This is a genomic window from Burkholderia sp. USMB20, assembly GCF_000949135.2.
GTDB lineage: Bacteria > Pseudomonadota > Gammaproteobacteria > Burkholderiales > Burkholderiaceae > Burkholderia.
Genome location: NZ_JTAN02000021.1, coordinates 114,189 through 229,531, shown reverse-complemented (window position 1 = coordinate 229,531; position 115,343 = coordinate 114,189). Strand labels below are relative to the sequence as shown.

99 protein-coding genes (1 of these 99 only partly in view) are annotated in these 115,343 nt (G+C 67.0%); 56 read left to right on the top strand and 43 right to left on the bottom strand.

Annotation, left to right across the window (positions count from 1 at the left end):
- Nucleotides 1-172: 172 nt before the first annotated feature.
- Nucleotides 173-1,372 carry a GNAT family N-acetyltransferase gene (locus PL79_RS31370; protein ID WP_044843315.1) on the top strand — a complete coding sequence of 400 codons (1,200 nt, stop codon included), beginning with the start codon at nucleotides 173-175 and terminating at the stop codon, nucleotides 1,370-1,372.
- Nucleotides 1,373-1,393: 21 nt separating this feature from the next.
- Here PL79_RS31370 and PL79_RS31365 read toward each other — a convergent pair whose 3' ends face one another.
- Nucleotides 1,394-1,876 carry a DUF3331 domain-containing protein gene (locus tag PL79_RS31365; protein WP_044843314.1) on the bottom strand — a complete coding sequence of 161 codons (483 nt, stop codon included), beginning with the start codon at nucleotides 1,874-1,876 and terminating at the stop codon, nucleotides 1,394-1,396.
- A gap of 202 nt (nucleotides 1,877-2,078) precedes the next feature.
- Here PL79_RS31365 and PL79_RS36295 point away from each other — a divergent pair, with 202 nt between their 5' ends.
- The 4 genes from PL79_RS36295 to PL79_RS31350 all read left to right on the top strand — a co-directional run bounded on the left by PL79_RS36295 (nucleotide 2,079) and on the right by PL79_RS31350 (nucleotide 5,340).
- The gene (locus PL79_RS36295; protein ID WP_193759897.1) at nucleotides 2,079-2,414 is read left to right on the top strand and encodes a hypothetical protein; all 336 of its coding nucleotides are present in this window, start codon (nucleotides 2,079-2,081) and stop codon (nucleotides 2,412-2,414) included.
- 29 nt (nucleotides 2,415-2,443) lie between these two features.
- The gene (locus PL79_RS31360) at nucleotides 2,444-3,508 is read left to right on the top strand and encodes a 2,3-butanediol dehydrogenase (RefSeq protein WP_044843313.1); all 1,065 of its coding nucleotides are present in this window, start codon (nucleotides 2,444-2,446) and stop codon (nucleotides 3,506-3,508) included.
- A gap of 214 nt (nucleotides 3,509-3,722) precedes the next feature.
- Entirely contained in the window at nucleotides 3,723-4,379 is a 657-nt protein-coding gene (locus tag PL79_RS31355) for a VC0807 family protein (RefSeq protein ID WP_044843312.1), read from the top strand.
- A 94-nt stretch (nucleotides 4,380-4,473) separates the two neighbouring features.
- Nucleotides 4,474-5,340, top strand: a complete 867-nt coding sequence (locus PL79_RS31350) for a CPBP family intramembrane glutamic endopeptidase (protein ID WP_044843311.1) — start codon at nucleotides 4,474-4,476, stop codon at nucleotides 5,338-5,340.
- A gap of 46 nt (nucleotides 5,341-5,386) precedes the next feature.
- On the opposite strand, the gene PL79_RS31345 is transcribed toward PL79_RS31350, so the two are convergent.
- The 5 genes from PL79_RS31345 to PL79_RS31325 form a co-directional block, all read right to left on the bottom strand.
- A complete protein-coding gene (locus PL79_RS31345; protein WP_044843310.1) occupies nucleotides 5,387-6,367 on the bottom strand; it encodes an aldo/keto reductase in 981 nt (326 codons plus the stop codon).
- A gap of 322 nt (nucleotides 6,368-6,689) precedes the next feature.
- The gene (locus tag PL79_RS31340; protein ID WP_044843309.1) at nucleotides 6,690-7,364 is read right to left on the bottom strand and encodes a MarC family protein; all 675 of its coding nucleotides are present in this window, start codon (nucleotides 7,362-7,364) and stop codon (nucleotides 6,690-6,692) included.
- Nucleotides 7,365-7,484: 120 nt separating this feature from the next.
- Nucleotides 7,485-8,285 carry an enoyl-CoA hydratase-related protein gene (locus tag PL79_RS31335; protein WP_044843308.1) on the bottom strand — a complete coding sequence of 267 codons (801 nt, stop codon included), beginning with the start codon at nucleotides 8,283-8,285 and terminating at the stop codon, nucleotides 7,485-7,487.
- 39 nt (nucleotides 8,286-8,324) lie between these two features.
- Nucleotides 8,325-9,647, bottom strand: coding sequence for a phenylacetate--CoA ligase PaaK (paaK, locus tag PL79_RS31330; RefSeq protein ID WP_044843307.1), 1,323 nt, complete (start codon nucleotides 9,645-9,647; stop codon nucleotides 8,325-8,327).
- Between the two features lie 59 nt (nucleotides 9,648-9,706).
- On the bottom strand, nucleotides 9,707-11,260 hold the full coding sequence (locus PL79_RS31325; protein ID WP_044843306.1) for a 3-hydroxyacyl-CoA dehydrogenase: 1,554 nt from the start codon (nucleotides 11,258-11,260) through the stop codon (nucleotides 9,707-9,709).
- A gap of 549 nt (nucleotides 11,261-11,809) precedes the next feature.
- Between PL79_RS31325 and PL79_RS31320 the strand changes: the two genes are divergently transcribed.
- Nucleotides 11,810-12,898 (top strand): calcium:proton antiporter, encoded by a 1,089-nt coding sequence (locus PL79_RS31320; protein WP_044843305.1) that lies wholly within the window; start codon nucleotides 11,810-11,812, stop codon nucleotides 12,896-12,898.
- A gap of 177 nt (nucleotides 12,899-13,075) precedes the next feature.
- Here the strand turns inward: PL79_RS31320 and PL79_RS31315 are convergent, their stop codons facing one another.
- Both PL79_RS31315 and PL79_RS31310 read right to left on the bottom strand, forming a co-directional pair.
- On the bottom strand, nucleotides 13,076-14,209 hold the full coding sequence (locus tag PL79_RS31315; RefSeq protein WP_044843304.1) for a transporter substrate-binding and LysM peptidoglycan-binding domain-containing protein: 1,134 nt from the start codon (nucleotides 14,207-14,209) through the stop codon (nucleotides 13,076-13,078).
- Nucleotides 14,210-14,229: 20 nt separating this feature from the next.
- Nucleotides 14,230-15,000 (bottom strand): hypothetical protein, encoded by a 771-nt coding sequence (locus PL79_RS31310; protein WP_044843303.1) that lies wholly within the window; start codon nucleotides 14,998-15,000, stop codon nucleotides 14,230-14,232.
- Between the two features lie 12 nt (nucleotides 15,001-15,012).
- On the opposite strand from PL79_RS31310, the gene PL79_RS31305 reads away from it, so the two are divergent.
- Complete coding sequence (locus PL79_RS31305; protein ID WP_044843302.1) at nucleotides 15,013-15,297, top strand: hypothetical protein; 285 nt, start codon at nucleotides 15,013-15,015, stop codon at nucleotides 15,295-15,297.
- Between the two features lie 297 nt (nucleotides 15,298-15,594).
- Here PL79_RS31305 and PL79_RS31300 read toward each other — a convergent pair whose 3' ends face one another.
- Complete coding sequence (locus PL79_RS31300) at nucleotides 15,595-16,506, bottom strand: LysR family transcriptional regulator (protein ID WP_235879360.1); 912 nt, start codon at nucleotides 16,504-16,506, stop codon at nucleotides 15,595-15,597.
- Nucleotides 16,507-16,619: 113 nt separating this feature from the next.
- Here PL79_RS31300 and PL79_RS31295 point away from each other — a divergent pair, with 113 nt between their 5' ends.
- Nucleotides 16,620-17,558, top strand: coding sequence for a 2-hydroxyacid dehydrogenase (locus tag PL79_RS31295; RefSeq protein ID WP_044843300.1), 939 nt, complete (start codon nucleotides 16,620-16,622; stop codon nucleotides 17,556-17,558).
- Between the two features lie 74 nt (nucleotides 17,559-17,632).
- Nucleotides 17,633-19,018 carry an MFS transporter gene (locus PL79_RS31290; RefSeq protein WP_044843299.1) on the top strand — a complete coding sequence of 462 codons (1,386 nt, stop codon included), beginning with the start codon at nucleotides 17,633-17,635 and terminating at the stop codon, nucleotides 19,016-19,018.
- A gap of 33 nt (nucleotides 19,019-19,051) precedes the next feature.
- On the opposite strand, the gene PL79_RS31285 is transcribed toward PL79_RS31290, so the two are convergent.
- Nucleotides 19,052-20,020 (bottom strand): LysR family transcriptional regulator, encoded by a 969-nt coding sequence (locus PL79_RS31285; protein ID WP_044843298.1) that lies wholly within the window; start codon nucleotides 20,018-20,020, stop codon nucleotides 19,052-19,054.
- Nucleotides 20,021-20,386: 366 nt separating this feature from the next.
- Between PL79_RS31285 and PL79_RS31275 the strand changes: the two genes are divergently transcribed.
- The 4 genes from PL79_RS31275 (at nucleotide 20,387) to PL79_RS31260 (ending at nucleotide 24,735) form a co-directional block, all read left to right on the top strand.
- Entirely contained in the window at nucleotides 20,387-21,562 is a 1,176-nt protein-coding gene (locus tag PL79_RS31275) for an HPP family protein (protein WP_044843297.1), read from the top strand.
- A 117-nt stretch (nucleotides 21,563-21,679) separates the two neighbouring features.
- Entirely contained in the window at nucleotides 21,680-22,093 is a 414-nt protein-coding gene (locus tag PL79_RS31270; protein WP_044843296.1) for a MarR family winged helix-turn-helix transcriptional regulator, read from the top strand.
- Nucleotides 22,094-22,123: 30 nt separating this feature from the next.
- Nucleotides 22,124-23,911, top strand: coding sequence for a chloride channel protein (locus PL79_RS31265; RefSeq protein WP_044843295.1), 1,788 nt, complete (start codon nucleotides 22,124-22,126; stop codon nucleotides 23,909-23,911).
- Between the two features lie 491 nt (nucleotides 23,912-24,402).
- Nucleotides 24,403-24,735, top strand: coding sequence for a hypothetical protein (locus PL79_RS31260; protein ID WP_185643516.1), 333 nt, complete (start codon nucleotides 24,403-24,405; stop codon nucleotides 24,733-24,735).
- Between the two features lie 113 nt (nucleotides 24,736-24,848).
- On the opposite strand, the gene ppnP is transcribed toward PL79_RS31260, so the two are convergent.
- Both ppnP and PL79_RS31250 read right to left on the bottom strand, forming a co-directional pair.
- On the bottom strand, nucleotides 24,849-25,169 hold the full coding sequence (gene ppnP, locus PL79_RS31255) for a pyrimidine/purine nucleoside phosphorylase (protein ID WP_006478890.1): 321 nt from the start codon (nucleotides 25,167-25,169) through the stop codon (nucleotides 24,849-24,851).
- Nucleotides 25,170-25,332: 163 nt separating this feature from the next.
- Entirely contained in the window at nucleotides 25,333-26,235 is a 903-nt protein-coding gene (locus PL79_RS31250) for a LysR substrate-binding domain-containing protein (protein ID WP_044843294.1), read from the bottom strand.
- 198 nt (nucleotides 26,236-26,433) lie between these two features.
- On the opposite strand from PL79_RS31250, the gene PL79_RS31245 reads away from it, so the two are divergent.
- The 3 genes from PL79_RS31245 (at nucleotide 26,434) to PL79_RS31235 (ending at nucleotide 29,766) form a co-directional block, all read left to right on the top strand.
- Complete coding sequence (locus tag PL79_RS31245; protein WP_044843293.1) at nucleotides 26,434-27,618, top strand: M20 aminoacylase family protein; 1,185 nt, start codon at nucleotides 26,434-26,436, stop codon at nucleotides 27,616-27,618.
- Between the two features lie 43 nt (nucleotides 27,619-27,661).
- A complete protein-coding gene (locus PL79_RS31240) occupies nucleotides 27,662-28,981 on the top strand; it encodes an MFS transporter (RefSeq protein ID WP_044843292.1) in 1,320 nt (439 codons plus the stop codon).
- Nucleotides 28,982-29,223: 242 nt separating this feature from the next.
- Nucleotides 29,224-29,766: a cysteine hydrolase family protein gene (locus PL79_RS31235; RefSeq protein WP_044843291.1), complete on the top strand. Its 543-nt coding sequence runs from the start codon at nucleotides 29,224-29,226 to the stop codon at nucleotides 29,764-29,766.
- A gap of 94 nt (nucleotides 29,767-29,860) precedes the next feature.
- On the opposite strand, the gene PL79_RS31230 is transcribed toward PL79_RS31235, so the two are convergent.
- The 5 genes from PL79_RS31230 to PL79_RS31210 form a co-directional block, all read right to left on the bottom strand.
- Entirely contained in the window at nucleotides 29,861-30,964 is a 1,104-nt protein-coding gene (locus PL79_RS31230) for a porin (RefSeq protein ID WP_135801184.1), read from the bottom strand.
- 64 nt (nucleotides 30,965-31,028) lie between these two features.
- Nucleotides 31,029-31,448, bottom strand: a complete 420-nt coding sequence (locus tag PL79_RS31225; RefSeq protein ID WP_044843289.1) for a DoxX family protein — start codon at nucleotides 31,446-31,448, stop codon at nucleotides 31,029-31,031.
- A gap of 178 nt (nucleotides 31,449-31,626) precedes the next feature.
- Nucleotides 31,627-32,904, bottom strand: coding sequence for a cytochrome c (locus PL79_RS31220; protein WP_044843288.1), 1,278 nt, complete (start codon nucleotides 32,902-32,904; stop codon nucleotides 31,627-31,629).
- 2 nt (nucleotides 32,905-32,906) lie between these two features.
- Complete coding sequence (locus tag PL79_RS31215) at nucleotides 32,907-34,526, bottom strand: GMC family oxidoreductase (protein WP_044843287.1); 1,620 nt, start codon at nucleotides 34,524-34,526, stop codon at nucleotides 32,907-32,909.
- Complete coding sequence (locus tag PL79_RS31210) at nucleotides 34,526-35,032, bottom strand: sugar dehydrogenase complex small subunit (protein WP_044843286.1); 507 nt, start codon at nucleotides 35,030-35,032, stop codon at nucleotides 34,526-34,528. Before PL79_RS31210 ends, PL79_RS31215 begins: the two co-directional genes overlap by 1 nt.
- A gap of 304 nt (nucleotides 35,033-35,336) precedes the next feature.
- Between PL79_RS31210 and PL79_RS31200 the strand changes: the two genes are divergently transcribed.
- From PL79_RS31200 to PL79_RS31190, 3 genes are all read left to right on the top strand, one after another.
- Nucleotides 35,337-41,375 carry an MG2 domain-containing protein gene (locus PL79_RS31200; protein ID WP_044843285.1) on the top strand — a complete coding sequence of 2,013 codons (6,039 nt, stop codon included), beginning with the start codon at nucleotides 35,337-35,339 and terminating at the stop codon, nucleotides 41,373-41,375.
- Nucleotides 41,376-41,385: 10 nt separating this feature from the next.
- Nucleotides 41,386-43,635, top strand: coding sequence for a penicillin-binding protein 1C (pbpC, locus tag PL79_RS31195; protein ID WP_044843284.1), 2,250 nt, complete (start codon nucleotides 41,386-41,388; stop codon nucleotides 43,633-43,635).
- 150 nt (nucleotides 43,636-43,785) lie between these two features.
- Complete coding sequence (locus PL79_RS31190) at nucleotides 43,786-44,478, top strand: hypothetical protein (RefSeq protein ID WP_044843283.1); 693 nt, start codon at nucleotides 43,786-43,788, stop codon at nucleotides 44,476-44,478.
- Nucleotides 44,479-44,515: 37 nt separating this feature from the next.
- Here the strand turns inward: PL79_RS31190 and PL79_RS31185 are convergent, their stop codons facing one another.
- On the bottom strand, nucleotides 44,516-45,763 hold the full coding sequence (locus tag PL79_RS31185; protein ID WP_044843282.1) for a multidrug effflux MFS transporter: 1,248 nt from the start codon (nucleotides 45,761-45,763) through the stop codon (nucleotides 44,516-44,518).
- Nucleotides 45,764-46,223: 460 nt separating this feature from the next.
- On the opposite strand from PL79_RS31185, the gene PL79_RS31180 reads away from it, so the two are divergent.
- Both PL79_RS31180 and PL79_RS31175 read left to right on the top strand, forming a co-directional pair.
- Nucleotides 46,224-47,084 carry an urea carboxylase-associated family protein gene (locus tag PL79_RS31180; RefSeq protein WP_044843281.1) on the top strand — a complete coding sequence of 287 codons (861 nt, stop codon included), beginning with the start codon at nucleotides 46,224-46,226 and terminating at the stop codon, nucleotides 47,082-47,084.
- A gap of 85 nt (nucleotides 47,085-47,169) precedes the next feature.
- Nucleotides 47,170-47,844, top strand: coding sequence for a GntR family transcriptional regulator (locus PL79_RS31175; protein WP_044843280.1), 675 nt, complete (start codon nucleotides 47,170-47,172; stop codon nucleotides 47,842-47,844).
- Nucleotides 47,845-47,934: 90 nt separating this feature from the next.
- On the opposite strand, the gene PL79_RS31170 is transcribed toward PL79_RS31175, so the two are convergent.
- The 4 genes from PL79_RS31170 to PL79_RS31155 form a co-directional block, all read right to left on the bottom strand.
- Nucleotides 47,935-48,330, bottom strand: coding sequence for an ectoine synthase (locus PL79_RS31170; protein WP_044843279.1), 396 nt, complete (start codon nucleotides 48,328-48,330; stop codon nucleotides 47,935-47,937).
- Nucleotides 48,331-48,391: 61 nt separating this feature from the next.
- Nucleotides 48,392-49,735 (bottom strand): amidase family protein, encoded by a 1,344-nt coding sequence (locus PL79_RS31165; protein ID WP_044843278.1) that lies wholly within the window; start codon nucleotides 49,733-49,735, stop codon nucleotides 48,392-48,394.
- Between the two features lie 23 nt (nucleotides 49,736-49,758).
- Nucleotides 49,759-51,261: an amino acid ABC transporter permease/ATP-binding protein gene (locus tag PL79_RS31160; RefSeq protein ID WP_044843277.1), complete on the bottom strand. Its 1,503-nt coding sequence runs from the start codon at nucleotides 51,259-51,261 to the stop codon at nucleotides 49,759-49,761.
- 72 nt (nucleotides 51,262-51,333) lie between these two features.
- A complete protein-coding gene (locus tag PL79_RS31155) occupies nucleotides 51,334-52,176 on the bottom strand; it encodes an ABC transporter substrate-binding protein (protein ID WP_044843276.1) in 843 nt (280 codons plus the stop codon).
- On the opposite strand from PL79_RS31155, the gene PL79_RS36290 reads away from it, so the two are divergent.
- Entirely contained in the window at nucleotides 52,175-52,312 is a 138-nt protein-coding gene (locus tag PL79_RS36290) for a hypothetical protein (protein WP_193759896.1), read from the top strand. The two genes, PL79_RS31155 and PL79_RS36290, sit on opposite strands and share 2 nt — an antisense overlap.
- A gap of 335 nt (nucleotides 52,313-52,647) precedes the next feature.
- Here PL79_RS36290 and PL79_RS31150 read toward each other — a convergent pair whose 3' ends face one another.
- Nucleotides 52,648-53,544, bottom strand: a complete 897-nt coding sequence (locus tag PL79_RS31150) for a glutamate/aspartate ABC transporter substrate-binding protein (protein WP_044843275.1) — start codon at nucleotides 53,542-53,544, stop codon at nucleotides 52,648-52,650.
- 417 nt (nucleotides 53,545-53,961) lie between these two features.
- Here PL79_RS31150 and PL79_RS31145 point away from each other — a divergent pair, with 417 nt between their 5' ends.
- The 4 genes from PL79_RS31145 (at nucleotide 53,962) to PL79_RS31130 (ending at nucleotide 59,897) form a co-directional block, all read left to right on the top strand.
- Nucleotides 53,962-55,596 (top strand): S8 family peptidase, encoded by a 1,635-nt coding sequence (locus PL79_RS31145; protein WP_044843274.1) that lies wholly within the window; start codon nucleotides 53,962-53,964, stop codon nucleotides 55,594-55,596.
- Nucleotides 55,597-55,873: 277 nt separating this feature from the next.
- Nucleotides 55,874-56,257, top strand: a complete 384-nt coding sequence (locus tag PL79_RS31140; RefSeq protein ID WP_193759914.1) for a hypothetical protein — start codon at nucleotides 55,874-55,876, stop codon at nucleotides 56,255-56,257.
- A gap of 47 nt (nucleotides 56,258-56,304) precedes the next feature.
- Nucleotides 56,305-59,085: a magnesium-translocating P-type ATPase gene (gene mgtA, locus PL79_RS31135; protein WP_044843273.1), complete on the top strand. Its 2,781-nt coding sequence runs from the start codon at nucleotides 56,305-56,307 to the stop codon at nucleotides 59,083-59,085.
- A gap of 68 nt (nucleotides 59,086-59,153) precedes the next feature.
- Complete coding sequence (locus PL79_RS31130) at nucleotides 59,154-59,897, top strand: transporter (protein ID WP_044843272.1); 744 nt, start codon at nucleotides 59,154-59,156, stop codon at nucleotides 59,895-59,897.
- 52 nt (nucleotides 59,898-59,949) lie between these two features.
- Here PL79_RS31130 and PL79_RS31125 read toward each other — a convergent pair whose 3' ends face one another.
- The 3 genes from PL79_RS31125 to PL79_RS37290 all read right to left on the bottom strand — a co-directional run bounded on the left by PL79_RS31125 (nucleotide 59,950) and on the right by PL79_RS37290 (nucleotide 61,663).
- Nucleotides 59,950-60,234, bottom strand: a complete 285-nt coding sequence (locus PL79_RS31125) for a transcriptional regulator (protein WP_044843344.1) — start codon at nucleotides 60,232-60,234, stop codon at nucleotides 59,950-59,952.
- 71 nt (nucleotides 60,235-60,305) lie between these two features.
- Nucleotides 60,306-61,181: a LysR family transcriptional regulator gene (locus PL79_RS31120; RefSeq protein ID WP_044843271.1), complete on the bottom strand. Its 876-nt coding sequence runs from the start codon at nucleotides 61,179-61,181 to the stop codon at nucleotides 60,306-60,308.
- Between the two features lie 104 nt (nucleotides 61,182-61,285).
- A complete protein-coding gene (locus PL79_RS37290; RefSeq protein ID WP_207671187.1) occupies nucleotides 61,286-61,663 on the bottom strand; it encodes a hypothetical protein in 378 nt (125 codons plus the stop codon).
- A gap of 392 nt (nucleotides 61,664-62,055) precedes the next feature.
- Between PL79_RS37290 and tssF the strand changes: the two genes are divergently transcribed.
- Nucleotides 62,056-63,867 carry a type VI secretion system baseplate subunit TssF gene (gene tssF / locus PL79_RS31105; protein ID WP_044843270.1) on the top strand — a complete coding sequence of 604 codons (1,812 nt, stop codon included), beginning with the start codon at nucleotides 62,056-62,058 and terminating at the stop codon, nucleotides 63,865-63,867.
- A 67-nt stretch (nucleotides 63,868-63,934) separates the two neighbouring features.
- On the opposite strand, the gene PL79_RS31100 is transcribed toward tssF, so the two are convergent.
- The 6 genes from PL79_RS31100 to PL79_RS31075 all read right to left on the bottom strand — a co-directional run bounded on the left by PL79_RS31100 (nucleotide 63,935) and on the right by PL79_RS31075 (nucleotide 72,224).
- A complete protein-coding gene (locus tag PL79_RS31100; protein ID WP_082088421.1) occupies nucleotides 63,935-64,210 on the bottom strand; it encodes a PAAR domain-containing protein in 276 nt (91 codons plus the stop codon).
- A 381-nt stretch (nucleotides 64,211-64,591) separates the two neighbouring features.
- Nucleotides 64,592-64,993, bottom strand: coding sequence for a putative type VI secretion system effector (locus tag PL79_RS31095; RefSeq protein WP_052664564.1), 402 nt, complete (start codon nucleotides 64,991-64,993; stop codon nucleotides 64,592-64,594).
- A 50-nt stretch (nucleotides 64,994-65,043) separates the two neighbouring features.
- Nucleotides 65,044-65,787: a putative type VI secretion system effector gene (locus PL79_RS31090; RefSeq protein WP_082088420.1), complete on the bottom strand. Its 744-nt coding sequence runs from the start codon at nucleotides 65,785-65,787 to the stop codon at nucleotides 65,044-65,046.
- Between the two features lie 2 nt (nucleotides 65,788-65,789).
- Nucleotides 65,790-68,651 carry a T6SS effector BTH_I2691 family protein gene (locus tag PL79_RS31085; protein WP_328592088.1) on the bottom strand — a complete coding sequence of 954 codons (2,862 nt, stop codon included), beginning with the start codon at nucleotides 68,649-68,651 and terminating at the stop codon, nucleotides 65,790-65,792.
- A gap of 17 nt (nucleotides 68,652-68,668) precedes the next feature.
- On the bottom strand, nucleotides 68,669-69,688 hold the full coding sequence (locus PL79_RS31080; RefSeq protein ID WP_044843269.1) for a DUF4123 domain-containing protein: 1,020 nt from the start codon (nucleotides 69,686-69,688) through the stop codon (nucleotides 68,669-68,671).
- A 4-nt stretch (nucleotides 69,689-69,692) separates the two neighbouring features.
- Nucleotides 69,693-72,224: a type VI secretion system Vgr family protein gene (locus PL79_RS31075; RefSeq protein WP_044843268.1), complete on the bottom strand. Its 2,532-nt coding sequence runs from the start codon at nucleotides 72,222-72,224 to the stop codon at nucleotides 69,693-69,695.
- A 390-nt stretch (nucleotides 72,225-72,614) separates the two neighbouring features.
- Here PL79_RS31075 and PL79_RS31070 point away from each other — a divergent pair, with 390 nt between their 5' ends.
- From PL79_RS31070 to PL79_RS31050, 5 genes are all read left to right on the top strand, one after another.
- Nucleotides 72,615-73,694: a serine hydrolase gene (locus PL79_RS31070; protein ID WP_044843267.1), complete on the top strand. Its 1,080-nt coding sequence runs from the start codon at nucleotides 72,615-72,617 to the stop codon at nucleotides 73,692-73,694.
- A gap of 46 nt (nucleotides 73,695-73,740) precedes the next feature.
- Nucleotides 73,741-73,977: a DUF7661 family protein gene (locus PL79_RS31065; protein ID WP_044843266.1), complete on the top strand. Its 237-nt coding sequence runs from the start codon at nucleotides 73,741-73,743 to the stop codon at nucleotides 73,975-73,977.
- Nucleotides 73,978-74,161: 184 nt separating this feature from the next.
- A complete protein-coding gene (locus tag PL79_RS31060) occupies nucleotides 74,162-74,617 on the top strand; it encodes a MarR family winged helix-turn-helix transcriptional regulator (RefSeq protein ID WP_044843265.1) in 456 nt (151 codons plus the stop codon).
- Between the two features lie 59 nt (nucleotides 74,618-74,676).
- The gene (locus PL79_RS31055; protein ID WP_044843264.1) at nucleotides 74,677-75,240 is read left to right on the top strand and encodes a cysteine hydrolase; all 564 of its coding nucleotides are present in this window, start codon (nucleotides 74,677-74,679) and stop codon (nucleotides 75,238-75,240) included.
- Nucleotides 75,237-76,691 (top strand): DHA2 family efflux MFS transporter permease subunit, encoded by a 1,455-nt coding sequence (locus PL79_RS31050; protein ID WP_044843263.1) that lies wholly within the window; start codon nucleotides 75,237-75,239, stop codon nucleotides 76,689-76,691. The genes PL79_RS31055 and PL79_RS31050 overlap by 4 nt, the downstream gene beginning before the upstream one ends.
- Nucleotides 76,692-76,725: 34 nt before the next feature.
- Here the strand turns inward: PL79_RS31050 and PL79_RS31045 are convergent, their stop codons facing one another.
- Nucleotides 76,726-77,322, bottom strand: coding sequence for a LysE family translocator (locus tag PL79_RS31045; RefSeq protein WP_044843262.1), 597 nt, complete (start codon nucleotides 77,320-77,322; stop codon nucleotides 76,726-76,728).
- A 95-nt stretch (nucleotides 77,323-77,417) separates the two neighbouring features.
- Here PL79_RS31045 and PL79_RS31040 point away from each other — a divergent pair, with 95 nt between their 5' ends.
- Entirely contained in the window at nucleotides 77,418-78,293 is an 876-nt protein-coding gene (locus tag PL79_RS31040; protein WP_044843261.1) for a LysR substrate-binding domain-containing protein, read from the top strand.
- 180 nt (nucleotides 78,294-78,473) lie between these two features.
- Here the strand turns inward: PL79_RS31040 and PL79_RS31030 are convergent, their stop codons facing one another.
- The gene (locus PL79_RS31030) at nucleotides 78,474-80,192 is read right to left on the bottom strand and encodes a SulP family inorganic anion transporter (protein ID WP_044843260.1); all 1,719 of its coding nucleotides are present in this window, start codon (nucleotides 80,190-80,192) and stop codon (nucleotides 78,474-78,476) included.
- 312 nt (nucleotides 80,193-80,504) lie between these two features.
- On the opposite strand from PL79_RS31030, the gene PL79_RS31025 reads away from it, so the two are divergent.
- Nucleotides 80,505-81,746: a mechanosensitive ion channel family protein gene (locus tag PL79_RS31025; protein ID WP_044843259.1), complete on the top strand. Its 1,242-nt coding sequence runs from the start codon at nucleotides 80,505-80,507 to the stop codon at nucleotides 81,744-81,746.
- A 55-nt stretch (nucleotides 81,747-81,801) separates the two neighbouring features.
- Here PL79_RS31025 and PL79_RS31020 read toward each other — a convergent pair whose 3' ends face one another.
- On the bottom strand, nucleotides 81,802-83,223 hold the full coding sequence (locus PL79_RS31020) for an aminotransferase-like domain-containing protein (protein ID WP_044843258.1): 1,422 nt from the start codon (nucleotides 83,221-83,223) through the stop codon (nucleotides 81,802-81,804).
- 153 nt (nucleotides 83,224-83,376) lie between these two features.
- On the opposite strand from PL79_RS31020, the gene PL79_RS31010 reads away from it, so the two are divergent.
- The 7 genes from PL79_RS31010 to PL79_RS30980 all read left to right on the top strand — a co-directional run bounded on the left by PL79_RS31010 (nucleotide 83,377) and on the right by PL79_RS30980 (nucleotide 91,309).
- On the top strand, nucleotides 83,377-85,701 hold the full coding sequence (locus tag PL79_RS31010) for an FdhF/YdeP family oxidoreductase (RefSeq protein WP_044843257.1): 2,325 nt from the start codon (nucleotides 83,377-83,379) through the stop codon (nucleotides 85,699-85,701).
- 12 nt (nucleotides 85,702-85,713) lie between these two features.
- On the top strand, nucleotides 85,714-86,634 hold the full coding sequence (locus PL79_RS31005) for a bestrophin family protein (protein ID WP_044843256.1): 921 nt from the start codon (nucleotides 85,714-85,716) through the stop codon (nucleotides 86,632-86,634).
- A gap of 135 nt (nucleotides 86,635-86,769) precedes the next feature.
- A complete protein-coding gene (locus PL79_RS31000; RefSeq protein ID WP_044843255.1) occupies nucleotides 86,770-87,099 on the top strand; it encodes a hypothetical protein in 330 nt (109 codons plus the stop codon).
- A gap of 247 nt (nucleotides 87,100-87,346) precedes the next feature.
- Nucleotides 87,347-87,679, top strand: coding sequence for a sugar ABC transporter ATPase (locus PL79_RS30995; protein WP_044843254.1), 333 nt, complete (start codon nucleotides 87,347-87,349; stop codon nucleotides 87,677-87,679).
- Between the two features lie 138 nt (nucleotides 87,680-87,817).
- A complete protein-coding gene (locus PL79_RS30990; protein WP_044843253.1) occupies nucleotides 87,818-89,407 on the top strand; it encodes an ABC transporter substrate-binding protein in 1,590 nt (529 codons plus the stop codon).
- Nucleotides 89,408-89,486: 79 nt separating this feature from the next.
- The gene (locus tag PL79_RS30985; protein ID WP_044843252.1) at nucleotides 89,487-90,029 is read left to right on the top strand and encodes a class I SAM-dependent methyltransferase; all 543 of its coding nucleotides are present in this window, start codon (nucleotides 89,487-89,489) and stop codon (nucleotides 90,027-90,029) included.
- 26 nt (nucleotides 90,030-90,055) lie between these two features.
- A complete protein-coding gene (locus PL79_RS30980; protein WP_044843251.1) occupies nucleotides 90,056-91,309 on the top strand; it encodes a hypothetical protein in 1,254 nt (417 codons plus the stop codon).
- A gap of 37 nt (nucleotides 91,310-91,346) precedes the next feature.
- Here the strand turns inward: PL79_RS30980 and PL79_RS30975 are convergent, their stop codons facing one another.
- Together PL79_RS30975 and PL79_RS30970 are read right to left on the bottom strand one after the other, a co-directional pair.
- Nucleotides 91,347-92,681 (bottom strand): type II toxin-antitoxin system HipA family toxin, encoded by a 1,335-nt coding sequence (locus PL79_RS30975; protein WP_044843250.1) that lies wholly within the window; start codon nucleotides 92,679-92,681, stop codon nucleotides 91,347-91,349.
- Nucleotides 92,682-92,684: 3 nt separating this feature from the next.
- Entirely contained in the window at nucleotides 92,685-92,933 is a 249-nt protein-coding gene (locus PL79_RS30970) for a helix-turn-helix domain-containing protein (protein WP_044843249.1), read from the bottom strand.
- 257 nt (nucleotides 92,934-93,190) lie between these two features.
- On the opposite strand from PL79_RS30970, the gene sapR reads away from it, so the two are divergent.
- The 9 genes from sapR (at nucleotide 93,191) to PL79_RS30925 (ending at nucleotide 101,143) form a co-directional block, all read left to right on the top strand.
- The gene (gene sapR, locus PL79_RS30965; RefSeq protein ID WP_044843248.1) at nucleotides 93,191-94,072 is read left to right on the top strand and encodes a sap1 transcriptional regulator SapR; all 882 of its coding nucleotides are present in this window, start codon (nucleotides 93,191-93,193) and stop codon (nucleotides 94,070-94,072) included.
- A gap of 15 nt (nucleotides 94,073-94,087) precedes the next feature.
- Nucleotides 94,088-94,651 carry a D-alanyl-D-alanine dipeptidase gene (gene ddpX / locus PL79_RS30960; protein WP_044843247.1) on the top strand — a complete coding sequence of 188 codons (564 nt, stop codon included), beginning with the start codon at nucleotides 94,088-94,090 and terminating at the stop codon, nucleotides 94,649-94,651.
- Nucleotides 94,652-94,715: 64 nt separating this feature from the next.
- A complete protein-coding gene (locus tag PL79_RS30955; protein ID WP_044843246.1) occupies nucleotides 94,716-96,317 on the top strand; it encodes an ABC transporter substrate-binding protein in 1,602 nt (533 codons plus the stop codon).
- Nucleotides 96,318-96,327: 10 nt separating this feature from the next.
- Nucleotides 96,328-97,398, top strand: a complete 1,071-nt coding sequence (locus tag PL79_RS30950) for an ABC transporter permease (protein ID WP_044843245.1) — start codon at nucleotides 96,328-96,330, stop codon at nucleotides 97,396-97,398.
- Between the two features lie 66 nt (nucleotides 97,399-97,464).
- On the top strand, nucleotides 97,465-98,379 hold the full coding sequence (nikC, locus tag PL79_RS30945) for a nickel transporter permease (RefSeq protein WP_044843244.1): 915 nt from the start codon (nucleotides 97,465-97,467) through the stop codon (nucleotides 98,377-98,379).
- A 1-nt stretch (nucleotide 98,380) separates the two neighbouring features.
- Nucleotides 98,381-99,295 (top strand): ABC transporter ATP-binding protein, encoded by a 915-nt coding sequence (locus PL79_RS30940; protein ID WP_044843243.1) that lies wholly within the window; start codon nucleotides 98,381-98,383, stop codon nucleotides 99,293-99,295.
- On the top strand, nucleotides 99,292-100,053 hold the full coding sequence (locus PL79_RS30935; protein ID WP_044843242.1) for an ABC transporter ATP-binding protein: 762 nt from the start codon (nucleotides 99,292-99,294) through the stop codon (nucleotides 100,051-100,053). The genes PL79_RS30940 and PL79_RS30935 overlap by 4 nt, the downstream gene beginning before the upstream one ends.
- A gap of 145 nt (nucleotides 100,054-100,198) precedes the next feature.
- Nucleotides 100,199-100,453: a GlsB/YeaQ/YmgE family stress response membrane protein gene (locus tag PL79_RS30930; RefSeq protein ID WP_044843241.1), complete on the top strand. Its 255-nt coding sequence runs from the start codon at nucleotides 100,199-100,201 to the stop codon at nucleotides 100,451-100,453.
- A gap of 354 nt (nucleotides 100,454-100,807) precedes the next feature.
- A complete protein-coding gene (locus tag PL79_RS30925; RefSeq protein WP_044843240.1) occupies nucleotides 100,808-101,143 on the top strand; it encodes a hypothetical protein in 336 nt (111 codons plus the stop codon).
- 31 nt (nucleotides 101,144-101,174) lie between these two features.
- On the opposite strand, the gene PL79_RS30920 is transcribed toward PL79_RS30925, so the two are convergent.
- From PL79_RS30920 to PL79_RS30910, 3 genes are all read right to left on the bottom strand, one after another.
- Nucleotides 101,175-102,047 (bottom strand): LysR substrate-binding domain-containing protein, encoded by an 873-nt coding sequence (locus tag PL79_RS30920; RefSeq protein WP_044843239.1) that lies wholly within the window; start codon nucleotides 102,045-102,047, stop codon nucleotides 101,175-101,177.
- A 295-nt stretch (nucleotides 102,048-102,342) separates the two neighbouring features.
- The gene (gene bla, locus PL79_RS30915; RefSeq protein ID WP_044843238.1) at nucleotides 102,343-103,233 is read right to left on the bottom strand and encodes a class A beta-lactamase; all 891 of its coding nucleotides are present in this window, start codon (nucleotides 103,231-103,233) and stop codon (nucleotides 102,343-102,345) included.
- Between the two features lie 189 nt (nucleotides 103,234-103,422).
- Nucleotides 103,423-104,250, bottom strand: coding sequence for a peptidoglycan DD-metalloendopeptidase family protein (locus PL79_RS30910; RefSeq protein ID WP_044843237.1), 828 nt, complete (start codon nucleotides 104,248-104,250; stop codon nucleotides 103,423-103,425).
- A 536-nt stretch (nucleotides 104,251-104,786) separates the two neighbouring features.
- On the opposite strand from PL79_RS30910, the gene PL79_RS30905 reads away from it, so the two are divergent.
- From PL79_RS30905 to PL79_RS30895, 3 genes are all read left to right on the top strand, one after another.
- On the top strand, nucleotides 104,787-105,683 hold the full coding sequence (locus PL79_RS30905; protein WP_044843236.1) for a LysR family transcriptional regulator: 897 nt from the start codon (nucleotides 104,787-104,789) through the stop codon (nucleotides 105,681-105,683).
- Nucleotides 105,684-105,734: 51 nt separating this feature from the next.
- The gene (locus tag PL79_RS30900; RefSeq protein ID WP_044843235.1) at nucleotides 105,735-106,121 is read left to right on the top strand and encodes an ester cyclase; all 387 of its coding nucleotides are present in this window, start codon (nucleotides 105,735-105,737) and stop codon (nucleotides 106,119-106,121) included.
- A 496-nt stretch (nucleotides 106,122-106,617) separates the two neighbouring features.
- Nucleotides 106,618-108,780: a hypothetical protein gene (locus tag PL79_RS30895; RefSeq protein ID WP_044843234.1), complete on the top strand. Its 2,163-nt coding sequence runs from the start codon at nucleotides 106,618-106,620 to the stop codon at nucleotides 108,778-108,780.
- A gap of 102 nt (nucleotides 108,781-108,882) precedes the next feature.
- Here the strand turns inward: PL79_RS30895 and PL79_RS30890 are convergent, their stop codons facing one another.
- Together PL79_RS30890 and PL79_RS30885 are read right to left on the bottom strand one after the other, a co-directional pair.
- Nucleotides 108,883-109,623: a sulfite exporter TauE/SafE family protein gene (locus PL79_RS30890; RefSeq protein WP_044843233.1), complete on the bottom strand. Its 741-nt coding sequence runs from the start codon at nucleotides 109,621-109,623 to the stop codon at nucleotides 108,883-108,885.
- 223 nt (nucleotides 109,624-109,846) lie between these two features.
- A complete protein-coding gene (locus tag PL79_RS30885; RefSeq protein ID WP_044843232.1) occupies nucleotides 109,847-110,863 on the bottom strand; it encodes an aldo/keto reductase in 1,017 nt (338 codons plus the stop codon).
- Between the two features lie 139 nt (nucleotides 110,864-111,002).
- Here PL79_RS30885 and PL79_RS30880 point away from each other — a divergent pair, with 139 nt between their 5' ends.
- Complete coding sequence (locus PL79_RS30880; protein WP_044843231.1) at nucleotides 111,003-111,914, top strand: LysR family transcriptional regulator; 912 nt, start codon at nucleotides 111,003-111,005, stop codon at nucleotides 111,912-111,914.
- A gap of 51 nt (nucleotides 111,915-111,965) precedes the next feature.
- On the opposite strand, the gene PL79_RS30875 is transcribed toward PL79_RS30880, so the two are convergent.
- Nucleotides 111,966-113,120 carry a porin gene (locus PL79_RS30875; protein ID WP_044843230.1) on the bottom strand — a complete coding sequence of 385 codons (1,155 nt, stop codon included), beginning with the start codon at nucleotides 113,118-113,120 and terminating at the stop codon, nucleotides 111,966-111,968.
- A 381-nt stretch (nucleotides 113,121-113,501) separates the two neighbouring features.
- On the opposite strand from PL79_RS30875, the gene PL79_RS30865 reads away from it, so the two are divergent.
- Nucleotides 113,502-114,605, top strand: coding sequence for an OpgC domain-containing protein (locus PL79_RS30865; protein WP_044843341.1), 1,104 nt, complete (start codon nucleotides 113,502-113,504; stop codon nucleotides 114,603-114,605).
- Between the two features lie 61 nt (nucleotides 114,606-114,666).
- A protein-coding gene (locus tag PL79_RS30860) for an alpha/beta hydrolase (RefSeq protein ID WP_044843229.1) crosses the window boundary here: on the top strand, nucleotides 114,667-115,343 show its 5' portion. It continues 262 nt past the right edge of the window; 677 of the gene's 939 nt are visible here — the first part of the coding sequence; its start codon is at nucleotides 114,667-114,669; its stop codon lies beyond the right edge, outside the window.

Sequence of the window (115,343 nt, the reverse complement as noted above, 5' to 3'; positions counted from 1 at the left end):
CGTCGAGCGCGGCGCCGGCATGGCACCGGCGTGGCGCGTTCGTGGCACCTCGGCAGCACCTTCGTGGCACCATAAATTTGCTGTCGGCTGGCGCTTCTCATGGTACCTCGCCGGGACTACGATCGTCTGCATGCCGGCATGTCGCCGGCCGCCAACCGAAGCGAGATCGACCTTGTCCACGCTCACCAACGACTTCCAGCAGCCCATCGGCCACCCCGTTCCCGACTGGTCCGCGCGCCCCCGCCCGGAGCGCATCGTGCTCGAGGGCCGCTACTGCCGCCTCGAACCGCTCGACGCCGACCGCCATGCCGCCGACCTGTACGCCGCGTACGCGCAGGCGCCGGACGGCAGCGACTGGACCTATCTCGCGCACGGGCCGTACGCCGACGAGTCGAGCTACCGCGACTACGCGCGCGGCGCGGCGGCCAGCGCCGATCCGCTGCACTACACGGTGATCGACCGCGCGACGAACCGCGCCGTCGGCACGCTCGCGCTGATGCGCATCGACCCGGCCAACGGCGTGATCGAGGTCGGTTCCGTCACCTTCTCGCCGCTACTGAAGCGCACGCCGATTTCGACCGAAGCGCAGTACCTGCTGATGAAGTACGCGTTCGACACGCTCGGCTACCGGCGCTACGAATGGAAGTGCGACGACCTCAACGAACCGTCGCGCAAGGCGGCAGCGCGGCTCGGCTTCCGTTACGAAGGCACGTTCCGGCAGGCGATCATCTACAAGGGCCGCAACCGCGACACGGCATGGTTCTCGATCGTCGACGGCGAATGGCCGGACGTACGCGCCGCGTTCGAAGCCTGGCTCGCGCCGGAGAACTTCGACGCCAGCGGTACGCAGCGCGAGACGCTCGTCGCGATCCGCCACGCGCGGGCGAGTGCGCGCGATGCGGCCGGCCGCGCGAACGACGCGACGCGCGTCACGGTCCGGCCGCTCGTGGCAGCCGACGAAGCCGCGTGGCGCCCGCTGTGGCAGGGCTACCAGACTTTCTACGAGACCGCGCTGAGCGACGCCGTGTTCGCGACGACATGGGCGCGCCTGATGGATCCCGCCGAACCGATGTTCGCGCTCGGCGCCTTCGACGCGTCGGGTACGCTGGTCGGCATCGTGCACGCGATCTATCACCGCTCGTGCTGGACCGAAGGGCCGTACTGCTATCTGCAGGACCTGTTCACGGCGGCGGACGCCCGCGGGCAAGGCGCGGGCGGCGCACTGATCGAAGCCGTGTACGAGCGGGCCCGCGAAGCCGGCGCAAGCCGCGTGTACTGGCTCACGCACGAAACCAACACGACCGCCCGCGCGCTGTACGACAAGCTCGCGAACAACGCGGGGTTCATCCAGTACCGGAAGGATCTCAAGTAACGCGAGAGTGCAACCGGTCGCTCAGCCCGGGGCATCGACCGGATCCGTCGCCTCGCCGCGGGCTGGTGCCGCGCGACACGCGGCGCCAGCCGCAGGCGGCACCGACGCGGGGTGGATCATCTCGTCGCCGTTGACCGGCACCGGCCGCCGCACCGGCCGGTACACCGGTTCGCCCGGCTCGATCGCCTGCCCGGAGATCGCGCAGCGGCCCGCCTGCAACGCGACGCGCAAGCGCCAGCGTTGCTCGCCGTAATGGCAGCGCCCGCTTTCGCTCCAGCGCACCAGCAAGCCGTCGTCGCCCGCTTCCAGAACCGACACGAACAGTTGCGGCCGCAACGGTGAAACGCCCGGTGCGACAGGCTCCGGAGTCGGCGCGCGATCGGCACGCTCCGATGGCCGGGCCATCCTGACGTCTGCCGGTAACGGCATCGCGTCCCGCTCGTCGGCTACCAGCATGTGGTACGACACGTACTCGCAGATGGGGCATTCGATAACGTTTGGCATGCTTGACGACATTCCGTGAAGATTGAGACGAGCCGCGCTCGGCCGTTCGCACGGCAGCAACGACCGATTCGGTCATGCCCCCGCTTCCGGTGCAACCACCATGCACGCATGGCGATCGGACATTGCCGCAGATGATACAAATTGAAGTTAACTTCAAGTAAAGGGGAAACATGCGCAACGATGCGTTTCGCTGATCGCCACAATGGACCGCAACGACCGCGGCTACGGCTATGGCGACCCCGACCGAACCGCGCGTCTCGCGTTTCGTCTCAAACGGCTGAGACGAATGTCCCGGCGTCTCACCTACCGCGCCCCGTCGCAATCGCAGCAAATTTCGCATGTGATTCGCTCGGTTCCGGCTGATGTCAACGCAAGGCGGCCTGCTGCATCGCACACCGCCCGCCCGACGCCTTCGCCACCCGAGCGCCGATTCAAGCTGGCCCCGTTCCTGCATGTCGGTCGCTCGCGCAATCGCGCGACGGACGAACCGGTCCTTGGCCGCGCGTCCGACGACAACCTGACGGAGACAGCAACGTGAGTACACCGGCATCGAACCCCGCTCCCAGCATGAAGGCCGCCGTCTGGCATGGCCGCCACGACATCCGCGTCGAAGAGGTTCCCGTTCCGGCGCATCCGCCGGCCGGCTGGGTCCAGATCCGCGTGCACTGGTGCGGGATCTGCGGCTCCGACCTGCACGAGTACGTCGCCGGGCCCGTGTTCATTCCCGTCGACGCACCGCACCCGCTGACGGGCCTGAAGGGCCAGTGCATCCTCGGCCACGAGTTCAGCGGCGAGATCGCGGCGCTCGGCGCGGGCGTGACGGGCTTCGCGGTCGGCGAGCGCGTGACGGCCGACGCCTGCCAGCATTGCGGCACCTGCTGGTATTGCCGGCACGGGCTGTACAACATCTGCGAGAACCTCGCGTTCACCGGGCTGATGAACAACGGCGCGTTCGCCGAATTCGTGAACGTGCCGGCCGAGCTGCTGTACAAGCTGCCCGACAACTTCCCGACGGAGGCCGGCGCGCTGATCGAGCCGCTCGCGGTCGGGCTGCATGCGGTGAAGAAGGCCGGCAACATCGTCGGCCAGACCGTCGTCGTGGTCGGCGCCGGCACGATCGGCCTGTGCACGATCATGTGCGCGAAGGCCGCGGGCGCCGGACGCGTGATCGCGCTGGAAATGTCGGCCGCGCGCAAGCAGAAGGCGCTGGAGGTCGGCGCGACGGTCGTGATCGATCCGAAGGCGTCCGACGCGGTCGCGGAAGTCAAGGCGCTGACGGGCGGCTACGGCGCCGACGTGTCGTTCGAGTGCATCGGGCACACGGCCACCGCGCAGCTCGCGATCGACGTGATCCGCAAGGCCGGCAAGTCGGTGATGGTCGGCATCTTCGAGGAACCGACTTCGTTCAACTTCTTCGACATCGTGTCGACCGAGAAGGAAGTGATCGGCTCGCTCGCGTACAACGGCGAATTCGCGGACGTGATCCGCTTCATCGCGGACGGCCGCATCGACGTGCAGCCGCTGATCACCGGCCGGATCACGCTCGGCGACATCGTCACGCACGGCTTCGAGGAGCTGGTCAACCACAAGGACCGGAACGTGAAGATCATCGTCCAGCCCGCGGCCGCCTGACGAACCGTTGACAGGACGATGACGGCCGCGCGGCGGCCGGAAGCGGCGCCGAATGGTCCCGGGGCAGCCCTGGCGCGCCCCGCCGCCCGGTCGCCGCGTGTTTCCGCCCGTTTTCGGTGCGTGCACAACCGCGCCGGGTGCGGCGCGCGGGGTCGGACTTCGATATACTCGAAGCGACATCACCGCCCCGCGCGCCACCCGCGCGCCCGCTTCCGTGAAACCACGAGCCGGCCTGATCCTCGAACTCGTCGTCAACCTGCTGCTGCCCTGGGTCGCATACCGGGTCGCGCACCCGTACTTCGGCGAAACCGGCGCGCTGTACGCGTCGGCGATTCCGCCCATCGTCTGGTCCGTCGTCGAATTCATCCGCTCGCGCCGCATCGATGCGGTGGCCGCCGTCGTGCTGCTCGGCATCGCGCTGTCGATCGCCGGCATGGCGCTCGGCGGCAGCGCGCGCACGCTGCTGATGCGCGAATCGCTCGCGTCCGGCACGATCGGCGTCGTGTTCCTGCTGTCGTTGTTCCGCGATCGTCCGCTGATCTTCTATCTCGCGCGCGCGACGGTGGCCCGCGAGATGGCCGGCGGCGCCGCGCGTTTCGAGACGGTCTGGGCCGAGCAGCCGGGGCTGCGCCTGATGCTGCGCCTGATGACCTTCGTGTGGGGCGCCTGCATGACGCTGGAGATGCTGCTGCGCCTGTGGATGGTCGTCACCTGGCCCGTCGAGCGCGTGCTCGTCGTGTCGCCGATCATGGGCTACACGGTGTTCGGCACGCTGCTGCTGTGGACCTTCTGGTACCGGCGGCGGATGCGCGAGCGCAATAGCGTCGACATCCCGACCCGCGACGGCGTCACCGAGATCGCCGGCCGCTGAGCGCCCGCCCCGTCCGCCCCGCGCGGCCGGCCCGGCGGCCGTCACGGCCGCTGGGGTATGATGCGCGGCTCTCGTTCGCCCCCTGCATCGCCCCATGTCTCTCTCGCTTCTCCCGTGTGCCACGATCTGGCTCGCACTGTTCGCGGCCGCCGCGTTCGCGTGGCAGCGCCCGCTGCATGGCCTGAGCATCGCCGTTGCCGCGCTCGGCTATGCCGGCGCGCTGGCGTTCGGCAAGCTCGAACCGATCGTGCTCGCGCCGCTCGCGCTGCTCGCGGCCGCCGCCTGGGGCGTCGCGCCGGGCCGCCCGCTCGCGATGCGGATCGTCGCGCACGTCGTGTTTGCCGCGCTCGCGATCGCGCTGAGCCTGCACCTGCTTCCCGGCTTCCACAATCCGCGCGTGATCGAGCCGACGCGTTTCACGCCGGATGCCGTGCCGTTCACGATGTACCTGAATTTCGACAAGCCGCTCGTCGGCCTGTGGCTGCTGTGGGCGCTGCCGTGGGTGGCGCCGGACGTCGCCCCGGCACGCGCGCTGCGCACCGGCGCCGTGGCGGCCGTCGCGACGGCGGCGGCCTGCCTGGCCGGCGCGCTCGCGTTCGGCATGGTCGGCTGGGCGCCGAAATGGCCGGCGTCGGGCTGGATGTGGCTCGTCAACAATGTGCTGCTCGTCACGCTCGCCGAGGAAGCGCTGTTCCGCGGCTACGTGCAAGGCGGGCTCACGCGCGTGCTCGGCCGGTTCGGCTGGGGGCCGTGGGCCGCGCTCGCGATCGGCGCGGGGCTGTTCGGCGCCGCGCACGCGGCCGGCGGCTGGCCCTGGATCGTGCTCGGCACGGTGGCCGGCATCGGCTACGGCCTCGCATGGCGGCGCGGCGGACTGCTCGCATCCGCGCTCGCGCATGCGGGGCTGAACGTGATCCACTTCGCGCTGTTCACCTACCCGATGCTCGCCGCCGCGCGCTGAACGCCGTGCGCGGCGGCGGCATCCCGCCGCTTTCGCGCGGTCGAACTCAGTTGAAGCCGGCTACCGCGTGCGGCACGTAAGGGCCTTCGAGCGTCGCGATTTCATCGTCCGTCAGCTTCAGTTGCAGCGCGCCGAGCGCATCGTCCAGATGATGCGGCTTCGAGATGCCGACAATCGGCGCGGTGACGCCGCGCTTGTGCGCGACCCATGCGAGCGCGACCTGCGCACGCGGCACGTTGCGTGCGGCGGCGATCGCCGCGACGGCCTCGACGACCGCGCGATCGGCACCGGCCGTCGCGTCGTACATCCGCTGACCGACCTCGTCGCTCTGCTGCCGGCCGGACGACTCGTCCCAGTTGCGCGTCAGCCGGCCGCGCGCGAGCGGGCTCCACGGAATCACCGCGATGCCTTCGGCCTCGCACAGCGGCAGCATTTCCCGTTCTTCCTCGCGATACAGCAGGTTCAGGTGGTTCTGCATGCTGACGAAGCGGGTCCAGCCGTTCTGCTTCGACGTATACAGCGCCTTCGCGAACTGCCACGCGAACATCGACGACGCACCGATGTAGCGCGCCTTGCCGGCCTTCACGACGTCGTGCAGCGCCTCGAGCGTCTCCTCGATCGGCGTGCCGTAGTCCCAGCGATGGATCTGGTACAGGTCGACGTAGTCGGTGCCGAGCCGCTTCAGGCTCTGGTCGATGTCCGTCATGATCGCCTTGCGCGACAATCCCGCGCCGTTCGGCCCCGGGCGCATCCGGTAGAACACCTTGGTCGCGATCACGACGTCGTCGCGCTTCGCGAAGTCGCGCAGCGCACGGCCGACGATCTCCTCGGACGTGCCGTCCGAATACATGTTCGCGGTATCGAAGAAATTGATGCCGGCCTCGATCGCGCGCTGGATGATCGGGCGGCTTTCCGCTTCCGGCAGCGTCCACGGGTGGGTGCCGCGCGACGGCTCGCCGAACGTCATGCAGCCCAGCACCAGCTTCGACACGTCCATCCCGGTCGACCCGAATTTCACGTACTCCATCGCTCGCCTCGTCATTGAAGTGGGGTTGCGGCCGGATGCGCGGCCCGGTTCGGTGCACCGGGTACGAACGCCGTGCGCTGCATCGGCCAGACGTCGCATGGTATCGCGCAGCGCGCAAACGCGTAGTCGACGCGACGGCCTGCTGCGGCCGGGTCGCCCAGGAACGCCGACGCGCCGGAACCGCAGCCCAATCCCACTCGAGCAAGGCTTCGACGGCGCACACCAACGCGCCACGCAGCATCCATGATCAGAATGCGCGGCGTGGCGCCGCGCCGGTTGCCGCGTCGACGAACGAACGGATTACTCGCGAACGACGAACGGCTTACTTGATCTGGTCGGCGAGCGGCTGCAGGAATTCGGAGAAGCCGGTCAGCATGATCTGCACGCCGATGCACAGCAGCAGGAATGCCGACACGCGCTTCGCGACCTTGGTGCCTTCGGTGCCGAGATAGCGGGAGAGCAGCGCGGCACGGCTGTAGGTCAGCCAGATCACGACCGCGACGAGCGCCGACACCGAGATCGACACGATGCTCGACAGCATGAATTCCGACAGCTTGTGCGTGCGGTTCGCGTTCAGCGCGATCGCGGTGGCGATCGAGCCGGGGCCGACGGTCAGCGGCACGGTCAGCGGGAAGAACGCGCGGGTCATGATCGCGTTCGCATCGATCGGCTTGATCGGCGTATCGCCGCCGCCCGCCGGCCCGTCCGGCTCGTTCAGCATCTGCCAGCCCGCGACGGCGACCGCGAAGCCGCCGCCGATCCGCAGCGCTTCCATCGAGATCCCGAAGAAATGCAGCACCGGCGTGCCGGCGAAGAACGCGACCAGCAACACGATGAACGCGTTGAACGCCACCTTCTTCGCGAGCAGGTTGCGCTCGTGCTCGGTCAGCGCCTCGGTGCGTTCGAGAAACAGGAACGCGATGCCGATCGGATTGATGATGCCGATCAGGCCGGTAAAGCCGAACAGGATCTCGGAGATAAGGCGATTGACGATCATCGGGTGCGAAGAAGCGGTCGGGGCTGGGCCGGCGGCGCGCCGGGGGTCACGCATTGTAGAGCAAGCGCCCGCGCCCGAGACGCAAATCGCGCCCCGGGCCCGGCGGGCCGCGCCGCAGCCTTATTCGGCGCCCGGCTCCCAGGCCGGCGGCCGCTTCGCGAAGAACGCGGCGAAGCCCTCCTTCGCTTCCGGCGTCGCCCGCACGCGGGAGATCGTCTGCGCGGTGAACGCCGCGCGTTCGTCCGACGGCGGGTACTCGCCGATCGCGTCGAAAAAGCGCTTGATCTCCATCAGCGCGTTCGGGCCGTTGCGGCTCAGCTCGGCGAGCGTCTTGTCGAGTGCGGCGTCGAGCGCGTCGAGCGGCACGGCCTGGTGGATCAGCCCGATCGCGACGGCTTCGGCGGCCGCGAGTTGCGTCGCGGTCAGCGCGAGCCGGCGCGCCTGGCGCTGACCGACCGCCTCGACCAGATACGGGCCGATCACCGACGGCAGGATCCCGAAACGGGCCTCGCTGACCGAAAAGCGCGCGTGATCGCTCGCGATCACGATGTCGCAGGCCGCGCACAGGCCGACGCCGCCGCCGAACGCGTGGCCCTGCACGCGCGCGACCGTCGGCTTCGGGCACTGCCGGATCGCCCGCATCATCGCGGCGAACCGCTCGGCGTCGCGCAGGTTCGTGGCCGCGTCGTTCGCGCTCGCGCGCTGCATCCACTGCAGGTCGGCGCCCGCGCAGAACGCGCGACCGTCCGAGCGCAGCACGATCGCGCGCACGTCGTCGCGCCGGCCGAGCGTCGTGAACGCGTCGGTCAGCTCGGCGATCATCGTCTCGTCGAACGCGTTGAGCACGTCGCCGCGCTGCAGCGCGACAGTCGCGATGCCGCGCGCATCGACGCCAACGGCCAGGGTCTTCAATCCATCCATCGAACAGGTTTCCTCGGGGTAGAAACAGGGAACGGCGACTCAGGCGGCCTGCCGGCGGTCGATCACGCGCCGGGCCTTGCCGGTCGCGCTCGCGGGAATGCCGCCCGCGGCGAGCACCGTCACCCCGGCCGACACGCCGATCATCGTCTTGATCCGGTGCTGCAGCTCGCGCGCGATCGCCGCGCGCTCGGCGTCGGTCACGCACGCGACGGCCTCGGAGCGCAGCTCGACCGCGAGATCCAGCCGGTCCATGTGGCCGTCGCGCGAAAGCGTGATCTGGAACTGCCCCGACAGCTTCGTCTGCGCGACGACGATTTCCTCGATCTGGCTCGGGAACACGTTCACGCCGCGCACGATCAGCATGTCGTCGGAGCGGCCCGTGATCTTCGCGAGCCGGCGCATCGTGCGCGCGGTCGGCGGCAGCAGCGCGGTGAGGTCGCGCGTGCGGTAGCGGATCACAGGCATCGCCTCCTTCGTCAGCGACGTGAACACGAGCTCGCCCTCGCTGCCGTCCGGCAGCACTTCGCCGGTCACGGGGTCGATGATCTCCGGATAGAAATGGTCTTCCCAGATCACCGGGCCGTCCTTCGTCTCGACGCATTCGCACGCGACGCCCGGGCCCATCACTTCCGACAGCCCGTAGATGTCGAGCGCGTCGATGCCCACGCGCGTCTCCACTTCCTCGCGCAGCGCCTGCGTCCACGGCTCCGCGCCGAAGATGCCGATCTTCAGCGACGACTCGGCCGGGTCCATCCCTTGCCGCACCATCTCGTCGATCAGGTTCAGCATGTATGACGGCGTGACGAGGATGATCTTCGGCTCGAAATCGCGGATCAGCTGCACCTGCTTTTCAGTCTGCCCGCCCGACATCGGCACGACCATGCAGCCGAGCCGCTCCGCGCCGTAGTGAATCCCGAGGCCGCCCGTGAAGAGCCCGTAGCCGAATGCGTTGTGCAGCGTGTCGCCCGGGCGGCCGCCGGCCGCGCGGATCGAACGCGCGGTCACGTTCGCCCACGTGTCGATGTCGCGCGCGGTGTAGCCGACCACGGTCGGCTTGCCGGTCGTGCCGCTCGACGCATGCACGCGCACGACCTGCTCGCGCGGCACCGCGAAGAGGCCGAACGGATAGTTGTCGCGCAAATCGTTCTTGGTCGAGAACGGGAATTTCGCGAGATCGGCGAGCGTCTTCAGGTCGTCCGGATGCACGCCCGCCGCGTCGAACGTGCGGCGATAGTGCGGGACGTTGTCGTACGCGTGGCGCAGCGACCGCTTGAGGCGCTCGAGCTGCAGCGCCTGCAGTTCGTCGCGGCTGGCCGTCTCGATCGGCTCGAGGGCGGCGGCGGGGTGCGTCGGGTGAGTCATCGGGGTGCTCCTCCAGTGGAGTGATGTCGTTATCGTGATCGGGGTGACGGGGCCGGCGGCTAGCGGAACGTGCGGCCGGCCGCGTGCAGCGCGGCGATGCGCGGCGACACGCGATAGCGGTCCTCGCCGTAGCTCGCCGCCAGGTTCGACAGCACGCGAAACACGCGGCCGATGCCGATCGCATCGGCCCACGCGAGCGGGCCGCACGGGTAGTTCACGCCCTTCTCCATCGCGAGATCGAGATCGGCGGGCGAGCACACGCCCTGGTTCACCGTGTCGGCCGCCTCGTTCGCGAGCATCGCGACGGTGCGCATCGCGATCATGCCCGGCACGTCGGCGATGCCGACGACGCGAAAACCCGCTTGCTGGAACAGCCCGACCGCATCCGCATAGGCCGCGTCGCTGCACTGCAGCGCGCGCGCCAGCGCGACGAGCCCGGTCTGCGCGTAATCGCGCGCGAGATCGACGAGCACGAGGTCGGCCACGCCGGTTTGCGCGGCGCGCACGGTCGCGGTGCGGCCGTCGGTCAGCGCAATCGACGCGCGGCCGGCCACGGCGAGCAGTTCGTCGGCATGCGCGCCGTTCTGCCGCGCGAGCGCGATGCGTTCGACAACGCGGGCATGCAGCGCGGCGGCCGGGCCGTCCTGCGCGAACAGCACGACGTCGGCCGGCGCATCGCACGGCGGTTCGAACGCGGGCGCGGGCGGCGTCGCGCCGTCCGCATACGAATAGAAGCCGCGCCCCGACTTGCGCCCGAGGAAGCCCGCGTTCACGAGTTCCTGCTGGATCAGCGACGGCGTATAGCGCGGATCGTTGAAGTACGCGCGGAACACCGACTCGGTCACCGCGAAGTTCACGTCGTGGCCGATCAGGTCCATCAGCTCGAACGGCCCCATCCGGAAGCCGCCGGCGTCACGCATCACCGCATCGATCGAGGCCGGCGTGCCGCCCTGCTCGTTCAGCACGCGCAGCGCCTCCGCGTAATACGGCCGCGCGACGCGATTCACGATGAAGCCGGGCGTCGACTTCGCCAGCACCGGCCGCTTGCCCCACGCGGCGGCCGTGTCGTAGAGGGCCTGTGCGACGTCCGGTGCGGTCGCGAGCCCGCTGACCACCTCGACGAGCGCCATCAGCGGCGCCGGATTGAAGAAATGCAGGCCGGCCACGCGCTGCGGCGCGCGCAGCCCGGCCGCGATCGACGTGATCGAGATCGACGACGTGTTGGTCGCCAGCACGCAGCTGTCGTCGACATGGCGTTCGAGCGTCGCGAAGATCTCGCGCTTCACGTCGAGCCGCTCGGCCGCCGCCTCGACGATCAGCGCGGCGCCCGTGAAGTCGGCCAGCGCGCGCACCGCGCGAATCCGGCTGCCGGCCGCGTCGGCCTGGGCCGGTTCCATCCGGCCCTTTTCCGCGAGCCGCGCGAACTGCGCGCGGATGCCGGCCAGCGCCTTGTCGCATGCGGCTTCGTTCAGGTCGTACAGCAGCACCGCATGACCGGCCGCCGCGGCCACCTGCGCGATGCCCGCGCCCATCGCGCCCGCGCCGATCACGCCGACGACCGCCGACGGCGCCAGCGCGCCCGAATTCACCGAATGTGCAGAAGAAACAGCCATCGCTTGCGATCCGTCATGAAGTGGAAGTGCGAGCGATTATAAACCGACCGGTCGGTAGATTTATGTCAGGGCGAGCCCGAATTTGTCGTGCAAGAGACCGTTACGAAAAGCGCAAGAACAAAAAATCGAACGATCGGGGCACTTTTTTGAAACCGAAAGGTCAATGAAAGCGTTCGATTATGAGATGGTGTCCCCCGAACGCCTGATAAAATTCGACAAATCGCCGGATTTCAGGGGGGAAACCGCGTGTCACGCCGCTGCCGTCCACCGCCTGCCATCCTTTCGGGGTCGAAATCGCGCCAGCGGTCCGCGTATGTCGTGACGTACCCGCGCCCCGCCCTCGGCACCCGATCGCATCGAACCGTTTCATCCCGCGACGGGCTTCGGCCCGCCCGCGCCCCTCGCCGCTTCACGGCGGCGAATCCAGGGCAGCACGGCTCCGCGCTGCCGCCCATCAGCATCATCGTCCACGTTCGGCGGATCATCCGGCCGGGCTTCGTCAACCCGTGACGGCGCGTCGCGCGCCGCCACTCGCATAGGAAACCGTCCATGCCGCTCTCGTCCAACCAGCTCCCGCGCTGGACCCTCGTGGCCCCGCTTGCCGCGTGGCTGGTACTCGCGCTGTCGCGCGTCGTGCCGGCCGAAGGCCTCGTCATCGCCGTGTTCGCCGCCGCCCTCGCCGGCTCCGTATTCGCCGCCGTCCACCATGCCGAAGTCGTCGCGCACCGCGTCGGCGAGCCGTTCGGCACGCTCGTGCTGGCAGTCGCCGTGACCGTCATCGAGGTCGCGCTGATCGTGTCGGTGATGCTCGGCGCCGGCCCCGAGAAATCGGGCCTCGCGCGCGATACCGTGTTCGCCGCGGTGATGATCATCTGCAACGGCATCGTCGGCCTGTGCCTGCTGGTCGGGGCGTGGAAGCACGGCGAGCAGGATTTCCAGGGACGCGGCGCGAGCAAGGCGCTCGCGGTGCTCGCGTCGCTGTCGGTGCTGTCGCTCGTGATGCCGAACTACCTGAACGCCGCGCCGGGCCCGTTCTTTTCGAAATCGCAGCTTGCGTTCGCCGGCGTGTCGTCGCTCGTGCTGTACGGCGCATTCGTATTCGTGCAGACCGTGCGCCACCGCGACTACTTTCTCACCGAGCACGACAGCGCGAACGAATCAGTGCATGCGGCACCGCCGAGCGGCCGCACCGCGCTGATCAGCCTCGTGCTGCTGTTCGTGAGCCTCGTCGCGGTCGTGCTGCTCGCGAAGCTGCTGTCGCCGGCCGTCGAGCATGCGGTGATGAAGCTCGGCGCGCCGGAAGCGGCGGTCGGCATCGTGATCGCCGCGCTGGTGCTGCTGCCCGAAGGGCTCGCGGCCGTCACCGCCGCGCGGGCGAATCGCCTGCAGACCAGCATGAACCTCGCGCTCGGTTCGGCGCTCGCGAGCATCGGGCTCACGATCCCGACCGTCGCGGCCGTGTTCATCTGGGTCGGCCAGCCGCTCACGCTCGGCATCGGCGCGATGGAAACCGTGCTGCTGTCGCTGACGCTGCTCGTCAGCACGCTGACGCTCAGCCAGGGACGCACGACGGTGCTGCACGGCGTCGTGCATCTGTCGCTGTTCGCGGCGTACCTGTTCCTGTCGGTCACGCACTGATGTAAAGCGGCGCGGGCCCCGGCGGATCCTCTCCGCCGGGGCCCGCGCGCCGCTCACCTTCCTCCGCTCACCTTCCTCCGCTCACCTTCCTCCGCTCACCTTCCTCCGCTCCACCTTCTTCGCTCCACCTTCTTCGCTTCACCTTCTTCGCTTCACCTTCTTCGCTTCACACCGCCGCTACCGGACCGGAATCACCAGATGCTGGCCGGCCAGGATCAGGTTCGGGTTCGCGAGGTTGTTGCGGCGCTGGATCTCGCGATAGCGCTGGCCGCTGCCGAGCTTGCTCGCCGCGATCAGGTTCAGCGTGTCGCCGGCCTTCACCACGTACGTATGCTCGCCGGACGCGGCCGCGGTCGTCATCGTCTGGTCGCTGACGAAGTACTTGCGCAGCAGGTCCAGATACTGCGGCGACTGCTTGAGCTTCGCGATCGCGGCGTTCAGGTAGATCAGCAGGTCCTGGTCGTCGGCGCGCACGCCGATCTTGTACGCGATGTTCGAGCCGTCGAGCTTGGTCACCGCGAACTTCAGGTCGGTCCCCTTGATCGAGCTGACCGCGAACGGATAGTCGTAGACGAACGCGTCGACAGCACGGCCGTCGAGGCTCTTCGCGATGAATGCCGGATCGGAATCGTCGATCTCGACGAAACGGACGTTCGGATACTGGCGCGTGACGAACGCACGCACGTCCGGGTCGCCCTTCAGGATGCCGACCGTCTTGCCGGCCAGATCGTCCGCCGAGCGGATCGCGGAGCCTTGCCGCACGATCAGCGAATAGCCGAAATCGTCGACGTACGGCACCGAGTAGACGACGCCCGCCGGCGTGTTGTCCGGGAACGTCAGCCCGTCCATCGCGACGTCGACGACATGATTGCCCTTCGCATCGGTGTCGAGCAGTTGCTTCGGCACGCCCGGATACGTGTCGACTTCGTGACGCGTATCGACGACGATCGGCTTGCCGCCGCGCGAGAACGACGGATCGGCGAACAGCAGCCGCGCGAATTCGACGTTGAAGCCGTGCGGCGCGCCCTTGTCCTCGCCGAAGAACGGCTCGCTCGGGTTCTGCACCGAGACCCGCACGATGCCGTTTTCCGCGATCGATTTCAGCGTGTCGGCCTGCGGCGTGAAGCCGGCCGGCAGCACGTTGCCCGACCCCGAGGGCTGCGCGGGCTGGCCTGCGCCGGCCGATTGCGCGGAGGCCGCGTCAGGCGCCGCGTCGTGCGCGGGAATCAGTGTCGACAGGCCGCCCTGGTGGACGATCCATACGCCGACGAGCACCACCAGGAACACGACTGCACCGAGAAGTTTTTTCATGGTTGCGTGCCTGCGGAAAGTTATTGTTGTTTCGACGGCAATGCGGCGGCCCGTGCCGCATCGGGGCCGGGCACGGGGGTGCCGTTCATCACCGCCTGCTGTTGCGCCTGCTTGACCTCGGGGTTGTCCAGCAGCGACGTCTCCATTTCGGAGAACGCCTTGTTCACCGAGCGCATCACCGAATCGACGGCCACGTCGGTCTTGATCTGCTCGAACGTATCGGCCGTCTGCCGGCCCGCGAGCTTGTTCATGTGCTGCGCCGCCTGCGACATGTCCCACATCGCCTTCGCGCGGTCGATCGCCGATGCGAAATTCTTCAGCTCGACCTGCACCTGCTTGTAGCGGCCTTCGCGGAACGCGAGCAGCTGCTTCATCGTGTCGAGCTGCGCGCGAAAGCGTGGCGCGTCGTCCGGATACTGCTTCTCGAACAGCTCGGTCTTGTCCTCGAAGTTCTTCACTTCGGTGCGGAACGCGGTGATGCTGTCCGCGAATTTCTGCGCCGCGTGGCGCTTTTCCGCGAGCTGGTTGATCAGCGTCTCGATCGGATTCGCCTGTGCTTCCTCGACGATCATCTTCACCTTCTGGTTCGCGAACTTCATCGCGACGACCGGCGCGAAATAGATCGCCCCGAGGCCGATCACGGCCGCGGTGACCAGCGCGATCACCCCCTTCAGGATGAACAGCGCGGCCGGTGCCGCGATCGCGACGCCGGCGACGATGATCGCCCATTTGATCAGCCTTGCCTTGCCACTCCCCGAACTGCCGTTTGCTTCATTCGAAAGCTGCGACATGAGTTTCTCTCCTTGAACCTCGAACTGAACTGCGTGCGTGTGCTACGTCATGCTCAATCGAAATGCTTCGGACTCCAGTGGCGCCGCGCGCGCGGGGCGGTCGGCGCCACGATGCGTGGACGCGTGGCGGCGGCGTCACGAGACACCGGTGCAGGCGTCATGCACGATACGATATTCAGGTGCGGCGGGCTGGCGCGCGACACGGCGGCGCCGATCGGCACCGTTCATCGGCGCGGCCAGCGCGCGAACGGGAAAGTGTACCGACGCACGGTACGAAACGGGATGACGGATACGTGACGCGACGGGCGTCGGGAGGATCGTGGTTCCGGCGGGCCGGTGGCTGCGGCGCCGGGATTCCGGTACGAGTGCGTGAAGGCTCATCGTTGTTCTTGTGCGCGTCGCTGATGCGGGAACGCGCGGCCAGCGCGCCCCGCTCCAAATGCACGCACGTATCCTGCGCCGACCGGCATGCAGCGTCAAGCGGTCGGCGCGATGCGTTGCCTTTCGCGAGCGCACGCGTGCACGACGCGCCAGCTTTCGGAACGGTAAGGATGTTGCCGACGCAGCGATTCGCCGCGCTCGGTCCGACTGCCTCTAAACGACGCCGCCGTCCGTCCCTTCCGTCAGAAACTGCTCGACCATCGCGTTGAACACCGGCAGCGCCGGATTGTCGTTGTCCGCTCGCCACGCGAGATACAGCTCCGCCGCGACGTCGACGTCCGCAAGCGGCCGGAACACCACGCCGTCCACATGCAGCTCGCGCGCCGACGCCGGCACCAGCGCCGCACCCAACCCGGCACGCACCAGGCCGAGGATCGTATGCGTCTGCCCGACGTAATGCAGGTAGTTCGGCAAGCGCCCGGCGCCGGCGAACATCCCCGAGATCATGTCGTGGAAGTACTTGCCTTCGTTCGGCGAATACGCGATGAACGGCTGGCGTCGAGCTGGTCCGGGCCGATCCGCTCGTACGCGGCCAGCGGCGCGCCCTGCGCGACCGCGACGAGCATCGGCTCGCGTTGCACGAGCCGGTATTCGAGCGGATGCGCCGCCGCGCGCTGGCGCGCAACGAAGCCCGCATCGAGCATTGCGCGACGCCAGCGCGTCGATCTGCACCGTCGACACCATTTCACGCAGTTCGACGTCGACGTCGGGCAGCGCGTGCGCCGCATGCGCGAGCAGCGCCGGAATCATCCGGTACGCGCTGACGGCCGTGAAGCCGAGCGTGATGCGGCCGGCCCCGCCATGCGCGACGCGCTGCGCGGCCTGTTCGGCCCGCGCGGAAAACTCGAGGATGTGCCGTGCGTCGCGCAAGAAGCGCTCGCCGGCCGCGGTCAGCCTGACCTGCCGGCTGCTGCGTTCGAGCAGCGCGATGCCGAGCGCGTGCTCGAGCAACTGGATCTGCCGGCTGAGCGGCGGCTGCGTCATGAAGAGCCGCCTGGCCGCGCGCCCGAAATGCAGTTCCTCGGCCACGGCGACGAAGCAGCGAAGCTGGTTCAGTTCAATCATTCAAATCTTGAATCAATTGATAGCGTCTTGATGTTAGACCGATATCGATTCGATTCCTATACTCGGTTGCACCTGATGCGCGGCCCGCGCCGCGCACGCCGACCGAGACCCTCATGACCATCGACCTTCTGCTCACCCAGCCGCTTCCCGACACCATCGACGCCGAACTGTCCGCCCGCTACGCGGTGCATCGGCTGTATGCGGCCGACCAGCCCGACGCGCTGCTCGATCGCGTCGCATCGCGCATCCGCGGCGTCGTCACGGGCGGCGCGAACGGGTTGCCGGCCGCGTTGATGGCGCGGCTGAGCGCGCTCGAGATCATCGCGATCAACGGTATCGGCACCGACGCCGTCGATCTCGAGCTCGCCCGCGCACGCGGCATTCACGTGACGACGACGCCCGACGTGCTGACCGACGACGTCGCCGACATGGCGCTGGGGCTGATCCTGATGACGCTGCGCGACCTCGGCGCCGGCGAGCGCATCGTGCGCGCCGGCCGCTGGGGCAAGGCGGCGCAGCCGCTCGCGACGCAGGTGACGGGCAAGCGGCTCGGCATCGTCGGCCTTGGCCGCGTAGGACGTGCGATCGCGCAGCGCGCGCAGGCGTTCCGGATGCCGGTCAGCTATTTCGGCCCGCGCGAACACCGCGACAGCGGCTATCGCTACGTGCCCGACCTCGCCGCGCTCGCGCGCGACAGCGACGTGCTCGTGCTCGCGGCGTCCGCCGATCACGGCAACGTGCTCGTGACCGCCGACGTGCTCGCCGCGCTCGGCAGCAAAGGATTCCTGATCAACGTCGCGCGCGGCAAGCTCGTCGACGAAGCCGCGCTCGTGCGCGCGCTCGCCGACGGCACGATCGCCGGCGCGGGGCTCGACGTGTTCGCCGACGAACCGCGCGTGCCGGCCGCGCTGCTCGAACTCGAGCGCGTCGTCGTGCAGCCGCACCGCGCGAGCGCCACGCACGAGACACGCGAACGAATGGGCCGGATCGTGCTCGCCAACCTCGCCGCGTGCTTCGCGGGCCAGCGGCCGCCGACGAGCGTTACAGGCTGACCGCCGCACGCCCCTCCCCGACCAAGACAACATCCAATGAAACGCCTCCGCACGACGGAGGCCAGGAGACTCGCATGCCCAATCGATCCAGCGGCGGCGCAGCCGTCGCCGCCTCTTCCACCTCTCCCGCCTCATCCACAGCGTCGCGCACGATCGGCCGCGTCCGTTACACGGTCCTCGCGCTGATCTTCGCCGTCACCGTCGTCAACTATGCGGACCGCGCGACGATGTCGATCGCCGGAACCGGCGTCGCGCACGCCCTCGGGCTCACGCCCGTGCAGCTCGGCATCGTGTTTTCCGCGTTCGCGTGGGCCTATGCGCTCGGCCAGATCCCGGGCGGCTGGCTGCTCGACCGTTTCGGCGCGCGCCGCGTGTATGGCCTGAGCCTGCTGCTGTGGTCGATCTTCACGATGCTGCAGGGCACGGTCGGCTGGTTCGCCGTGCAGGGGGCGGCCGCGACGCTCGCGCTGTTCGCGATGCGCTTCATGCTCGGCCTCGTCGAATCGCCGGCGTTCCCGGCCAATTCGCGGATCGTCGCGTGCTGGTTTCCGACCGCGGAGCGCGGCACCGCATCCGCACTGTTCAACTCCGCGCAGTACATGGCCGTCGTGCTGTTCACGCCCGCGATGGCGTGGCTCACGCATGCGCTCGGTTGGGAACACGTGTTCCTGTGGATGGGGATGCTCGGTGTCGCGCTGTCGGCGCTCTGGTTCGCGTGGTATCGCGAGCCGCACGGCCATCCGCGCGTGAGCGACGCCGAGCGCGACTACCTGCGCGCGCACGGTGCGCTCGTCGATCTCGAAGCGAACCGCGTCCGCGAGCGCTCGCGCCTGTCGTGGCGCGACGCGTCGCAGCTGTTCCGCCACCGCAACCTGTGGGCGATCTACATCGGCCAGTACTGCATCACCGCGCTCACCTACTTCTTCATCACGTGGTTCCCGATCTACCTGATCAAGGGGCGCGGGATGACGATCATGGAAGCCGGCTGGGTGGCCGCGCTGCCGGCGCTCTGCGGCTTCACGGGCGGCGTGCTCGGCGGCGTGCTGTCGGACTGGCTGATCCGGCGCGGCGTGCATCCGTCGCGCGCCCGCAAGACGCCGTTCGTCGTCGGGATGGCGCTGGCGACGCTGCTCGTGCTCGCGAACGGCGCGTCGTCGAATGCCGTCGTGATCGCGCTGATGACGATCGCGTTCTTCGGCAAGGGGCTCGCGGCGGTCGGCTGGGCCGTGCTCGCCGACACCGCGCCCGAAGGGATGGTCGGCCTGAGCGGCGGCGTGTTCAACGGTCTCGGCAACCTCGCGGGGATCGTCACGCCGCTCGTGATCGGCTACTTCGTCGCGCACACGGGCTCGTTCGCGGGCGCACTGTGGTTCGTCGCCGCGCACGGGCTGCTCGGCATCGCCGCCTACGCGTGGCTCGCCGGCCGCTTCGAACGGATTCGCGTCACGCCGGACGCGTGATACCGGGCGCCGCCGGGCGTGCGACCGGCGGCATCAGGCGCGCTGGCGGCTGCCCGGCATCGGCTCGACCGCAAGCCGGTCGAGTTCGCGCAGGTCGTTCTCCAGCGCGGGCGTGAGCGTCGTGCGCAGATGGTCGAGGAAGGTGCGGATCTTCGCATCGAGATAGCGGCGCGTCGCATAGACCGCGTACACGCTGACGGTCTGCAACCGATACTCGGGCAGCACGCGGATCAGGCGCCCCGCGCGCAGGTCGTCGAGCACCGTATACAGCGCGACGCACGCGATGCCGCGCCCCGCCCGCACCGCGACGCACAGCGCATCCGGCACGTTGACCTGGAACGGTGCCGGCTGCAGTTCGTAGACCGTCTCCTCGCCGTCGTCGCGCTCGAGCCGCCACTCGCTGGCCGGCGATGCCGGCGTATCGAGGCGCAGGCACACGTGGTTCGGCAGGTCGTCGGGCGTCTTCGGCGTGCCGTGCCGCGCGAGATATTCGCGCGACGCGACCAGCACGCTGCAACTGGTGCCGCAGGTCTGCGCGACGTAGCCGGAATCGGGCAGCTGCGACGCGGTCACGATCGACACGTCATAGCCTTCCTCGACGAGATTCGGCATCCGTTGCGCGAGCGTCAACTCGACCGACACGTCCGGGTTGTCTTCCTGGTAGCGCACGATCGACGACACGACATGACTCTGCCCGAGCCCCGTCATCGCATGGATCCGCATCTTGCCGCTCGGCCGCAGCAGCGCGTTGCGGGCCTCGGCGTTCGCGTAGTCGAATTCGGCGAGGATCGATTTCGCACGCTCGAAGTAGCGCTCGCCGCTTTCGGTGAGGCCGAGATGGCGCGTCGTGCGATGCAGCAGGCGCGTCTGTACGTGGGCTTCGAGGTTCGACACCGCGCGCGACACCTGCGCGGTGGTCGCATCGATTTCTTTGGCGACCGCGGTGAAACTGCCGGCTTCGACAACGCGCACGAACAGGCGCATGTTTTCGAGCATGTCCATTGAATTGGCTTGGGGAGTGTCGGTGGGGAAACGTCGGCGGCGCTCGCGTCAGACGGGAATCGGCGCGTGCGCGCGAACCACGCGCAAGCGATCACCATGCCGGGGAACGGGCGGGAGAGCGGGCATCGCGTGCGTGGTTGTGGCGTATCGGGGAATTCGGTGGCCCGAATTGTACGCCGCTGCAGACAAATTTGCGCGATCGCAGGGCCGCCAGGCTTTCATCCGATGAAAGGATCCTGCAAGACGGATGCGGCGCGCGCAGGCAACGCGTTGATGCAGCGCGACAATTTATATCACGACGCGATATAATCCTCGACGTCCTCGCGCTGCGTCATCCGCATCGTCACGTTTACCGCTCAATCGTCCATGTCGTCAGGCTCCTCCCCGTCGCGCCGCACCTTCCGCCAATGGCTGCACAGCTTCATTCCCCATCCGATGACGCTCGGCTGGCGCGAGCGCATGCGCTCGTGCGCGGGCGCGCTCGTCGGGATCGCGACGGTCGGCGTCACGATGCGGCTGCTGCCCGGCGTGCCGGGCCTCGTGCCGCTGCTCGTCGCGCCGATGGGCGCGTCGGCCGTGCTGCTGTTCGCGGTGCCCGCGAGTCCGCTCGCGCAGCCCTGGTCGATCATCGGCGGCAATCTGGTGGCGGCGACCGTCGGCGTCGCCTGCGCGCAGTGGATCGCCGATCCGATCACGGCCGCCGCGGTCGCGGTCGCCCTCGCGATCGGCGGCATGTTCGCGCTGCGCTGCGTGCACCCGCCGTCGGGCGCGGTCGCGCTGACGGCCGTGCTCGGCGGCCCGGCGATCCACGCGCTCGGCTTCCGCTTCGTGGTCGAGCCGATCGCACTGCAATCGGCGATCCTGCTGTCGGCCGCGCTCGTGTACCACGCGCTGACGGGCCACCGCTATCCGCACGGCGGCGTGCGCCACGACGCGAAGCCGCAAGGCGGCAGCGCCGCGCCGGCACGCGGCGGCTTCACGCGCGCCGATCTCGACGCCGTGCTGAAGCGCCGCGGCGAATGGCTCGACGTCGACCCGGACGACCTCGAAATGCTGCTGCGCGAAACCGAGATGCAAGCCTATGCGCGCACGTTCGGCCAGCTCACGTGCGCCGACCTGATGACGACGAACGCGATCGAAGTCGCGCCGTCGACGTCGGTCACGGCCGCGCTGACGCTGCTCGACCGCCATCGCGTGAAGGCGCTGCCCGTCGTGGACGGCAGCGATCGCCTGGTCGGCATCGTCACGCGCGCCGACCTCACGCGCCCGTTGCGCCGCCCGGTCCCGCTGTGGCGGCGGCTGGCCGCGCGGCTGCCGCAATCGTTCGGCGGCCGGCCGCCCAGCGTCGCGACCGTGATGACCCGCGACGTCGCATCCGTGCCGCAGACCATGTCGATCACCGCGCTGGTGCCGCTGTTTACGCATTCGGGCCATCACCACATCCCGGTCGTCGACGCATCGCGTCGGCTCGTCGGCATCATCACGCAGACGGATCTCGTCACCGGCCTGTACCGCCAGACGCAGATGCTCGAAGCCGCGTAACGCGGACGCTCAACGGAGCCGACGATAGCGCAATGTATCCATTTCGCCGAAATTCGGCCACTTATATCATATTGTGATATATTTAGCGTTACCGAAACTGCTGCCCGACCGACCGCAATGACCGATATCCGACGCGCGCTGACCAAAAGCGATTTCCAGCAACTGTCCGAGTTCCGCTACCAGATGCGCCGTTTCGAGCGCTTCTCCGAACGCGCCGCGCAAAGCGAAGGCGTGACGCCGCTGCAGTACCTGCTGCTGCTGCACATCAAGGGCTATCCGCACCGCGAATGGGCCACCATCGGCGAACTCGCGGAACGCCTGCAGGCGCAGCATCACGGCGTCGTTGCGCTGGTGACGCGCTGCGAGGCGCTCGGGCTCGTGAAGCGCAAGACGAGCGAAGCGGACCGCCGGCAGGTCGAGGTCCACCTCGAGGAAGCCGGCGAGACGCTGCTCGCCCACCTCGCGGCCATGCATCGCGCGGAACTGAAATCGCTCAAGGGCACGTTCCAGGTTCCGCAGATCAATAACTGACCCTGGCTTTACCGACCTATCCTCACGCCGATGAACGCACCACACAAACGCGACTTCTCGACCAACGAACGCCTGCCCAGGATCGCGTTGCTCGCTGCCGGGATCGGCTTGCTCGGCACGCTGGCGGCGTTCGTGCTGTCGAGCCTGATCCACCTGTTCACGAACCTGTTCTTCTTCCAGCAGTTTTCGTTCGCCGACCGTTCGCCCGCGCACCACACGCTCGGCGCATGGGTGATCGTCGTGCCGGTGATCGGCGGGCTGATCGTCGGGCTGATGGCGCGCTTCGGTTCGGAGAAGATCCGCGGCCACGGCATTCCCGAAGCGATCGAGGCGATCCTGTTCGGCAAGAGCCGCATGTCGCCGAAGGTCGCGATCCTCAAGCCGCTGTCGTCGGGTGTCGTGATCGGCAGCGGCGGACCGTTCGGTGCCGAAGGCCCGATCATCATGACGGGCGGCGCGCTCGGCTCGCTGATCGCGCAATGCGTGCACGTGACCGCCGCCGAGCGCAAGACGCTGCTCGTCGCGGGCGCGGCCGCCGGCATGACCGCCGTGTTCGGCACGCCGGTCGCCGCCGTGCTGCTCGCGGTCGAACTGCTGCTGTTCGAATGGCGTCCGCGCAGTTTCCTGCCGGTCGCGCTCGCCTGCGCGGTCGCCGGTTTCGCCCGCGCCGTGTTCTTCGGAGTCGACCCGCTGTTTGCGCTGACCACGGCGCCGCCGACGCCCGTCGCGCTGCTGTCGTGCATCGTCGCGGGCCTGCTGTCGGGCGCGCTCGCGTGCGGCCTGTCGGCCGCGCTGTACCGCGTCGAGGACACCTTCGCGAAGCTGCCGGTGCACTGGATGTGGTGGCCGGCGCTCGGCGCGATCGTGATCGGCATCGGCGGCTGGCTCGAGCCGCGCGCGCTCGGCGTCGGCTACGACGTGATCGGCGACCTGCTGCACCAGCACATCGCGCTGAAGATCGCGCTCGCACTGTTGACCGTGAAGGCCGTGATGTGGGTGATCGCGCTCGGCTCCGGCACGTCCGGCGGTGTACTCGCCCCGCTGCTGATGCTCGGCGCGGGCCTCGGCACCGTGCTGTCGCCGGTGCTGCCCGGCGGCGATCCGGCGCTGTGGCCGCTCGTCTGCATGGCCGCGACGCTCGGCGCCACGCTCGGTGCGCCGCTGACCGCGATCGTGTTCGCGTTCGGCCTCACGCACGACGCGAACGCGCTGCTGCCGCTGCTCGCGGCGACGCTCGTCGCGCACGGCTTCGCGACCGTCGTGATGAAGCGTTCGATCATGACGGAAAAGATCGCGCGCCGCGGTTACCACATCTACCGGGAATACGGCGTCGATCCGCTCGAACGCCATGACGTGGCCGAGGTGATGACGCCGGCCGACGAGCTCGTCGCGATCGACGGCGCCACGACGCTCGACGCCGTCGAGTCGCAGTACTTCGGCGCGAAGCAGACGCACCGTGCGTACCCCGTCGTGCAGAACGGACGCCTGCTCGGTCTCGTCGATCGCGCGACGCTCGACGCGCAGCGTGCGCAAGCCGGTCCCGGCGCGGCGCTCGCGAACGCGTTCATCGATCGTGCGCCGGCCGTCGCGCACGCGCACGAAACGTGCCGCGTAGTCGCGTCGCGGCTCGCGATGCTCGGCCTCGAACGCCTGCCGGTCGTCGACGATCCGCAATCGCTGCGCATCATCGGCATCGTGTCGCGCAGCGATCTCATCAAGCCCGCGCTCCAGCACTTCGACGACGAACACAAGCGCGAACGCTTCCGCCCGGTCGTACCGGTCAACCTGCGCGACGCCGGTGCGCGCAAGGCCAGCTGATACGTACCGCGCGCTTCACCGTCCCCCGCCGTTCCGGATCGGCGCGCACCCTGCGCGCCGGTTCGCATTCCGCCGCGTCGGCGTTTAAACTTGGTTGACAATTCATCGGACGAAAGTTTGTCATCATGGTGCTCATGCGACGGGGCCACCCTTTCAGCCATTCCACTTCGTCATCCAATAAAGAAGCGTCGCGGCGCGACATGCAGATACATGCAGCGCGCCGCGGCCGTCAATCCGCCACACCACAGGGCAGCGAGCCGACCTCACGACGCATGACGTCGTCGCCGCGTCCCCGCCTCCACGCGGGCCGTGCGCGACCCATGCCGCATCGCAACAGAACGGACAGCATCCGGATTGTCGTTTGGCAAGCGTGTTAACAACTTGTTTCGGAATCGCCGGAACCGCATTTGTCCGATGCAATCTCACAAGAACGCAGTTCAAGTTCTGCTGCGCATCCCGCTCAATCAATCACGACTCGAGGGAGATAAAACGTGAACGTGAAATACTTACCGCTCATCGCATTGACCGTGGCAATTTCCGCACACGCAGCCGATCCGGCCATGCAGAACGTGGGGCAAAGCCAGAAGTCCGCGGAGGACGTGTCGGCGTGCATCGCAAAGACCTGGGCCGACAAGTCGCAGCAACAGGTGGTCACGCAGAACGTGCTCGCCAACGGCCTCGCGACCGATGTCTACGTACCGGGCCAGCAACCGCCGAACGGCGCGGCCGCGATGGTTCGTCCGGCGTCGAAGCCGGGCGCGAAGACGTGGGTCGGCATGCGTGGCGACGCCGCTTCCGCGGGCGACATCAACGCCTGCCTGTAAGCTCCGCGCCGGACAGCGTTGCGCCGTCCGCATGCGACAAGCCCCGCTTCGAGCGGGGCTTTTTGTTTGGGCGCATCGGCCGCGCGCGCATGCCGCGGCCGGTGCTCATGCGCTTACAGGTAGCTGCAGACGTAGTCGAGCGTCTCGAGCACTTCGATGTCGAAGCGGCTCTTGCCCGGCACCGAGAACGACTCGCCGGCGCCGTAGGTTTGCCATTCGCTGCTGCCGTCGAGCTTCACGCGGCACTTGCCGGCCTGCACTTCCATCAATTCGGGCGCGTCCGTGCCGAAGTTGAGCGCGCACGGCAGGATCACGCCGAGCGTCTTGCGCGTGCCGTCCGGGAAGAGCACGGTATGCGACACGCACTTGCCGTCGAAATAGACGTTCGCGCGCTTGACGACCGATACGTTGTCGAATTGGGTTGCACTGGTCATGTGATGCCTCTGATTGCTGGATGCCGGATGGCGTGTTGTCGGAAGCCGGCCGGAACGGCGGGCCGGCCGCTATGATACCGGCTCGCGGCGAGCGCGCCGCGAGCGGGAATGGTCCGCGGTGCGCGGCAGATGTTCAGGATCACTACGCGATGCATTGCCCGACTCATCGGAGCCCCTTGCGCCGCGCGGAATCGCGCAGGCAGTCGAGCAGCATCGACGCGGCCGGCGTGAGCGGGCTGTCGCGACGCGTGACGACCTGCACGGACACGCCGGGCAGCCGCTCGCGGATCGGCAGCACCGCGAGCTGGTCGCGCGCCCACTCGCCCTGCAGCAGCTGTTCGGGCATCGACGCGATCAGGTCGCAGCCCGTCATCAGGCTGTGCGCGAGCCCGAAGCTCGGGCATTCGACGACCCGCTGCGGCACCGGCAGCCCGTACGCGACGAACGAGTTGAACAGCACCTGGGTCGAGCTTTCCGGCGACGGATTCATCAGCCAGTCGGCCTCGACGAGATCGGCCAGCGACGTGGCCGATGCGAGCGGATGCCCCTTGCGCGCGACGATCAGCGATCGGCTCGCATAGAGTTCCGCGTGGTCGAACTCGGCCGCCAGCAGTTCGGGCACGACGACGGCGACCGCGAAATCGAGCGAGCCGTCGTGCAGCCGCGGCAGCGCGACGCCGGGAAACCCTTCGATCAGATTGACGCGCGCGACCGGAAAGCGCCGCCGAAACGCGCGAAACGCGTCGGGCAGGATCGTCACCGCCGCGGCCGGCGTGATCGCCGCCGCGACCGAGCCCGTCATCGCGCCCTGCGCCTGCTCGATGTCGTCGCGCGCCCGCTGCATCTCGGCGACGATCAGCCGCGCGCGCACCTGCAGCTGCTGGCCGAACGCGGTGAGTTGCACGCCGCGCGCGGTGCGCACGACGAGCGACACGCCGAGCGCGATCTCCAGCTCCTTGACCGCCTTCGTCAGCGCCGCCGGCGACACGTTCAGGCGCCGCGCGGCCGCGCGGATGCTCCCTTCGTCCGCGACGGTGACGAACGCTTTCAGCTGATGGTATTTCATGGCGGCATGCGTGATTCGTGGAAACCCGACGCCCGGCCACGCGCAGCGGATCAGGGTATTCCCGAGCGGCAACCGGTGGTGAGCACCAAAGCAATTTAGCAGCTTCTGGTACCCGACAGAAATTTATATGCTTGGCCGTCATATGTGCGTCAAACGCCCACCGGCCCCACCTGCCTCACCTGCTCCACAGGAGACACCATGCTGCACGCCGTGAACCCCGTCATCCCCGGCATCGCCGCGATCGCCCCCGACCTGATCGACGTGCGCCGCCGCATCCACGCGCATCCGGAGCTCGCGTTCGAGGAAACGCTGACCAGCGATCTCGTCGCCGAGTTGCTCACGGGGTGGGGCTATGAAGTGCATCGCGGCATCGGCAAGACGGGCGTCGTCGGCGTGCTGCGCGAAGGACAAGGCACGCGCACCGTCGGCCTGCGCGCCGACATGGACGCGCTGCCGCTCGCCGAAGCCACCGGCCTGCCGTACGCGAGCCGCCACGCAAACAAGATGCATGCATGCGGTCATGACGGCCACACCGCGATGCTGCTGTGCGCGGCGCGCCACCTCGCCGCCACGCGCCAGTTCTCGGGCACGCTGAACCTGATCTTCCAGCCGGCCGAGGAAAACTTCGGCGGCGCGAAATCGATGATGGACGACGGCCTGTTCGAGCGCTTCCCGTGCGACGCGATCTTCGCGATCCACAACATGCCGGGCCGCGCCGCCGGCGACATGGCGTTCCGCGCCGGTGCCGCGATGGCGTCGGCCGACCGCGTGACGATCACGCTGCGCGGCGTCGGCGGTCACGGCGCGATGCCGCACTTCGCGCGCGACCCGATGTCGGCCGCGGGCAGCATCATGGTCGCGCTGCAGACGATCGTCGCGCGCGAGGTCGATGCGCAGCATGCGGCCGTGATCACCGTCGGCAGCGTGCAGGCCGGCGAGACCTTCAACATCATTCCGGAAACCGTCGTGATGAAGCTGTCGGTGCGCGCGCTGGACGCCGACGTGCGCGCGCTGCTCGCACGCCGGATCGACGCGCTCGCGAAGGGCCAGGCGGAAAGCTTCGGCATCACGGCGGAAGTCGACTACGACTACGGCTATCCGGTCCTCGTGAACCATCCCGAACCGACCGCATTCGCGGCCGACATCGCCCGCCAGATGCTCGGCGCCGATCGCGTGGAAACCGAAGCCGCGCCGCTGATGGGCAGCGAGGACTTCGCCTACATGCTCGAAGCACGCCCCGGCTGCTATGCGTTCATCGGCAACGGCATCGGCAGCAAGGGCGGCTGCATGGTGCACAACCCCGGCTACGACTTCAACGACGACATCCTCGCGATCGGCGCGAGTTACTGGGTCCGCGTCGCCGAAGCCTGGCTCGCGGCCTGACGGCCCTTCATCACGCAGTTCCGCGCCTTAGCAGGGGAACCTCATGGAAACGTCCGCCCTTCCGTTCGCCGGCTCGCCGGCCGATGCCCGCGCCGCCGCGAAGAAACGCCGCCTGATCGCGGCCGCCGCGGTCGGCAACGCGCTCGAGTTCTACGACTTCACGGTCTACAGCTTCTTCGCGATCCTGATCGGCAAGCTGTTCTTCCCGGTGCACTCGTCGTTCGGGCAATTGATGCTCGCGGTCGCGAGCTTCGGCGTCGGCTTCGTCACACGCCCGCTCGGCGGCCTCGTGATCGGCATGTATGCCGACCGCGCCGGCCGCAAGAAGGCGATGATCCTGACGCTGTTGCTGATGGCGCTCGGCACCGCGACGATCGCGATCGCGCCGACCTTCGCGCAGATCGGCCTCGCCGCGCCGCTGCTGCTCGTGCTTGCGCGCCTGTTGCAAGGGTTTGCATCGGGTGGCGAAGTCGGCGCGTCGACGACGCTGCTGCTCGAACAGGCGCCGCAGCATCGCCGCGGCTTCTACGCGTCGTTCCAGTTCTCGAGCCAGGGGCTCGCGGCGCTCGCCGGGGCGCTCACGGGCGTCGCGCTGACGTCGACGCTCAACGCCGCGCAACTCGAGAGCTGGGGCTGGCGCGTGCCGTTCATCATCGGCACGCTGTTCGTGCCGCTCGGCTACTGGCTGCGCCGCACCGTCGAGGAAGTGCCGGCCGCCACGCCGGCCGCCGCGCACGACGAACCCGTCGCGTCGCTGCCGCTCGCCGACGTGCTGCGCCATCACGGCAAGGCCGTGTTCGCCGGTCTCGGCGTGACGATCGGCGGCACGTCGATCCACTACATCATCGTGTTCTACATGGCGATCTACGGCGTGCAGGTGCTGCATCTGCCGACCTGGCTGTCGATGACGGCCGGCTGCGTCGCCGGCGCGATCCTGATGCTCGTGACGCCGATCGGCGGGCACCTGTCCGACGTGTTCGGCCGCAACCGGATCGTCTGGTGGACGCGCATCGTGCTGATGGCCGCGATCTATCCAGCGTTCATCGCGCTGAACCGCTGGCCGGGCGCCGCGTCGCTGCTGTCGATCATCGCCGCGCTGTCGATCGTGCACGCGATCAACATCGGCGCGACGGGTGCGATGCTCGGCGAGCTGTTCCCGCGGGCGGTGCGGGCGACCGGCGGCGCGCTCGTGTACAGCGTGGGCGTCGCGATCTTCGGCGGCTTCGCGCAGTTCTTCGTCACGTGGCTGATCGCGGCGACCGGCAATCCGAATGCGCCCGCGTGGTATGCGATCGGCTGCGGCGTGCTCACGCTGCTCGCGATTCGCTGCATGGACGAGAAGGCCGGGAAGGCGCTCGATTGAGCGGTGGCGGCGCGGGACGTGCGACACGTCATTGACGCAGCGAACGCGCATCGTGCATGATCGCTCCATGCACGACGCCACGCTCACCCTTTCGACGACTACGCGCACGACCGCCTTCGGCGGGCCCGTGCGGCCAGTGCGCGCAAGGTCGTAGCGCCCTTCACCGATTTCCACAGGCCCCGCCGGTTCCGGACGGGGTCTCGTCGTTTCTCCGTCCGTATCGGCCACTCAGGAGAAACGCGATGTCCGAAGCCCCATCCCCGAAACGTGCGCTGCTCGTCGTCGACATGCAAGTCGGGTTGTTCCATGGCCCCGATCGTCCGCATGACGGCGAACGCGTGCTGGCCAACGTCAACCGGCTGATTCGCCGCGCACATGAAGCCGGCGCGCCCGTGTTCGCCGTGCGCCACACCGGCCCGGCGGGTACGCCGATCGCGCCCGATGCGCCGCTCGCCGCATTGCTGCCGGCGCTCGCGATCGATACGGCACGCGACATCGTGTTCGACAAGACCCGGCCGAGTTGTTTCGCGGGCACGCGGCTTGCCGAGTGGCTGCACGCGGCCGGGATCGGCGAGATCGTGATTGCGGGGATGAAGACGCAGTACTGCATCGACACGGCGTGCCGCGCGGCCGCCGATCTCGGCTTTCGCGCCGTGCTCGTCGCCGATGCGCATACCTGCATGGATACGCCCGCGTTGCCGGCCGAGCGGATCGTCGCGCATCACAATGCGACGCTCGGCGGGCCGTTCGCGACGTTGACGACGACCGAGGCGTGCGGGTTCTGACCGGCAACGCATACGGCACGCCGCACGCCGGCCCCCGTAAACGCAACAAGGCACGGGCCACCCTCACCCGTGCCTTGCGTGCGCGCCGCCCCGCTCAGAACGTATGCATCATCCCCACATACGCGCCCGTCTGCGACTCGCCCGTCATCGGGCTCGTGCCCGACGTCGCGTCGCGCGGCGACGCGAGCAGCGAGAAGTTCGAATTCCCGCCGTTGCGCACGTACGCGACCGTCCCGTACAGGAACGTGCGCTTCGACAGGTTGTACGTCGTGCCGAGCACGTACATGATCGCGTGGCCCGACGGATCGTGCGACGCGTCGCCGCCGCCGTCGCCGACTTTCACGTAATACCCGCCGCCCGTCACCGCCCACTGCGGATTGGCCGTATAGGTCGCGCCGAGCCAGTAGTGATCGGCGCGATCGGCGACGCCCGCCGGGCTGTCCGGCGCCTGGTAGTGCGTATACGCGCCCTGGATCTTGAACTTCGACACCTTCACGTTCGCGCCGACGAAATACTCGCGCGACGCGGTGAAGATGTTGCTGAACTTGCCGTTGTTGTCGCGCAACTCGTCGTAGAGGCCGCGCACGTCGAGCATCGGCGAGTGATACGAGATCATGATCCCGTCCGAGCGGCCGAAGTCGTCGGCCGCGCCGTAGTTGAAGCCGCGCGACTGGTTGCCGAACGCATACTGCGCCTGCACGTCGAAGCCGCCTATCACCGGGCTGTGATATTCGACGTTGTTGCTGCTCTGCTGCCAGTTGCGGCCGCGCACGAGCGATGCAGACGAAAACGCCTGCTGCACGAACGGATCGAATTCCCACACGCCGTCGCTGTCGATGAACAGGTTGCGGCCGGCCTGCAGCTGGCCCCACGTGTCGCTCTTCAGGCCGACATACGCGCGGCGCGACCACATGCGTCCGCCGCCCGTCGTGCCGTTCATCACCTGGAACGCGGTTTCCAGGTTGAAGACCGTCGACATCCCGCCGCCGAGATCCTCGAAGCCCTTCAGGCCGAACATGCTGGTGCCCCAGTCGCCGCCTTCCGCGCTCCAGCGCGTCGAGCTGCCGCTGGGCGTCGCGATGTGGTTCAGGTATTCGACGCCGCCGTCGATCCGGCCGTACAGCGTCACGCTCGTCTGCGCGAACGCGGCCGCCGGTGCGGCGGCCACGATCAGCGATGCGAAATGTTTGAGTCGCAAAATGATGCCCCCTCAAAGTCTCGACCATCCGGCACACGCCCCATGCGCGCACCGGCGTTGCCGTTTACCCGCGATCGATCGAAAAACGCCCGGGGCCCGCCGCGCAAAGCGCGAGCAGGCCGCCCGAGATCGCGATGTTCTTGTAGAAATGAATCATGTTGTTGATCTGCTCGCCGCCCGACATCGTCCAGTAGTGATGGCCGATGAAGCCGGTGCCGATCGTATACAGCGCAAGCAGCAATGCGAGCGGCCGCGTCTGGAAACCGACGAGGAGCGCGATGCCGGCGAACAGCTCCATCACGACGGCGATCGCCGCCGAAATGATCGGCGCCGGCGCGCCCTCGCTTCCCATGAACGCGATCGTGCCGGAGAAGTCGACGATCTTCTTCCAGCCGAACATCACGAACAGGATCACGAGCAGGATCCGGGACAACAGCAGCAGCACATCGCGCTGGGACGCGAGAAACGGTTGATTCGGTGTCATGGTGTGATCAACGAAAGCGGTACGCGAACAGCGCGCACCGGATTGCCAACGAACCAGGGCGGGCGGCCGCCAAAGCCGCCCACCCCGCTCTGCAACAACCGGCATCGGGGCCCGCCCGATGTGCTGTGCCTCCTCTTCTTGTCAGAGTTGCCCTGCCTTTACTGCATCGTACCCGGCCTCAACGCGCCTTCGCGACGTCCTGCTCGGTCACCTTCGCGGCCGGGTTGCCGAACTGGCCGGTCAGGTAGTTCGTCAGCGCGGCGATCTGCGCATCCGACAGCTCGTTGCGGAACGCGGGCATCCCGACGTCCTCGCTGCCGGCCTTGCGCTGCACGCCGTTCAGGATCACCTGCACCAGGTTCGCCGGATTCGACGCGCCCACCGTCGAGTTGTGGAACAGCGACGGGTAATAACCGTCCGGCGTGCCCTTGCCCTGCATCTGGTGGCACGTCGCGCAGTTGCCGAGATACAGCCGCGCCGGATCGATGCCCGACGACGCCAGTGCGACGCCGCGCAGCTTCAGGCCGTCTTCCGCCGGCTTGCCCCACGACGAGCGCGACTGCTTCGCGTCGCCGTTGGCGACGGCCGGCACCGTACGGACGTACGTCGCGATCGCACCGATGTCGGCGTCGGTCATCTTCGAGAAGCTGTGCTCGACCGCCTCGGCCATCGGACCGGCTGCCTGCGCGACACCCGGCACGCTGCCGGTACGCAGGTACTGGACGAGCTGCTGCTGCGTCCAGCCGCCGATCCCCGCGTTCGGGTCGGACGTGATGTTGTAGCCGTCCCAGCCCGCCAGCACCGAGCCCGACAGGAAGCTGCCGCCGGTTTCGTCGAGCGACTTCTCCTGCATCGCGACGCCGCGCGGCGTGTGGCACGTGCTGCAGTGCGCGAGGCCCTGCACCAGGTACGCACCGCGGTTCCACTCGGCGCTCTGCGCCGGCTTCGGCTGGTATGCGCCGTCCTTCAGGAACAGCCAGTTCCAGATCTTCAGCGGCCAGCGCATGCTCAGCAGCGCGGGGATCTCGTTCTTCGGCGGCGTCTGCTTGACCGGTTCGACACCGTGCATGAAGTACGCGTAGAGCGCCTGCACGTCGTCGTCGCTGATCTTCGCGTACGACACGTACGGCATCGCCGGATACAGGTTGTCGCCGTTCTTCGACACGCCGTGGCGCACCGCGCGCTCGAAGTCGTCGAACGTCCAGTTGCCGATGCCGGTATCCGGGTCGGGCGTGATGTTGCTCGTGTAGATCTTGCCGAGCTTCGGCACCGGCATCCCGAGGCCGCCGGCGAACGGCTTGCCGCCCTTCGCGGTATGGCAGGCCATGCAGTCGCCCGCGACCGCGAGATATTCGCCGCGCTTGACCTGCGCGGGGTCGGCCGAATCGGCCGCGCGCACGAGGCCCGGCAGCGCGAGACAGCCGGCGAGGAGGAAGGTGAGAGTAGATTTCCGCACGGTCAGACTTCCTTCTTCAGCGTGTCCGACATCCGCAGCGCGAGCGCCGCGATCGTCAGCGTCACGTTCACCGTACCGACGGTCGGCATGGTCGAGCTGCTCGAGATGAACAGGTTCGGATGGTCGAACGTGCGGCAGTCCTTGTCGACGACCGAGTCGCGCGCGTCCGCGCCCATGATCGTCGCGCCCGTGATGTGGTTGTTCGGCGCGAACTCGTCGTTGAACACGACGTCCGTGCCGCCCAGCACCTGCGCCGCCGTCGCATAGACCTCGCGCGTATGCACGGCGCCACGCTTCACGTAGTCGTCGATCGCATACGTGATTTCCGGGCGCGGAATGCCGATCGCGTCGGTGGCCGTCTTGCTCGGCACGATGCGGTTCTCGGGCTGCGGCAGGATTTCGTGGAAGCAGTCGAACTGCACGTAGCGCGCGGAGCGGTCGCGGATCTGCGCGTCGAGCTCGTCGGCCTTCATCAGCTTGCCGGCCTTGAAGATCTTCTGCGTCTCCTGGTTGATACGCGACATGTTCGACAGATGGATCTTCTTCGCGGCTTCGGTCGCGCGGAACGGGCCGTCGCGGAAACCGATCAGCGACGTCATTTCCTGCGGGCCGCGGCCCGGCCACAGCTTCTCGCTCGCATAGAACGACACGCCCGTGCCCGGGTGGTCCATCAGGTTGCGCCCGACCATGTCGGAGCTGTTCGCGACGCCGTTCGGGAAGTCGCGGTTCGCCGACATCAGCAGGATCTTCGGCGTCTCGATGCCGTTCGCGGCCACCACGAAGTACTTGCCCTCGACGCGATGGTCGGCGCCCGTCTTGTCCTTGTAGATCGCGGCGACGATGCGCTTGTCCGGGCCCGTCTCGAGCTTGTACACGACCGCGCTGTCGATGAGCTTCGCGCCGGCCTGCTCGGCCTTCTCGACGTGCACGATGCCGTTGTACATCGCGCCGATCGGGCAGATCGGCATGCAGTTGTTGTTCCCGCAACAAGTCGGGCGGCCGTCGTACGGGCGGCTGTTGCGCGCGACCGGCTCGGTCACGACGTGGAACTTCGGGTCATGGCCGTTGAGCGCGCTCTTGATCGTCTGCTCGTTGAACGACAACGGCAGCGGCGGCATCGGGTACGGCTGCTTGCGCGGCGAATACAGGTCTTCCTCGGGGCCGGGGCCCCACACGCCGAGCTCTTCCTCGGCACGCTGGTAGTAATGCTCGAGATCGTCGTACTGGATCGGCCAGTCGCGGCCGACACCGTACACGGTCTTCATCTTGAAGTCGTTCGGGATGAAGCGCCACGCCGACGCGGCCCAGTGCCACGTCGTGCCGCCCACCGCGCGGATGTACTGCGAGTTGAACTTGTGCTCGCCCTTCAGGACCAGGTAGTCGTTCGGCGGGCCGTATTCCGGATGCGGCGCCCACGGGCTCGACGGGTACGGCGCCATGAAGTCGGTCTTGTCGGGCTGGTTGCGGAAGCGTTCGACGATTTCCCAGCGCGGCATGCGCGGGCCTGCCTCGAGCAGGATCACCGACTTGCCAGCCATCGCGAGCTGGTGCGCGACGATCGCGCCTGCGACACCGGACCCGACGACCACGACGTCGGCCTTTTGCGTATCGGTATCGGCCATCAGCCTTGCCTCTCGATCGGTTTTTCGGCCCAGAAGCCGGGTTTATTCGGGCAATACGAAGGAATCACGAGCGTATCGGACACGACGCTGAACATTAATGCTTCTTCGTAGGTAATTACGACGTTGTCGACGATGCCGAGATACCAGGCTTCGAGAATCGACAGCGCGGACGTTTGCTGATCGGGAGTCAACGAACCGGACGCGAGTGCGCCGGCGAGTTGCGACAGACCGTCGGCGGTCTTGAACGAGCCCTTCTGCAAGGCCTGCAGGAAGCGTTCGCCGAGCACGCGGCTCAGCCCTTTCTTGCCTGTCAGTGCTTCGGAGAGCGTCATGAACGTATCGAGCGGCGCGGTGCCGGGATTATCGGCCAGGGCCCGCAACGCCAGCGAGCCGGTGAGGCCCGCCGCCGTCAGCGCCAGTGCGCCCTGCAGCCATTGACGCCGCGTGATGCCGGATGCGGCTGCGTCGCGATCGCGACGCGAGTGGGGGGTGTTGTCGTTGTGCATGTTTCCTTCTCTCGAACACCGGATTCGGGAAAACCACGCTTGATATTTCTCAAAATTTCGCGCGGCCCTGAAATGTACGCGCTCAATTCGGATTGGACAATGCTTTTATAGTCCATTTAATGTTCCGCAATCCGAGACAATCGACATTTCGCGGCATCTTTGTGTCGTCGACGCGACAATTCCGTATCGGGATGCCGGCGTGTCGCAACCCGGCGACACGCCGCGTCCCGTCATCCGCTCGCATGCCCGTCGGTTAGAATCGCGTGCAATCAAACAGAAAGCTTCCCTCCGAGGGCATCGAGCGATGAAGCAGCACGACAAGCACAACAACACGCATTCAACCCATCACACCACACGGCTGCTCTGGCGCATCGGCGCCATCGCGGCGCTCGGCGGCGCCGCCGCACTGTCGCTGCATGCGGGCGCGGCACGCACCGTGAGCGTGTCGCCGCAAGGCACGGTCACCGAAGTCCGGCAGAGCGTCGTCAAGTTCGACGAACCGATGGTCGCGTTCGGTTCGGCAACCGCTCCGAGTCCCGCGCGCATGACCTGCAACGATTCCACCGCCGCACGCGGCCAGGGCCGCTGGCTCGACGACAAGACGTGGGTCTACGATTTCGAGAACGACCTGCCGCCGGGCGTGCGCTGCTCGGTCGCGCTCAACGACACGCTGCGTTCGGTCGCCGGCAATGCGCTCAGCGGCCCGCGCCGCTTCACGTTTCAAACCGGCGGCCCGTTCCCGGTGACGGTGCGCCCCGGCTCGCGCGAGATCGAGGAGCGCCAGGTCTTCGTACTGAAGCTGAACGGCCCGGCCGAGCCGCGCTCCGCGCTCGCGAACATCTGGTGCGAAGCGGCCGGCATCGGCAACCGCATCCCCGTCACGGCCGCCGACGACGATGCGCGCAACGCGCTGCTCGATCACTTCGGGCTGAAGAAGGACGCCGCGCGCGTGCTGACGCTGTCGTGCGCGCAGGCGCTGCCCGCGAGCGCGAAGATGCAGCTCGTCTACGGCAAGGGCGTCGCGAGCCCGAGCGGCATCGCGAACGACACCGAGCGCCGCTTCGACTTCACCGTGCGTGCGCCGTTCGCCGCGAGCTTCTCGTGCGAGCGCGAGAACGCGAAGGCGCCCTGCACGCCGCTGCGTCCGCTGACGCTGTCGTTCAATGCACCGATCTCGCGCAAGAACGCCGAGGCGATCCGGCTGCGCGGTCCTGACGGTTCGCTTTCGCCGACCTTCGCGGCCGACGACCACAGCGACGAAGTGACGACCGTCACGTTCAACCCGCCGCTGCCCGCGCAGGTGAACCTGACGATCGAACTGCCGTCCGGCCTGCGCGACGTGACCGAGCGCACGCTCTCGAACGCCGACCTGTTCCCGCTCGCGACGCGCACCGCACCGATGCCGCCGCTCGCGAAATTCTCGTCGGGCACGTTCGGGATCGTCGAGCGCTTCGCCGAACCCGATACGCCGGCACTCGTGCCCGTCACGCTGCGCAACGTCGAGGCCGACCTGCGCATCGCGGGCCTCAACACGAGCGGCGCGCAATTCTCGAACCTGCAGGTCGACGACGACACCGCGATCCGTCAATGGATGCGCACCGTCGAGCGCTTCGACAACTGGTCGATGACGGCCGGCACGATCGACGAACGCGTCCCGGGCCTGCTGCGGCGCAAGGGCCAGCACCCCGTCTACGTGCCGCTCGAGGCCGGCGAGAAGATGCCCGCGCCGCAGAACCGCCGCATCGACGTGCGCTCGCTGTCGCTGCTCGCCGGCGAACCGGGTGCGCAGGCGCTGACGCTGCCGAAGGCCGACCCGAAGGCGCTGCGTCCGTTCGAGGTCGTCGGCGTGCCGATCGACAAGCCCGGCTTCTACGTGCTCGAACTCGCGTCGCCCGCGCTCGGCCGCTCGCTGCTCGCGAAGCCGTCGAGCATGTACGTGCGCACCACCGTGCTCGTCACGAATCTCGGCGTGCACCTGAAACAGGGCCGCGAGAACAACCTGGTGTGGGTCACGACGCTCGACAAGGGCAAGCCCGTGCCGAACGCGCAGATCCGCGTGTCGGACTGCAATGGCGACGAAATCGCGTCGGGCAAGACCGATGCGCAAGGCCTGCTGAAGATCGACCGCCCGTTCGAGCCGAAACACGCATGCAGCCAGTCGGAACGCTTCGACGACTACTTCGTGTCGGCACGCGTCGACGATCCGAAGACGGGCCGCGACATGGCGTTCGTCAGCTCGAACTGGAACCGCGGGATCGAATCGTGGCGCTTCAACGTGCCGACCGACACCGACAGCGCGCCGACCGTGCGCGCGCATACCGTGTTCGACCGCACGCTGCTGCGGGCCGGCGAAACCGTGTCGATGAAGCACTTCCTGCGCACCGAGACGCTGCAGAGCCTCGCGTTCCCGGCGCACTACCCGACACGCGTGACGATCCGCCATCTCGGCTCCGACCAGACCTACAAGCTGCCGCTCACGTGGTCGGCCGACCATAGCGCAGACACGCAGTTCACGCTGCCGCCCGCGGCGAAGCTCGGCGAATACAGCGTGTCGCTCGAAGGCGGCCCGGACGATGCGCCGACCGCCAGCTACTACGGCGGCAGCTTCCGCGTCGAGGCGTTCCGCCTGCCGGTGCTCAAGGGGACGATCGGCGCGCGCGACGCGCAGAAGAGCCCGCTCGTCGCGGTCAAGGAAGCGCCGCTCGCGGTGCAGATCGACTACGTGTCGGGCGGCGGCGCATCGAACCTGCCCGTGCAGGTGTCGGCGCTGATGAAGTGGGCGTCGCCGCCGTTCGCGGATCGCTTCGAGGACTTCAGCTTCACGCCCTATCGTCCGGAGCACAGCGACGGCAACGCCAACGACGATGCGCAGGACGGCGACAGCGCATCCGCCGCGAACAACGATCCCGACGCGACGAAGCTGATCGCGGACAAGCTGCCGCTGACGCTCGACCGCAACGGCGCGGGTTCCGTCACGCTCAAGGGCCTGCCCGACGTCGACGCGCCGAAGCGCATCGCGCTCGAGGCGACGTTCGCGGACCCGAACGGCGAAGTGCAGACGATCCGCGGCGACACGATCCTGTGGCCGGCCGCGGTGGTGGCCGGCATCAAGGCCGGCCGCTGGGTGTCGGTCGGCCAGCGCGTGCCGGTGCAGGCGCTCGCGGTCGACCTGCAGGGCAAGCCGCGTGCCTCGGTGTCGATCGAGATCAAGGGCGTCGCGCACATCACGACGACGTCGCGCAAGCGGATGGTCGGCGGCTTCTATGCTTACGACAACCAGAGCGATACGCGCGACCTCGGCGTGCTGTGCTCGGGCAAGACCGACGACAAGGGCCGCATGGCCTGCGACGCGACGCTCGAACAGGCCGGCAACGTCCAGTTGATCGCGGTCGCGAAGGACGGCGACGGCCGCACGTCGAATGCGTCGACGTCCGTCTGGGTCACGCGCGAGGACCAACTCTGGTTCGGCGGCGACAACACCGACCGGATCGACGTGATCCCGGAGAAGACATCCTACGAACCGGGCGAAACGGCCCGCTTCCAGGTGCGCATGCCGTTCCGCTACGCGAGCGCGCTCGTCGCGGTCGAACGCGGCGGCGTGATGGAAACGCACGTCGTCGAGCTGAACGGCAAGAACCCGACCGTCGACCTGAAGGTCGGCGAATCGTGGGGGCCGAACGTCTACGTGTCGGTGCTCGCGTTGCGCGGCCGGATTCGCGAAGTGCCGTGGTACTCGTTCTTCACGTGGGGCTGGAAGGCGCCGGTCGAATGGGCCCGCGCGTTCTGGCGCGAAGGCCGCTACCATGAAGCGCCGACCGCGTTCGTCGACCTGTCGAAGCCCGCGTTCCGCTATGGCCTCGGCGAGATCAAGGTCGGCACCGGCGTGCATCGTCTCGGCGTGGCCGTGACGACCGACGCGACGCGCTACACGGTGCGCGGCAAGGCGCAGGCGCACGTGAAGGTCACGCTGCCGAACGGGCAGCCCGCGCCGGCCGGCACGCAGATCGCGGTCGCGGCCGTCGACGAGGCGCTGCTCGAGCTGATGCCGAACAACAGCTGGGACCTGCTCGACGCGATGCTGCAGCGACGCGCGTACGGCGTCGAGACGGCCACCGCGCAGATGGAAATCGTCGGCCGCCGCCACTTCGGCCGCAAGGCGGTGCCGGCCGGCGGCGGCGGCGGCAGCGCGCCGACGCGCGAGCTGTTCGACACGCTGCTGTTGTGGAATCCGCGCGTGACGCTCGACGCGAACGGCAGCGCGACCGTCGAAGTGCCGCTGAACGATGCGCTCACGCGCTTCCGGATCGTCGCGATCGCGGCGGTCGGCGCGGACCGCTTCGGCACCGGCAGCACGTCGATCCGCAGCACGCAGGACCTGCAGCTGATCTCCGGCCTGCCGCCGCTCGTGCGCGAAGGCGATGCGTTCCGCGCGCAGGTCACGCTGCGCAACACGACCGACCGCGCGATGCAGGTCGTCGTGACGCCGCGCGTGACGGGCCTCGACGTCGCGCCGCAAACCGTGTCGCTCGCGGCCAATGCGGCGACCGAGGTCGCGTGGACGATCACCGTGCCCGAGCAGGCGCTCGACGCGGCCGGCGCGCTGAACTGGCGCATCGAGGCGGCCGAGCAAGGCGGCAAGCGCGCGTCCGACGCGCTGGCCGTCGCGCAGAAGGTCGTGCCCGCGCTGCCGGTCACCGTGCAGCAGGCCACGCTCACCCAGGTCGACGGCACGCTGACGCTGCCCGTGTCCGCCCCGGCCGGCGCCGTCAACAACGCGCAGGGCGCGCCGCGCGGCGGCATCGCCGTGTCGCTGCAGTCGAAGCTCGCCGACGGCCTGCCCGGCGTGCGGCGCTGGTTCGAGCGCTATCCGTACCGCTGCCTCGAACAGCAGACGTCGCGCGCGATCGGCCTGCACGACGCCGCGCAATGGCAGGCGCTGGTGGCGCGCATGCCCGTCTACCTCGACAGCGACGGACTAGCGAACTACTTCCCGCCGTCCTCCGACGATGCGCACTACGGCAGCCCGACGCTGTCGTCGTATCTGCTCGTGGTCGCCGACGAGGCCGGCCGCCTCGACCCGCGCTTCGCGCTACCGGAAGACCTGCGCACGCAGCTCGAGGCCGGGCTCGCGCGTTTCGTCGACGGCCGCATCGAGCGCAACGCGTGGGCTCCGCGCCAGGATCGCGACCTGCGCAAGCTTGCCGCGATCGAGGCGCTGTCGCGCTACGGTGCAGCCCAGGGCCGCATGCTCGGTTCGATCGAGATCGCGCCGAACCAGTGGCCGACGTCGGCGGTGCTCGACTATCACGCGATCCTCACGCGCGTGAAGGACATCCCGCAGCGCGACGCGAAACGCGCGCAGATCGAGCAGATCCTGCGGGCGCGCCTCACGTACCAGGGCACGCAGCTCGTGTTCTCGACCGCGCGCGACGACGACCTGTGGTGGCTGATGACGAGCAACGAGACCAACGCCGCGCGTCTCGCGCTGGAATTCGCGGGCGACCCGGCGTGGAAGGACGAGATGCCGCGCGTGGCGACCGGCCTGCTCGCGCTGCAACGCCAGGGCGCATGGCAGACGACGACGTCGAACGCACTCGGCCAGCTCGCGATCGAGCGCTTCTCGCGCACCTACGAGAGCACGCCCGTGGCCGGCACGACAAAGGTCGCGCTCGGCGGCAACGAGCGCGCGATTTCGTGGTCGCAGGCACCCTCGACCGCGCCCGCCGACAGCCCCGCGTCGGCCACTCCCGCGACCCGCGCCGCCGCCGCGCGCAGCGTGCTGATGCCGTGGCCGCGTGCGGCCCAGGCGCCGGCCACGCTGTCCGTCACGCAGGACGGCACGGGCCGCCCGTGGGCGACCGTCGAAAGCCTCGCGGCCGTGCCGCTGCGCGCGCCGTTCGCGGCCGGCTACCGGATCACGAAGACCGTCACGCCCGTGTCGCCCGCCGTCAAGGGCGTGCTGACGCGCGGCGACGTCGTGCGCGTGCATCTCGACATCGACGCGCAGAGCGACATGACGTGGGTCGTCGTCAACGATCCGATCCCGTCAGGCGCGACGATCCTCGGATCGGGCCTCGGCCGCGATTCGGAAGCCGCGACGCAAGGCGAGAAATCCCCGGACGGCGCATGGCCGGCGTTCATCGAACGCGATTTCGACGGCTACCGCGCGTATTACGACTATCTGCCGAAGGGCAAGCTCTCGGTCGAGTACACGGTGCGGCTGAACAACGTCGGCACCTTCGGGCTGCCGCCGACGCGCGTCGAGGCGTTGTACGCACCGTCCGTGTACGGCCTGTGGCCGAACCCGCCGATGACCGTGAAGCCGGCCGACGCGGGCAAGTAACGGGTACGCGATGATCGATCATGGATTGCCGCGGCCGGCGCGCTTCGCCGGCCGCGTTTTCGTCGCCGTCGTGCTGGCCGCGCCGCTCGTCGCGCACGCACTGCCCGGCTACGACGACGTGCGCCGCAACTGGCGCAGTTCCGACTGGGTGCTGCTCGCGCGCGACGGCACGCCGCTGCAGCGCACGCGCGTCGACCTCGCCGAACGGCGCGGCGACTGGGTGTCGCTCGCCGACGTGTCGCCCGCGTTCCGCGAGGCGATCGTCGTGTCCGAGGACAAGCGCTTCTACGAACACAGCGGCGTCGACTGGCGCGGGATCGCCGGTGCGGCATGGGGCAACCTGTGGAACCAGCGCACGCGCGGCGCGTCGACCGTGACGATGCAGCTCGCCGGGCTCCTCAATGACGAACCGCGCCGCTCGGGCCAGCGCTCGCTGCCGCAGAAGGCCACGCAGGCGATGAACGCGCTGCTGCTCGAACGCGGCTGGCGCAAGGACCAGATCCTCGAGGCCTACCTGAATCTCGTGCCGTTCCGCGGCGAGACGGTCGGGCTCGCCGCGCTGTCGCAGGTGCTGTTCAGCAAGGCGCCGTCCGGCCTCGACGCACGTGAAGCCGCGATCGCGGCAGCGCTGGTGCGCGCGCCCAACGCGGCGAGCGCGAAGGTCGCCGAGCGTGCGTGCCGGATCCTGCGCGACATGCACGCGGAGCAGGCCTGCGCGTCGCTCGACGGCTACGTGCAGCTCGTGATCGCGCGCCCGGCCAATGCCGTGCGTAACGACCTGACGGCGGACGGCGCCGCCCTCGCCCCGCACTTCGCGCGCCGCATCGCGGCCGAGGTCAGGCCCGCGGCCGGCGCGCAGGTGCGCACGACGCTCGATGCGCCGCTGCAGCGCTTCGCGCGCGACACGCTCACGCGCGCGCTGACCGAGCTCAACGCGCCCGCGCACCGGCGCAACGTGCAGGACGGCGCAGTCGTCGTGATCGACAACGCGACCGGCGAGATTCGCGCGTGGGTCGGTTCGTCGGGCGCGTTGTCGAGCGCACGCGACGTCGACGCCGTGCTCGCGCCGCGCCAGGCCGGCTCGACACTCAAGCCGTTCCTCTATGCGCAGGCGATCGACGAGAAGCGGCTGACGGCCGCGTCGCTGCTCGACGACGCGCCGATCAACCTCGCGGCCGGCGGCGGCCTCTACATTCCGCAGAACTACGACAAGGATTTCAAGGGCTGGGTGAGCGTGCGCAGCGCGCTCGGCGGCTCGCTGAACGTGCCGGCCGTGCGCACGCTCGTGCTCGTCACGCCGCATCGCTTCGCGCGCACGCTGACCGCGCTCGGCCTGCCGCTCGCGCAGGAAGGCGACTACTACGGCTTCAGCCTCGCGCTCGGCAGCGCGGACGTCACGCTGCTGTCGCTGACCAATGCGTATCGCGCGCTCGCGAACGGCGGCGTCGCGCGCAAGGTCGTCGACCTGCCTGCACCGTCGCCCGCTGCCGGCGCATCGGCAGCGGGGCGTGCGGACAACGGCACGCGCGTGTTCAGCGAAGCGGCCAGCTTCGTCGTCACCGACATCCTCGCCGACAACAACGCGCGCGTGCGCACGTTCGGCTTCGACAATCCGCTCGCGACGCGCTTCTTCTCGGCGGTGAAGACCGGCACGAGCAAGGACATGCGCGACAACTGGACCGTCGGCTTCACGTCGCGCTATACGGTCGGCGTGTGGGTCGGCAATGCGGACGGCTCGCCGATGTGGGATGTATCGGGGGTCACGGGCGCGTCGCCGGTTTGGTCGGCCGTCGTCGGCTACCTGCACCGCGACCTGCCGAGCCGTGCGCCGCGTCCGCCGGCCGGCGTCGAAGCACGCCGCATCACGTTCGAGCGCGACGTCGAGCCGTCGCGCAACGAGTGGTTCGTCGCAGGCACCGCGCTCGACACGATCCGGCTCGCCGCGCCCGTCACGCCGGGCAAGGACGGCGCGCGCGCGCCGCTGACGATCGGTGCGCCGACCGACGGCACGATCTTCGCGATCGATCCGGACATTCCACCGAAGAATCAGCGGATCTGGTTCGAGCGATCTTCCGGGCATGCCGCACGGTTCGCGTGGCGGCTCGACGACAAGGTGATCGGCCACGCCGACCGCATCGCGTGGATGCCGTGGCCCGGGCGGCATCGGCTCGAACTCGTAGACTCGCGCGGCAACGTGGCGGATGCGATCGGCTTCGAGGTGCGCGGCGCGTTCGCCAAACCGGCCGCGCGCAAGCCGTAACCGGCGCCGGCCATGCCGCACGCCGCAGGCCGCGGCGAACAAACGGGCCAGCAACCCCGCGATCGGAGACCTAGAATACGAACAGCGCGCCGAAGCGTCGGCGCGCGCCGGTTGCCCTGCCGCGCTCACTCTTCCGATCCGCCCGCGACCATGAACCTTCGCCATCCGCGCTTCCTCCGCCCCGCGCTGGGCACGCTGTGCGCCGCGGCCCTCGCGACGCTTGCCGGCTGCAACGGCGACGCCTGCTTCGGCGTCGACGTCTGCTTCAACAACGCCAACACGCAAACCGTCGCGCTGTCCGGCACGGCCGCCACGGGCTCCGCGCTCGCGAGCGCATCGGTGACGGTCAGCTGCGCGCAAGGCTCGGCGACGACGCTGACCGACGGCGGCGGCAACTACCGCGTGGCGGTCAACGCCGTGCTGCCGTGCGTGATCACCGTCGCGTCGAGCGGCACGAGCCTGCATTCGCTCGCCTACGCGGGCGGCACCTTCAACACGACGCCCGAGACCGAGCTGATGCTCGTCTATCTCGCCGCGCAGCTCGGCACGAACACGGCCGGGCTGATCGGCAATTTCCAGGGGAATGCGCACTTCCAGCAGGTGATGGGCAGCCCGAACACGGTGCAGGCCGCGCAATCGGCGGTGGTGACGAATCTGCAGCAGCGCTATGCGGTCACGCTGTCGACGCCGGCCTTCCTGACGACGCCGTTCGTGGTCGGCCAACCGGGCGTCGACAGCGACCTCGCCGCGCTGGCCAAGGCCGGCGCGATCGATTCGAACGGGATGCCGGATCCGGTTGCGGTTTCGCTGCTGGCGCAGGCGGGCGCGGCACACCCGCTGTGAGCGGCGGGCGTGCCGCTGCCGCCCCCGTCGACCCGGCTTACGCGGCTTCCCCGCTCCCGCAAGCCACGCTCGCCGCCTGCTGCTGCGTGAGGTAGCGCAGCAGCTTCGTCACCATCCACACGACGATGAACGACAGCGCGACGAAGAACACCGCGAGCGGCGTCAGCACGTGAATCGATACGAAACCGGCCAGCCCCATCATCGCGGACGACACGAGCAGCAGCGCGCACCCGAGGATCGCGCTCGTCAGCCCCGCGATATGCGGAAACAGCGAATTGCCCTTCGCCATCAGCGTCGGATACATCGCGCCCGCGCAGAAGCCCATCACGAGCACCGGCGTCGCGAGCGTCCATACGCGCAGCCCGACGGTCAGCGCCAGCACCAGCATCGCGACCGCCGCGCCCGCCATCACGCGTGCGCCGATGCGCAACCGCTGCTCGGCGCTCGGCAGCCCGCGCCCGTGAATCCGGTTCGACAGCCCGCCGAGGAAATACATCAGCCCAATCCCGAGCGCGAGATAGCCGAAGAAGGTCGGCGGCTTGTGCAGCGTGATCTGCACCATGAACGGCCCGACGATGTTGAACACCAGCAGGATGCTGTAGCACAGCCCCTGCGCGAGGAAGCAGCTCTGGAACACCGGGCTCGCGAGCACCTTGCCCGCGTTCGCCATCAGCGTGCGCGGCTCGAGATGGACCGGCTTCGGCAAGGTCTCGCGATAGCGCCACAGCAGCGCCCACATCACCAGCGAATACACCAGCAGGAACACGAGGCACGCGCGCCAGCCGAACCATTCCTGCAGGTGCGCGCCGATCACCGGCGCGATGATCGGCGCGAGCCCCCACGCGATCGACATATAGGTGAACGCATGCATCAGCGCCTGGCCCGAGAACGAGTCGGTGATGATCGCCTTCGCGAGCAGGTTCGTGGTCGCGATCCCGAAGCCCTGCAGGCAGCGCGCCAGCACGAACGTCTCCAGGTTCGGCGCGCCGAGCGACAGCAGGCAGCCGATCGTGTAGATGACCAGCCCGAACGCGAGCACGCGCTTGCGCCCGTATGCATCCGCAACCGGACCGAAGATCAGCTGGCCGAGCGTATAAGCGGCCATGTAGCCGGAGACACTCGACTGGATCGCCTGCGGCGTGGTCGCGAACGAACGCGCCATGTCGGGCAGCGCAGGCACGTAGATGTCGATCGCGAGCTGGCCGGCGGAGGCGAACAGGCAAATCAGGAACAACAGGAAGCGCGGGGAGTTCGATTCGCGCGCGGGAGTGAGCGAGGCGTTCATGACAACCGGGAAAGTTCGGACGGCGGCGACACGCGCCGTGCTGCTCGAAGTCGAACAACGGTGCGCGGCGAAGCGCATATTGTGCCTGTTGTTGCGCAACGCGACAGGAATCCCCTGGCGCGGGCGCGGTTGAATGCGGATTGCGTCAGGTTTCGAAACGCGTTACACGCCCCGCTTGCCGATCATGGCGAGCCGGTCCGGCGGCCGGCACGGCCACGGTTTTGATCCATATTTCGTTTTTTGTTTTGCGGCGCCACTCGCCTGCCTGCGCGCATCCGCGGCTCGCCGCGCCCCTCCGTACTTTCCACCGATTGACACACCTCCCGGCGTTCCCCCTATACTCCTCGCAGCGCCAATAAATTGTTGAACAATTCAGCATGAAAATTGACGCCTGACCGGCCACCACAAAGGATTCCAGCCGGATCTCCGAATCTGCAAATTTCCCCGAGAGCACCGCGTCATGTCGAACTATCCCGCCGCCTACCAGGTCACCAAAGGTTCCGTCCTGAACGTCGACAAAGCCTTTTATTCCGCGATCGCCCAGCGCCAGGACGCGCGCGAACGGATCGCGTCGCACGTCGTGCCGATCCGCAGCGGCTTCGCGTGGACGGTGCCGGCGGGTCACGTGTTCCGGATCGTCACGCTCGAAGGCCCGCAAGTCGCCGACTTCAACATCTGGAACCTGCACAATCCGCGCGAGCGCATGTGGGCGTCGCGCACACGTCAGCTGCAGGCCGCGCACGTGACGACGTTCGACCGGCTCTGGTCGACGCTGCCGTACCTGCGGCCGCTGGTCACGATCACCGACGACACGCTCGCCGGCTATGGCGTCGACGGCGACGGCGGCCGCGTGCACGACCTGCTCGGCACGCGCTGCGACCCGTACGTGAACAAGCTGTTGACCGGCGAGGATTTTCATTTCCACTGTCATTCGAACCTCGTGCGGGCGGTCGCGCCGTACGGGCTGACCGAATTCGACGTGCACGACGTGCTCAACGTGTTCCAGTGCACCGGCCTGAACGACGACGACAAGTACTTCATGAAGGCCTGTCCCGCGCAGCCGGGCGACTATCTCGAGTTCTTCGCGGAAATCGACGTGCTGTGCGCGATATCCACGTGTCCGGGCGGCGACCTGTCGGTGCCGATGTGGGGCCCCGACGCACGCGACCCGATCGACGTGTGCCGGCCGCTTGGCGTCGAGGTATACCGGCTCGACCCGAGCCTGCTCGAAGGCTGGTCGCAGCCGCCCGTCGCGCCGTACCGTGGCCAGCACGGGATGCAGCCGCCGCAGGCCGACTGGCAGCACGACAAGACGGCGTAACGCGGTCCGTAGCCCGTAGAATGGCGAAACGCCGCCGGCCGGCCACGCCGGCGGCGCACGACCAGGAGAGGAGCGAACGAACGGAATGGCAAGCGAAAAAGCGAGAGGACAGTCGGTCGCCGACCGGATCAGCCATCAACTGCGGGAACACATCATCAGCGGCAAGCTGCCGCCCGGCACCGCGCTGATCGAGATGGACCTCGCGGCCGAATACGACACGTCGCGCAACTCGCTTCGCGAAGTCCTGCATCAGCTCGGCCGCGAAGGGCTCGTCACGTTCGTGCGCCACAAGGGTGTCGTCGTGCGCACGCTGAATCGCCAGGACGTACGCGATCTCTACGTCGCACGCCGCACGCTCGAACTGCATGCGCTGAACACGGCCGAACTCGCGCAGCCGGCGCTGCTGGAAAAGATGCAGGCCGCCATTCGCGCGGCCGAGCGCGAACTCGACAAGGAAAACTGGCAGGCCGTCGGCACGCACAGCCTGCGCTTTCACCAGCACATCGTCGCGCTGCAGAAGTCGGCGCTGCTCGACGAGTTCTTCCGGACCATCTCCGCACAGCTGCGGCTCGTCTTCGCCGCCGATCCCGACGAGAAACGCGTGCAAACGCCCGACTGGATCCAGCGCGAATACCAGATCTACGACCTGCTCACGCAGAACCGCCGCAGCGAAGCCGTCACCGCGCTCGCGCGCTATCTCGACGATTCCGAGCGGATGCTCGTCGAGGCAATCAAGCGCAGCCATCGCGAGGCTGCCTGACCCTGCACGCCGCGCCGCCGTTGCTTGCCTCAAGACGTGGCAAGCAACGGCAGCACGAAAAGGCACGCAACGGCCCGACCGCTCGCGCCGTCAGGCCTGCTCCGTCGGCAGCGCGTAACTGCCGTCTTCCCGATGCGTCTCGAGTCCCGTCAGCGGCGGATTGAACACGCACACGAGATGCAGGTCGCCGCGCGTCGCGCGCAGGACATGCGGATCGTTCAGGTTCAGCGCGTAGATCGTTCCGGGCGTGATCCGGTGCACGTTGCCGGTCGCCGTGTCGACGACCTCCCCCTCTCCGGCCACGCAGTAGTTGGTCTCGAAGTGGTTCTTGTAGTGCAGATGCAGTTCGGCGCCTTCGTGCACGCGCGTCTCATGAACGGAATAGCCGACGCCGTCCTGCTTGACGATCATGCGCTTGCTGTCCCAGCCCGGGCCGCGCGCATGGCGCTCGGTATTGGCGATATCGGCCGATCTCACGACGATCATAAGTACCTCTGAATTGTGACGATGAAAAATGGCAAGGTGATCCTTGCCGCCGAAAAATGCGTCATGCGGAATCGGCGGTCAGCGCACGCTCCACCGCTGCCGCGACATCGAGCAGCCGCGCGTCTTCGCCACGATGCCCGGTGATCAGCAAGCCGACGGGCTGCCGGTTGCGCAGGTCGCCGGGCACGCTGATGCTCGGCAGGTCGAGCCGGTTCGCGAATTCGGTCAGCCGGAACGCACGCGCGTTCTGTGCGAGGTATGCGGCTTCGTCGGCCAGATCGGCCACGCGCGGCGGCAGCATCGGCACCGTCGGCGTCAGCACCGCATCCGCGTCGCCGAGTTCGGCGTGGTACGCGTCGGCCAGTGCAGCCAGGCGCTGAAGCGCCGCGGCGTAGTCGTGCGCCCGCACCTGCTCGCCTGCAGCGATGCGCGGGCCGACCAGCGGATCGTAGCGGTCCGCCGCCGCGGCCAGCCGCGCACGATGAAGCATGAACGCCTCTGCCGCGATGATGCCGCCCGCGCGGGCGACCGCGCCGGCCTCGGCCACGCAATCGAGCCGCTTGCGCCGGATCCGTGCGCCGTGCGCGGACAGTCGGGACAGCCACGCGTCGAATGCGCGTCCGACGACCGGGTCGACGTCATCCGCGACGAACGCCTCGGGCACGATGAACTGCAGGTCGCGGATTGCCGCCGGTCGCCGCCGCCGCGCTTCGCGGCCGTGCAGCGCAACGTCCGCCTGCCGACACAGCCCGACCGTCGCGGCCAGCAGGCCCGGCACGTCGAAGCTCGTCGACAGAAACCGCATGCCGTCGCTCGCATAGCGCCCACGCGACGGCTTGAATCCCGTCACGCCGCAGAATGCGGCCGGAATGCGTGCCGACCCGCTCGTATCGGAACCCAGCGACAGGTCGGCCGCACCGAGCGCCACCGACACCGCCGCGCCCGAACTCGATCCGCCGGCCACCCGCTCGCGCCGCGCATCGAGCGGCGTCGTCGGCGTCCCGTACGCACGGTTCACGCCGAGCGCGCCGTACGCGAACTCGGTCATCGCCGTCTGCGCGACCAGCACCGCGCCGGCCCGACGCAGTGCCGACACCGGCGCCGCGTCGATTCGCGCCGGCGGCTCGTCGGCCAGCACGCGCGAACCGGCATGCGTGACCCAGCCGGTGCAATCGAAGCAGGCCTTCACCGTCAGCACGGCGCCGGCCAGCGGCGCATCGATCGCGCCGGCGCGCCGCGCCGCATCCCAGGCGCGTGCATCGGTGACCGCCGCGTCGTCGCGCCGCGCGAGCCACGCGGCTTCGATGTCGCCGGGATGCGCGTCGGCATGCGCAAGACACGCACGCACCCGTTCCGCACACGCGTGCTCGTTCACGTCGCCCAGCCGGAAATCCGTCGGATCCATTCCCGCTCCCATCCGGTCATTCGTCATGCGAAGTGAACGTGCTTCAGAAAATCCTTCACACGCGCGTCCGCGCTGCCGCGAATCCGGTCCGGCGGCACGTCGTACAGGATTCGCCCGTTCTCCATGAACACGATCCGGTCGGACACCTTGAACGCGAAATTCATCTCGTGGGTCACGATGATCATCGTCATCCCCTCTTTCGCCAGCGTCTCGACGACCTTCAGCACTTCGCCGACGAGCTCCGGATCGAGGGCCGACGTCGGCTCGTCGAACAGCATGATCGACGGCCGCGTCGCGAGTGCGCGCGCAATGGCGACGCGCTGCTGCTGGCCGCCCGACAGCTGATGCGGATACTTGTTCGCATGTTCGAGCATCCCGACCTTCGACAACAGCGACAGCGCCTGCAGCCGGATCGCCGCCGCATCGGCCTGCCGGTGATAGCACGGCGCCATCATCACGTTCTGCAGCGCGGTGCGATGCGGGAACAGGTTGAAGCTCTGGAACACCATGCCGATGTCGAGGATGCGCTCGTGCGACACGCGCGGCGGATGCGAACCCGACGCGCGGATGAACGGCTCTCCGTACAGGTCGATCTCGCCCGCGTTCACCGGCGCGAGGCCGTTGACGGTACGAATCAGCGACGTCTTGCCGGAGCCGGACGGCCCGATGATCGACACGACCTGCCCGGGCGCGACGTCGAGATGAATGTCCTTCAACACTTCATGGCGGCCGTAGCGCTGCTGCACGCCTTTCAGGCGCAGCGCGAATTCGGCGTTCGCCCGCGGCCTCGGCGCGACGGCCGGCGCCGACGGCGGCAGCGCAAGATCGACGTGGCCGGCCTGGGCCGGCGTACGGCGGCTGACGTCGAGGTACCGCTCGAGATAACCGAGCAGCCGGCTGAACACCGTCACGATCAGCACGTAGTAGAACGCCACGGCCAGCATCGTTTCGAACACCAGGAAATTCTGCGTGTACAGCCGCTGGCCGACGAGCAGGATCTCGGCCAGCGAAATCACCGACACCAGCGACGTGAGCTTCACGATCGTGATGAACTCGTTCGCCAGCGCCGGCAGCGCAATGCGGATCGCCTGCGGCATCACGATCATCCGCTGGATGCCGGTGAAGCGGATGCCCAGCGCGCGGCCCGCCTCGAGCTGCCCGCGCGGCACCGACAGGATCCCGCCGCGATGGATTTCCGCGAAATAGGCGGTCTCGCTCAGCACCATCGCGATCAGGCCGGCCATGAACGGATCGGACAGCACCGCGCTCGTCGCCGGAAAGACCTGCGGCAGGTTGTAGATGAAGACCAGCAGCACGAGCAGCGGCAGGCTGCGGAAGAACCAGATGTAGAGCGCCGCCGCCCGCTTCAGCAACGGCTGGTGCGACTGTCTCGCGAGCGCTACCGGAAAGCCGAGCAACACGCCGAGCAGCCACGCGGCGACGCTGAGTTCGACGACCACGACGCAGGCGCGCCAGAAATCCTGGTCCCGCAAGAGCTGAAACGCATAGTGCCAATCGAACTGCATCGAAGACTCCTCAACCGCGGATGGTGATGCGGCCGCGCGGCGCGCGGTGGTCAGGTCGTGCTGGCCGCGCGCTTACTTCGGCGCGCCGAGCGCGTTGGCGACGTCGGCGGGCGTCGGCTCCTGCAACCCGTACTTCTTCACCAGGCTGCCGTATTCGCCGCTGCGCCGCGCATCGTTCAACGCACCCTCGAGCGCACCCTGCAACCCGCTATCGCCCTTCGTCACGCCCAGGCCGATCACGATCGGATACAGCAGCGTGGTCGAACTGATGTCGACGCGCCCGTTCGTCTGCTTCGGAATCTCCTGCGCGACGGCCGCGTCCTCGATCTGGACATCGACCGCCTTCGACAGCAGCGCGGACGTCGCTTCCGGCGACGTCGGGAACTCGAGGACCGCGATCTCGGCCCGCCCGGCCGCCTTGCACGTGTCCTGCGACACCGCACGCAGCTTCGGCGTCCACGACGCGCCCTTGATCGAGCCGACCCGCTTGCCGCACAGGTCCTGCGGCGTCTTCGGCAGGAACGCGCCGCCCTTCGCGACGAGCAGCGACGCGCCCGTCTTCAGGTACGGCACGAAATCGACCTGCTTCACGCGCTCGGGCGTCACGTACAGCGCGGATGCGACGACGTCGAAGCGGCGCGCCTTCATCCCGAGAATCAGGTCCGGGAAGCGCGTATCGAGAAATACCGGCTCCAGTTTCAGGTGACGTGCCAGCAGCCGCGAGAACTCGGCATCGAAACCCGCAGGCTTGCCGGCGTCCAGGTAAGCGTATGGCGGATACGTGAGGTCGGAGCCCACCAGCAGCGTGCCGGGCCGCACCGTCTGCAGCGGCGCCGCCGACGCGAGCGAGCATGCGAAGGCCAGCGGCACGAGCGCGCCGCGGAGGAAATGTCGAACCGGGAAACGAGCAGACATGGCGAAGCTCCTGAGTTGTTCGGCTCTCGCGCTGAAACGTCGCAACGCCTCCCAGGCGCCGCCACACGCGGCTTCCCGGGATTTTCCGCCGAAAATTGTTGAACAATTTCGGCCGATTCTGACCAGTTCAAATTGAAATCTGTATTCGGGTTTACGCGGCAAACGGCGTCGCCGGACGTGCGTCGGGCGCGCATCCGCCAACCCCGCTTCGGTGCGGGCACGTGTTCAGGCAAACGGAGAAAAGACCGGGCGGGACGACGCGCGGACGGCGGGCCGTCGAGGTGCGGCGCCATAAACGCGACGCACGCGATGGAGGATCAGGACACGGGCTTCAGCATCGGGCGCGACGGGCCCGTCTCGCGCTTGCGGCTGCGGGGATGCGCGCCGCGACGCCGACCCGAAGGCCGGCGGATTCGATCGTGCAGGCCGAGCACGCAACGTGTCGGCCCGCACGCCACTGCGACGTTTCGATCAGTACTGTGCCTGATCCGTCGGATTCCTGAACAGCTGCTTCATCTCCGGCGACAGCGGATAGTTGAGGCTCACACCCTTCGGCGGAATCGGCTGCATGAACCACTGGTCGTAGAGCTTCTCGGCCGCGCCCGAGGTCTGCAGCTTCGCGATCACGCCGTCGACCACGTGCTTGAACGCCGGATCGTCCTTGCGCATCATGCACGCGTAGTTCTCGTGGACGAGCGGCGTGCCCGCCACCGTGTACGCGCCCGGATTGCGGTCCTTCGCGATCTCGCCGTACAGCAGCGGCTCGTCCATCACGAACGCGACCGCGCGCCCGGTCGTGACGTTCATGAACGCTTCGGCATGGTCCTTCGCGCTGATGATCGTCATGTTCATCCCTTTCTCTTCGTTGAGCTTGCGCAGCAGCCGCTCGTCGGAGGTGCCGGCCGTCGTCGCGACCGTCTTGCCGGCCAGGTACGGGAAGTCCTTCACGCCCGAATCCTTGCGCGTGCTGAAACGGATCCCGTACAAAAAAATGCTGTTCGAGAACGCAGCCTGCTTCTGGCGCTCCAGCGTGTTCGTCGTCGAGCCGCACTCGAAGTCGATCGTGCCGTTCTGCAGCAGCGGAATCCGGTTCTGCGACGTGATCGGGATTTCCTTCACCGTCAGGTTCGGCGTCTTCAACTCCACCTTGAGCGCGTCGATGATGCGCGCCGCGATGTCGCGCGAGTAACCGATGTTCTTCTGCTGGTTGTCCGAATACGAGAACGGCACCGACGATTCGCGGATGCCGAGCGACACGACGCCCGTGTCCTTGATCTTCTTCAGCGTGCCGGTGAGCGCCTGCGCGTGCGCGGCGCCCGCCAGCGCGCAGGACAACGCGACAGCCAGCCAACGGAAGCGGTGATCCATGCTTTTCTCCTGACGAAACCTTGATCGAATCGCGATCCTACGCCCGAAAAATTCGCACCGCATCGGGGAAAGCGTCAAGCGCCCTCCGTCACGGCCACACCGCGCGCAATCGTTTCCGTGCCGCGCAAAAGCGCCCGCGCCGCATGTTTCGCCGGGTCGACCGCCTGCAATCTTGCACCTCATGAACTGATCACCCGTTCCAAACGCGCGTTCGTGCTGCAACCCAGCAACGCAATCGTTTGCGCGTCGCATCTTTTTCACACAAAACATATTCAAGAAGCCGCCTCATCAGCCGTTACCCAATGCATGGCGTGTCGCAGGAACCCCGCGCGCGCCCGACAAAAATCAAGGTCCGGCTTAGGCCAGACCAGGCACCACCGCCGGCACGACGGTTATCTCCGAGGATCGACTTTCAACATGAAAGCCAAACGTTTCAATTTCGCGCTGGCCCGTTCGGCCCATGCGCGCATGCTCGCCGGCATGCTGTCCGCCGCCGCCCTGCTCCCGATCGCCGGCTGCGGCGGAGGCGGTGGCGACGGCAGCAACCCGTCGCCGACCAACACGGCACCGGCCCCGACCCCCGCGCCCGCTCCGACGACCCCGCCCACCAATTCCGGCAGCAACGCGTGTACGTCGCAGCAGGCCGCCACGCAAATGGCCGCCCAGACCACGCCCGACGAGCCGCCGGTCGATCACCTGATCGTCAGGCTGAAGACGCTGACGGCCACGAACGCAAGAGCGGCCATCGACGACGGCACGCGGCTCGACGCGGTGATCCAGCGTTCGATGACACGCTGGACGGCGCCGACGGCAACCGGCGCCGCGCGTGCGTATGCGGCCGCGCCGACGCCGCTGAACGTGCAGGTCGAGCGGACGGCCTCGAACGGCGCGGCCGTGCTGTCGCTCGGCCAGCGCGTCGCGGCCGCCGACGCGGCGGCGCTCGCGGAGGCCTTCGGCGCCGACGCCGACGTCGACTACGCTGAACCGGATCATCCGATGAAGGTCCGCGACACGCCGAGCGACCCGAGCTACGGCCAGCAGTGGTATCTGTCCGACCCGACCGCCGGCGCCGATCTGCCGCCTGCGTGGAACCAGACCAAAGGCTCGCCGACCGTCGTGACGGCCGTGCTCGACACCGGCTATCGGCCGCACCCCGACCTCGTCGGCAACCTGCTGCCCGGCTACAGCTTCATCACCAGCGTCAACACCAGCAACAACGGCCTGTCGCGCGGCCCCGACGCGAGCGACCCGGGCGACTGGGTCACGCAGCAGGAACTCGACAACGCGAGCGGCCCGTACTACCACTGCGAAAGCGAACCGAACACCAGCAGCTGGCACGGCACGCGCGTGATGGGCGTGATCGGCGCGACCGCCAACAACGGCATCGGCATCGCCGGCGTATCGTGGCTCGGCAAGATTCTGCCGGTTCGCGTGCTCGGCAAATGCGGCGGCGTGACGAGCGACATTGCCGACGCAATGCGCTGGGCGGCCGGCATTCCCGTCACCGGGGTGCCGAACAACCCGACGCCGGCGAAAATCATCAACCTCAGCCTCGGCGGCGTCGGCGCCTGCAGCAAGACGTTCCAGCAGGCGATCGACGACGTGAACGCGAAGGGCGTAACCGTCGTCGTCGCCGCCGGCAACGACGGTCTGTCGACCGGCCTCGACCAGCCCGCGAACTGCAGCGGCGTGATCAGCGTCGGTGCCAACGATGCAGCCGGCCGCCGCGCCTCGTTCAGCAACTTCGGCACCAACATCACGCTCAGCGCACCGGGCGTCAACATCCTGTCGACGGCCAACAGCGGCACGACGACTCCGGACGGCGACACCTATGGCCTGGCGAGCGGCACGAGCCTCGCGACGCCGCAGGTGACGGGCGTCGCCGCGCTGATGCTCGCGGTGAACGGCAACCTCACGCCCACGCAGATCCAGCAGAAGCTGAAAAGCGGCACGCACACGGCGAAGCTGGCGGCCAGTACGCCGTGCACCGCGTTGCCGGCAGGCTCGGGCATTCTCGATGCAGGAACCGCGGTCGCGTCAGCCACGCAGTAAGCGGCCCGTTCTCGACGCATGCAGTCGCGCGCGGCTGCATGCGTTTTCTGCCGTCCGGCGGCCCGACTGTCCGGCATCGCGCCGATAACATTTCGCAAGCATCTTCCGACAAAAGGGTTGACGCTTCGCACAACGAGCCTTTACCATCGCCCCCGTCTGAATTACATGGAGTGTTCTGTGAACACCGATGCGAGTTGTAGTTGGTCTTCGACCAACTTGACTGCTGCCTGAGGAAACCGCGCAGAGCCTCGTCTTCTGCCGCATCCCGGGAAGCAGGATGCGGCGTCCTTCCGGCCTGACCGGCCAGAATCCCCCGCCGAATTTTTTCGATATCGCCGAATGTCCGCGCTGCGCAACCCTGCGTTGCAGCGTGCGCACGTTCGTGCTGCGCGCAGCGCAAGCTGCGTGCGTGTTCCGTTCGCGTGCCGTCCGGCCGCGCGCCCTCGTGCGTGCGCGGCTGCCGATCGCCCGTGCCGCCTACTCGCAACCGACAGGAGTGCAGATGAACTCGGACGACAGTAGTCGATTACCGCTCGCCGGTGCGACGCCGCGCATCGATCCTTCGGCCGCACTCCGCGCGCCGGCGAGCGTTCCCCCCTTCACCGATCCACAGCCGATCGCGCCTGACGCGACGCGGCGGGGAGCGCTCGTGCGTCGCTGACGTCACGGTCGCTCCCCGCCCGCCGCCTCGTGCGCAAGGAGCGACTCATGACACAACGCAACACTTCGCAAACATCGCAAAAGAAACAGCGCGGCTTCATCAACGCCGGCCCCGGTCAGCAGAACGAACCGCGCAACATGCGCGCCGCGCAGGAAGCGGCCCGCCCGCTCGAAGAAACCTTCAAGTCGCTGCGCACCAGCACGCGCGGCCTCACCTACGACCAGGCCGCCGATCGCCTGCAGCACAACGGTCCGAACGAGATCGCGCACGACAAGCCGCCGCACTGGACGCGCCAGCTGCTGCACGCGTTCCACAATCCGTTCGTCTACGTGCTGCTGGTGCTGGCCACGATCAGCTTCTGCACCGACGTCTACTTCGCGGCGCCCGGCGATCGCGACTTCGTCGGGATGACCATCCTGCTGACGATGGTCACGATCAGCGCGCTGCTGCGCTTCGTGCAGGAATTCCGGTCGCTGCGCGCGGCCGAAAAGCTCAAGGCGATGGTCCGCACGACGGCGACCGTGCAGCGCGCGGTGACCGACGTGTCCGAGCCCGCGCGCCGCGAGGTGCCGATGCGTGAAGTGGTGGTCGGCGACATCGTGCACCTGTCGGCCGGCGACATGATCCCCGCCGACGTGCGCCTGCTCGCGTCGCGCGACCTGTTCATCAGCCAGGCCGTGCTGACCGGCGAAGCGCTGCCGGTCGAGAAATACGACACGCTCGGCGCGGTCGCCGGCAAGTCGGCCGGCGCAGGCGCGACGGGCTCGTCCGCCGCCGCGAACGATGCGTCCAAGTCGCTGCTCGATCTCGAGAACGTGTGCTTCATGGGCACGAACGTGGTGAGCGGCACAGCGACGGCCGTGGTCGTCGCGACCGGCGAAGACACCTACTTCGGTTCGCTCGCACGCAACGTCGTGAGCCACAAGCGCATCGAGACCAGCTTCGATCGCGGCGTCGCGAGCGTGAGCTGGCTGCTGATCAGGTTCATGTTCGTGATGGTGCCGATCGTGTTCATGATCAACGGCCTGACCAAGGGCGACTGGCTGAGCGCACTCACGTTCGCGCTCGCGGTGGCCGTCGGCCTCACGCCCGAGATGCTGCCGATGATCGTCAGCGCGAACCTCGCGCGCGGCGCGATCGCGATGGCGCGTCGCAAGGTCGTCGTGAAGCGGCTGAACTCGGTGCAGAACTTCGGCGCGATGGACGTGCTGTGCACCGACAAGACCGGCACGCTCACGCAGGACAAGATCATCCTCGAGCACCATCTCGACCTGTCCGGCCACAAGAACGAGGACATCCTGCGGCTCGGCTGGCTGAACAGCTTTCATCAGAGCGGCCAGAAGAACCTGATCGACATCGCGGTGGTCGCGCGCGCCGACGAGATCGGCGAGCGCGTGAAGCCGCACGGCTACAAGAAGATCGACGAGCTGCCGTTCGACTTCGTGCGGCGCCGCCTGTCGGTCGTGGTCGAGGACACGCACGGCACGCACCAGCTGATCTGCAAGGGCGCGGTCGAGGAAATGCTCGCGGTGTCGACCCACGTGCAGGACGAGGACGGCGTGCGCCCGCTCGACTTCGTCGCACGCAAGCGGCTGCTCGAACAGGCGAACGCGTACAACGAGGACGGCTTCCGCGTGCTGGTGCTCGCCACACGCACGATCCCGCGCGGCGACGAACGCGAACAATACCGCACCGCCGACGAGCGCGATCTCGTCGTGCGCGGCTTCCTGACCTTCCTCGATCCGCCTAAGGAATCGGCCGCGCCGGCGCTCGCCGCGCTGCGCGAGAACGGCGTGTCGGTGAAGGTGCTGACGGGCGACAACCCGACCGTCACGATGAAGGTCTGCCGCCAGGTCGGCCTCGAACCGGGCAAGCCGATGCTCGGCGCCGAAATCGAGGCGCTCGACGACGCGACGCTCGCCGAGATCGTCGAACGCACGACGGTGTTCGCGAAGCTCACGCCGCTGCAGAAGGCGCGCATCGTGAAGGCGCTGCAGGCGAACGGCCACACGGTCGGCTTCCTCGGCGACGGCATCAACGACGCACCGGCGCTGCGCGACGCCGACGTCGGCATCTCGGTCGACAGCGGCGCCGACATCGCGAAGGAAACGGCCGACATCATCCTGCTCGAAAAGAGCCTGATGGTGCTCGAGGAAGGCGTGATCAAGGGCCGCGAGACGTTCGGCAACATCCTGAAGTACCTGAACATGACCGCCAGCTCGAACTTCGGCAACGTGTTCTCGGTGCTCGTCGCCAGCGCGTTCCTGCCGTGGGAGCCGATGCTCGCGACCCAGCTGCTCGTGCTGAACCTGATCTACGACACGTCGCAGATGCTGCTGCCGTGGGACAAGATGGATCCCGAGTTCCTGAAGAAGCCGCGCAAGTGGGAAGCCGGCAACATCGGCCGCTTCATGCTGTGGGTCGGGCCGACGTCGTCGGTGTTCGACATCACGACCTACGTGCTGATGTGGACCGTGTTCGGCGCGGGCGCGATGTATCACCTGCACGGCGGTTCGGGCGGCCAGATCGTGATGAACTCGGGCTGGTTCATCGAGAGCCTCGTGTCGCAGACGCTCGTCGTGCACCTGCTGCGCACGCAGAAGATCCCGTTCCTGCAGAGCACGGCCGCGCTGCCGGTGCTGCTGTCGACGTTCACCGCGATCGCGATCGGCTGCTGGCTGCCGTTCTCGCCGTTCGCGGATTCGCTCGGCTTCATGCACCTGCCGGGCACCTACTGGCTGTGGCTCGCGGCGACGATGGTCGGCTACATCCTGCTCGCGCAGATCGTCAAGACGATCTATGTGCGTCGCTACAAGCAGTGGTTCTGATCGCCTCCGAAACGACGGCGTGCCGGCCCGCGCGGGCCGGCCGCCCACGACGCAACAACGGTGACTTCATGAAAAGAATGCTTTCGCTCGCGGCCGCGAGCACCCTGCTCGCGCCGTTGTACGCGTACGCGGCCCATCCGCTCGTCAGCGACGACACGGGTACGCAGGGCAACGCGAACTGGCAGTTCGAGTTCAACGGCGAGCAAACCTCGAAACAGGACGAAAACGGCCGCCATCAATTGTGGAACGCGACGCTCACGCGCGGGTTCGGCGAGCACGTCGATCTCTACGTGAACGCGCCTTACACGCATCTGCAAACGCGCACCGACGACCATGGCACAGGCATCGGCGATGTCGAGATCGGCATGAAGTGGCGCTTCGTCGAACGCGGGCCGCTGTCGCTTGCGCTGAAACCGCAGGTGACGATGCCGACCGGCAACGACGATCGCGGGCTCGGCACAGGCCGCGTCGGCACCGGCGCCACGCTGCTCGCGCAAGCCGACGTCGCGCGCTTCTCGCTGCTCGCGAATGCGGGCCTCGCGTACCAGCCGAACCGCCAGGGCGACCTGCGCTCGGTCTGGGCCGTGTCGGCCGCGGCGCTCTACAAGGCGACCGACAAGGTGCAGCTCGTGGCCGACATCGGCCTGTCGCGCAACACCGAGAGCACGGCCGGCGCGAATCCGGCGTTCGTGATCGCGGGCGCGATCTACTCGCCGAAGCCCTGGCTCGATCTCGACGTCGGCTACCGGCATGGGCTGAACGACCAGACCTACCGTCATTCCGTCATGGGTGGGGTGACGGCGCGGTGGTGATGTTGCATGTCGAACCGCAATATGACGGGTCGCCTTCGGGCGACCCGTTTTTTCATCCGCGGTCGTTCCCACCGAACAGTTGCGCGCACACGGCGCGCCCCTCTTCGGTCAAGGCGGCGCTGCCCGTGCCGTCGTCGTTCAACGTCGTCGCGCTCAGGCCGGCGGCGTCGAGTTGCGTCAGCACGCGGCGCAGCGTGCTCATCGGCAATTGCGTGCGCTTCGCGATCTTCGGCAGCGACCACGTTTTGCCGGACGGATCGGTCGCGGCTTCATGCAGCGTCGCGAGCGTCGCAACGAGTGCGGGATCGAGCGGGGAGTCGTCGGGTTCTGAAGTCATCGGTTCGGGTTCGTGAGCCGGCGCCGGGCCGGCATTCGGGCGGAAGGCGATCGCGGACACTATACGCCCGGTCATGCGCCCTTGATCGCGGCGCGCATGAACGACACGAAACGCGTGGTCACGGGATCGTCGCGGCCGGACAGCCACGCGAGCCCGACGCGCCATTTCGCGTCCCTGCCGGCGAGCGGCAACACGGTCGCGTCGCGCAGCAGGTACTGCGCGTGCGACGGAATAAACGCGACGCCGACCCCGGCCGCGACCGACGTGAGCACCGATTGCACGTCCTCCGCCTGCTGCGTGACCTGCGGCACGAAGCGCCGCCCGACGCACCACCGGTCGATCTGCGCGGCGAGCCCGGGACCGCGTGCGCGCTGCAGCGCGATGAAGCCGATCTCGTTGAGCACGTCGAGATCGGCCGGCACCCGCTTGAAGCCGAGGTGCGGCGGCACCGCGAGCGCGAGCGCCTCGTCGATCACCTTGAACGACGACAAGCCTTCATCCGACGGCAAACGCAGGAACCCGGCGTCGAGCTTGCCCGCGCGCAACCGGCGGGTTTGCTCGGACGACGACAGATCGCTCAGCGTGACCGCGACACCCGGATTGCGGCGCCGGAATTCCGCGACGAGTTTCGGCACGAGCGTCAGCACGGACAGGCAGATGCCGAGCCGCAGATGGCCGCGCTGCCCGCTGGTCGCCTCCCGTGCACGCGCGAGGATTTCGTCGGCATCGCGCACGAGCGCCTGTGCGTCGGGCAGGAAGCGTTCACCGAACGGCGTCAGCTCCGCGCCATGCCTGCCGCGTTCGAACAGCTTGCCGCCGAGGCTCGCCTCGAGCGCGCCGATCTGCTTGCTCAGCGCCGGCTGGCTCATGTGCAGCGTGTCGGCCGCGCGGCTGAAATGGCTGAGCTCGGTGACCGTCAGGAAGGTTCGGAGCAGTTTCAATTCCATTCTTTTAAGGAATCGTAGCGATCGAAACATTCATTTTACTGATTGAACGGCGTGACGTTCAATACGGGCATGCCCTTCGCGGAATTCACTGTCATGCCTGTTGATCAAGCGGCCGAGTGCTTGGCTGATACATCGTGCGATGCCGTCGCCGCGGCCGATGCACGCGCAACGAAGCGTCGTGCTGGACGCAGCGACGGACGCAGCCGCCGTTTTCGCTTCGGCGATGCGATTGGAGACGCGCCGGAACGCACCGTGACGGGTTCGATCGCGATCAGCTTTGCGGTAGTGTCGCGGCGGAACTGGCCGCGCTGAACCACGCCACCTGCGGCGGTGTGCCCCCGTCGAACATTCATCGTCATCGGTTTGTAGCGTCGTACCGCCATCTCCAGCGTTGCGCGGCAACGACGACATTCGGCCACGTGCATCGCGATCCCCTCAAGGTTCTCTTCTTGATGGATGCTGATCTGCTCGTCGGTCGACACGAACGGTGAATTCGGGCGACGTCCTGCGCGCGACCGGTAGTCACAAGCGAAGCGGTGCTTCGCCTTCAATCCGCGAAAGGTCGAATCCCGGCAAACCGGTCCATGTTTTCCGACTGCGTCGCGCAAAGCGTGACTACGGCCCAGCACCGCATGTAATTCGTCAGGTTGGGACATGTACGACAAAGATATGCGACCGCCAGTACGAAATTTAAAAAACCGTTTCGGGTTCGCCGATCGTGGCATTGGAATTCCCCGAGCCGATCGACGTTTTGTTTCGTCAAGCGGTTATCATGGCAATGTCATGACGTTAGCGTGCCCGACAACATTCAGCGCAACCGAAACAGTCGGCGAATATATCGGTTCGCCGCGTTGCAGGTTCATCACTTCACGCAATGGATCAACTGCTTCCGCACTACGAACGAGAACTTGCGCTACTACGCCGATCGATTGGAACCTTCGCGACGCGCTATCCCAAAATTGCCGTTCGCCTGGGGATTTCCGGCGACCATTCCGAAGATCCCCATATCGAACGGATGTTGCAGTCGTTCGCGCTCCTCGCCGCCGATATTGGCAATCGGCTCGACGACAACTATCCTGAATTTGCCGAAGCGCTCCTCGGCATGCTGTATCCCCAGTATCTTCGAGCGATTCCGGCATGCGCAATTGCCCAGTTCGATGTCTCGGACATGTTCGAAAAGCTCACTGAGCCATCGGTCATTGCCCGCCACACGGAACTCGCAAGCAAGGTAGAAGACTGCCGTTTCCGCACCGTATATGACGTAACGCTGGCGCCTGTGCGCATTTCGGCAGCGCGCTACGCCTCGGCTACGGCTGTGCCCGCCGACGTCGTGCTGCCTCCCGGTACGACCGGCCTGCTCTCCATCACTTTCGAAGTAGCGCGGCCTGACTTTCGCCTCGAAGCCGTCCCCAGCCCGTTGCGCATCCATGTCAATGGCACCCGCGAAGTCGTCGGTACGGTAATGGACACGATGACGATGCGCACGCCGGCGGCCTTTGTCGAAAACATCGAACGTCGCTGGTCAACGCTGCCCACACCACCGCTCACCGCCGTAGGCTTCGATGGCGCCGAGAAACTGATCGACGAAGATCACGGGCCGCCGGCCCTGCGGCTACTGAGCGAATATTTTGCGTTTCCGAAGAAATTCGATTTCATTGACGTCGACCTCGCTGCGCTCGCGCATGCGGCAGGTTCCGGCCAGCAGTTCACATTGCATCTCGCCATTTGCGGCGTTCATCCGGATTCGTGGACGGCACAGCGACTGAAAAATCTGTCGGCGAACAATCTGAAGCTCTTTTGCACACCGATCGTCAACCTGTTCCGGCTTACGTCGCTGCCAGTCAAGCGAAATCCGATCACGGACACGTACCCCGTGCAATCCCAGAATACGGATGCCGCCGGCGTCGAAATCTGGTCCGTCGACGCGGTCCGTACCACCACGAACCGATCCGGAGCGAACATCATTCATCCGTTCACGTCGCTCATGCACGGCTGTTCCGCCAAACCGGCCGGTCCCTATTGGGTTCTCAAGCAACACAACGCCGCCTCGCCGTCGGGAAAAAAGGAAACCGCGCTGAGCCTGGTCGAACTCGACGGCCGACCGGCGACCGACACCGGGATCGAACAGATAACGGCGGATGTCTCCTGCTCGAATGGCAATTTCCCTCGCACGATGCGGGCTGGCGCCGAGGATGGTGATCTGGTGAACGAGCAGGGAACGATGGTTTCACGCATCGTGATGCTGGACACACCGACGGAAGTCGCACGATTGTCGAAGGAAGGCGATGCGGCTTGGCGGCTCATCACGCAGTTCGCCCCACACTCGATCGAATTGACCCGTACCGGGCTCGTGGAACTAAAGCGCCTGTTCCGCCAATTCGCTGCTCACTCTGCGGGATACGCGAACCTGCTCGACGGACTGACGAACCTGAGCCATCGCGTCAAGCGGCTCTGGCTGCCGGGAGAACCGATGCCGAGCTTCGTGCGAGGTCTCGAAGTGACGTTGACGGTCGACGAGCAAGCGTTTGCCGCCGCCAGTCTCAGCACATTCATCGTCGTGATGGATCACTTCTTCGCCGTGCATGCGCCAGTGACGAGTTTTGTCCAACTTGTCGTGATGTCGGCCAACACAGGCACGGAGATTCGACGTTGCACGCCGAGACCTGGCACGATTCCTCTCATCTGACGGACTGCGGCGCAGCCCGTCACATCGGGCAAATCGATGGCGCAACAGCGTGAGACGCGTTTCTTCTTTAGATCGTCGAACATCCAGCTCCACCGCTGGCCTTAACGTGATTCATTCCGCACGGGCACAGAACCAGATCGCCATCCAAAACACATGACCGGCCGTCCTCTTGCATATCGGCGCCACTACCTCGGATCGGATGCTCGCCAGGACATTTGGTGCACGTTGCCATTTCGTGATCCAGGGCGATACGTCTGTCGCCATCGTACATACTCGAAGCGGCCGCAATGACACGCCCGCCGGTCGTAGTTGGATCGCCATCGCGTACCAATGCTTTACTCATCAAGCTCTCTCCCCGACTTCCTACAAAACGCGTGATCAATGCCTATCGACGACAACTCAGGACTCGGCATAGCGAAAAATCAGTTTCCCCATTTGCCACACATCATTCGGTTGCCTTAGATTTTTGGAAGCCTTAGGCAAATCAACGTCGGGTGCGCTTTTCCAACCAAATGTAGCAAATATCCGATTGACCATATGCAATTGTCTCTTGAATCTATAACCGCCCCTAAGCGCGACGAAAACTGCCAAGACATCCACCGCCGGCCAGATACCAAACAGGAATTTTCCCAATAAAACCCACTGATCTCGATCATGAGGCAGTGGCTGCATTAAAAAAATGTCGGGACTAACGCGCAGATGCTCCAAAATAGCACTGACCATTTTAGGAAAAACTTACCAAGCGCTCTACTACCGCGTTCACAATGAGGAAAATTCCGTCACTGCAGCGCCTAATTGCGCACCCCATCCATCCAGCTCCCGCCCGCTCCGCGACGACCTCGACCTCATCACCATTTTCAAAGACAGACAGCCGGATCCATGCGCGGACTTCCTCACCGTTAAGTCTGAAGGTCACCAGGTCCCCCATCGTATCCGTGAACTGTGTGGATGTACTGAGATTGAGCGCAATATCGTTCGAGCCAGCCAGCGTTGCGACGATCGCAGTGCGTTCCATTGCCTGTTTGTCCGCATCCGTGAAGATCGTCTCATAGGAGGCACGGCACTTCGCCAGTCCCGTGATGACTCCACGCAGGAGCACTGGGGCAGTAGCCTGCTTAGGTTCCATCTTTGTATCCGGTTGCAGCTAACGTCCCCATGTCCCCACTCGATGAAGAATCAAGACTCTTCATAACGAAAAATAAGCTTACCCATTTGCCACGTATCTTCGGGTTGTCGCAGCCTCTTTGACGTCTTCGGCAAACTAACATTGGGAGGATCTTTCCATCCGAATGTTGCGAATATTCGATTAGCCATTGGCAATTGGCGCTTGAATCTAGAACTTATTCTGTAGGCAATAAAAATAGCCATTGCCTCAATTGCAATCCAAACAACAGAAAAAGATTTCAGAAAGAAATCCCATCTATTATGCAATTCGTTGTACAGCATCATCGACGCCACCAGCAGCGTCATGACCAACGCACACCCACTCCAGAATAGCACCGAGAATTTCATGAAAAATTTAAATAGTGCTCGGCTACCGCGTTCGCAATGAGGGTGAACGGACAAAATGCCATCACTACAACGTCTAATTGCATACCCCATCCATCCAGCTCCCGCCCGCTCCGCGACGACCTCGACCTCATCACCATTTTCGAAGACGGACAGCCAAATCCATGCACGGACTTCCTCACCGTTCAGCATGAAGGTCACGAGATCCCCCACCGTATCTGTGAACTGCGTGGATGTACTGAGATTGAGTGCAATGTCGTTCAAGCCAGCCAACGCTGCGACGATCGCCGTGCGCTCCATTGCCTGCTTATCCACCTCCGTGAAAATGGTTTCATAGGAGGCACGGCGCTTTGTCAGTCCCGTGATGGTTCCTCGCAGAAGCACAGGGGCAGTAGCCTGCTTATTTTCCATCGTCAATTTCCCGTTGCAGCAAGCGCCGCCTCAAAAGCAGCCTGCTGCTTTTCCAATGTGCGCCCCTTGTCTGGTGCAGTTCCGAACGGCGAACTCGATAGCCAGTTTTCAAGGTCATCCGGCGTAAAATAGTTGTAGATCAGCGTAATTACGGTCAAGATCACTGCCACTTCCCAGCCAGTTGCGATCAGGACCAGACGCCCGCTTAGCATTAGCCATCCTCCTGCGGATACTTCAGTCGCAAGCCCGAGTGCAACGGTTTCGCCCGCGTAGGCTCTTGCCCCCTTGAGTACCGTACTCGCGACATATGCTTCCAGTTTCTCTCCCGCAAGACCAACGGCCCGGCCCTCGATCCGAGCCTGAGCTCCTGCCACGCCTGCCGAAAGGCGCCCAACGAACCGCACCTTTCCAGGAGACAGGCTGGCTGATCGCATTAGCAACGGCGCAGAGGAGCTAATAGCCGTTAGAACCGTAGCGACACCAGATCCAAGGTCCAGCACCCCCTTGAAGCCATAGAAGATAGTCTGCTTGTAATTTGCCGACGATACGCCAGATGCCACTTTCATCCCATCAGTCGTGACTGATATAAACGATGAAATCCCACCCAAACAGCTCGCCGCGACTTTCATGCTCGCGAGCGTCGCGCTCGCCGCAGACTTCCCAAAACCGTTGAGCCATTTGTTGTAAACGTTAAGCCCGGCCCCAACCAACGACAAGGTCCCACTGGCAATAGCCAATTCGTCAGCAGCCGTCTTGTTCGGCTTTGTCCAGAGCAGGAAGTAATTCATCATCTCGATGATAAACAGCGCCCCGGAGATCTTGACCGACGCGGCGGCCTTGTCCCGCGCGGCGTTCGGTGTAAACCGCGCCTCCGCATACAGCTTGCGTACAAGCGCGCCACGATCATCATTCGCCAACGTTGTGTATGCTTGTGCCCGAACCTGCATGGGATTCAAGCTCGGATTCTTCGCCTTGATTTCCCATATCGTTTTGCTCATCACGGTGTCCATTTGGCCTTCCCAAGCAGCCAGCTTCACCACGATTCGCTTTGCGTCTTCCAGTACGAGGCCCCCACGAACCATCAGCGCTCCCTTGATCAGCATGCCGCCAATGGAACGAGAAATCGGTCCGAAGACATTTACCAACGCACGTCCCGACCACAGTGTCAATCGCTCGATCCCCAGCGCCTTGAGTGGTCGCTCGGTCGCCGACCCCGCGCGCTCATGCTTGAATATGTCCTCGACCTTTTCGTAAAACTTCACGAACGACTTCAGGTAGCCAAGATCGATATAGAGCGATGCCTGCTTCGTCTCATACCACGACGCGGCCTGATCCACGATCGATTCATTTTTTGTGGCCTGTACCCTCGTCAGAAACGTCTTCATCTCCTGACGAATATCCGTCTGGTTATAGGAGAACGCCCGCCAAAAGTAGCTGCGCTCATCGGTCGGGTCCATATTGTTGATGAGCTTCTCGACGATCCGCAGCCCCGCATCGGTCGCAGACAATCCGGCATACGCTTCGTCGATCACACCGTGAAACGCCATGCCGTCACCCGCGTCATCCGGATGGTAGTCGTTAAGCGCATGCCGGAACGCGTCGGCGGAAAGCCACGCATCGCGGTCTGGCACACGCTGCTTCTGCAGCTGTTCGCACTTGCTGGTGATCTTGTCGAACCACGTGCTGAAGTTGTTCGGCCACTTTCCTCCCTTGAGGCTGGCCTGGTATTTGCGCCAGGCCTTGTCACCTGCGGCTTGTTTTTCCGCAGGCGTGAGTTGCCCCGCGTTGTCAATCATCTCCAATGCGGTGGGCGCCATAATGCCGCCATCACCAGCACCAAGCGCAGCACTCATCATGCCCTTGCGCAGGAGACTCTCGCTCAATGCGGCACCACTTCGAACCGCTCGTTCGGCCGCCTCGATAGACTGCGTGGCATCAACGCGAAGCGGCTGCATGCTGGTATAGCGCATCAGCATGCCAGCTGGATCGTTGTGGAACCCAGCGAGTTCGTGCGCGATGCCAATCCCGTCCCACAACGCCAGCAGCATCGGTTTATGGGGCGCGCCGCCAGCATTCTCGCCAATTTCATTCATCAGCTTGACCAGATCTTTACTGGCCGAGCCCGACGGGGAGGTTTGACGGATATGCAAGGGATAACGCGTGGCTTCCTGCTCCCAAATGGTATCGTCAGTCGCACGCCCATACTCATCAATGGCGATCGCTTTGGCGGGCGGAGCGAGCAAGTCAGCCTTCAGGCCTGGCTGGTACTCGACGATCTGGTCTATCCCGACCTGTGTGGCAACGGTCGCATGCCCGGCCTCGCCTTTATTCATGCCGAACATGCCGCTTCCCGTCTGGATCCATGTCGCCGGCATGATGACCTGCATACGTTCGCTGCGCAGCTTCGAGGACGTCGCATACTTCTGGAAAACCTCTTTGATCCACGGATACTCGGAGAAGGCGATGAAGACCCGCGTCGCCTTCTCAGGCCTCTCGATGGAGATAACGTCCATGGGCACGGCACCGCCGCCCTGTGCACACGCCGGGTCGGTCTTCGGCACCGACGGCAACGGGATCGTCTGCTTCCAGAGCCGTCCGTCTTCGGTCACCCGGTAGGCTTCCCAGTAGTTGCTGCCACGGGCACCCTTCTCGTAGAAAAGATAAAGCCAGCCCTCTCGGAGCGTTCTCAGGCTGTAGTGATGCGCGCTCAGTGCGATGTCCATGACACCCGGACCAACAATGCCGGGAGGCATCGCATTCGACATGGCTTTCGGCACAACGGCATATCGAACCGGCAGAATCGCGAGACCGGATTTCATACAGTTCGGGCAAGTCGCGGTACAAGTCAGAGGAGTGTTTGCCATGATCTGTTCGTTATTCGTTATCGGGTTCGGGCGCGGCCGCCAGCGTTATCGGAGACACGCAAGCGCTCATGCCAGACGCCGTTCCGAATTTCCACAATTTCGTCCGAAGTGAGCTCGTCGATCCGTTCGACATAAAGATCCCCATCGGCCCTGCTGCTCAGTATCTGCAGAACCCGCGGATGCAGGTCGAACTCCGGATGCCACGAGAGCGCATGGCCGACAAAAGCCACCCCGTCAGCCTCGTCGGTCAAGCCATAGCGTCGAGCCCTCAGCGCCGCTGCCACGGCCGCATCCGCCTCGTGTTGCTTCGGTTGGCGGTCGAAATCGTACGCATGCAGCGCAAGTGCGCGATTGACGATGCCATGCCAATGGATAGCCTGCCATTGCGCAGCATCGAGCACAAAGTCGTCTCGCCGCTCCATGGTGTTCATACGTGCGATGGGCACCGCTCCAGCGTCGAGGGTATGCCATGCTTGGATGGGACCCAACAACGCATGCTGCTGCACCGGTGCCAACAGAGGCCAGAGCAGTGCCTGCGAACGAGGATCGTAAAATCTCAGCAAGCAAAGACGACCCCGATCGTCGTTCTGCAGCGCGAGACGCGAGCAATGTGCCGCGATCTCTCCCGGTGATGCAGAACTGGCCAGCCAACCACCGATGCGCTGCCCCAGCCCCTCGGCCATCGATTGCGGGCGTCTGTCCTCGAACGCCAGTCGCGCACTTTCTTCCAGCGCGGCGACACCAGATTCAGTTTTGAGATCCAGTTCGAGAAGATAGGGATAATGTGCCGGCGAGACAGCCTCGTGATCTATTACCACGTCGGTCTTGGGTAGGTCCGCGCGTAGCGGGTTGTCGCCACCATCGTCAGCCAGCGGATCCCGCTGACTGGGGTCGACAAGCAGCAGGCAACGCATGTCCGGATGCTGGTTGAACCAACTCTTTAATGCACCGACCTGCTCGCGAATTCTTGCCTCCTCCGCCGCGGAATCGTCTGCTTCACTTCCATCGTGCCCTTGCTGTATCTGTGTGTACGACATTGACTTACTCCAGCACGACGGTTGACGCGCTATTGGCGGACGCCGAGGCTGTCTGCCAGGAACACCCCTTTGTGACGCTCGTAATCTGTGCGGGCAAGCGCATGGACGACGCGCCCTGCTTACTCCACGATGCGCCCTTCTCAAGAATTCGGCCAGTTGTCCCGTTCTCGATCAGGTCCGGCGTGATCTTGATGTACGACCCACCGGCCCCGATCCAGATCTCCTTGTCCGCCGAAATCACGACTCGACCGTCAACACTGGTGATAGTCAGATCTTGCTGCGAGGTCAACGCCATGACATCGCTTTTCGCTTGGATCTCGACCTTGCCCTTCGCTGCAAACAGCTTGATTCCAGCGTTCTGCGCAAACAGACTGATCTTCTCCATCACGCTCGCGATCAGCGATTTTCCCGCCGCCACGTGCACGCTCTTGCCACCGACGATATTGACCTGCTGGTTCGCCGTGACCTGCGCCGACTCCTGCGTCGACAGCCCCACGCCTGCAGGACTCGCCATCAACATGATCGGCGTCGAAAAGCCATTCGCATTGCCCGTGCCGCCACCGCCCGTGCGACCGCCACTGCCGGCGCCACCACTCACGCTATAGTGCGTCGCGTCGGTGAACTTTTTAAGCGCATCCTGCCCCTCTTGCAGGCTCTCAGCCTGGTTCGCCGAGCTCGCCTGCGACGTCAAATCAACAACGGTTTCCGCGCTGGCCAACTGCTCGGATGCAGCCGTCACGTTCAACGGCTGGTTCGTCGCTGTCGGGTGGGTAGATACGAACAAGCCCTGCCCCGCCCGAATGGCACCGTAGGCGTCCGATTTGAGATCGAAACCACTGCCGAGGAACGCACCGCGCGTATTGTCCGTCTGCTGGATCAGGTATCCGAGGTGCAAGTGAGACTGATAACTGCTCGAGTAAAGGTGAACCCGATTCTGCTGCGTCGAGTCGTCCATTACGAGCTGGTTGTAGCCGGTGCCGCCATACTCGCGCGAGCGTTGACCGGACAGCAAGCCGTTCGTATGCCATACCGGCTGCGTAGCACCCCCGTACATCCTCGCGATAATGACGGGCCTGTCACAGTCGCCTTCCATGAAACCGACGACGACTTCATCGCCCTTGCGTAACGGCTGAATCCCGCCACGATTCGAGCCTGCATCAAGGAAGGTCGGACGCACCCAGCACGACGCACGTTCATCCTGACCGTTGCGGCGATTCCAGTGGAACCACACCTTCACGCGGTTCAGCGAATCCGTATAAACCTCTTCGCCGCCAGGCCCAGCGACGATCGCGTTCTGCAACTGCATGACCGGCTTCTTGTGCTCGAACGGGCTGCGGAACGGCACGTTGCGGGGCTGCGCTTCAACCGTCACCTGAAAGAAACCTTCGCCACCATCCGCGTGGCTCACCGTGGCACCCACCTTCGCTTCCGCGATTTCCGCAGCCAGGCCGTCGGGAAAATCCCCCACCTCATCCAGACCGGGCAGATTATTGCGAATCAGCCAGTCCACCCCGAGCAACACGAATTCACGATCCGGCTGGCTTCCGGCGTCATGGACCGGATGGCCGTGCAATTCGAAGCGCCGCCCGGGCATCGCGCAGCGCAAGCCGCCCACTCCGTGGAAGCGCTTCATTCGCGACTTCCTCTCCTCGAGTCGGATCTGCGCGAGGCGCTCGCCCTGCTCACGGTCCGACCACATGTATGCGCCCGGGTAGTCGTAGACCTCGCCATCCGTCGGCAACTCGCTCTGCGTATCGGTGACGCCTTGCACCTGCCGCGGAAGATCAGGTCGCTTGTAGTCAAACGAGCGCGATGTCAGTTGAGCACTTTCGATCTGAAGCTGCTCCTTCCACTGCACGAATCCGTCCATTTCACCACTGAACCCCGTGTGACTGAACTCGACAATGGACTGCCTCATTTGCGGGACGAAATAGACGTCGTCCGTCAGGACCATCATGTGCGACCGGCCGTTGTCCGCCTGCTCGAAGTACGGAAACACGCCGACTTCTTCAAGGCTACGGTGGACGAAGTTCAGGTCATATTCCCACTGCACTCGATTCGAATAAGACGGCAGCGGCTTGTGAAGATCGTAGCGGAACGCGCCGCGCGCTTGAGGATGCTCGTTGAATACATCGGTCAGAATTTGCTCGCCGTTCTGCTCCTGCCAGTCGCGCATATCGCGACGCAGCCGCAAGAAATAGAGCCAGGACGAGAATGCCAGCTTGTAATAGGTCAACGTCCCATCGAATCCCAACCGGCTGAATCTGTGAACGTAACCGTGGATCGGCATGTACGTGCCGTCGGTCTGTTGAATCCAAAGCGTGACGGGTTTGCCAAGCAGCGCGTTGAGTTCGATCTGACTGCCGCGCGGCGAAACCGCATCAACCACGAATTCATAATCGCGGCCCAGCTTGGCCGTTCCTTTTACGTAGAGCGGCAATAGCCAATCGACGCCAAGCGGCGTGTCGAGTTTGACTAGACGATTGTATTGCGCGTTGCCCAGACGCAACGTCTTATAAAGTGCGGTGTGGCCCATGCAGCTTGCCCTTGGTTTGGTATTCAGGTGGGTTTCTGCCGAGGGCTGATTATAAATGTCTTTCTGAACAACACGATAGTGCTGAACGCCCACCCACTAATCTCAATAAATTTACAGCTCAAAAGGTAACATTTACCAACACAATTCAATTAGGTAATTATTGCCATCCGGTGTAACCCATAACGTTGAGTCACATATCATTTCCCTGAGCATGGCCCGGATACGGCTGCTCCGCTGACGGCCAAGGAACAGCTTGAATCCGCCTGCATCACGCACCATTGCGCGCACATCCATCGTCATCGCCACACAATCGACCTTATAATTTCCCGCACCCGCTGACCGCCCACGCATTTCGCGCCGCCGCAACGCGCGTGAAAAGGAGACTCTCGCTTGACCGGCCTCATCGCGCGCCTGCCTCGCGCCCGGACCACCCTGCTCATCGCCCTTTCGTTCCTGACACTTGCGTTCGCAACGAACGCGACGGCGCAGCGTGCGCAGCCGCATCGCACGGCGACGCCCCATGCGCATGCGAAAGTCGTCAAGAAACAACCCGCCCACCGCAAGCACAAGGCCGTCAAGCACCGCCGCCCGCGCGTGACGCATCATGCAGTCAAGCGTCACACGGCGCCCGCACCGCAGCACCGGCGCGCGAAACGCACGAACGCGGTTCGCCCGCGCCCCGCCGCGCAGCCGCGCCTGCTCGCGAGCTGCGGCTACAGCCCGCGCGCGGTGCACTCGCTGCATTCGCGCGCGGCCTACGTGCTCGACGTCGACTCCGGCACGCCGCTGCTCGCCCGCAACGCACGCACGGTGCGACCGATCGCGTCGATCTCGAAGCTGATGACCGCCGTCGTCGCACGCGACGCGGACCGGCCGCTGAACGGCGTGCTGCGCGTCACTTCTCGCGATCGCGACACGATCAAGTTCACCGGTTCGCGGCTGCCGATCGGCGCCGAACTGTCGCGCCGCCAGATGTTCCATATCGCGCTGATGTCGTCGGAAAATCGCGCGGCCGCCGCGCTGAGCCGCGACTATCCGGGCGGCCGTGCCGCGTTCGTGAAGGCGATGAACCGCGAGGCGCGCCGGCTCGGGATGCGCGATACGCATTTCCGCGAACCGACCGGCCTGTCGCCGCACAACGTGTCGACCGCCGAGGATCTCGCGCGGCTCGTCGGCGCGGCCGCGCAGGATCCGCTGATCCGCTATTTCTCGACGGACACGTCGACCACCGTGCAGGCCGGCGACGGCGAGCTGCTGTACGTGAACTCCGATCCGCTCGTGCGTGACGGCCGCCTGCCGATCCGGCTGCAGAAAACCGGCTTCATCAACGAATCGGGGCACGGCGTCGTGATGCGCATGCGCGTGAAGGGCCGCCGCGAAACGGTCGTGCTGCTCGGCGCACCGACGCGCGCCGGCGTGTCGAGCGATGCGCTGAAGATCCATCGCTGGCTGACCTGCTCGATCCAGTAAACGCGACGCGCGCGGCCGGCACATTCATCCACGAAGGAGCGATGCCATGCAGGACGAATACCGTTTCAACGCGTTCGGACGCCTGCTCGCCGTCGTGCGGACGAACGGCCGCTGGGCGGTGTTTGATCTCGGCACCGAAGGCAAGCGGCGACCGGCCAACCTGCACGTTCCGTCCGCGCTCGCCGCGGACGAACTCGCGCAGTATCTCGGCGACCTGCTGCACGAAAATGCGTCGCCGAAGTACAACGACGTCGTGCCGGTTCCGTTGCCGCGCCGCGCATAGCGTCCGGCCGCACACTGCCCACAGTCCGACAATCGGCGGTTGCCGAGCCGCCGCCCGCTGTTCCTCTCCCGGCCTCGCCGACGCATCGTGCGTCGGTGCGCGGTGCGTCGTACGTCATGCGCCGTGCATCGCGAACGCCCGTCAAACTAGACAGCTAAACTTGCAAGTTTAACTGTCGTGTTCTATGATCCGCCGCATGACTCCGCCACGCACACCCCGCATTTCCGCCGACGCCGTCGCCGCCGACTTGACCCTCGCGGTCGGCCAGCTGATTCGACGGCTGCGCGCCGAGATCGAGTCCGAAGGGCTCGGCATGTCGCAGACGAGTGCGCTCGCGCGGCTCGAACGACAGGGCCCCATGACGACCGCCGATCTCGCGCGCGCCGAGGCGATGAAGCCGCAGTCGATGAAGGCGATTCTCGCGAGTCTCGAGGAAGACGGGCTCGTCGAACGCGAGCCGCATCCGACCGACGGCCGCCAGATCCTGTTCCTGCTGACCGCGGCCGGCCTGGCGGCACGGCGCAAGCGCGACACCGCGAAGCACAAGTGGCTCGGCGCCGCGATCGAGAAGCTCGATGCCGAAGACCTCCGCACACTCGCCGCCGCGATTCCGCTGATCCGGCGCATCGGCGAGCAGTGACCCCGCGCGCGTGCCGCGCGACACGTGTCCCTTCTCCCTATGCATGGAGCATCCGCATCATGAGCACAACCCGTCTCGACACGCATACGGCACTCGTCGTCATCGACCTGCAAAAGGGCATCGTCGCGCTGCCCACCGCCCACCCGGTCGCACCGGTGATCGAGCGCACGCGCGAACTGCTCGACGCCTTCCGCAGCCGCGGCCTGCCGGTCGTGCTCGTCAACGTCGCCGGCGGCGCGCCGGGCCGCACGCAACTGCCGCCGCGCAAGGATCCGTTCCCGGCCGACTGGGCCGAGCTCCTGCCCGAACTGAACTGCCAGCCTGGCGACCACGTCGTGACGAAGAAAACCTGGGGCGCATTCACGGGCACCGATCTCGACGCGCACCTGAAGGCGGCCGGCGTCACGCAGATCGTGCTGGCCGGCATCGCGACCAGCATCGGCGTCGAATCGACGGCCCGCCAGGCGCACGAACTCGGCTACAACGTGACGCTCGCGGTCGACGCGATGACCGACCTCAACGCGGACGCGCACACGAACAGCGTCGAACGGCTGTTCCCGCGGCTCGGCGAGACGGGCTCGACGCACGAGATCGTCGCGCTGCTCGACCGCCGCGGCGCGTGAACGACCAACGCGCGCGGCCGGCGCCGGGCCGTGCGGCCGGACGGCTCGGTCCGTCGATCTGGAAAGTCAGCGCGGTCGCGACGCTCGGCTCGCTGCTGTCGCAACTCGACGCGACGATCGTCAACGTCTCGCTGTCGAGCCTCGCGACCGACCTGCACGCGAGCCTGTCGACGATCCAGTGGGTGACGAGCGGCTACCTGCTCGCGCTCACGCTGGTGTTGCCGCTGAACGGCTGGCTGGTCGATCGCATCGGCGCGAAGGCGCTGTACCTGTGGTGTTTCTCAGCGTTCACTCTGACGTCGGCGCTGTGCGGGCTCGCGTGGTCCGCGCCGTCGCTGATCGCGTTCCGCGTGCTGCAAGGCGTCAGCGGCGGGCTGCTCGCGCCGATGGCGCAGATGATGATCGCGCGCGTGGCCGGCCAGCAGATGGCGCGCGTGATCGGCTATGCGGCGGTACCCGTGCTGATCGCACCGATCCTGGGGCCGGTCGTCGCCGGTACGATCCTGCAGTACGCGTCGTGGCGCTGGCTGTTTCTCGTGAACCTGCCGGTCGGCGCGCTGGCGCTGGCACTGGCCGTGTGGTTCCTGCCCGGCGACCGCGAGGAAACGCAGCAGCGCGAACTCGACTGGGGCGGCCTCGCGCTGCTGTCGCCGGCGCTCGTGCTGTTCCTGTATGGCGCGGAGCGCATCGACGCGGTGCCCGGCATCGCCGCGATCGCGGGCTCGGTGCTGCTGCTCGCCGCGTTCCTGCGCGTCCAGCTGCGCAAAGGCGAGCGGGCGCTGATCGACCTCGCGCTGTTTCGCTCGCGCGTGTTCGGCGCGGCGGCGGCCACGCAGTTTCTGTCGAACGGCGCGATCTACGCGGGCCAGATGCTGATTCCGGTGTTCCTGATCGAGGCGTGCGGCCGCTCGCCCGGCGAGATGGGCTGGCTGCTGGCGCCGCTCGGGCTCGGCATGCTCGTCACCTATCCGTCGATGGGCGCGCTGACCAGCCGGTTCGGCGTGCGCCGGCTGGCCGCCGCCGGCGCGCTGCTCGCGCTCGCCGCGACGCTGCCGTTCGTGTATCTCGCGCTGGCCGGCTACGATCCCGCCGTGCTGGTGCCCGCGCTGTTTCTGCGCGGGATGGGCCAGAGCGCGATCGGCGCACCGTCGATTTCCGCCGCGTATGCGTCGGTCGAGCGGCACAACCTGCCGATGGCGACGACGTCGCTCAATATCGTCCAGCGCCTCGGCGGCCCGACCTTCACGACGATGTGCACGCTATTTCTCGCGTGGCGGCTGCAGGCCGAATCCGCGTCGACGGGCGGCACGCACGGGGTCGCCTACGCGTGGACGTTCGGCCTGCTTTGCGCACTGCATGCGGCGAGCTTCGCGACGACGCTGCGGCTGCCGCGATGGTCGAGCGGCGCGGGCGGACGGCCCGTCAGGGCCGCGCGGGACGGTTCTCGCTGAGTGTCGCGGCTGCGCCGTGCGCGCAGCGCCACTGCTACAGCCACATCGGCACGATCGACGCCGCGAGCAGGATCCCCAAGCCCGCATTCACGCAACGCCACTGCTGCTCCGTGCGCAGCACGCGCGCGAACAGCAGCCCGGCACAACACCAGAGCGACAGCGACGCCATCGCCGCCACGCCGAACGCCAGCCCGAGCAACGCGCCGAGCCGCACGGGGCCGGACGCGAGCGCGGCGAACGACGCGGCCGCGCCGAGCGTCATCGCCCAGCCCTTCGGGTTGTGCCACAGCATCCATACGCCGCTGACGAATCCTTGCGGCCGCTGCACGGCCGCGTCGACACCGGGCTTGCCGCCGCGCGCGATGCGCGTGGCCAGCCACAGCAGATACAGCGAGCCGAGCACCTTCATCCCGAGCTGCAGCGCGGGCAGGGCCAGCAACACGCTGCCGAGCCCGGCCGCGGCGGCGGCGGCCATCGATGCCAGGCCGGCCGCGATGCCCATCATCATCGGCAGCGAACGCCGATAGCCGAAATGCGCGCCCGATGCGGTTGCGAGGGTCGTCGCGCCACCCGGTGTCACCGTGGACACGATCACGAACAACAGCAGCGGCAAATAGTCTTGAAGCGGCACACGGGCTCCCGGTTCGGGTCGTCGAAGCTCCGTTTTACCCGCGCTCCGTGCATTACGACAGCGAAAGATTTTTATGCCAGTCATTAGCATTCATAATGCGAACCATGACACGCAACCTCGACATCGCCCTGCTTCGCGCCTTCGTCACGGTCGCCGATCACGGCAGCATGACGGCGGCGAGCCGCGCGCTGCACCTGACGCAAGGCGCGGTCAGCCAGCAGGTCGCGCGGCTCGAAACGCTGTCCGGCCCGCTGTTCGTGCGCGAGCATCGCAACCTGCTGCTCACGGCGGACGGCGAGCGTCTGCTCGCGCAGGCGCGCCGGCTGCTCGCCGCGCACGACGCGCTGCTGACCGAGCTGACGGCCGGTGCGATGGAAGGCGCCGTGCGCATCGGCGCGCCGCAGGATCTCGTCGGCAGCTGTCTCGCGCCGATCCTGAAAGGCTATGCGCACGCGCATCCGCAAGTCGCGCTGTCGCTCGTGTGCGCGGCGTCGCCCGCACTGCGCAAGGCGCTCAGGCAAGGCGAGATCGATGTCGCGCTGATCGAGGCGCCGGTCGGGCCGTCGCGCGGCGAATGCATCGCCGTCGACCGTCTGGTCTGGGTCGGCGCGAAAGGCGGTAGCGCCCATCTGCAGACGCCGCTGCCCGTGTCGATGGTCGACCAGACCTGCGCGTTCCGCCCGACCGTGCTCGACGCGCTACGGGCCTGCGATCGCGCGTGGCGCACCGTGTTCGAGAACGGCAGCATCGACGCGACGGCCGCGACCGTGCGCTCCGATCTCGCGGTGACCGTCTGGCTAGCGTCCACCGTGCCGGCCGATCTCGACATCCTGCCGGCCGACAGCGGCCTGCCCGCCCTGCCGAACTTCGCGATCAACCTGCATCTGCCGCGCGGCCAGCACGCGCCGGCCGCGGCGGAACTGGCCCGCCATTTGCGCAACGGCTTCGCGCGCGTGCGCGCAGCCGCTTAGCGGTGAAGCTTCCCGCGCTCCACTTCCCGCGTTCCGCCTCCCGCCTCCCGCGTTCCCCCTGCTTTCCGCTTTCCGCTTTCCGCTTTCCGCTTTCCGCTTTCCGCTTTCCGCCTCTCGCCTCTCGCCTCTCGCCTCTCGCCTCTCGCCTCTCGCCTCTCGCCTTCCGCCTTCCAATTTCCGCTACGTGACCCCCGGCTCCTGCTGCGCCGGCGTCACGCCCGCCGCTTCCAGCGCCTGGTGCAGTGTCGGGAAAATGCACGACGCGCCGACGATCTCCGTGATCCGGTGGCGCTCCATATCGGCGTGCAGGTAGCGGTTCACGCGCCCGAACAGCACACCGATCCGGCGCGCGTGCAGCGCCTTGACGAGATCGGTGATCGTCCGCGCGGCCGAGTAATCGAGATCGGTGATCGCGCCCGCGTCGACGATGAACCAGCGCAGCGGTACCGGCGACGCGTCGACGAGTTCGGTCACTTCGGCGGCGAACCGATGGTCGTTCGCGAAGAACAGGTCGGAGCCGAACCGGTAGACGATCAGCCCCGGCGCCGTCATCGCGCCCGGCCGGGCCGGCACCGGCAGCCACCGCCCGTTGCCGTCGGCGGCTTCGAGCACCATCGTGTGCGGCTGATAGCTGTGGCGCACGTGCCGCATCAGCGACAGCGCGACGGCCAGCAGGATCCCGTGCTCGACGCCGACCGTCACGACGGCCGCGGCGGTGACGAGCGCGAGCGTGAATTCGCCGGGGCTTTCCCTGCGGATCGCCGCGAGGCTGCGCACGTTGATCAGCCCGAGCGCGATCGTGAACACGATGCCGGCCAGCACCGCATGCGGCAGGTACTGCAGATACGCACTCAGGAACAGCAGCACCGCCGCGACGACCGCGGCGAACGCCAGATGCCCGATCTGGCTGCGCACGCCCGCGCCGTCGGCCATCGCGGTCTGCGTCGGGCTGCCGTTGACGACGAACGCGCCGCCCACCGCCGCCGCCGCGTTCGCGGCCGCGAGCCCGAGGATGTCGGCGTTGGTGTCGACGTCCTCGCCGTACTGCTGCGCGAACACGCGGGCCGCCGCCGCGCTCTGCGCGATGATCATCACGAAGCACGACGCGGCGACCGGCACGAGATCGAGGAACTGCTGCCACGTGACGGACGGCCAGCGCAGCGGCGGCAAGCCGCCCGCGACGGGCCCGAGCACGGCGATGCCTTGCGCGGCGAAGCCGAAGCAGTCGCTCGCGGCGATGCTGCCCGCCACCGCGATCATCGGCATCGGCACGCGCGGCAGAAAGCGCTTGCACGCGAGAATCGCGACGACGACGAGCGCCGCGAGCGCGAGCGTCGGCCGATGCGCGTGGATCGCATGCGTGACGACGTAGTCGAGCTGGGCGACGCTGCGCGATGCCGGATACGGCACGGACAAGCCGAGCATGTCGCCGAGCATCGCGATCGACACTTGCACGCCGACGCCGGCCAGGAAGCCGACCAGCACCGTGCGCGACAGGAAATCGGCGAGAAAGCCGAGCTTGAAGATGCGCGCGAGCAGCAGCATCGCGGCGGTCAGCAGCGCGACCATGCCGGCCAGCGCGACGTACTCGGCGCTGCCCGCCGGCGCCATCGACGACAGGCGGCTCGCGAAAATGGTCGCGGTCGCGGAGTCGGCGGCGACCACCAGATGGCGCGACGCGCCGAAGCACGCGAACGCGATCAGCGGCAGGAACACGGTATAGAGGCCCGTCACGGCCGGCATGCCGGCTATGCGCGCATAGCCGAGCACCTGCGGGATATCCATCGACGCGAGCGAGATGCCCGCGAACACGTCGCGGATGGCCGACGCGCGCCGAACCGGCAGAATGCCCTTCAGCAGCCGCACGCGTGACGGCTGGCTTTCGTTGGAATCTTGCATGCGTGAAATGCGTGGTTGAGCGGAACGACGTGGAAGCGGAGTTCGCGAAGCCGTTCGCGCATCGTGCCCCGAGCGGGCGATGCGTGGCAAGTGCACAGTATGTTGCGCTACGTGAGCACACGGACTCGACGACACAAGGCCACAAGGAAACTCCGCGCGACGGTGACAATGTTGAGGAGCCCTGCGTCACGCATTCGCGACATCCGGCCGGAACCCGATGGCACAATCACGGTCCCTTTCATGTGCCCTTCACCGGGCGCGCGCCGCGTCGCGGTACAGATTCAACGCACGAGAAGGCCCCTGTCCACCCTTATGACCCTGAACGAATCCTGGTTTGCGCCGCTCGTCGGCATCCTCATCCTGCTCGCCGCCGCCGGCGCGATCGCCGCCGCCGTCCATTTCCTGCTGTTTCGCGTGGTCGCGCGCCTCGCGCGGCTGTCGGCCACCCGCATCGACGACGCGCTGTTCGAGTTCGGCGCATTCAAGTGGCTGAACCGCATCGTGCCGTTCGTCGTGATCAAGCTCGGGCTCGGCGCGGTGCCCGGCATTCCCGCCGTGGCCGCGCAGGCTGCCGACAAGGTGCTGTTCGCGCTGATCGTGTTCCTGGTGTCGATGACGATCAGCGCGACGCTGTCCGCGCTCGAACACTCGCATCGCACGAGCCGGCGCGACCAGCCGCGCCTGTCGCTGAAAGGCGCGATGCAGCTCGTCAAGCTCGTGATGTTCATCACGGCCGCGCTCGTCGTGATCGGCGACGCGACCGGCAAGCAGATCGGCCTGCTGCTGTCGGGCATCGGCGCGATGTCGGCGGTGCTGATGCTGATCTTCAAGGACACGCTGCTCGGCCTCGTCGCCGGCGTGCAGCTGTCGTCGAACGACATGCTGCGGATCGGCGACTGGATCACGATGCCGTCGGCCGGCGCGGACGGCACCGTCATCGACATCACGCTGAACACGGTCAAGGTCGCGAACTTCGATCACACGATCATCACGGTGCCGACCTGGAAGCTGATCACCGAGAGCTACCAGAACTGGCGCGGGATGACCGAGGCCGGCGGGCGCCGCATCAAGCGTGCGCTGTTCATCGACGCGACGAGCGTGCGCTTTCTCGGCAACGACGAGATCGAACGGCTCGAACGCCTGACGCTGCTGAAGGACTACCTGGCAGACAAGGTCGACGCGATCGCGCAATGGAACGGCACGCTCGGCGCGGCCGGCGAATGCCCGGCGAACCGCCGCCAGCTGACGAATCTCGGCACCTTCCGCGCGTACGTCGCGAACTACCTGAAGGGCCATCCGCACATTCGCCGCGACATGACGTGCATGGCGCGCCAGCTGCCGCTGACGGCCGAAGGCATTCCGCTCGAACTGTACTGCTTCACCGACACGACGACCTGGGTCGATTACGAGGCGATCCAGTCCGACCTGTTCGATCACCTGATCGCGGTGCTGCCGGAGTTCGGGCTGCGTGTGTACCAGCATCCGTCGGGCTTCGACATGCGCCGGATGGTCGACACGGCGCAAGCCGGACTGCCCGCGCCGTCCGCGCGGTGACGCTTGCCTGCGCGGCCGCCGACGAGTCGCCGCCGGCAACGCGGTATCGCGCCGCTCACCGCCCCGCGCACTCGGATGCGAGCCGCCCCACCACCTTCAGCGCCTCCTCGATCTGCCGCGACCACGGATAGCTGTAGTTGAGCCGGATGAAGTGCCGATAATCGGCGGTTGCCGAGAACATGTGGCCGGGCCCGATCGTGATCCCTTGCGCGAGCGCGAGCGCATACAGCTTCATCGCATCGACCTGCCGCGGCAGCTCGACCCACAGCACGTACCCGCCCTGCGGCTGCGACAACCGCGTGCCTGCCGGGAAGAAGCGCCGCACCATCGCGCTCATCAGGCTCGCCTGCTGCGCATACTGCTTGCGCATCCGCCGCAGGTGAAAATCGTAGCCGTCGTGCTTCAGGTATTCGGCGATCGCGAGCTGCTCGATCGCGGGCGTCGCGAGCGTGTTCAGGAATTTCAGCTTCTCGACCTGGTCGCGGTAGCGGCCGGGCATCGCCCAGCCGATCCGGTAGCGCGGCGACAGGCTCTTCGTGAACGATGCGCAATGCAGCACGAGCCCGTCGCGGTCGTACGACTTCAGCGCGCTCGGCGTCGTGTCGCCGAAATGCAGCTCGTGATAGACGTCGCTCTCGATCGCGGGCACGCCGTGCTTCGCGAGCAGCTCGACGAGCGCGCGCTTGCGTGCATCGGGCATCTGGAAGCCGAGCGGATTCTGGAAATTCGGCATCACCATGCACGCGGCGATGCGCTCGCGCGCGAGGATCCGTTCGAGCGCGTCGAGATCGATGCCGTCGCCCGGATGGGTCGCCACCTCCAGCGCGCGCATGCCCATCCGCTCGATCGCGTGCAGCATCGCGTAGAACGTCGGCGACTCCACCGCGATCGTGTCGCCCGGTTTCGCGACCGCCTGCAGGCACAGGTTGATCGCCTCGGTCGCGCCGATCGTCATCACGATCTCGCCCGGTTCGACCGGAATTCCGCGCTCCGCGTAGCGCCGCGCGATCTGGCGGATCAGCTCCGGGTTGCCGGGCGGCAGGTCGTCGATCACGCCCCAGCGCGTGCGGCGCCGCCCGATCGCCTGCGCGTAGCGCGCGAGACGCTGCACCGGGAACTGCGACGCGTCGGGATACGGCGAGCCGAGCGGCACCGCGTCGTCGCGCGAGATCGTGCGCAGCGTCGACAGCACGAGCCGGCTCACGTCCACCGCCGACGGCTCGGCCGCCGGCGCCGACATGTGCAGCTCTGCCTCGGCCGGCGCCGTGGCGCGCGCCCGCACGAAGTAGCCCGACTGCGGCCGGCTCTCGATCAGGCCGCGGCTCTCCAGCACGAGGTACGCGCGCAGCACGGTCGTGACGCTGAGCTGCTGCTGCCGGCTCGCCTGGCGCACCGACGGAATCCGCTCGCCGGGCCGGTACACGCCGCGCTCGATCTGCGCCTGCAGATCGTCGGCCAGTTGTTCATAACGCTTCACGCGCCTCCCTTTCAACTTCCCTTCAACAACACAGTTGCGGTCCGCACTGCCCGGATGGCCGAAACTGTACTCTTTTTTGAAGATGAAAGGTGTACACACAGCGGCCGGAGCGCCGCGCGTACTCTGCGTGCATCGCCCCTGACACCCTGCATCATGAAAAAGAAATCCGCCGCCGCGCGCATCGAACCGTACACCCACCCGGCTGCCGGCTGGGGCGCGCTGAAAGCCGTCACGATCAACCTGATCAAGGAAAAGGTCACCGGCGGCAACTACCGCACGCTGCTGCGCCAGAACCAGCCCGACGGCTTCGACTGCCCGGGTTGCGCGTGGCCGGACCGCCAGCACGCATCGACGTTCGAATTCTGCGAAAACGGCGTGAAGGCCGTGGCCGCCGAAGCGACGAGCAAGCGCGTGACGCCCGAATTCTTCGCCGCGCATACGGTCGCCGAGCTGCTCGAACAGTCGGATTTCGAACTCGAACAACACGGCCGCCTGACCGACCCGATGGTGTACGACGCGCAGACCGACCGCTACGTGCCGATCGCGTGGGACGACGCGTTCGAGCTGATCGCGCGCCACCTGCGCGCGCTGCCGGACCCGAACCAGGCCGCGTTCTACACGTCCGGCCGCGCGAGCAACGAGGCGGCGTTCCTGTACCAGTTGCTGGTGCGGCTGTACGGCACGAACAACTTCCCCGACTGCTCGAACATGTGCCACGAGGCGACGAGCCGCGGGCTGCCGGCGTCGGTCGGCGTCGGCAAGGGCACCGTCACGCTCGACGATTTCGAACATGCGGACATGCTGCTGATCTTCGGCCAGAACCCGGCGACCAACCATCCGCGGATGATGGGCGAGCTGCGCGAATGCGCGAAGCGCGGCGCGACGATCGTGTCGATCAACCCGCTGAAGGAACGCGGGCTCGAGCGTTTCGCCGATCCGCAAAGCCCGCTCGAGATGCTGACGATGTCGGGCACGAAGATCGCGTCGACCTTCATCCAGCCGACGATCGGCGGCGATTTCGCGCTGATCAAGGGGATGGCGAAGCGCGTGCTGGAGCTCGACGATGCCGCGCGCGCCGCCGGCGCGCCGCGCGTGCTCGACACCGCGTTCATCGACGAGCACACGGCCGGCTTCGACGCGTTCGCCGACGATCTGCGCAATGAAAGCTGGTCCGCGCTGACGGCCGAAAGCGGCGTGCCGTACGAGCAGATCGATAGCCTTGCGCAGCGCTATGCGCGCAGCGAGCGCGTGATCGCGACGTGGGGCATGGGCATCACGCAGCACAAGCATTCGGTCGCGACCGTGCAGATGCTGACGAACCTGATGCTGATGCGCGGCAACATCGGCCGCCCCGGCGCGGGCCTGTGCCCGGTGCGCGGCCACTCGAACGTGCAGGGCAACCGCACGGTCGGGATCGAGGAAAAGCCGTCGCAGGCGTTCCTCGACCGGCTCGGCCACGTGTTCGACTTCGAACCGCCGCGTCACCACGGCTACGACGTCGTCGAAACCATCGAAGGGATGCTCGAAGGCCACGTGAAGGTGCTGATCGGCCTCGGCGGCAACTTCGCGATGGCGACGCCCGACACGCCGCGCACGTGGGCAGGCATGCGCCGCTGCGATCTCTCCGTGCACATCACGACGAAGCTGAACCGCAGCCACCTGATCCACGGCCGCGACGCGCTGATCCTGCCGACGCTCGGCCGCACCGAGATCGACCTGCAGGACAACGTCGCGCAGGGCGTGACGGTCGAGGATTCGATGAGCATGGTCCACGTGTCGTACGGGATGAACAAGCCGGCGTCCGCGAACCTGATGTCGGAACCGGCGATCGTCGCGCACATCGGCCATGCTCTGTTCGGCAGCGGCAAGATCGACTGGCTCGCGTACAAGGACGACTACGCGAAGATCCGCGACGCGATCGAGGCGACGCTCGACGGCTTCTACGACTACAACACGCGTATCGCGCGGCCGGGCGGCTTCCACCTGCGCGTCGCGTCGCGCGATCGCGAATGGCTGACGCCGACGGGCAAGGCGAACTTCATCGCGCATGCGCTGCCGACCGACACGCCGATCCAGCGCGCCCGCGCACTGCACGGCGAGCGCCTGATGACGCTGATGACGACGCGCTCGCACGACCAGTACAACACGACCGTCTACGGGCTCGACGACCGCTATCGCGGCGTGTACGGCCAGCGCCGCGTGGTGTTCGTCAACCGCGACGACCTCGCGATGCTCGGCCTGAAGGCCGGCGACCGGGTCGACATGGAAACCGTGTGGCACGACGGCATCGAGCGGCGCGCGGACGGCTTCCTGCTCGTCGAATACGACATCCCGCGCGGCTGCATCGGCGCGTACTACCCGGAAACGAACCCGCTGGTGCCGCTCGACAGCGTCGGCGACGTGTGCAACACGCCGACGTCGAAGTCGGTGCCGGTGCTGCTGCATCGCGCGGCCGCGCCGGCGTCGGCTGCCGCCTGACGGAGCGCCGCGATGATCGTCCGGCCGCGCGAGCACTGGCTGCGGATGCTGCTCGTCTGGAACGGGTCGGTGCTGCCGACCATCCTGCCGCAGCTCGTGCTGACGCTCGCGATCAGCCTCGTCGCGGTGTGGGGCGGCGGCCGCGTGCTCGGCGAGAAGGTGCCGCTGAACCCGACGCCGTTCACGCTGATCGGTCTCACGCTCGCGATCTTCGCGGGGTTTCGCAACAACGCGAGCTACGAACGCTATCGCGAGGGCCGGCAGCTGTGGGGTGGCGTGCTGACCGCCACGCGCACGCTGGTGTCGCAATCGCTCTGCTACGGCGCGGTCGACGGCGACGATGCCTCACGGCAGGCGTTCGTGCGCAAGGTCGTCGCGTTCGTCTATGCGCTGAAGCATCAGCTGCGCGGCACCGCTCCGGCGCCGGACCTGCGCACGCTGCTCGACGACGCGACCTATGCGCGCATCGTCGCCGCCCGGTTTGCGCCGATCGCGATCGTTCATGAACTGCGCGAAGCCTTCGCCGCGCGCGCCGATGCGGGCCGTCTCGCCGATACGCGGCTGTGGATGCTCGACGCGCGCCTCGACGATCTGGTGTCGATGGTGAGCGGCTGCGAGCGCATCGCGTCGACCCCGATCCCGTTCTCGTACGACGTGCTGCTGCACCGGACCATCTATGCGTACTGCGTGCTGCTGCCGTTCGGTCTCGTCGATTCGATCGGCGCGGCGACGCCGTTCGTCACCGTGTTCGTCGCCTATACGCTGATCGCGCTCGACGCGATCGCGCATGCGATCGCGGAGCCGTTCGGCGACGGGCCGAACCACCTCGCGCTCGATGCGATGACGCGCACGATCGAGCGCACGCTGCTCGAACTGAACCGCGAGCCGCTGCCGGCGGAGGTGACGCCCGGCCCGGCGTATCGGCTCACCTGACGAGCCGATACGGCCGACGCGCTGTAATAAACACTTGCAAGCGATACAGCCGGAAACGTCAACAGCCGGGGCCCGCACAGCGTTTTTTCGACAAGCGCGCACGTTTCGTGACGCGCAACGACAGGAGAAAACGTCATGCGAGCCCTTACCCGCCATCTCGCGATCGCCGCCACCCTGATGTCGGTGCTGACCGGCACCGCGTTCGCCGAAACGCCGTGGCAGCAGGCGCATCCGCGCCGCGAGGAGGTCAACCAGCGTCTCGCGAACCAGAATCGCCGGATCCGTCACGAAGTGAAGGAAGGCGAGATGTCGCACGCCCGGGCCGCGCGCCTGCACCGTGACGACCGCAGGATCCGCCGGGAAGAGCGGGACATGGCCGCGCAGGATCGCGGCCACATTACGCAGAGCGAAAAGCACGTGCTGAACCAGCAGGAAAATGCGGTCAGCCACAAGATCGGCCAATAACGCCGGCAAACGTCGATTCGCCATCGCTTGAAACGCCCGCTGCCGCCGCGCGACAGCGGGCGCTTGTTGTTGTATCGAATCGTTTCAGCCGGCCGTTCGTGTCAAGTGCCGCGGGTATACTCCGACGTCAGCCGCCGCCCGTATCGACCGTCAAAAACGGCACGATTGCGGCGGTTTCGTCGCGAAGCTTCGCGTTTCGCGTACCCCGCGCCCCAGCCTCGACACGAGACACACGACGATTCCGATCATGAAACGATTCCTGCTGCTCCTTCCCGCCGCCCTGCTCGCCGCCTGCGGTTCCGCGCCCTCGTCCGACTCGGCCGCGTCCGGCCCGGCGCCGATGATCTACGTGTCGTCGGCGCGTCCGGCCCACGCGATCGCCAACTGCCTCGACAGCCGCCTGTCCGGCACCGAGCAATCGCAGCACAACGGCGTGACCGACATCACCGTCGGCTCGCGCTCGTACTTCGTCACGCTCACGCCGTCGGGCAACGTTTCGGTCGTCAAGGTCGTGCGCGGCTCGGGCAGCGAGCCGGCCGAGGAAGCGATGCGCTTCGCGATCGCGCGCTGCGTGATCTGACCGCCGCCGCTGCCGGGCACCGCGCCCGGCACGCAAGCCGCTTCCCCCGGGCGCCGTCAGGCGCGCCCGTCGAATTTTTTCATCCGGGCGGCCGTCGATGAGAGAATCGCACCACGATTCCCTTTCCACGGAGCCCGCATGAAGCACCTGCTGTCCCGGCTGTTCGTCAGCGCCGCGCTCGTCGCGCTTGTTCCGGCGCTGCCGGCGCAGGCCGCGACGCCGCCCGGCATTTTCGTCGTCGCCACCCAGCTCGGCGAATTCACGACCCTCGATCCGAGCGAGATCTACGAGCTCGTGCCGTCCGAGTACGTCGCGAACACCTACGAACGGCTCGTGCGGGTCGACCTGAAGGACCCGACGCGCTTCGACGGACAGATCGCGCAATCCTGGACGGTCGGCGCCGACGGGCTCACCTATACGTTCAAGCTGCGCCCCGGCCTCGCGTTCCACTCCGGCAACCCGGTCACCGCCGACGACGTCGCATGGTCGCTGCAGCGCACCGTCCTGCTCGACAAGGGCCCGGCCGGCGTGCTCGCCGATCTCGGCCTCACGAAGGCGAACGTGATGCAGAAGGTGCGCGCGGTCGACCCGCAGACCTTCGTGCTCGAAACCGACCGCAAGTACGCGCCGAGCTTCGTGCTCAACGTGCTGAGCGCGTGCCCGGCGTCGGTGCTCGACAAGAAGCTGCTGATGTCGCACCAGCAGGGCAACGATTTCGGCAGCGGCTGGCTGAAGACCAACGACGCGGGCTCGGGCCCGTACCAGCTCGCCAAGTGGACGCCGAACGAAAGCATCGTGTTGCAGCGTTTCGACAAGTACCGCGCGCCGTACCCGATGAAACGCGTCGTGCTGCGCCACGTGCCCGAGGCATCCGCGCAGCGGCTGCTGCTGGAAAACGGCGACGTCGACGCCGCGCGCAACCTGAGCCCCGACAGCCTCGCCGCGCTGACCAAGGCCGGCAAGATCAAGGTCGCGTCGTGGCCGGTGTCCGCGCTGCTGTACCTGAGCCTGAACACGAAGAACCCGAATCTCGCGAAGCCCGAGGTCCAGCAGGCGATGAAGTGGCTGGTCGACTACGACGGCATCCAGCGCAACATCGTCAGCACGACCTACAAGGTCCACGAGACCTTCCTGCCCGAAGGCTTCCTCGGCACGCTGAATGCGAACCCGTACAAGCTGAACGTCGCGAAGGCGAAGGCGCTGCTCGCGAAGGCCGGCCTGGCGAACGGCTTCGACGTGACGATGGACATGCCGAACGATTATCCGTACCTCGAGATCGCGCAGGCGCTGCAGGCCAACTTCGCGCAGGGCGGCATCCGCGTGAAGCTGATCCCGGGCGATGCGAAACAGGCGATCGGCAAGTACCGCGCGCGCCAGCACGACATCTTCATCGGCGAATGGTCGCCCGACTACATGGACCCGAACAGCAATGCGCGCGGCTTCGCCTGGAATCCGGACAATTCCGACCAGTCGAAGACGAAGATGCTCGCGTGGCGCAACAGCTGGGACATCCCGCAGCTGACGAAGGACACCGAGGCCGCGCTGGTCGAGCCGTCGCCCGCGAAGCGCGCGCAGCGTTACGAGGCGCTGCAGAAGGCCGTGCTCGCGAACTCGCCGTTCATCATCATGTTCGAGAAGGTCGTGCAGGTCGCGACGCGCCCCGGCACGACCGGACCGGAGATCGGCCCGATCAACGACCTCGTGTCGTACCGGACGCTGGCGAAATAAACCCGGCTGCCCGCGCGACCGGCGACGCCGGCGTGCGGGTGCATCCGTCATCCAATGCGCTTCGCTCGGGGACTACGCAATGCGCTCATTACAAGAACTACGGCTGGAATTCCTCCAGTACAAGATCGAACCGATCGGCTGGCTCGGCGACAGCCCGTCGCGCTTCGACTTCTATACCCGCACGGCCGCCGGATGCGACAGCATCCTCGAGCTGGGCGTGTTCACCGGACTGACCACGACGGCCTTCATGCTCGCGCAGCCGAAGCGGCTCGTGTCGGTCGACATCACCGATCAGTATTTCCACATCCAGGACGAGCTGAAGCACGCGGCGCAGGAACTGGCGATCGACTTCGAATTCAGGATTGCCGATGACCTCGCAATGGACCCGCTCGCGTGCGACCTGCTGTTCATCGACACCACGCACACGTACGAGCAGACGCTCGCCGAACTGAACCGGTTCGGACCGCTCGCGCGCAAGAAGATCGTGCTGCACGACATGAACACGTCGGGCGTCTACCAGGCCGTCTTCCAATGGCTGTGGGACAACAAGCAGTTTCACATCACATATCACGACAGCCGCGGCTGCGGCGCGGTCGTGTGCGAGCGTCACGTCGGCTATTGAGCCGCGCACGCGCAACGGGAGGCACCATGCATGCGAACGGACACGCGGTCTGCGTGGCGATCAACGACAACAACCGCGCGTGGTACGAGATGCTCGTGCCGTTCCTGCTGTCGCTGCGGCAGACAGGCTACGACGGGCAGGTGGCCGTCATCGGCTACGGACTGTCCGAACACAAGCGGCGCATCCTGGAAAGCCAGTCGGTCGACGTGGTCGAAGCGTCGAGCGCGCATGCGCTGCCGGTCGGCCGCTTCATCGAGGCCGCCGACTATTGCGCGCGCAATCCGCACATCACGAAACTCGCGCTGTACGACGCGGACATCTGGTTCTGCGCGTCCTCGTTCGACCTGTTCTCCCGGATCGCCGACGACCGCCTGTACGCGTGCCCCGACCCGCTGTTCTGCACGTTCATCGTCACGCCGCTGATCGGCGAGCGACGCGACGCGCACTGGCGTCTCGTCGTCGACGACGTGAAGGCGCGTCACGGCGGAGCGCTGCAGGCCGGGCTCGTCGCCGGCACGGCCACGGCGTGGGCGCGCTTCGCGGCGCATCTGCGCGACTGCGTCGCTCGCATCGGCACCGACTTTCAGGAATGCTTCGGGATCGACACGACGTTCCTGCACCTGTGGGGCGCGCGCGGCGAAACCGCGCTGCTCGACCCGGTCCAGAACTTCGTCAGCAAGAACGGCATTCACGAATCGTTCGATCCGAGCAACGGCGCCACGACGTTGCGCTATCAGGGCGAACCGATCCGCGCGCTGCACATGACCGGCGACATCCGTTTCTTCGATCGCTGGCGCTACTACGCGAACCACGTCGACGCCGCATTGCGCGACGGCATGCCGTTCGCGCTGTCGGACGGCACGCCGGCGCCGGACGATGCGCTCGCCCACCGCATCGCCGCGACCGAATACGTGCGTTCGGCCGGGCTGACCGTCACCTCCGCCGCGATCGAGGGCAGCGCGGGCGCGTACCTGCAGGCGATCGACGAACCGGGCGGCACGATGCTCGTCGGCAGCGGGAACCACGAGATCGTGTTGACCGCGACCCGCGACATCGCGCGGCTGAACGTGTATATCACGCACCCGTCCGGCTCGCCGTCGCCGCTGCGATGCGAGGTGCTGATCGATGGGCAGGGGCAGCACAAGGGCCCCGATCTGATGACCCATTTCTGGTATCGGATCTCCACCGGCGCCGTCATCACGCTGCGCTCGACGAGCCTCGGCGGCCAGCAGTGCAATACGATCTGGCGGCTGCGCGAGGCGCCGGACATGCAGCAGTAGCCGATGGGCAGCGCGTCGGGCACCCGCGCGTCCGGCGTCAAGCACGCGGCATTTCGTCGAGGCGCTGCGCGGCGAAGTGCAATCCGCCCAGAACGCGTTCGGCGATCCGCGCCGGAAACCCGGCCGGCAGCGCCGCACCGACCGATTCGATCACGTGCGGCGTCGCGGCGACCAGCCGTTCGATGATCGACGTCGCGATATCGCCGAGCAAACAATGCTCGGCCATCGCACTGAAGTGACGGCGCGTGATGTCGCGCATCGCGTAGTGCTTGCGCTTGCCGTGCACGGCCATCGCGAGTTTGGCCTTGTGCCACGACCACTGGTTCGCGCCGTCGCCCTCGACCGGCCAGATCGACATCACGTCGTAGAGCGGCGTCAATCGGAACCGACCGCCCGGCAGCAGGCGCAGGCTGAAGTTCTTCGCATGCCCGTCCGGTGCGGCAAGCATCCAGAACACGATCAGCGCGGCGAATAGCGTGTCGAGGTCGACCTGCGCCGTTTCCGAACGGCGCAGGATGGCGGCAAGGTCCGGCACGCCGGGGCCGCCCTGCGATTCGTATTTCAGATGCGGCGGCACACCGAGCGCCTGGCAGAAATCCTCTTGCGGCAACCGCAACAGCCATCCGCCATCACGATGCAGCGCGCGATCGAAACGCGCGACCGACAGCACCTTGTGGTCGCCGAAACGCACGATTTCGGCATCGGCCGTCGGCAGGCCGTACGCGCGCAGGATCGCGAGACACAGCCACTCGTTTTCGACGGAGGCGGTGAGATCCGCGCGCTTGTTGCCGACCAGCCCGAGCGGCAGCTTGAGGATATGCGTCGTCGGTGTCGCGCCATGCGGGCGCATCCATCGCCCTTCGTGAAACAGCAGCGCGGTCTTTTCCTGCGCGCCGGCGAGCGACAGGCGGAAATCATCGTCATCCTGCGCACCGCCCGCCACCCCGCTCGCCTGATCGAGCACGCGCGCCACCTCGTCGTCCGACAACGGCGTACCGTCGATCCGGTCATGGCCGGTCGGTGTTTCGTCTTCCCCGAGCAGTTGTACCGCGCCGACGCAGTCCCGGCCGAGCGCGGCGAGCAGATCGAACGGCTCGATCGTCGCCGTACCGAACCGGGACGCCAGCCGGCGACGAATGGCGTCGCTGTCCGGCAGCAGATTGTCGAAGTAGTGGTTCACGCGCTCGCCGCGCAACGGCGCATCGCCGACGCCGAACGGCAGCGACAGCGACAACGGGCGGCCCGCGGCGGACTGCTTCCAGCCGGCGTCGTACCGCAACTCCATGTCGCCGCGCGCCGGAATCCGCCATGTCCCGACCCGCTGGCCGTTGGCCCAGATCGACAGCGCGCGGGTGTGCGAGTTGCGCCCCATCGCTTACCAGTCAATGTCGGCAGCGTCGCGCCCATCCTTCGTGCGGACGCTGAGCTCGAGCCCGTACAGCGCGGTCAGTTCGAGCAATTGGCTGAGCGACAGGCTGGCGGTGCGCGTGGTCTCGAGCGACGACAGGCGCGACTGGCCGACGCCGATGCGCGCCGCCGCCTCGGCTTGCGTCAGCCCCTTGGCCTGACGCGCGGACGACAGGATTTCGCCCAGTTGCGCGGGCGTATTGACGATGAAATCCACGGCTCGGGTCCAGTAGGCAATAAATGCAGTATATCTCTGACAGACATAAACGCAAATTATTGCTGACAGACATAAGCGTAAAATATCTCTGTCAGAAATAATCTGCGTGGTTACGCATCGCGACATTGCCGTCGGGGACGCGTACCCGACCCTATCACCCTCCGCTAAACCATAGTTTTTATCCGCTGGCGCGAATGATTTTGGCTTTGTTAGATGGATGACACTGAATCATCCGATGACAAACATCTAACAGTCCGATGACCTGCGCGTTCGCCCATACCGTCGAATCCCGCTTTGCCGAGCTGACGCCGACCGCGAAGCGCATCGCGAGCTACATGCTCGCGAACCTCGACCGTCTCGGGCTCGAAACCGCCGACCAGATCGCGCAGCAGGCCGGCACCAGCGGCATCTCGGTCGGGCGCTTCCTGCGCAGCATCGGCTACCGGAACCTCGACGATCTGAAACGCGAACTGCGCGGCGGCAGCGATCGCCCGTGGATGATCACCGATCGCCTCGACGAATATCGCCGCGCCGCCGGCACACACGTGAGCGACGGCGACGGCACCCGCAGCGACGGCACGCTGGCATCGTCGCTCGATCGCGAACTCGACGCGATCCGCCACGTCTACCGGCTCGCGGAAGAACCCGTGTTCGCGCAGGTCGCGGACCGGATCGCGCATGCCGACGCCGTGTTCATCCTCGGCATCCAGTCGACCCGCGGCATCAGCAATGCGTTCAGCAGCTATCTCGAATACCTGCGCCCTCGCGTGTTCTATTCCGACGGTCAGTCGGGCTCGTACGTCGATTCGCTGAATTCCGAATTCGAGCGGCCGTACTGCATCGTCACCGATACGCGTGCCTATTCGCGCAGCGCGCGCCGCTATTGCCAGGCGGCCGCCGAGCGCGGCCAGCCGTTCGCGCTGGTCACCGATCTCTATTGCCCGTGGGCGCGTGAATGGCCGGCCGACCTGCTGCAGGTGAAGACCGACGTCGGCCAGTTCTGGGATTCGCTCGCGCCGCTCACCTGCCTGTTCAACCTGCTGATCACCGCCGTGGTCGACCGCCTCGGCCCCGCGATCGACCGGCGCGTCGCGCGCAACCGCGAACTGCAGCGCACGTTCGACCAATTCGAATCCTGAGCGCCCCGACCGCCGATGAACCCTCCCCGCCTCGTCGAAATCACACCCGCCACGCATCGCGTCGAGATCGATCTCGTCTACGCGACCGAGCGCAACCTGACCGGCAAGGCGATCTACCGCCGCGCGCACTGCCTGCTGCTCGAGCCCGCCGAAGCCGCGCTGCGCCGCGCGGTCGACGTCGCCGCGCAGGCCGGCTTCACGCTGCGCGTCTACGATGCGTACCGGCCGCCGCAGGCGCAGCAGGTGCTGTGGGATTTCCTGCCCGACCCGAACTTCGTCGCCGATCTCGGCCGCGGCTCGAACCACAGCCGCGGCACCGCGCTCGACCTGACACTCGTCGACGCGAACGGCGAGGTGCTCGACATGGGCACCGGCTTCGACGAGATGGTGGCCGCGTCGGGCCACTTCCACGCGGGGCTGCCCGAAGCCGTGCAACGCAACCGGCTGCTGCTGCTCGGCGTGATGCACGCGGCCGGCTTCGCGCATATCGACAGCGAGTGGTGGCACTACGAGCTGCCCGGTTCGCATGCGTTGCCGCAGATCGACAACGACGCGAGCGGCCCGTGGCGCCTGATGTAACGACGCTGCACGTTCCCTTCACCGTTCACGTTCAACGACTTCAACGACACATGGAGAAACGCACATGAAGCCCCAGACCTCCCGGCTCGTCGCGGCGCTGGCCGCCGCGTCCGTGCTCGCCGCCGTTCCGCTTGCCGCCGCACGCGCGGAAACACCGAAGGACATGTTCGTGATGGCCACGCTGCTCGACGAATTCACGACGCTCGATCCCGGCGAGATCTACGAGCTGGTGCCGGAGGAATACGTCGCGAACACGTACGACCGGCTCGTGCGCGTCGACCTGCGCGATCCGTCGAAATTCAACGGCGACGTCGCGCAGTCGTGGACGGTGAGCCCCGACGGGCTGACCTATACGTTCAAGCTGCGCCCGGGCCTCAAGTTCCACTCGGGCAACCCGCTGACGGCCGACGACGTCGCCTGGTCGATCCAGCGCGCGGTGCTGCTCGACAAGGGCCCGGGCGCCGTGCTGACCGGCATCGGCCTCACGAAGGCGAACGTCGTCGCGAACGTGAAGAAACTCGACGACCAGACGGTGTCGATCACGACCGACCACAAATACGCGCCTACCTTCGTGCTGAACGTGCTGGGCGCGTGGCCCGCGTCGGTGCTCGACAGGAAGCTGCTGCTGTCGCACCAGCAGGGCGACGACTTCGGCAACGCATGGCTGAAAACCAACGAGGCCGGCTCCGGCGCGTACAAGCTGGTTAAGTGGGCAGCCGGCGACAGCATCGTGCTGCAGCGCTTCGACGGCTACCGGCTGCCGCTCGCGATGAAGCGCATCGTGCTGCGCCACGTGCCCGAAGCGGCGAGCCAGCGCCTGCTGCTGGAAAACGGTGACGTCGACGCGGCGCGCGACCTGAGCCCCGACGATCTCGCGTCGGTCGTGAAATCCGGCAAGGCGAAGGTCATGGCCTCGCCGCAGGCGACGCTGCTCTATCTCGGCCTGAACACGAAGAACCCGACGCTCGCGAAGCCCGACGTGCAGGAAGCGCTGAAGTGGCTGGTCGATTATTCCGGCATCCAGAGCAACGTCGTGAAGACGACTTACAAGGTGCACCAGACCTTCCTGCCCGAAGGCTTCCTCGGCACGCTGAATGCGAACCCGTACAAGCTCGACGTCGCGAAGGCGAAGGCGCTGCTTGCGAAGGCCGGCGTGCCGAACGGCTTCTCGGTGACGATGGACGTGCGCAACGACTATCCGTATACGGAGATCGCGCAGGCCGTGCAGGCGAACTTCGCGCAGGCGGGCGTCAAGGTGCAGCTGATTCCCGGCGACAACAAGCAGACGCTCGCGAAATACCGTGCGCGCCAGCACGACATCTATATCGGCGAATGGTCGGCCGACTACATCGACCCGCACAGCAACGCGCAGGGTTTCGCATGGAACCCCGACAACTCCGACAAGTCGAGCTATAAAATGCTGGCCTGGCGCAACAGCTGGGACATTCCGCAACTGACGAAGGAGACCGACGCCGCGCTCGCCGAGCCGACCGCCGCGCAACGCGCGCAACGGTATCAGGCGATGCAGAAGGACCTGCTCGCGCGTTCGCCGTTCGTGATCATGTTCGAGAAGGTCGCGCAAGTCGCGACGCGGCCCGGCGTGAGCGGGCTCGAAGTCGGACCGATCAACGATCTCGTGTCGTACCGTAACCTGAAGAAGCAATAAGATTCGCCGCATGTCGACTCCCGCCTCCTCCCTCGAAGCACTGCGCACGCTGCCCGCGCGCCGCCCGGCCGTACGCTGGGCGCTGCGCGTGCTGCGCTGGGCGCTCACGCTCGCCGTCACGTTCGCGGGGCTGCTCGCGCTGACGTTCGTGATCGGCCGCAAGGTGCCGATCGATCCCGTGCTCGCGATCCTCGGCGATCGCGCGTCGGCCGAGGCGTACGCGGCCGAACGCATCGCGCTGGGCCTCGACAAGCCGCTCGTCACGCAGTTCCTGATCTACGCGCGCGACGTGCTGCACGGCGATCTCGGCATGTCGCTGCTGACGTCGAACCCGGTGCTCGACGACATCAGGCGCGTGTTCCCCGCCACGCTCGAACTCGCGACGATCGCGACGCTGATCGGCATCGCGATCGGCGTGCCGCTCGGCGTCGCGGCCGCGGTGAAGCACAACCGGCCGATCGACCACGTCGCGCGCTTCGTCGGCCTGATCGGCAATTCGGTGCCGGTGTTCTGGCTCGGGCTGATGGGGCTGCTGCTGTTCTATGCGCGGCTGCACTGGGTCGGCGGCCCCGGCCGGCTCGACCCGGTGTACGACGGGATGGTCGACCCGCGCACGGGCAGCCTGCTGATCGACGCGGCGCTCGCGGGCGAGTGGGACGTGTTCCGCAACGCGGTGTCGCACATCGCGCTGCCGGCCGCGATCCTCGGCTACTACTCGGTCGCGTACCTGAGCCGGATGACGCGCTCGTTCATGCTCGACCAGCTGAGCCAGGAATACATCGTCACCGCGCGCGCGAAGGGCCTGTCCGAGCGCCGCGTGATCTGGCGGCACGCGTTCGGGAACATCGCGGTGCCGCTCCTGACCGTGATCGCGCTCACGTACAGCAACCTGCTCGAAGGCTCGGTGCTGACCGAGATCGTGTTCGCGTGGCCCGGGCTCGGCTCGTACCTGACGGGTGCGCTGCTGAACGCCGACATGAACGCGGTGCTCGGCGCGACGCTCGTGATCGGCGCGATGTTCATCACCGTCAACCTGCTGACCGACGCGCTGTACCGCGTGTTCGATCCGCGTGCGCGCTGAGGGCTGCCGCGACATGACTGCTTTCACGCTGCTTCCTTTCCCGTCCATGCCGAAGGTGTCCCGATCATGAATGCCGAGCGTCTCACGCTGCGCGCGTGGCTGCTTTCCGATGCGCCCGCGTCGCGCGCGCAGGCCGCGTTCGGCCTTGCGTATCGCCGCTGGTGCCGCTTCGCCGCCAATCCGCTCAACCTGTTCGGGCTCGCGATCCTGGTCGCGCTGATCGTCGTCGCGATCGTCGGCCCGCTGATCATGCCGCACGATCCGCTGCGCCAGGTGCTGCCCGACCGCCTGCTGCCGCCCGGCTCGCCGTCGCACTGGCTCGGCACCGACCAGCTCGGCCGCGACATCCTCTCGCGGCTGATCGACGGCTCGCGCCTCACGCTCGGCATCGCGCTGCTCGTGGTCGTGATCGTCGTGCCGATCGGCCTCGCGATCGGCACGACGGCCGGCTATTGCGGCGGTTTCGTCGACAGCGTGCTGATGCGCATCACCGACATCGCGCTCGCGTTCCCGAAGATCGTGCTCGCGCTCGCGTTCGCGGCCGCGCTCGGGCCCGGCGTGATCAACGCGGTCGTCGCGATCTCGATCACCGCGTGGCCCGCCTATGCGCGGCTCGCGCGCGCGGAGACGATCCGCATCGCGCAGGCCGACTACATCCATGCGGCGCGCCTGCAAGGCGCATCGGGCCCGCGGATCCTGCTGCGCTACATCGTGCCGCTGTGCATGTCGTCGGTGATCGTGCGAGCGACGCTCGACATGGCCGGCATCATCCTGACCGTCGCCGGCCTCGGCTTCCTCGGCCTCGGCGCGCAGCCGCCGAGCCCCGAATGGGGCTTCATGGTCGCGTCCGGCCGCAACGTGCTGCTCGACGCGTGGTGGGTCGCGACGCTGCCCGGCGCGGCGATCCTGCTCGTCAGCCTCGCGTTCAACCTGCTCGGCGACGGGCTGCGCGACGTCTTCGATCCGCGTCATGGAGCGTGACATGTCACTGAATTCCGCCAACGCCGCCGCGCCGCTCTGCGAGATCGACGGCCTGAAGATCGGGTTTCGCGGACACGACGGCGTCGTGTCCGACGCGGTGCGCGACCTGTCGCTGACGCTCGCGCCCGGCGAACGGCTCGGCATCGTCGGCGAATCGGGCTCCGGCAAATCGCTGACGGGCCGCGCGCTGCTCGGCCTGCTGCCCGAAGCCGCGCGCTGGTCGGCCCGCACGATGCGCTTCGCGGGCCACGATCTGCTCGCGATGTCGGCGAGCGAACGCCGGCGCCTGTGCGGCAGCCAGATGGGGATGATCCTGCAGGATCCGAAGTATTCGCTGAACCCGGTGATGACCGTCGCGAAGCAGATGGGCGAAGCATTCCGGCTGCATGAGCCGGGGCTGCGCGGCCGCGCGCTGCGCGAACGGATCGTCGATGCGCTCGCGGCCGTGCAGATCCGCGATCCGGCGCGCGTCGCCGATGCGTATCCGCACGAGCTGTCGGGCGGCATGGGCCAGCGCGTGATGATCGCGATGATGGTGTCGACCGGCCCGCGTCTGTTGATCGCCGACGAACCGACCTCCGCGCTCGACGTCGCGGTATCGATGCAGGTGCTCGCGGTGCTCGACGCGATGATCGCGCGGCACGGCACGGGGCTGATGTTCATCAGCCACGATCTGCCGCTCGTGATGTCGTTCTGCGATCGCGTCGCGGTGATGTATGCGGGCCGCGTCGTCGAAACCTGCGCCGCGCGCGACCTGCGCAACGCCACGCATCCCTACACACGCGGGCTGCTCGCGGCGAACCCGCCGCTCGCGAACCCGCCCGACGAACTGCCGGTGCTGCGGCGCGATCCGGCGTGGCTCGATACCGTTTCGCCTGCCGGCGCCGCGACGGCACAACAGGAGTCCGCCCGATGATCGACGTCGATCACGCCTCGATCCGTTTTCCGACCCGCACGGGCCATGTCGACGCCGTGCGCGATGCGAGCTTCGCGGTGCGCGACGGCGAAGTGTTCGGCCTCGTCGGCGAATCGGGCTCCGGCAAGTCGACGCTGCTGCGTGCGCTGACCGGCCTCGTGCCGCTCGCGGGCGGCAGCCTGTCGATCGACGGCCGGCCCGTCGGCGGCACGCCCGACCGCGCATTCCGCCGCCACGTGCAGATGGTGTTCCAGGATCCGTACGCGTCGCTGCATCCGCGCTTCACGGTCGACCAGACGCTGCGCGAGCCGCTGTCGATCCACAGGATCGACGACGCCGACGCGCGCATCGCCCGCGCGCTGTCCGAAGTCGGGCTCGGCCCGGCGTTCCGCTTCCGCTATCCGCACCAGCTGTCGGGCGGCCAGCGCCAGCGTGTCGCGATCGCGCGTGCGCTGATCGTCGAGCCGCGCGTGCTGCTGCTCGACGAGCCGACCTCCGCGCTCGACGTGTCGGTGCAGGCGGAGATCCTGAACCTGCTGCGCCGCCTGCATCGCGAACGCAACCTGACGATGATCCTCGTCAGCCACAACCTCGCGGTGATCGGCTTCCTGTGCCAGCGCGTCGCGGTGATGCAGCATGGCGAGATCGTCGAACAGCTGCGGATCGAGGACGTGCGCGCCGGGCAGGTCGCACGCGACTACACGCGCACGCTGCTGCGCGCGACCGAAGGGTACCGCCGGCTCGATCCGGTCGCCTGACATGTGCGCGACGCGCGGGCGTGCGATACTCGGCACCCCGTGCGTCGGTGCGCTAGTGCGCCGACGCGCCGCCGAATGGAACCCTCGCGCGCCGCGCGGGTCCATGTCCTTTCGTCAACAGCTCAACAGCTATAGGGAGGCGTTCATGCTGCAATTCATCGAAACCCTGGTGGTCGGGCTCATCGTCGGCCTCCTCGCCCGTGCGCTCAAGCCCGGCGACGACAAGATGGGTATCCTGATGACCATCGTGCTCGGCATCGTCGGCTCGCTCGTCGCGGGCTACGTCGGCCGCGCTGCCGGCTGGTATGCGCCGGGCCAGGGCGCCGGCTGGATCGCGTCGATCATCGGCGCGATCGTGCTGCTCGTGATCGTCGGCGCGGTGCGCAAGCGCGCGGGCTGACCGCCGCATCGATGCACAACGGCCGCTCGTTCGCACGAGCGGCCGTTTTCTTTTTGCATACCTCAATTCGCGCCACCCGTGAATCGTTGAATCCTCAACGATTTACCGGCAAGCGCCGCATCCATTGACGCCCCTTCCGCAAGCGTACGCCACCGGCAATACCCTGACTTGCGGCCGCACAAATTTGAGATAAATTGATTGAAGGAATACGGCGTCATTTGCTTATTGCCGTTATTTCCGTCTTTTCATTCAAGAGGTCCGATGGATTTGCCGTTTACGCATACAGCACCGCGGCGTTGACGGACTGCCATTCGAGCGGCCCCGCTGCGACGCGCTTCCTCTCTGGAGCCTGTCATGAAGCATCGCCTGTTTGCCGCCTCGTTTGCCCTGGCTGCCGCGCTTCTGGCCTCGTCCTCGTCATTTGCCGCCGGCACGTCCGGCATCATCCACTTCACCGGTATGATCGTCGAGCCGCCGTGCTCGTTCGCGCTCGACACCGCCGACACCGCGCATGCGCACGTGCGCGCCGACTGCCCGCGTCCGGCGACCGGACAGGTCGCGTTCGTCGACGCGGCCAGCCTGCGCACGATCAAGACCACGACCTTTACGCAGGCGACGCGCGCAATCGTTTTACCGGACCGTCCGGGCAACGCGCATGCGCCGATGATCGCCGTCGTCACCTATCAGTAAGCAACACGCGCCGCCGGCGTCGCGTCGCGCGTCAGTCGCGATGGCTGGCGATCCAGTCGCTGAACGCGCGAATCTTCTGCTGGCTGCCGATGCTCTCGGGATAGACGAAGAAATAGCGGGCGCCGGTCTCGAGCACGATGTCGAACGGCCGTTCGAGCCGGCGCGCGCTGACGTCGTCGTCGACGAGCGTCACGTCGCCGATCGCGACGCCGAAGCCCTGCATCGCCGCGTTCGTGGCGAGATCGAGCGTGTCGAAGGTCGGCCCGCGCTCCGCGTCGACGGCACGCTCGCCCGCGTAATCGAGCCACGCGCGCCAGTCGCGATGGTCGCGCGTCGGATGCAGCAGCGTATGGCGCGCGAGATCGCCGACCGCATCGAGCGGCGTCGCGTGCCGCAGCTCGGGTGCGCACACCGGCGTCAGCCGCTCGTCGAACAGCGGCAGCGCGAACACGCCCGCGCCCGGCGACGTGCCGTAGACGACCGCCGCATCGAACGGCTCGGCCGAGAAATCGACGACGTGCTGCCACGCGGTCGTGATCTGCACGTGGAGATCGGGATGCTCGCCCTGGAAGCGCATGATGCGCGGCAGCATCCAGCGCATCACGCAGGTCGGCACCTTCAGCGCGAGATCGGTGCGCTGCCGCGTGAGCTTCATCGAGATGTCCTCGATCCGCGCGAAGCTCTCGTTGACGACCGGCAGCAATTGCTCGCCCTCCGCCGTCAGCGTGAGGCCCTTCGCGTGCCGCTTGAACAACGGAAAGCCGTAGTGCGCCTCGAGTGTCAGGATCTGCCGGCTCACCGCGCCCTGCGTGAGGCACAGCTGCTCGGCCGCGCGCGTGAAGCTGCGGTGGCGAGCCACGGTCGAGAAGATCTGCAGCGCGTGCAGGGGCGGAAGTCGGCGCATGACGAAGCGGGTAAGGCGGGTAAACGGACCGCGGATCGCGGATCGACCGCGCCGAACGACGGCGCGGCAGGACCGCGCGTCGACATCGGCGCGCGCTGATCGACACGATAAGCCAAACGCGGGCTTTACGCGAGGTGCGCCGGGCGCTCAGGTCGTAGGAACTAGCGCGCCCGCCGCGATGCGTGACGCCGACGCGACGACGTCCGCTCGTGCCGCCGCGCTCAGACGGTGGGAACGAGCGCACCCGCTGCGATGCGCGCCGCCGACGCGACGACGTCCGCGCGTGCCGCCGCGCTCAGGCGGTGGGAACGAGCGCACCCGCCGCAATACGCGCCGCCGACGCGACAACGTCCGCGCGTGCCGCCGCGTCGGCACGCGGCTGCGTGAACGACACGGCCAGCGCGATCGGCGCGCGCGACGGCGGCCACAGCACCGCGACGTCGGTCGTCGTGCCGTAGCCGCCGGTGCCGGTTTTGCCGGCACTGCGCCAGCCGGGCGGCACGCCGGCCGCGATTCCGGTCGCGCCGCCGGTCATCCATTCGGTGAGCTGCGCACGCTGCGGCTCGCGCAGCGTGTCGCCGAGCAGCAGCCGCTGCAGCATGTCGACCATCGCGACCGGCGTCGACGTATCGCGCTCGTCGCCGGGCGCGGCCTGGTTCAGTTCGGGTTCCCAGCGGTCGAGCCGGAACGCGGTGTCGCCGCTTTCATGCGCGAACGACGTGACGGCCTGCGGGCCGCCGAGCACGCCCATCAACAGGTTCCCCGCGCCCTTGTCGCCCGCCTGCAGCAGCGCGGTGCAGAGCTGCGCGATCGTCATCCCCGTATCCACATGGCTTTCCGTCACCGGCGACCCGGCCACGACCTCGTAGCGGCGGTACAGGATGCGGCGCGGCAGCAGCGATGCGTCGAGCGAACCGCGCGCCAGTATCGCGGCGGCGGCGACGACCGCATAGGTGCCGCACAGCGGGAAGCGCTCGCGCGCGTGATGCGCGATGCGCGTGCCGTTCGACGTATCGAGTGCGGCAACGCCGAGCCGGCCGTTCGACGCTTTTTCGAGCGCGGCGAGTTCGGCCTGGGCGACGTGGGCGCGCCCCTGGTCGGCGACGGGTGCCGACGAGCAGGCGGCGACGAACGGAGCGGCGACGGCGGCGAGCAACAGCGAGCGGCGTGTCGGAGAGTGTTCCATGGATGAAGGCTGTTCGGTCGGAAACGGTGGCACGGAGCAACGCACGCGCGCATCGGCGATGCGCGCGTGTTCACGCCGACGGCCGGCTCGCGACGGCATTCGCCGCGCATCCCCGAAGACGTCCGTCGGCCCCGCATGCGGCGGGACTCACATGAACAGACCCTAGCGTAGCAGCGCGCGCCGCTCGCGTCAGCCTTGCGACGAAGGCAGGTACGGCATCGGATTGACGGGCTTGCCGTCACGTCGCACTTCGAACAGCAGCGCGACACGCGCGTTGTCGAGGTCGCCCATTTCGGCGATCTCGTCGCCCTGGCGCACGATGTCGCCGGTCTTCACGAGCAGCTTGCGGTTGTGCGCATAGGCCGTGAGGAAATCGGCGTTGTGCTGGACGATGATCAAGGTGCCGTAATCGTTCAGGCCGGTGCCCGCGTACATCACGCGGCCGTCGGCGGCCGCGCGAACCGGATCGCCCGGCCGGCCGGCGATCTGGATGCCGCGGTTCTGCCCCGGCTTGAACGCATCGACGATCTTGCCCTGCGCGGGCCATCTGAGCGCCACCGCGCCCGCATGGCGCCGGGTCTCCTTCACGACCTGCCGGTCGCTCGCCGTCGATGCGCTCGCCTGCGCGGCGCCCGCCGCATTGCTCGCGGCGGCCGGTGCGGCCGCTTGCGCGCTGGCCGGCGCCTGCAGCGACTGCTGCCGGACGATGCGCAGCACCTGCCCCATGCGCAGCGCGCCGCGCCCGTCGAGCTTGTTCCAGGTCCGCAGGTCGGCGACGCTGCAGTCGTTGGCGGACGCGATGCCCGACAGCGTGTCGCCGCGTTTCACCACGTACTTCTGCGCGACGAGAATGGGCGCCGGCGGCGCCGCCGGCGCGGCGGCGGGCTGGCCCGACGTCGAGCCCGCCAGCGTATCGCTCGGCGGGACGGGCGGCGTACTGGCGCAACCGGCCATGACGAGCACCGCGGCCAGGCCGGACAGCCACGCCGACTTGCGGCAAATCTCGCGCTGTTTCATGGACGATCGACTCCGGTTTGACAATCTTTCAAGCATCTCAAAAACGGAACGGCCGACGTGTAACCGGATGCAAACAATGATGACAAACGATCACGAACCGGGTGCCGGCAAACACTTGTTACCGGGAATACGGTCGGATTCGGAAAAACTTGACGGTATTGGACGGGCGATTCGGAAGAAATTTCGCGATGCACCGATGATTTCGAAAAGCTTTCATTGCGCGCGTGAGCGCGCCGGCGAGCCAATGCGGCCCGCACCGCCCGACCGCTCAACGCAGCCAGTCGACCAGCTCCGCGCAGGCCCACGCGATGCCGATGCACAGGAACAGCACGTGCAGCGCGATCTTGAACGACACGCCCCACGACGAATCGACCCGCATGACAGTCTCCCACGGTTGATATGCGGCCATGATCCGGCATCGATCCCGCCCCGAAAATGCGGAACCGGCGAACCGGGCCTCAGGCCCAGCCTGAGACCGGTGCGGCGGTTCCTGCTAACTTATCGGCCATACCCATCCTTACGCGCCCCCAACGATCATGCGCTTCGACCTGACCGACCTGCGGCTCTTCCTGAACATCTGCGAGGCCGGCACGATCACGGGCGGCGCGGAGCGCACCTACATCACGCTGCAGGCCGCCAGCGAGCGGATCCGCGGGATGGAGGACGAGCTCGGCGTGCCGCTGCTGCACCGGACCAAGTCGGGCGCGCAGGTAACCGACGCCGGCCGCGCGCTCGAGCACCACGCGCGCACGGTGCTGCAGCAGATCGACCACATGCGCGGCGAGCTGCAGCAATACGGCCAGGGGCTGCGCGGGCATATCCGGCTGCTGTGCAACACGGCGTCGCTGAGCGAATACCTGCCCGACGCGCTCGCCGCGTATCTGCCGCTTCACCCGAAACTGTCGATCAGCGTCGAGGAGCGCTCGAGCCAGGAAATCGTGCATGCGATCCGCAACAGGACGGCCGAGGTCGGCATCGTCGCCGATTCGGTCGGGCTCGGCGGGCTCGAACAGAAGCCGTTCAGAGAGGACTGGCTGATCGCGGTCGTGCCGGCCGGTCATCCGCTCGCCGCGCGCGACAAGGTCGCGTTCGACGAGATCGCCGACGCGGACTTCATCGGGTTGACCGACGGCAGCGCGCTGCAGGTCCATCTGGCGGACCAGGCGCGTGCGCTCGGCAAGCGGATCCGCTACCGTGTGCAGCTGAAGAGTTTCGATGCGATCTGCCGCGTGATCGCAAGCGGCGTGGGGATCGGCATCGTGTCGCGCCATGCGGCCGAACGCGCGATGCAGACGATGGACGTGCGGCTCGTCGAGCTGTCCGATGCGTGGAGCCACCGCAAGCTGACGCTCTGCGCGCGCTCGTTCGATGCGCTGCCGAAATACACGCAGGCGTTCGTGTCGTATCTGTCGGGCGACATGCCGCCACGCTGAACGTCGCGCGCGCCGCAGCAGCGTGGCGATACCCGAGGAGACATCGCAGCCATGACCGGACCCGAACTCGCGATGCACTATCGCGCCTACATCGACTGCCTGAACCGGCAGGACTGGCCGGCGCTCGGCCGGTACGTCGCCGACAACGTGATCCACAACGACCGGCCGCTCGGCCTGGCCGGCTATCGCGCGATGCTGGAGCAGGATTTCCGCGACATTCCGGATCTCCATTTCGAGGTCCGGCTGCTCGTGTGCGAACCGCCGCGCATCGCATGCCGGCTGCGCTTCGCCTGTGCGCCGAAAGGGACCTTCATGGGGCTCGCCGTCGACGGCACGCGCGTCACGTTCGCCGAAAACGTGTTCTACGAATTTCACGACGGAAGGATCCGGCAGGTCTGGTCGGTGATCGACAAGGCCGCGATCGAAGCGCAGCTTTAGCACGGCGCGGGACGGCCGCCGGACGGGATCGACGAGCCGATACCCGGCCTGATCCGATTTGACTCTTAAGGGTAACGTTTTCCACCAAATCTCACCGAAAAACGCACTGCCGGGGTACCTTTCCGCCACCGCTGTCACCGCCGAGATATTCACGCCGCGCCGCAGCAAAAAAAACAGAAATCGCGGAAATTTCTACGTGAATATGCCCCTCTTCATGCACCTCGTGCTTTGGCCATTCGGGTTTTCACCGGCGCATCCGGCGCGAAAGCGCGTTGACATCGAATCAATCGAAGCCTAAATTTGGAAAACGTTTTCCTTCCATGTCGGCGCGACGGCGGCCACGGCTCGCGCAGGGAGAACGCTTGCCTGCTCGAGTAGTGATTCAAGCCGTCCGTCCACAGGGATCAGGGTTGCGAGACGGAGGCCGGGTCGGGCGTCGAGCGCGGCAACGGTTGAACCCGCCCGCCCTTCATTACCATTCGAACCTGGAGACACAATGCATACGCGCAGCAGATTCGCGCTCGGCGCCGCGCTCAGCGCCTTTTCCGTCCTGTTCGTCAGCGCATGCGGCGGCAACGACGTGACCGCCCCGCCGCCCTCGTCGCCCCCGCCGTCGACACCCGCGCTCGCACCGAACTCGCTGCAGGCGCTCGTCTACGGCGCACCCGACACCAGCGTGCCGGCCGGCACGACCATTCCGGTCACGATGATGGGCCAGATGCGCGCGCTGTTCGACCTGATCCGAAAGTCGCCCGACTTCACGCAGGTCGTCATGGATCTCGGCGACGGTTCGCCGGTTCACGTGCTCGACACGAACACCGGCGACAAATTCCTGCCCGGCAAGCTCGCGCTCGGCCTGTCGTACATCCTGATCGACATGAAGTCGAAGGGCGATCCGCAATACGCGAGCTACCTCGCGACGTACCAGACGATCACGACCGCGATGATGGCGCAGTCGGGCAGCAACTACACGTATGCGAACACGTCATGGGGCGAGTACTACTACCTCGTCGCGCTGAACAACCTGAAGGCGCACGGCATGCTCAACGAAGTCTTCAGCGACGCGATGCTCGCGACGCTGCAGCAACGGCTCACCTTCTGCGACATGTTCGGCCCCGATGCGAGCGGCAAGACCAGCACCTGCCCGGCCGCCGGCACGCCGATCGACATCGCGTCGCTCAACACCGCGCAGAACTACTATGCGGTGTCCTACGGAATCGCCGGCCTGCGGCAGAAACTCGGCTGGAGCAATCCGTCGTTCTCGTCGGCGACCGATCCGGCCGTCGCGACGATGGGTGCGCGCGATGCGCTGCTGTACACACTGACGAACCACATCCGCAAGGATTCGTCGGGCGGATTCTCCGACGAAGCGTCGAACACGCACACGACCTACTACGACCAGGCGCGCTTCGACCGCTACAGCACGCTGCTGATCGGTGAAGTGGTCGAGCGAACGTTCGAAATGGACAACGTGGCGAATCTCACGCCCGAACTGAAGGGCTATCTGCGCAAGTCGGTCGACCTGATCCTGCCGCAGCTGAACGCCAACGGCCAGGGCTTCAACTACGGTCGCTCGATCGGCCCGTACGGCGATTCCGCGTTCATGGAAGTGCTGACGGCCGCCGCCAACGCCGGCGTGCTGACCGACCAGGAGAAGCAGATCGCGTATGCGTTCATCTACCAGGCCGCGCATCGTTTCGACACGTACTGGTACGACCCGTCGCTGCCGACGCCGTCGGTGAACATGTGGGTCAAGGGTCGCGGCACCGACGCGTATCGCGGCAAGCCGCGCGTGATGGGCGAGAACTTCAGCCTGCTGCACCAGTACCTGTACGTGAACGCGTGGTGGAACAAGCTCGGCTTCGGCGGGAAGGCGCCGATGGCCGATGCGGACTACGGCGCATGGCTCGACGCGCTGCCGCGCTACACGCTGACCTGGTACAACCAGCCGACCGATGCCGCCCATCCGTACAGCGCCGCGCTGCTCACCGTGCGCGACGGCCGGCGCGTGATCAACCTGAACCTGAGCCAGGCGCCCGACTACAACTCGTACACGCCGTACTACCCGGTGCCGTTCTCGGACAAGCTGATCTACGGCACGACCGATCTCGGCTATGCGCTGCTGGTGCCGCAGGTGACGTACAACGCAAAGACGTACATTCCCGTCACGTACTACAAGAACCTGAACGTGCAGCAAAGCAACGGCCAGGTGATCGTGTCGTTCGATACGACGAAGTTCCGTCTCGCATCGAAGAACGCGGCATACACGACGGATCTCGACCTGCAGGTGCATACGGTGCTGACGTTCGCGCACGGCACCGTCTCGCGCAGCGATACGCTGAGTTCAGGCACGCTCACGGGCAACCTCGCGGTCGAGACGGACTTCACGTCGTTCGCGGATTTCGCGTCGACGCAGGCCAACGGCGACGGCGTGTCGGTGACGTACGCGAACAGCGCCGCGACCGGCTATGCGGCATCCGGGTTCGACACCTGCGCGCTGTCCGCCTTCGACACGGTCAACGGCGCAACGAACCCGCTGTCGACGACGCCGATCGGCCAGCTGCATTCGAACTTCGCGTGCAAGACCAGTCCGTTCGCGCTCGGTGCGGGCGCCACCCGCACGTTCGGGTGGACGCTGAAATACGCCGACCCGGCCTGAGCGGCATGGCCGCCGTTCCGTGAGCGTCCTCGAAGCCGGCTTTCGAAACCGGCTTCGGGGCATTCACGCCGGGCGCGCATCGCGCGTGTCGGCAATGCCCGCTCACCGCCACGCCGAAACCGCCATATAGGCGCCGAGCGCGATCATCCCGACGAAGAAGCAGCGCTTGAACGCCTTCTCGCTCATCACGCGCCGCGCGTACTGCCCGCCGATCATCCCCGCGAGCGCCGGCACGAGTGCCAGCGCCGATACGCCGAGATCGACCGTCTGCAGCGCGCCCGTCACGCGCAACTGCAGGCCGAGCGCGATCGTCGACGCGGTAAACGACAACCCGAGCGCCTGGACCAGGTCGTCCTTCGACAGGCGCAGCGCCTGCAGGTACGGCACGGCCGGCACGACGAACACGCCGGTCGCGGCCGTCACGACGCCCGTCAGGTAGCCGACCGCGGCCGACAGCCACTTTTCGTGACGGCCCGGCGCGGGCAGCCGCGCGGCGGCGAGCCCCCAGCCGCCGTATGCGACCAGCACGATGCCGAGTGCCGCACGGGTCCATGCGCTGCCGGCCGCGAGCGCGGGCAGCCCGCCCGTCAGCGTGCCGAGCGTCAGCCCGGCGAGCAGCGGCCACAAACGCCGCAGCAATGGCCGGAACGACGGGCCGAGCCACAACTGCCACACGTTGGCGATGAACGACGGCACGAGCAGCAGGCTCGCGGCGGCCGACGGCGGCATCGCGAGCGTCAGCAGCCCCATCGCGATCGTCGGCAGGCCGAGGCCGATCATGCCCTTGACCGCGCCGGCGAGCAGAAAGACCAGCACGATGATTGTCAGCGTATGCGTTTGCATGGCGGGGGTTCGGTCCGGTTGAATACGGCGCCGATGGTGAACCACCGTCACGCCGTCGGCCATCTGGCTTTGCCTGAGGCTGGCTCGGGCCCGCCCGGCGGGGCCTGTCACCCCGCTACCCAGCCACCCATCGCCTCATCGCCTCATCGCCTCATCGCCTCATCGCCTCGTCGCCTCATCGCCCCGTTGCCCCGTTGCCCCGTCGCACCGCCATGCGCGCCGTTCAGGCACCGTGCGCCGGCCCCGGTCCCTGCTCGCTGTCGAGGTGCGCCATCTGCGCGGCCGGATAACGCTCGCCGGCAGCCGCCCCGGCGGGAACCGCCGTTTCGATGCGGGCGAGATCATCGACCGTTAGTTGCAATTTAGATGCCTGAAGCGCGTCCTGGAGTTGCGTGCGCTTGCGTGCGCCGATCAGCGGCACGATGTCGTCGCCGCGCGACAGCGCCCACGCGATCGCGATCTGCGCCGGGTTGCTGCCCTTCTCGTCGGCGATCGCGCGCAGCGCGTCGACCAGCGCGAGGTTGTGCACGAGGTTCTCGCCCTGGAACCGCGGGCTGGCCGCGCGGAAATCGCGCTCGCCCTGCCGCGCCGCACTCCAGCCGCCGCCGAGCAGCCCGCGCGACAGCACGCCGTAGGCCGTCACGCCGATCCCGAGTTCGCGGCACACGGGCAGGATGTCCGTCTCGATCCCGCGCGACAGCAGCGAGTATTCGATCTGCAGGTCGGCGATCGGCGCGACGGTCGCCGCGCGGCGGATCGTGTCGGCACCGACCTCCGACAGGCCGATGTGGCGCACGTAGCCGGCCTTCACGAGATCGGCGATCGCCCCGACCGTCTCTTCGATCGGCACCGCCGGATCGACGCGCGCCGGCCGGTAGATGTCGATGTGGTCGGTGCCGAGCCGCTTCAGCGAATACGCGACGAAATTACGGATCGCCTGCGGCCGCGCGTCGTAGCCGACGAACGCGCCGGCCGGATCGCGCAGCGCGCCGAACTTCACGCTGATCAGCACCTGGTCGCGCGTGCGGCCGCGCAGCGCGTCGCGGATCAGCATCTCGTTGTCGCCCATCCCGTAGAAGTCGCCGGTATCGAGCAGCGTGATCCCGTTGTCGAGCGCCGCGTGCAGCGTCGCGATGCTTTCGTCGCGATCCGCCGGCCCGTAGAGATCCGACATCCCCATGCAGCCGAGCCCGATCGCCGATACCTGCGGGCCCGTGCGGCCCAGTTGACGCTTGTCCATGTCCGTTTCCTCGCGGTGGTGAGTGAATGAACCGGATTCTGGGCGTAACGCGGCGCGCGATAAACACGAAACGCCCAACCAAATCATTCGACGCTGATTAACAATGGAGCCTGTCCCGATCCGTCACGTTTCCGCCCGCATGGACCATCTGCATGCAATGCGCATCTTTGCGCGCGTCGCCCACCTCGGCAGTTTCACGAAAGCCGCCGAGCAGTTGCAATTGCCGCGCCCGACCGTCAGCAATGCCGTCCAGTACCTGGAGAAGCACCTGAAGGTGCGCCTGTTGCAGCGGACGACGCGGCGCGTCGCGCTGACCGCGGAAGGCGCGACCTACTACGAGCGTTGCACGCGACTGCTGGCCGACCTGGACGACGCCGAGACGCTGTTCGACGAAGCCGGTGCGTCGCCGCGCGGCCTGATCCGCGTCGACCTCCCCGAGCGCTTTGCACTGGACAAGGTGATTCCGGCGCTCCCGGATTTCCACGCACGCTATCCCGACCTGCGCGTCGTGCTGAGCACGACCGACCGCTTCGTCGATCTCGTCGCCGACGGGATCGACTGCGCGGTGCGGGTCGGCGTGCTGTCCGACACGTCGCTGGTCGCGCGGCGCGTCGGCGAGATGGCGCAGATCAACTGCGCGTCGCCCGCGTATCTTGCGCGATACGGCACGCCCCGCTCGCCGGACGATCTGCCCGACCATGTCGCGGTCGGCTATTTCTCGAGCCGCACGGGCCGCGAGCTGGACTGGGAATATGCGGACATGGATTCCGGCGCGCTGCAGACCGTGAAGATGCGCAGCGTGGTCGCGGTGAACAGCTCGCACGCGTATCTCGCGTGCTGCCTCGCGGGCCTCGGGCTGATCCAGGCGCCGCGCGACGGGCTCGCGCCGCTGCTGGAAGACGGCTCGCTGGTCGAGGTGCTGCCCGAATGGCATGCGGCGCCGCTGCCGGTGTCGGTCGTGTTTCCGAACGGCCGGCATCTGGCGCCGCGCGTGCGGATCTTCGTCGACTGGCTCGCGCACACGCTCGACGACGCGCATCGGGCGCAATGACGACGGCCGGCACCAGGGCAGCCCACCCCGGGTGCCGGCCGGTCAAGCGCATCAGAACTTGTGGCGGATCGCGGCGCGCACCGCGAACTGGTTCGCCGACGACGACGGACCGTCCGTCCCGACCACGTAGCCGCCGTCGGCCGCGGTGCCCGTCTTGTCGCCGGCGACCTTCTGCCATGCGCCCTGCAGGTAGACGTCGGTGCGCTTGGACAGGCTGTAGTCGGCCATCAGCCCGACCGTGTGATATTTCGGCTTGAACGAGCCGGCCGCGGCGTCGAACTTGCCGTCGGTATACACGTACTGCGCGCCGAGATAGAAATCGGGCGTGAGCTGGTACTTGCCGTTGATCTCGAAGTTCTGGAACCTGGTCGCCGTGAGCCCGAGGCCGTCGAACGTCGACGCCGGCAGGTAGACGGTCGACACCGGGTTCTTCACGTCGGTCTTCGTATAGACGAAGCCGACCGTCGCCGGACCGAACGTATAGTTGATGCCGCCGCCGAAAATCCGCAGGCGGTCGGCGACGAAGTTCGCGTCGTCGGCCGCGATCGCGCCCGCATTGCCGACGCCCGGGCTGTTCGCCTGCAGATACGCGGCCGCGACCTGCAGCCCGGCCAGCGAATACTGCGCGCCGATGCTGTACTGGCGGTTGGTCGAGAAGCCCGTGCTGTTGCTGAAGCTGTAGGTGCCGCCGAACGACAGCCCGTTCCAGTCGGGGCTCGCGTACTTGACCGTGTTGTTGACGCGGAACGAGTTGTCCGTGTTGTCGTTGTCGAACGGGTGCGAGAACAGCGTGCCGCCCCAGTTGCCGTTCGCGGTGAGCGGCGCGAGATAGTCGACGACCGCATCGTACTGGCGGCCGAAGGTCAGCGTGCCGAAGCGCGACGCGCTCAGCCCGACGAACGCCTGGCGACCGAACATCCGGCCGCCCTGGTTGAACCGGCCGTTGTTCACGTCGAAGCCGTTTTCCAGCGTGAAGATCGCCTTCAGCCCGCCACCCAGATCCTCGCTGCCCTTCAGGCCCCAGCGGCTGCCCTGCGCATAGCCGCTCGCGAGCTGGTAATTGGTTTTTCCGACCCCGTTCACGCTCACGTTGTTCGTGTAGTTGAAGCCCTCGTCGATCAGGCCGTACAGCGTCACGCTGTCCTGCGCGAAGGCCGGCGCGGCGAAAGCGGCCAGCGCGGCGGCAAAAATGACGTGCTTCTTCATGACGGATCTCCGGAGCCGGGTGCCGGACAGGCCATTCGCCCGGCGATTGTTTGGTCTGTTTTATAGAGGTGGCCCGCAGGGCGGACTGCGCGGTGTGCGGCCGCGAGGACAAAATGGTGTCACGTCGCAAACCGCCCGTCCATCGGGGCGTGGGCGCGGCCAGCAAAGCGTTGCGCTCGTCCAACTGCCCTGTTCTTCCGATGCCATGAGCACGCTTATCGGCAGCGGCCGGCCGGCCCGCTATCCGCGTAAACCCGGACGGCACCGCATCGGTGGCACAATGCGCATCCGTTCGTCATTTCTTCACGAATTCATGCTTCACCCCGATTCATGCGCGGCAGGTGCCGGCCGCGCACGCGGCGCGCGCCGGGAGGCGGCCCGATGACCGCCGCCGCCCGGGCCGGCCGCTACGCCGAACTCGATTTCTTCCGCGGCCTCGTGCTGCTGGTGATCGTCGTCGACCACATCGGCGGCAGCATCCTGTCGCGCGTGACGCTGCATGCGTACGCGCTGTGCGATGCGGCCGAGGTGTTCGTGTTCCTTGGCGGTTTCGCGACCGCCATCGCGTACAACTCGCTCGCCGAGCGCCACGACGAGGCCGCCGCGCGCCAGCGTTTCATCCGCCGTGCGTTCGAGATCTACCGCGCATTCCTCGTGACGGCCGGCCTGATGCTGCTGATCACCGCCGTGCTGAACGCGTTCTCGATCGACGGCCCGAACATGCCGACCAACGATCTCGACGGCCTGCTCCACAAGCCGCTCGCCGCGCTGCGCGACATCCTGCTGTTCCGCCGTCAGCCGTATCTCGCGTCGGTGCTGCCGATGTATGCGTTCTTCGCGCTGCTCGTCCCGCTCGCGCTGCCGCTCGCGCGCACCCAGCCGTGGCTGATGCTCGCGTTCAGCGGCTCGCTCTGGTACGCGGCACCGCACGTCGCGCGCTTCTTGCCGACCGTCGAAGGCGCACCGTGGGACTTCAACCCGTTCGCGTGGCAGTTCCTGTTCGTGCTCGGCGTGATCGCGCGCTGCCAGCCCGTCTACCAGACGCTCGCGCCGAAACCCCAGGGCTGGCTGCTGACGGCCGTATCGCTCGCGATCGTCGCGGCCGGCGCGTACTACCGGCTGCGCGTCGAGCCGTTCCCGACCGATCCGTCGATCAAGCAGAACCTCGGCGCGCTGCGGCTCGCGAACTTCCTCGCGATCGCGTGGCTCGCGGCCAAGCTCGTGCACCTCGGGTGGATGAAGAAGGTCGCGCACGCGATGCCGTGGATCGGCACGATCGGCCGCCAGGGGCTGCTGTGCTTCGTCGCCGGCACCGGCATCTCGCTCGCGGTCGACTCGCTGCTCTACCAGGCGACCGAAGGCTATCTCGACGTGCCGCTCGGCCTGGCTGCCGACGTCGTCGCGATGGGCCTGCTGTATCTCGTCGCGAAGCTCTATGCGCCGCTGGTGTCGCGGCTGTCGTTCCCGTTCCGTACGCGGCGATGACGTGCCGCGCCGTCACGCGCCGCTGCTACGATAGCGGGCGCCTCTCCTGAAACGCTTCGCCATGCGCCGACTCGCCCTTCCGTTCGCCATCGCCCTGATCGCCGGCTCCATCGCCACCGCCCACGCCACGCCGGGCGGGCCCGCGGCTGCGCCGGCGACGTCCGCGCCCGCGATCGTCCCGCCCGCAACGGTCGCGCCGGCCGCCCAGGAACCGCCGGTGAATCCGGGCAGCAGCGTCGTGCTGCGCGCGTTCCGGTCGGCGTCGCTCAAGCGCGACTGGTCGTACACGGTCTACCTGCCGCCAGGCTACAACCCGGAAGGCGCGCGCTACCCGGTGCTGTACCTGTTGCACGGCAATGCCGGCAATGCAAACGACTGGATCACGCAGGGCCGGCTGCAGGCCACGGCCGACACGCTGATCGAACGCCGCGAGATCCCGCCCGTCGTGATCGTGATGCCGCAAGGCGGCACCGACTGGTACGTCGACCGCAAGGAGAAGATGCAGAGCGCGTTCCTGAACGACCTGCTGCCGGAAGTCGAAGCGCACTTCGCGGTGTCGAACCAGCGCGCGGGCCGCGCGATCGGCGGCGTGTCGATGGGCGGCTTCGGCGCGCTGCGTTTCTCGCTGCTCGAACCGGGCCTGTTCTGCGGCGCGATGCTGTTGAGCCCCGCGATCTACGCGAACGAGCCGCCGCTCAATTCCGCCGCGCGCTATGTCGGCGTGTTCGGCGACCGGCA

Coding starts and splice junctions, on each gene's coding strand:
- PL79_RS31340 (WP_044843309.1), bottom strand. CDS start 7,364: ATGATCGTCAATCGCCTTATCTCCGAGATCCTGTTCGGCTTTACCGGC.
- ppnP (WP_006478890.1), bottom strand. CDS start 25,169: ATGACCAGTGCAACCCAATTCGACAACGTATCGGTCGTCAAGCGCGCG.
- PL79_RS31040 (WP_044843261.1), top strand. CDS start 77,418: ATGCGAACCATGACACGCAACCTCGACATCGCCCTGCTTCGCGCCTTC.
- PL79_RS31030 (WP_044843260.1), bottom strand. CDS start 80,192: ATGCAAGATTCCAACGAAAGCCAGCCGTCACGCGTGCGGCTGCTGAAG.
- PL79_RS31165 (WP_044843278.1), bottom strand. CDS start 49,735: ATGGATCCGACGGATTTCCGGCTGGGCGACGTGAACGAGCACGCGTGT.
- PL79_RS31155 (WP_044843276.1), bottom strand. CDS start 52,176: ATGTCTGCTCGTTTCCCGGTTCGACATTTCCTCCGCGGCGCGCTCGTG.
- PL79_RS31345 (WP_044843310.1), bottom strand. CDS start 6,367: ATGGAGTACGTGAAATTCGGGTCGACCGGGATGGACGTGTCGAAGCTG.
- PL79_RS31140 (WP_193759914.1), top strand. CDS start 55,874: ATGCGGCGTCCTTCCGGCCTGACCGGCCAGAATCCCCCGCCGAATTTT.
- PL79_RS31235 (WP_044843291.1), top strand. CDS start 29,224: ATGTCCGAAGCCCCATCCCCGAAACGTGCGCTGCTCGTCGTCGACATG.
- PL79_RS30955 (WP_044843246.1), top strand. CDS start 94,716: ATGAAGCCCCAGACCTCCCGGCTCGTCGCGGCGCTGGCCGCCGCGTCC.
- PL79_RS31335 (WP_044843308.1), bottom strand. CDS start 8,285: ATGGATGGATTGAAGACCCTGGCCGTTGGCGTCGATGCGCGCGGCATC.
- PL79_RS31000 (WP_044843255.1), top strand. CDS start 86,770: ATGCGAGCCCTTACCCGCCATCTCGCGATCGCCGCCACCCTGATGTCG.
- PL79_RS31245 (WP_044843293.1), top strand. CDS start 26,434: ATGCTGCACGCCGTGAACCCCGTCATCCCCGGCATCGCCGCGATCGCC.
- PL79_RS31120 (WP_044843271.1), bottom strand. CDS start 61,181: ATGGAATTGAAACTGCTCCGAACCTTCCTGACGGTCACCGAGCTCAGC.
- PL79_RS31270 (WP_044843296.1), top strand. CDS start 21,680: ATGACCGATATCCGACGCGCGCTGACCAAAAGCGATTTCCAGCAACTG.
- PL79_RS31315 (WP_044843304.1), bottom strand. CDS start 14,209: ATGAAAAAACTTCTCGGTGCAGTCGTGTTCCTGGTGGTGCTCGTCGGC.
- PL79_RS30925 (WP_044843240.1), top strand. CDS start 100,808: ATGAAGCATCGCCTGTTTGCCGCCTCGTTTGCCCTGGCTGCCGCGCTT.
- PL79_RS31145 (WP_044843274.1), top strand. CDS start 53,962: ATGAAAGCCAAACGTTTCAATTTCGCGCTGGCCCGTTCGGCCCATGCG.
- PL79_RS31180 (WP_044843281.1), top strand. CDS start 46,224: ATGTCGAACTATCCCGCCGCCTACCAGGTCACCAAAGGTTCCGTCCTG.
- PL79_RS30890 (WP_044843233.1), bottom strand. CDS start 109,623: ATGCAAACGCATACGCTGACAATCATCGTGCTGGTCTTTCTGCTCGCC.
- sapR (WP_044843248.1), top strand. CDS start 93,191: ATGACCTGCGCGTTCGCCCATACCGTCGAATCCCGCTTTGCCGAGCTG.
- PL79_RS30875 (WP_044843230.1), bottom strand. CDS start 113,120: ATGAAGAAGCACGTCATTTTTGCCGCCGCGCTGGCCGCTTTCGCCGCG.
- tssF (WP_044843270.1), top strand. CDS start 62,056: ATGGATCAACTGCTTCCGCACTACGAACGAGAACTTGCGCTACTACGC.
- PL79_RS30905 (WP_044843236.1), top strand. CDS start 104,787: ATGCGCTTCGACCTGACCGACCTGCGGCTCTTCCTGAACATCTGCGAG.
- PL79_RS31025 (WP_044843259.1), top strand. CDS start 80,505: ATGACCCTGAACGAATCCTGGTTTGCGCCGCTCGTCGGCATCCTCATC.
- PL79_RS31360 (WP_044843313.1), top strand. CDS start 2,444: ATGAAGGCCGCCGTCTGGCATGGCCGCCACGACATCCGCGTCGAAGAG.
- PL79_RS30865 (WP_044843341.1), top strand. CDS start 113,502: ATGACCGCCGCCGCCCGGGCCGGCCGCTACGCCGAACTCGATTTCTTC.
- PL79_RS31005 (WP_044843256.1), top strand. CDS start 85,714: ATGATCGTCCGGCCGCGCGAGCACTGGCTGCGGATGCTGCTCGTCTGG.
- PL79_RS30895 (WP_044843234.1), top strand. CDS start 106,618: ATGCATACGCGCAGCAGATTCGCGCTCGGCGCCGCGCTCAGCGCCTTT.
- PL79_RS31150 (WP_044843275.1), bottom strand. CDS start 53,544: ATGGATCACCGCTTCCGTTGGCTGGCTGTCGCGTTGTCCTGCGCGCTG.
- PL79_RS31095 (WP_052664564.1), bottom strand. CDS start 64,993: ATGGAACCTAAGCAGGCTACTGCCCCAGTGCTCCTGCGTGGAGTCATC.
- PL79_RS30995 (WP_044843254.1), top strand. CDS start 87,347: ATGAAACGATTCCTGCTGCTCCTTCCCGCCGCCCTGCTCGCCGCCTGC.
- PL79_RS31130 (WP_044843272.1), top strand. CDS start 59,154: ATGAAAAGAATGCTTTCGCTCGCGGCCGCGAGCACCCTGCTCGCGCCG.
- nikC (WP_044843244.1), top strand. CDS start 97,465: ATGAATGCCGAGCGTCTCACGCTGCGCGCGTGGCTGCTTTCCGATGCG.
- ddpX (WP_044843247.1), top strand. CDS start 94,088: ATGAACCCTCCCCGCCTCGTCGAAATCACACCCGCCACGCATCGCGTC.
- PL79_RS36295 (WP_193759897.1), top strand. CDS start 2,079: ATGGACCGCAACGACCGCGGCTACGGCTATGGCGACCCCGACCGAACC.
- PL79_RS31100 (WP_082088421.1), bottom strand. CDS start 64,210: ATGAGTAAAGCATTGGTACGCGATGGCGATCCAACTACGACCGGCGGG.
- PL79_RS30920 (WP_044843239.1), bottom strand. CDS start 102,047: ATGCGCCGACTTCCGCCCCTGCACGCGCTGCAGATCTTCTCGACCGTG.
- PL79_RS31170 (WP_044843279.1), bottom strand. CDS start 48,330: ATGATCGTCGTGAGATCGGCCGATATCGCCAATACCGAGCGCCATGCG.
- PL79_RS31065 (WP_044843266.1), top strand. CDS start 73,741: ATGCAGGACGAATACCGTTTCAACGCGTTCGGACGCCTGCTCGCCGTC.
- PL79_RS36290 (WP_193759896.1), top strand. CDS start 52,175: ATGGCGAAGCTCCTGAGTTGTTCGGCTCTCGCGCTGAAACGTCGCAAC.
- PL79_RS31175 (WP_044843280.1), top strand. CDS start 47,170: ATGGCAAGCGAAAAAGCGAGAGGACAGTCGGTCGCCGACCGGATCAGC.
- PL79_RS30940 (WP_044843243.1), top strand. CDS start 98,381: ATGTCACTGAATTCCGCCAACGCCGCCGCGCCGCTCTGCGAGATCGAC.
- PL79_RS31185 (WP_044843282.1), bottom strand. CDS start 45,763: ATGAACGCCTCGCTCACTCCCGCGCGCGAATCGAACTCCCCGCGCTTC.
- PL79_RS31060 (WP_044843265.1), top strand. CDS start 74,162: ATGATCCGCCGCATGACTCCGCCACGCACACCCCGCATTTCCGCCGAC.
- PL79_RS31055 (WP_044843264.1), top strand. CDS start 74,677: ATGAGCACAACCCGTCTCGACACGCATACGGCACTCGTCGTCATCGAC.
- PL79_RS30935 (WP_044843242.1), top strand. CDS start 99,292: ATGATCGACGTCGATCACGCCTCGATCCGTTTTCCGACCCGCACGGGC.
- PL79_RS31090 (WP_082088420.1), bottom strand. CDS start 65,787: ATGGAAAATAAGCAGGCTACTGCCCCTGTGCTTCTGCGAGGAACCATC.
- PL79_RS31265 (WP_044843295.1), top strand. CDS start 22,124: ATGAACGCACCACACAAACGCGACTTCTCGACCAACGAACGCCTGCCC.
- PL79_RS31300 (WP_235879360.1), bottom strand. CDS start 16,506: ATGATTGAACTGAACCAGCTTCGCTGCTTCGTCGCCGTGGCCGAGGAA.
- PL79_RS31085 (WP_328592088.1), bottom strand. CDS start 68,651: ATGGCAAACACTCCTCTGACTTGTACCGCGACTTGCCCGAACTGTATG.
- PL79_RS31080 (WP_044843269.1), bottom strand. CDS start 69,688: ATGTCGTACACACAGATACAGCAAGGGCACGATGGAAGTGAAGCAGAC.
- PL79_RS30910 (WP_044843237.1), bottom strand. CDS start 104,250: ATGAAACAGCGCGAGATTTGCCGCAAGTCGGCGTGGCTGTCCGGCCTG.
- paaK (WP_044843307.1), bottom strand. CDS start 9,647: ATGACTCACCCGACGCACCCCGCCGCCGCCCTCGAGCCGATCGAGACG.
- PL79_RS31295 (WP_044843300.1), top strand. CDS start 16,620: ATGACCATCGACCTTCTGCTCACCCAGCCGCTTCCCGACACCATCGAC.
- bla (WP_044843238.1), bottom strand. CDS start 103,233: ATGGAACACTCTCCGACACGCCGCTCGCTGTTGCTCGCCGCCGTCGCC.
- PL79_RS31290 (WP_044843299.1), top strand. CDS start 17,633: ATGCCCAATCGATCCAGCGGCGGCGCAGCCGTCGCCGCCTCTTCCACC.
- PL79_RS30885 (WP_044843232.1), bottom strand. CDS start 110,863: ATGGACAAGCGTCAACTGGGCCGCACGGGCCCGCAGGTATCGGCGATC.
- PL79_RS31010 (WP_044843257.1), top strand. CDS start 83,377: ATGAAAAAGAAATCCGCCGCCGCGCGCATCGAACCGTACACCCACCCG.
- PL79_RS31350 (WP_044843311.1), top strand. CDS start 4,474: ATGTCTCTCTCGCTTCTCCCGTGTGCCACGATCTGGCTCGCACTGTTC.
- PL79_RS31225 (WP_044843289.1), bottom strand. CDS start 31,448: ATGACACCGAATCAACCGTTTCTCGCGTCCCAGCGCGATGTGCTGCTG.
- PL79_RS30880 (WP_044843231.1), top strand. CDS start 111,003: ATGGACCATCTGCATGCAATGCGCATCTTTGCGCGCGTCGCCCACCTC.
- PL79_RS31285 (WP_044843298.1), bottom strand. CDS start 20,020: ATGGACATGCTCGAAAACATGCGCCTGTTCGTGCGCGTTGTCGAAGCC.
- PL79_RS31210 (WP_044843286.1), bottom strand. CDS start 35,032: ATGCACAACGACAACACCCCCCACTCGCGTCGCGATCGCGACGCAGCC.
- PL79_RS31075 (WP_044843268.1), bottom strand. CDS start 72,224: ATGGGCCACACCGCACTTTATAAGACGTTGCGTCTGGGCAACGCGCAA.
- pbpC (WP_044843284.1), top strand. CDS start 41,386: ATGATCGATCATGGATTGCCGCGGCCGGCGCGCTTCGCCGGCCGCGTT.
- PL79_RS31240 (WP_044843292.1), top strand. CDS start 27,662: ATGGAAACGTCCGCCCTTCCGTTCGCCGGCTCGCCGGCCGATGCCCGC.
- PL79_RS31215 (WP_044843287.1), bottom strand. CDS start 34,526: ATGGCCGATACCGATACGCAAAAGGCCGACGTCGTGGTCGTCGGGTCC.
- PL79_RS30990 (WP_044843253.1), top strand. CDS start 87,818: ATGAAGCACCTGCTGTCCCGGCTGTTCGTCAGCGCCGCGCTCGTCGCG.
- PL79_RS31275 (WP_044843297.1), top strand. CDS start 20,387: ATGTCGTCAGGCTCCTCCCCGTCGCGCCGCACCTTCCGCCAATGGCTG.
- PL79_RS31190 (WP_044843283.1), top strand. CDS start 43,786: ATGAACCTTCGCCATCCGCGCTTCCTCCGCCCCGCGCTGGGCACGCTG.
- PL79_RS31250 (WP_044843294.1), bottom strand. CDS start 26,235: ATGAAATACCATCAGCTGAAAGCGTTCGTCACCGTCGCGGACGAAGGG.
- mgtA (WP_044843273.1), top strand. CDS start 56,305: ATGACACAACGCAACACTTCGCAAACATCGCAAAAGAAACAGCGCGGC.
- PL79_RS30980 (WP_044843251.1), top strand. CDS start 90,056: ATGCATGCGAACGGACACGCGGTCTGCGTGGCGATCAACGACAACAAC.
- PL79_RS31365 (WP_044843314.1), bottom strand. CDS start 1,876: ATGCCAAACGTTATCGAATGCCCCATCTGCGAGTACGTGTCGTACCAC.
- PL79_RS30975 (WP_044843250.1), bottom strand. CDS start 92,681: ATGGGGCGCAACTCGCACACCCGCGCGCTGTCGATCTGGGCCAACGGC.
- PL79_RS30900 (WP_044843235.1), top strand. CDS start 105,735: ATGACCGGACCCGAACTCGCGATGCACTATCGCGCCTACATCGACTGC.
- PL79_RS31310 (WP_044843303.1), bottom strand. CDS start 15,000: ATGTCGCAGCTTTCGAATGAAGCAAACGGCAGTTCGGGGAGTGGCAAG.
- PL79_RS30985 (WP_044843252.1), top strand. CDS start 89,487: ATGCGCTCATTACAAGAACTACGGCTGGAATTCCTCCAGTACAAGATC.
- PL79_RS31325 (WP_044843306.1), bottom strand. CDS start 11,260: ATGGCTGTTTCTTCTGCACATTCGGTGAATTCGGGCGCGCTGGCGCCG.
- PL79_RS31320 (WP_044843305.1), top strand. CDS start 11,810: ATGCCGCTCTCGTCCAACCAGCTCCCGCGCTGGACCCTCGTGGCCCCG.
- PL79_RS31160 (WP_044843277.1), bottom strand. CDS start 51,261: ATGCAGTTCGATTGGCACTATGCGTTTCAGCTCTTGCGGGACCAGGAT.
- PL79_RS30950 (WP_044843245.1), top strand. CDS start 96,328: ATGTCGACTCCCGCCTCCTCCCTCGAAGCACTGCGCACGCTGCCCGCG.
- PL79_RS31125 (WP_044843344.1), bottom strand. CDS start 60,234: ATGACTTCAGAACCCGACGACTCCCCGCTCGATCCCGCACTCGTTGCG.
- PL79_RS30930 (WP_044843241.1), top strand. CDS start 100,199: ATGCTGCAATTCATCGAAACCCTGGTGGTCGGGCTCATCGTCGGCCTC.
- PL79_RS31200 (WP_044843285.1), top strand. CDS start 35,337: ATGAAGCAGCACGACAAGCACAACAACACGCATTCAACCCATCACACC.